The 95,524-nt window shown below is 72.5% G+C and carries 94 protein-coding genes, 1 rRNA gene, 1 pseudogene and 1 riboswitch; of the genes and pseudogenes, 35 read left to right on the top strand and 61 right to left on the bottom strand.

Annotated elements, in window-relative coordinates; all coding sequences use genetic code 11:
* Both ACWEPF_RS22385 and ACWEPF_RS22380 read right to left on the bottom strand, forming a co-directional pair.
* Nucleotides 1–1,015 (bottom strand): annotated as a pseudogene (locus tag ACWEPF_RS22385) (FtsX-like permease family protein); the annotation flags it as partial.
* Nucleotides 1,012–1,743 carry an ABC transporter ATP-binding protein gene (locus tag ACWEPF_RS22380; protein WP_452173881.1) on the bottom strand — a complete coding sequence of 244 codons (732 nt, stop codon included), beginning with the start codon at nt 1,741–1,743 and terminating at the stop codon, nt 1,012–1,014. The pseudogene ACWEPF_RS22385 and the gene ACWEPF_RS22380, both read right to left, overlap by 4 nt.
* 132 nt (nt 1,744–1,875) lie before the next feature.
* Here ACWEPF_RS22380 and ACWEPF_RS22375 point away from each other — a divergent pair, with 132 nt between their 5' ends.
* Complete coding sequence (locus ACWEPF_RS22375) at nt 1,876–2,514, top strand: HD domain-containing protein (RefSeq protein ID WP_449796927.1); 639 nt, start codon at nt 1,876–1,878, stop codon at nt 2,512–2,514.
* A gap of 27 nt (nt 2,515–2,541) precedes the next feature.
* On the opposite strand, the gene ACWEPF_RS22370 is transcribed toward ACWEPF_RS22375, so the two are convergent.
* The 6 genes from ACWEPF_RS22370 to thrC all read right to left on the bottom strand — a co-directional run bounded on the left by ACWEPF_RS22370 (nt 2,542) and on the right by thrC (nt 7,637).
* The gene (locus tag ACWEPF_RS22370) at nt 2,542–2,820 is read right to left on the bottom strand and encodes a DUF4031 domain-containing protein (protein WP_345283712.1); all 279 of its coding nucleotides are present in this window, start codon (nt 2,818–2,820) and stop codon (nt 2,542–2,544) included.
* Nucleotides 2,817–3,173 carry a hypothetical protein gene (locus ACWEPF_RS22365; protein ID WP_449796928.1) on the bottom strand — a complete coding sequence of 119 codons (357 nt, stop codon included), beginning with the start codon at nt 3,171–3,173 and terminating at the stop codon, nt 2,817–2,819. Before ACWEPF_RS22365 ends, ACWEPF_RS22370 begins: the two co-directional genes overlap by 4 nt.
* A gap of 186 nt (nt 3,174–3,359) precedes the next feature.
* Nucleotides 3,360–4,982, bottom strand: a complete 1,623-nt coding sequence (groL, locus tag ACWEPF_RS22360; protein ID WP_345283708.1) for a chaperonin GroEL — start codon at nt 4,980–4,982, stop codon at nt 3,360–3,362.
* Between the two features lie 325 nt (nt 4,983–5,307).
* On the bottom strand, nt 5,308–5,511 hold the full coding sequence (locus tag ACWEPF_RS22355; protein ID WP_030289665.1) for a cold-shock protein: 204 nt from the start codon (nt 5,509–5,511) through the stop codon (nt 5,308–5,310).
* A 535-nt stretch (nt 5,512–6,046) separates the two neighbouring features.
* Nucleotides 6,047–6,325: a ubiquitin-like small modifier protein 1 gene (locus ACWEPF_RS22350; RefSeq protein ID WP_345283706.1), complete on the bottom strand. Its 279-nt coding sequence runs from the start codon at nt 6,323–6,325 to the stop codon at nt 6,047–6,049.
* Between the two features lie 31 nt (nt 6,326–6,356).
* Nucleotides 6,357–7,637, bottom strand: a complete 1,281-nt coding sequence (gene thrC, locus ACWEPF_RS22345; RefSeq protein ID WP_345283703.1) for a threonine synthase — start codon at nt 7,635–7,637, stop codon at nt 6,357–6,359.
* A 17-nt stretch (nt 7,638–7,654) separates the two neighbouring features.
* A riboswitch (SAM riboswitch) is annotated at nt 7,655–7,792 on the bottom strand.
* A 177-nt stretch (nt 7,793–7,969) separates the two neighbouring features.
* Between thrC and ACWEPF_RS22340 the strand changes: the two genes are divergently transcribed.
* Entirely contained in the window at nt 7,970–8,950 is a 981-nt protein-coding gene (locus ACWEPF_RS22340) for a glucosyl-3-phosphoglycerate synthase (RefSeq protein WP_452173883.1), read from the top strand.
* Between the two features lie 65 nt (nt 8,951–9,015).
* Nucleotides 9,016–10,491 carry an alpha,alpha-trehalose-phosphate synthase (UDP-forming) gene (locus ACWEPF_RS22335; protein ID WP_345283701.1) on the top strand — a complete coding sequence of 492 codons (1,476 nt, stop codon included), beginning with the start codon at nt 9,016–9,018 and terminating at the stop codon, nt 10,489–10,491.
* Between the two features lie 52 nt (nt 10,492–10,543).
* Here ACWEPF_RS22335 and ACWEPF_RS22330 read toward each other — a convergent pair whose 3' ends face one another.
* Complete coding sequence (locus ACWEPF_RS22330; protein ID WP_452173880.1) at nt 10,544–12,496, bottom strand: hypothetical protein; 1,953 nt, start codon at nt 12,494–12,496, stop codon at nt 10,544–10,546.
* Between the two features lie 166 nt (nt 12,497–12,662).
* Here ACWEPF_RS22330 and ACWEPF_RS22325 point away from each other — a divergent pair, with 166 nt between their 5' ends.
* The 5 genes from ACWEPF_RS22325 to ACWEPF_RS22305 are packed head-to-tail and all read left to right on the top strand — an operon-like array spanning nt 12,663 to nt 18,466.
* Nucleotides 12,663–14,015, top strand: coding sequence for an ABC transporter substrate-binding protein (locus ACWEPF_RS22325; protein WP_345283697.1), 1,353 nt, complete (start codon nt 12,663–12,665; stop codon nt 14,013–14,015).
* Entirely contained in the window at nt 14,012–14,863 is an 852-nt protein-coding gene (locus tag ACWEPF_RS22320; protein WP_449796930.1) for a carbohydrate ABC transporter permease, read from the top strand. Before ACWEPF_RS22325 ends, ACWEPF_RS22320 begins: the two co-directional genes overlap by 4 nt.
* The gene (locus ACWEPF_RS22315; protein ID WP_452173879.1) at nt 14,860–15,696 is read left to right on the top strand and encodes a carbohydrate ABC transporter permease; all 837 of its coding nucleotides are present in this window, start codon (nt 14,860–14,862) and stop codon (nt 15,694–15,696) included. The genes ACWEPF_RS22320 and ACWEPF_RS22315 overlap by 4 nt, the downstream gene beginning before the upstream one ends.
* Nucleotides 15,693–17,474, top strand: a complete 1,782-nt coding sequence (locus ACWEPF_RS22310; protein WP_452173878.1) for a glycoside hydrolase family 36 protein — start codon at nt 15,693–15,695, stop codon at nt 17,472–17,474. The genes ACWEPF_RS22315 and ACWEPF_RS22310 overlap by 4 nt, the downstream gene beginning before the upstream one ends.
* On the top strand, nt 17,471–18,466 hold the full coding sequence (locus ACWEPF_RS22305) for a LacI family DNA-binding transcriptional regulator (RefSeq protein ID WP_345283689.1): 996 nt from the start codon (nt 17,471–17,473) through the stop codon (nt 18,464–18,466). Before ACWEPF_RS22310 ends, ACWEPF_RS22305 begins: the two co-directional genes overlap by 4 nt.
* Nucleotides 18,467–18,518: 52 nt before the next feature.
* Here ACWEPF_RS22305 and otsB read toward each other — a convergent pair whose 3' ends face one another.
* Both otsB and ACWEPF_RS22295 read right to left on the bottom strand, forming a co-directional pair.
* On the bottom strand, nt 18,519–19,331 hold the full coding sequence (gene otsB / locus ACWEPF_RS22300) for a trehalose-phosphatase (RefSeq protein ID WP_452173877.1): 813 nt from the start codon (nt 19,329–19,331) through the stop codon (nt 18,519–18,521).
* Between the two features lie 197 nt (nt 19,332–19,528).
* Nucleotides 19,529–19,756, bottom strand: a complete 228-nt coding sequence (locus ACWEPF_RS22295) for a DUF3263 domain-containing protein (protein WP_345283685.1) — start codon at nt 19,754–19,756, stop codon at nt 19,529–19,531.
* A gap of 96 nt (nt 19,757–19,852) precedes the next feature.
* On the opposite strand from ACWEPF_RS22295, the gene ACWEPF_RS22290 reads away from it, so the two are divergent.
* A complete protein-coding gene (locus ACWEPF_RS22290; protein WP_452173876.1) occupies nt 19,853–20,230 on the top strand; it encodes a cupin domain-containing protein in 378 nt (125 codons plus the stop codon).
* Between the two features lie 7 nt (nt 20,231–20,237).
* Here the strand turns inward: ACWEPF_RS22290 and ACWEPF_RS22285 are convergent, their stop codons facing one another.
* Both ACWEPF_RS22285 and ACWEPF_RS22280 read right to left on the bottom strand, forming a co-directional pair.
* Nucleotides 20,238–21,527, bottom strand: coding sequence for an extracellular solute-binding protein (locus ACWEPF_RS22285; protein ID WP_452173875.1), 1,290 nt, complete (start codon nt 21,525–21,527; stop codon nt 20,238–20,240).
* A gap of 143 nt (nt 21,528–21,670) precedes the next feature.
* Nucleotides 21,671–22,453 carry a DeoR/GlpR family DNA-binding transcription regulator gene (locus ACWEPF_RS22280; protein ID WP_345283678.1) on the bottom strand — a complete coding sequence of 261 codons (783 nt, stop codon included), beginning with the start codon at nt 22,451–22,453 and terminating at the stop codon, nt 21,671–21,673.
* 171 nt (nt 22,454–22,624) lie between these two features.
* On the opposite strand from ACWEPF_RS22280, the gene ACWEPF_RS22275 reads away from it, so the two are divergent.
* The 3 genes from ACWEPF_RS22275 (at nt 22,625) to nagA (ending at nt 25,800) form a co-directional block, all read left to right on the top strand.
* Nucleotides 22,625–23,530: an SIS domain-containing protein gene (locus ACWEPF_RS22275; RefSeq protein WP_452173874.1), complete on the top strand. Its 906-nt coding sequence runs from the start codon at nt 22,625–22,627 to the stop codon at nt 23,528–23,530.
* A gap of 168 nt (nt 23,531–23,698) precedes the next feature.
* Entirely contained in the window at nt 23,699–24,631 is a 933-nt protein-coding gene (locus ACWEPF_RS22270; protein ID WP_452173873.1) for an ROK family protein, read from the top strand.
* A complete protein-coding gene (nagA, locus tag ACWEPF_RS22265; RefSeq protein ID WP_345283671.1) occupies nt 24,628–25,800 on the top strand; it encodes an N-acetylglucosamine-6-phosphate deacetylase in 1,173 nt (390 codons plus the stop codon). Before ACWEPF_RS22270 ends, nagA begins: the two co-directional genes overlap by 4 nt.
* A gap of 91 nt (nt 25,801–25,891) precedes the next feature.
* Here nagA and ACWEPF_RS22260 read toward each other — a convergent pair whose 3' ends face one another.
* Nucleotides 25,892–26,812 (bottom strand): hypothetical protein, encoded by a 921-nt coding sequence (locus tag ACWEPF_RS22260; protein ID WP_452173872.1) that lies wholly within the window; start codon nt 26,810–26,812, stop codon nt 25,892–25,894.
* A 216-nt stretch (nt 26,813–27,028) separates the two neighbouring features.
* Nucleotides 27,029–28,849 (bottom strand): diguanylate cyclase domain-containing protein, encoded by a 1,821-nt coding sequence (locus ACWEPF_RS22255; RefSeq protein WP_452173871.1) that lies wholly within the window; start codon nt 28,847–28,849, stop codon nt 27,029–27,031.
* 380 nt (nt 28,850–29,229) lie between these two features.
* Between ACWEPF_RS22255 and ACWEPF_RS22250 the strand changes: the two genes are divergently transcribed.
* Nucleotides 29,230–29,757 carry a flavin reductase family protein gene (locus ACWEPF_RS22250; protein ID WP_345283665.1) on the top strand — a complete coding sequence of 176 codons (528 nt, stop codon included), beginning with the start codon at nt 29,230–29,232 and terminating at the stop codon, nt 29,755–29,757.
* A 7-nt stretch (nt 29,758–29,764) separates the two neighbouring features.
* Here ACWEPF_RS22250 and arfB read toward each other — a convergent pair whose 3' ends face one another.
* Complete coding sequence (arfB, locus tag ACWEPF_RS22245) at nt 29,765–30,193, bottom strand: alternative ribosome rescue aminoacyl-tRNA hydrolase ArfB (protein ID WP_345283663.1); 429 nt, start codon at nt 30,191–30,193, stop codon at nt 29,765–29,767.
* Nucleotides 30,194–30,420: 227 nt separating this feature from the next.
* Between arfB and ACWEPF_RS22240 the strand changes: the two genes are divergently transcribed.
* Nucleotides 30,421–30,909, top strand: a complete 489-nt coding sequence (locus ACWEPF_RS22240) for a hypothetical protein (RefSeq protein ID WP_345283661.1) — start codon at nt 30,421–30,423, stop codon at nt 30,907–30,909.
* Between the two features lie 103 nt (nt 30,910–31,012).
* Entirely contained in the window at nt 31,013–31,588 is a 576-nt protein-coding gene (locus ACWEPF_RS22235; protein WP_345283659.1) for a TerD family protein, read from the top strand.
* Nucleotides 31,589–31,665: 77 nt separating this feature from the next.
* Here the strand turns inward: ACWEPF_RS22235 and ACWEPF_RS22230 are convergent, their stop codons facing one another.
* From ACWEPF_RS22230 to ACWEPF_RS22200, 7 genes are all read right to left on the bottom strand, one after another.
* Nucleotides 31,666–32,772 (bottom strand): hypothetical protein, encoded by a 1,107-nt coding sequence (locus ACWEPF_RS22230; RefSeq protein WP_452173870.1) that lies wholly within the window; start codon nt 32,770–32,772, stop codon nt 31,666–31,668.
* Between the two features lie 125 nt (nt 32,773–32,897).
* Nucleotides 32,898–33,386, bottom strand: coding sequence for a DUF3180 domain-containing protein (locus ACWEPF_RS22225; RefSeq protein ID WP_452173869.1), 489 nt, complete (start codon nt 33,384–33,386; stop codon nt 32,898–32,900).
* A 119-nt stretch (nt 33,387–33,505) separates the two neighbouring features.
* Nucleotides 33,506–34,105, bottom strand: a complete 600-nt coding sequence (gene folK / locus ACWEPF_RS22220) for a 2-amino-4-hydroxy-6-hydroxymethyldihydropteridine diphosphokinase (RefSeq protein ID WP_452173868.1) — start codon at nt 34,103–34,105, stop codon at nt 33,506–33,508.
* A 52-nt stretch (nt 34,106–34,157) separates the two neighbouring features.
* Complete coding sequence (gene folB / locus ACWEPF_RS22215; RefSeq protein ID WP_345283962.1) at nt 34,158–34,517, bottom strand: dihydroneopterin aldolase; 360 nt, start codon at nt 34,515–34,517, stop codon at nt 34,158–34,160.
* Nucleotides 34,518–34,748: 231 nt separating this feature from the next.
* Entirely contained in the window at nt 34,749–35,246 is a 498-nt protein-coding gene (locus ACWEPF_RS22210; RefSeq protein WP_452173867.1) for a nuclear transport factor 2 family protein, read from the bottom strand.
* Between the two features lie 41 nt (nt 35,247–35,287).
* Nucleotides 35,288–36,139, bottom strand: coding sequence for a dihydropteroate synthase (folP, locus tag ACWEPF_RS22205; RefSeq protein WP_452173866.1), 852 nt, complete (start codon nt 36,137–36,139; stop codon nt 35,288–35,290).
* Between the two features lie 173 nt (nt 36,140–36,312).
* Entirely contained in the window at nt 36,313–38,064 is a 1,752-nt protein-coding gene (locus ACWEPF_RS22200; RefSeq protein ID WP_452173882.1) for a phosphatidylglycerol lysyltransferase domain-containing protein, read from the bottom strand.
* Between the two features lie 462 nt (nt 38,065–38,526).
* Between ACWEPF_RS22200 and ACWEPF_RS22195 the strand changes: the two genes are divergently transcribed.
* A complete protein-coding gene (locus ACWEPF_RS22195) occupies nt 38,527–39,279 on the top strand; it encodes a ferritin-like domain-containing protein (protein WP_452173865.1) in 753 nt (250 codons plus the stop codon).
* Between the two features lie 54 nt (nt 39,280–39,333).
* Here ACWEPF_RS22195 and folE read toward each other — a convergent pair whose 3' ends face one another.
* The 6 genes from folE to dacB form a co-directional block, all read right to left on the bottom strand.
* Nucleotides 39,334–39,939: a GTP cyclohydrolase I FolE gene (gene folE / locus ACWEPF_RS22190; RefSeq protein ID WP_452173864.1), complete on the bottom strand. Its 606-nt coding sequence runs from the start codon at nt 39,937–39,939 to the stop codon at nt 39,334–39,336.
* A gap of 121 nt (nt 39,940–40,060) precedes the next feature.
* The gene (gene ftsH, locus ACWEPF_RS22185; RefSeq protein WP_345283644.1) at nt 40,061–42,085 is read right to left on the bottom strand and encodes an ATP-dependent zinc metalloprotease FtsH; all 2,025 of its coding nucleotides are present in this window, start codon (nt 42,083–42,085) and stop codon (nt 40,061–40,063) included.
* A 240-nt stretch (nt 42,086–42,325) separates the two neighbouring features.
* Nucleotides 42,326–42,865, bottom strand: a complete 540-nt coding sequence (gene hpt, locus ACWEPF_RS22180; protein WP_380149463.1) for a hypoxanthine phosphoribosyltransferase — start codon at nt 42,863–42,865, stop codon at nt 42,326–42,328.
* 82 nt (nt 42,866–42,947) lie between these two features.
* Nucleotides 42,948–44,090 carry a tRNA lysidine(34) synthetase TilS gene (gene tilS, locus ACWEPF_RS22175; protein ID WP_345283640.1) on the bottom strand — a complete coding sequence of 381 codons (1,143 nt, stop codon included), beginning with the start codon at nt 44,088–44,090 and terminating at the stop codon, nt 42,948–42,950.
* Nucleotides 44,091–44,564: 474 nt separating this feature from the next.
* The gene (locus tag ACWEPF_RS22170; protein WP_345283638.1) at nt 44,565–45,725 is read right to left on the bottom strand and encodes a zinc-dependent metalloprotease; all 1,161 of its coding nucleotides are present in this window, start codon (nt 45,723–45,725) and stop codon (nt 44,565–44,567) included.
* A 197-nt stretch (nt 45,726–45,922) separates the two neighbouring features.
* Nucleotides 45,923–47,401, bottom strand: coding sequence for a D-alanyl-D-alanine carboxypeptidase/D-alanyl-D-alanine endopeptidase (gene dacB / locus ACWEPF_RS22165; RefSeq protein WP_452173863.1), 1,479 nt, complete (start codon nt 47,399–47,401; stop codon nt 45,923–45,925).
* A gap of 75 nt (nt 47,402–47,476) precedes the next feature.
* On the opposite strand from dacB, the gene ACWEPF_RS22160 reads away from it, so the two are divergent.
* The gene (locus ACWEPF_RS22160; protein WP_345283634.1) at nt 47,477–47,968 is read left to right on the top strand and encodes an inorganic diphosphatase; all 492 of its coding nucleotides are present in this window, start codon (nt 47,477–47,479) and stop codon (nt 47,966–47,968) included.
* Between the two features lie 158 nt (nt 47,969–48,126).
* Nucleotides 48,127–48,795, top strand: a complete 669-nt coding sequence (locus tag ACWEPF_RS22155; protein WP_452173862.1) for a biliverdin-producing heme oxygenase — start codon at nt 48,127–48,129, stop codon at nt 48,793–48,795.
* A 63-nt stretch (nt 48,796–48,858) separates the two neighbouring features.
* Here ACWEPF_RS22155 and ACWEPF_RS22150 read toward each other — a convergent pair whose 3' ends face one another.
* Both ACWEPF_RS22150 and ACWEPF_RS22145 read right to left on the bottom strand, forming a co-directional pair.
* Nucleotides 48,859–50,505: an HtaA domain-containing protein gene (locus ACWEPF_RS22150; RefSeq protein WP_452173861.1), complete on the bottom strand. Its 1,647-nt coding sequence runs from the start codon at nt 50,503–50,505 to the stop codon at nt 48,859–48,861.
* 41 nt (nt 50,506–50,546) lie between these two features.
* Complete coding sequence (locus ACWEPF_RS22145) at nt 50,547–52,010, bottom strand: HtaA domain-containing protein (RefSeq protein ID WP_452173860.1); 1,464 nt, start codon at nt 52,008–52,010, stop codon at nt 50,547–50,549.
* Nucleotides 52,011–52,179: 169 nt separating this feature from the next.
* On the opposite strand from ACWEPF_RS22145, the gene ACWEPF_RS22140 reads away from it, so the two are divergent.
* From ACWEPF_RS22140 to ACWEPF_RS22130, 3 genes are read left to right on the top strand one after another with little or no spacing between them, the layout of a single operon-like run.
* The gene (locus ACWEPF_RS22140) at nt 52,180–53,184 is read left to right on the top strand and encodes a heme/hemin ABC transporter substrate-binding protein (RefSeq protein WP_452173859.1); all 1,005 of its coding nucleotides are present in this window, start codon (nt 52,180–52,182) and stop codon (nt 53,182–53,184) included.
* A complete protein-coding gene (locus ACWEPF_RS22135; protein ID WP_452173858.1) occupies nt 53,181–54,266 on the top strand; it encodes a FecCD family ABC transporter permease in 1,086 nt (361 codons plus the stop codon). The genes ACWEPF_RS22140 and ACWEPF_RS22135 overlap by 4 nt, the downstream gene beginning before the upstream one ends.
* Nucleotides 54,263–55,087, top strand: coding sequence for a heme ABC transporter ATP-binding protein (locus tag ACWEPF_RS22130; protein WP_449796942.1), 825 nt, complete (start codon nt 54,263–54,265; stop codon nt 55,085–55,087). The genes ACWEPF_RS22135 and ACWEPF_RS22130 overlap by 4 nt, the downstream gene beginning before the upstream one ends.
* 14 nt (nt 55,088–55,101) lie before the next feature.
* Here the strand turns inward: ACWEPF_RS22130 and ACWEPF_RS22125 are convergent, their stop codons facing one another.
* On the bottom strand, nt 55,102–55,317 hold the full coding sequence (locus ACWEPF_RS22125; RefSeq protein ID WP_345283622.1) for a dodecin: 216 nt from the start codon (nt 55,315–55,317) through the stop codon (nt 55,102–55,104).
* Between the two features lie 128 nt (nt 55,318–55,445).
* A complete protein-coding gene (locus ACWEPF_RS22120) occupies nt 55,446–55,976 on the bottom strand; it encodes an RsiG family protein (protein ID WP_452173857.1) in 531 nt (176 codons plus the stop codon).
* Between the two features lie 362 nt (nt 55,977–56,338).
* On the opposite strand from ACWEPF_RS22120, the gene dtd reads away from it, so the two are divergent.
* Nucleotides 56,339–56,773 (top strand): D-aminoacyl-tRNA deacylase, encoded by a 435-nt coding sequence (gene dtd, locus ACWEPF_RS22115; protein ID WP_345283619.1) that lies wholly within the window; start codon nt 56,339–56,341, stop codon nt 56,771–56,773.
* Between the two features lie 7 nt (nt 56,774–56,780).
* On the opposite strand, the gene ygfZ is transcribed toward dtd, so the two are convergent.
* The 3 genes from ygfZ to ACWEPF_RS22100 form a co-directional block, all read right to left on the bottom strand.
* Nucleotides 56,781–57,737 (bottom strand): CAF17-like 4Fe-4S cluster assembly/insertion protein YgfZ, encoded by a 957-nt coding sequence (gene ygfZ, locus ACWEPF_RS22110; protein WP_449796944.1) that lies wholly within the window; start codon nt 57,735–57,737, stop codon nt 56,781–56,783.
* Nucleotides 57,738–57,747: 10 nt separating this feature from the next.
* Nucleotides 57,748–58,197: a Fur family transcriptional regulator gene (locus ACWEPF_RS22105; protein WP_452173856.1), complete on the bottom strand. Its 450-nt coding sequence runs from the start codon at nt 58,195–58,197 to the stop codon at nt 57,748–57,750.
* A gap of 95 nt (nt 58,198–58,292) precedes the next feature.
* Nucleotides 58,293–58,880, bottom strand: a complete 588-nt coding sequence (locus tag ACWEPF_RS22100) for an FABP family protein (RefSeq protein ID WP_345283613.1) — start codon at nt 58,878–58,880, stop codon at nt 58,293–58,295.
* 278 nt (nt 58,881–59,158) lie between these two features.
* Here ACWEPF_RS22100 and ACWEPF_RS22095 point away from each other — a divergent pair, with 278 nt between their 5' ends.
* Complete coding sequence (locus tag ACWEPF_RS22095) at nt 59,159–59,521, top strand: DsrE family protein (RefSeq protein WP_345283611.1); 363 nt, start codon at nt 59,159–59,161, stop codon at nt 59,519–59,521.
* Between the two features lie 9 nt (nt 59,522–59,530).
* Here the strand turns inward: ACWEPF_RS22095 and ACWEPF_RS22090 are convergent, their stop codons facing one another.
* The 7 genes from ACWEPF_RS22090 to ACWEPF_RS22060 all read right to left on the bottom strand — a co-directional run bounded on the left by ACWEPF_RS22090 (nt 59,531) and on the right by ACWEPF_RS22060 (nt 64,953).
* On the bottom strand, nt 59,531–59,803 hold the full coding sequence (locus ACWEPF_RS22090; RefSeq protein ID WP_345283609.1) for a DUF3099 domain-containing protein: 273 nt from the start codon (nt 59,801–59,803) through the stop codon (nt 59,531–59,533).
* 36 nt (nt 59,804–59,839) lie between these two features.
* Nucleotides 59,840–61,915 (bottom strand): serine/threonine-protein kinase, encoded by a 2,076-nt coding sequence (locus tag ACWEPF_RS22085; protein WP_452173855.1) that lies wholly within the window; start codon nt 61,913–61,915, stop codon nt 59,840–59,842.
* Between the two features lie 181 nt (nt 61,916–62,096).
* Complete coding sequence (locus tag ACWEPF_RS22080) at nt 62,097–62,387, bottom strand: DUF1416 domain-containing protein (protein ID WP_057227860.1); 291 nt, start codon at nt 62,385–62,387, stop codon at nt 62,097–62,099.
* Nucleotides 62,388–62,423: 36 nt separating this feature from the next.
* Nucleotides 62,424–63,260, bottom strand: a complete 837-nt coding sequence (locus ACWEPF_RS22075; RefSeq protein WP_345286861.1) for a sulfurtransferase — start codon at nt 63,258–63,260, stop codon at nt 62,424–62,426.
* A gap of 218 nt (nt 63,261–63,478) precedes the next feature.
* Nucleotides 63,479–63,559, bottom strand: coding sequence for a putative leader peptide (locus tag ACWEPF_RS22070; protein ID WP_350529122.1), 81 nt, complete (start codon nt 63,557–63,559; stop codon nt 63,479–63,481).
* Between the two features lie 184 nt (nt 63,560–63,743).
* Nucleotides 63,744–64,463 carry a hypothetical protein gene (locus ACWEPF_RS22065; protein ID WP_452173854.1) on the bottom strand — a complete coding sequence of 240 codons (720 nt, stop codon included), beginning with the start codon at nt 64,461–64,463 and terminating at the stop codon, nt 63,744–63,746.
* A 178-nt stretch (nt 64,464–64,641) separates the two neighbouring features.
* The gene (locus tag ACWEPF_RS22060; protein WP_452173853.1) at nt 64,642–64,953 is read right to left on the bottom strand and encodes a MoaD/ThiS family protein; all 312 of its coding nucleotides are present in this window, start codon (nt 64,951–64,953) and stop codon (nt 64,642–64,644) included.
* Between the two features lie 653 nt (nt 64,954–65,606).
* Here ACWEPF_RS22060 and ACWEPF_RS22055 point away from each other — a divergent pair.
* The 5 genes from ACWEPF_RS22055 to ACWEPF_RS22035 all read left to right on the top strand — a co-directional run bounded on the left by ACWEPF_RS22055 (nt 65,607) and on the right by ACWEPF_RS22035 (nt 70,852).
* Nucleotides 65,607–66,317 (top strand): response regulator transcription factor, encoded by a 711-nt coding sequence (locus ACWEPF_RS22055; RefSeq protein ID WP_345286856.1) that lies wholly within the window; start codon nt 65,607–65,609, stop codon nt 66,315–66,317.
* A 137-nt stretch (nt 66,318–66,454) separates the two neighbouring features.
* Nucleotides 66,455–67,498, top strand: a complete 1,044-nt coding sequence (locus ACWEPF_RS22050; RefSeq protein WP_452173852.1) for a LacI family DNA-binding transcriptional regulator — start codon at nt 66,455–66,457, stop codon at nt 67,496–67,498.
* A gap of 99 nt (nt 67,499–67,597) precedes the next feature.
* On the top strand, nt 67,598–68,608 hold the full coding sequence (locus tag ACWEPF_RS22045; RefSeq protein ID WP_452173851.1) for a S1C family serine protease: 1,011 nt from the start codon (nt 67,598–67,600) through the stop codon (nt 68,606–68,608).
* Nucleotides 68,609–68,654: 46 nt separating this feature from the next.
* The gene (locus ACWEPF_RS22040) at nt 68,655–69,431 is read left to right on the top strand and encodes a response regulator transcription factor (RefSeq protein WP_452173850.1); all 777 of its coding nucleotides are present in this window, start codon (nt 68,655–68,657) and stop codon (nt 69,429–69,431) included.
* The gene (locus ACWEPF_RS22035; protein WP_452173849.1) at nt 69,428–70,852 is read left to right on the top strand and encodes a sensor histidine kinase; all 1,425 of its coding nucleotides are present in this window, start codon (nt 69,428–69,430) and stop codon (nt 70,850–70,852) included. Before ACWEPF_RS22040 ends, ACWEPF_RS22035 begins: the two co-directional genes overlap by 4 nt.
* 61 nt (nt 70,853–70,913) lie before the next feature.
* Here the strand turns inward: ACWEPF_RS22035 and ACWEPF_RS22030 are convergent, their stop codons facing one another.
* From ACWEPF_RS22030 to ACWEPF_RS22005, 6 genes are all read right to left on the bottom strand, one after another.
* Nucleotides 70,914–72,731, bottom strand: coding sequence for a bifunctional metallophosphatase/5'-nucleotidase (locus tag ACWEPF_RS22030; RefSeq protein ID WP_452173848.1), 1,818 nt, complete (start codon nt 72,729–72,731; stop codon nt 70,914–70,916).
* A 353-nt stretch (nt 72,732–73,084) separates the two neighbouring features.
* On the bottom strand, nt 73,085–74,434 hold the full coding sequence (locus ACWEPF_RS22025) for an ATP-binding protein (RefSeq protein WP_380149451.1): 1,350 nt from the start codon (nt 74,432–74,434) through the stop codon (nt 73,085–73,087).
* Between the two features lie 20 nt (nt 74,435–74,454).
* The gene (locus tag ACWEPF_RS22020; protein WP_452173847.1) at nt 74,455–76,017 is read right to left on the bottom strand and encodes an SCO6880 family protein; all 1,563 of its coding nucleotides are present in this window, start codon (nt 76,015–76,017) and stop codon (nt 74,455–74,457) included.
* 7 nt (nt 76,018–76,024) lie between these two features.
* The gene (locus tag ACWEPF_RS22015) at nt 76,025–77,290 is read right to left on the bottom strand and encodes a hypothetical protein (protein WP_449796952.1); all 1,266 of its coding nucleotides are present in this window, start codon (nt 77,288–77,290) and stop codon (nt 76,025–76,027) included.
* On the bottom strand, nt 77,280–78,104 hold the full coding sequence (locus ACWEPF_RS22010) for a hypothetical protein (RefSeq protein ID WP_345286843.1): 825 nt from the start codon (nt 78,102–78,104) through the stop codon (nt 77,280–77,282). The genes ACWEPF_RS22015 and ACWEPF_RS22010 overlap by 11 nt, the downstream gene beginning before the upstream one ends.
* 139 nt (nt 78,105–78,243) lie before the next feature.
* A complete protein-coding gene (locus ACWEPF_RS22005; RefSeq protein ID WP_345286842.1) occupies nt 78,244–78,597 on the bottom strand; it encodes a hypothetical protein in 354 nt (117 codons plus the stop codon).
* Nucleotides 78,598–78,844: 247 nt separating this feature from the next.
* Here ACWEPF_RS22005 and ACWEPF_RS22000 point away from each other — a divergent pair, with 247 nt between their 5' ends.
* Entirely contained in the window at nt 78,845–79,921 is a 1,077-nt protein-coding gene (locus ACWEPF_RS22000) for a C40 family peptidase (RefSeq protein ID WP_345286865.1), read from the top strand.
* A 160-nt stretch (nt 79,922–80,081) separates the two neighbouring features.
* Nucleotides 80,082–80,744, top strand: a complete 663-nt coding sequence (locus tag ACWEPF_RS21995) for a phosphatase PAP2 family protein (protein WP_449796953.1) — start codon at nt 80,082–80,084, stop codon at nt 80,742–80,744.
* Between the two features lie 97 nt (nt 80,745–80,841).
* Here ACWEPF_RS21995 and ACWEPF_RS21990 read toward each other — a convergent pair whose 3' ends face one another.
* Nucleotides 80,842–81,057, bottom strand: coding sequence for a hypothetical protein (locus ACWEPF_RS21990; protein WP_380149452.1), 216 nt, complete (start codon nt 81,055–81,057; stop codon nt 80,842–80,844).
* Between the two features lie 123 nt (nt 81,058–81,180).
* Between ACWEPF_RS21990 and ACWEPF_RS21985 the strand changes: the two genes are divergently transcribed.
* A complete protein-coding gene (locus tag ACWEPF_RS21985) occupies nt 81,181–82,029 on the top strand; it encodes a hypothetical protein (RefSeq protein ID WP_452173846.1) in 849 nt (282 codons plus the stop codon).
* A gap of 122 nt (nt 82,030–82,151) precedes the next feature.
* On the top strand, nt 82,152–82,310 hold the full coding sequence (locus tag ACWEPF_RS21980; protein WP_345286834.1) for a hypothetical protein: 159 nt from the start codon (nt 82,152–82,154) through the stop codon (nt 82,308–82,310).
* Nucleotides 82,311–82,410: 100 nt separating this feature from the next.
* On the opposite strand, the gene ACWEPF_RS21975 is transcribed toward ACWEPF_RS21980, so the two are convergent.
* Complete coding sequence (locus ACWEPF_RS21975) at nt 82,411–82,791, bottom strand: metal-sensitive transcriptional regulator (RefSeq protein WP_345286832.1); 381 nt, start codon at nt 82,789–82,791, stop codon at nt 82,411–82,413.
* A 234-nt stretch (nt 82,792–83,025) separates the two neighbouring features.
* On the opposite strand from ACWEPF_RS21975, the gene ACWEPF_RS21970 reads away from it, so the two are divergent.
* Together ACWEPF_RS21970 and ACWEPF_RS21965 are read left to right on the top strand one after the other, a co-directional pair.
* Nucleotides 83,026–83,646, top strand: coding sequence for a DUF47 domain-containing protein (locus tag ACWEPF_RS21970; RefSeq protein WP_345286831.1), 621 nt, complete (start codon nt 83,026–83,028; stop codon nt 83,644–83,646).
* 5 nt (nt 83,647–83,651) lie between these two features.
* Nucleotides 83,652–84,647, top strand: a complete 996-nt coding sequence (locus ACWEPF_RS21965) for an inorganic phosphate transporter (RefSeq protein ID WP_345286830.1) — start codon at nt 83,652–83,654, stop codon at nt 84,645–84,647.
* 115 nt (nt 84,648–84,762) lie between these two features.
* Here the strand turns inward: ACWEPF_RS21965 and pstB are convergent, their stop codons facing one another.
* From pstB to mshD, 8 genes are all read right to left on the bottom strand, one after another.
* On the bottom strand, nt 84,763–85,539 hold the full coding sequence (gene pstB / locus ACWEPF_RS21960) for a phosphate ABC transporter ATP-binding protein PstB (RefSeq protein WP_452173845.1): 777 nt from the start codon (nt 85,537–85,539) through the stop codon (nt 84,763–84,765).
* A gap of 43 nt (nt 85,540–85,582) precedes the next feature.
* Entirely contained in the window at nt 85,583–86,656 is a 1,074-nt protein-coding gene (pstA, locus tag ACWEPF_RS21955) for a phosphate ABC transporter permease PstA (RefSeq protein WP_452173844.1), read from the bottom strand.
* A complete protein-coding gene (pstC, locus tag ACWEPF_RS21950; protein ID WP_452173843.1) occupies nt 86,656–87,630 on the bottom strand; it encodes a phosphate ABC transporter permease subunit PstC in 975 nt (324 codons plus the stop codon). Before pstC ends, pstA begins: the two co-directional genes overlap by 1 nt.
* A 143-nt stretch (nt 87,631–87,773) precedes the next feature.
* A complete protein-coding gene (gene pstS / locus ACWEPF_RS21945) occupies nt 87,774–88,907 on the bottom strand; it encodes a phosphate ABC transporter substrate-binding protein PstS (protein WP_452173842.1) in 1,134 nt (377 codons plus the stop codon).
* 171 nt (nt 88,908–89,078) lie between these two features.
* Nucleotides 89,079–89,555 (bottom strand): NUDIX hydrolase, encoded by a 477-nt coding sequence (locus ACWEPF_RS21940; protein ID WP_380149464.1) that lies wholly within the window; start codon nt 89,553–89,555, stop codon nt 89,079–89,081.
* Between the two features lie 2 nt (nt 89,556–89,557).
* Nucleotides 89,558–90,613 (bottom strand): CHAD domain-containing protein, encoded by a 1,056-nt coding sequence (locus tag ACWEPF_RS21935; protein ID WP_452173841.1) that lies wholly within the window; start codon nt 90,611–90,613, stop codon nt 89,558–89,560.
* A 98-nt stretch (nt 90,614–90,711) separates the two neighbouring features.
* A complete protein-coding gene (locus ACWEPF_RS21930; RefSeq protein WP_345286816.1) occupies nt 90,712–92,955 on the bottom strand; it encodes an RNA degradosome polyphosphate kinase in 2,244 nt (747 codons plus the stop codon).
* Nucleotides 92,956–93,042: 87 nt separating this feature from the next.
* Nucleotides 93,043–93,969, bottom strand: coding sequence for a mycothiol synthase (gene mshD, locus ACWEPF_RS21925; protein WP_452173840.1), 927 nt, complete (start codon nt 93,967–93,969; stop codon nt 93,043–93,045).
* A 101-nt stretch (nt 93,970–94,070) separates the two neighbouring features.
* Between mshD and ACWEPF_RS21920 the strand changes: the two genes are divergently transcribed.
* Nucleotides 94,071–94,553 carry an NUDIX hydrolase gene (locus ACWEPF_RS21920; RefSeq protein ID WP_452173839.1) on the top strand — a complete coding sequence of 161 codons (483 nt, stop codon included), beginning with the start codon at nt 94,071–94,073 and terminating at the stop codon, nt 94,551–94,553.
* A gap of 20 nt (nt 94,554–94,573) precedes the next feature.
* Here the strand turns inward: ACWEPF_RS21920 and ACWEPF_RS21915 are convergent, their stop codons facing one another.
* Nucleotides 94,574–95,335 carry an alpha/beta fold hydrolase gene (locus tag ACWEPF_RS21915; RefSeq protein ID WP_452173838.1) on the bottom strand — a complete coding sequence of 254 codons (762 nt, stop codon included), beginning with the start codon at nt 95,333–95,335 and terminating at the stop codon, nt 94,574–94,576.
* 103 nt (nt 95,336–95,438) lie between these two features.
* Nucleotides 95,439–95,524: ribosomal RNA gene (rrf, locus tag ACWEPF_RS21910) — 5S ribosomal RNA — on the bottom strand; the annotation flags it as partial.

Here is a 95,524-nt window from a genome sequence, read left to right as displayed (position 1 = left end):
GGCGGGCCCGGCGGGCGCCGACCGCGAAGGCCGGGCCGGCCAGCAGGGCGACCTCCAGCAGCGCCATCGCGGCGGTGACGGCGATGGTCATCACCCGGCGCTCGCGCTCGCCCTGGGCGTCGACCGCCTCCTCCTGGGCCATCGCGGCGGCGGGCGGGTCGGCCGCCACCTGACGGCTCGCCATGGTGTAGCCGTGCCGGTTGAGTTCGGTGACCCGGTCCCAGCCCAGGGTGGCCCCGGCGGGCAGCGTGACCAGCCAGGCGGCCTTCCGGGCGGCGGCCTGCTCGGCGCTCTCGGTCTTCGGGGCGACCCCGGCGGCGGCCAGGGCGGCGTCCAGCGGCTGGTACAACTCGCCCGGGCGAGCGACGAGTTCGGTCTTGTTCAGGTCGCCGGGGTGCTCCACCGTGCCGGTCAGCACGAACGGCGTGGACTCCAGTCCGCGCACCGTCACGGTGTCGCCGATCCGCTTGCCGGTGGCCGCCAGGAAGCCCTCGGTGGCGGCCGCCTCGTGGGCGGCGGCGGGCGCCCGGCCGGAGACCAGGTCCAGCCGGCCCTGCCAGAGCCGCCCGGTCAGATCGGCCTCGAAGGTCTCGACCGAGGCCATCCCGTCCTTGCTCCCGACCACCGCGACCGGGCCGGTCCTGGCCGGGGTCAGCACACTGCCCTTGGGGAGCAACTCGCCCAGCAGCTCGGTCGGTTCGGCGGACACGGCCCGCTTCTGCTCGGGGGTCGACGGCACGTCCGGCCGCTGCGGCAGCACCCGCACGCCGTCCGCCGGGAACACCGCCTGCTCGACCACGCGCCCGAGGTCGTACGCGCCGATCAGCGCGTCGGCCCGGCCCATCAGCCGGTCGGACCGCTCGGCGGCGGTCAGCTGGGTGGAGCGGTGGACCACGTCCACCCCGGTCGCGCCGAGCACCGGCAGCGCGATCATCGCCGCCACCAGCGCACTGCGGCCCTTGGCCCGCAGCGCGTCCCGGCGGGCCATCCTGAGCAGCGGACGCCAGGAGCTCATCGGGCCGCTCCCGCCGACTGCGGGGCGCGCACGGCCTCGTCGACGATCCGGCCGTCGCGCAGCGAGACCACCCGGTCCGCCCAGGCCGCGTGCGAGGGGTCGTGGGTCACCATCACGGCCGCCGCACCCGCGTCGCAGCGGGCCCGCAGCAGGGCGAGCACGGCGTCCCCGGTCGCGGTGTCCAACGCACCGGTCGGCTCGTCGGCCAGCACCAGCCGGCGCTCGCCGGCCAGCGCCCGGCCGATCGCCACCCGCTGCTGCTGACCACCCGACATCTCCTCCGGGAAGCGGTCCGCCAGCTCGGCGATGCCCAGCTCCTCCAGCGCGACCAGCGCCTCGGCGCGGGCCGTGCGGGCCGGGACGCCGTCCAACTCCCGTGGCAGCGCGATGTTCTCGGCCGCCGTCAGGGACGGGATCAGGTTGTACGACTGGAACACGTAGCCCACCGAACGGCGGCGGACGTCGGCCAGCCCGGCCCGGCTCAGACCCTCCAAGGGCGTGCCCTCGACCAGCACCCGGCCGGTGGACGGCCGGTCCAGGCCGCCGGCCAGCGCGAGCAGCGTCGACTTGCCGGAGCCGGACGGCCCCATCACGGCCAGGAACTCCCCGGCGCGCACCTCGAGGTCGATCGGGTGCAGCGCCTGCACCTCGGCGGCGCCCTTGCCGTGCACGCGGCCGACGCCCTCCAGCCGCAGCACGGCCCCTGCGTGTGATCCGGATCCGGACATGGCTCCCCCTCGGGACGACGGAACGTCTTGCATACCGAGTATGTATAGCCGCCGCGCGCCGATGACTCAAGTGTGCGACATAAGTCGGTGAACGGCATATAGTCTGGATCACACCGGCCGGAGAGGAGCAGAATGACCGTCATGACCGCCTCGCTGTCCGCCCGCTGGCACGACCTGCTCACCCGCTGCGGCGCCACCGCCGACCCCGGCCCGTACGCCGAGGACCTGCTCGGCCGCTGGGCCGAACCGCAGCGCCGCTACCACACCACCGCCCACCTGGCGGCGGTGCTGGACGTGGTCGACGAGCTGGCCGGGCACGCGGAGGACGCCGACGCCGTCCGGCTGGCCGCCTGGTTCCACGACGCGGTGTACCGGCCGGACCGCTCCGAGAACGAGGAGCGCTCCGCGGCACTGGCCGTCCGCGCCCTGCGGGAGGCGGGCCTGGGCGGGGAGTTGGTCGAGGAGGTGGCCCGCCTGGTCCGCCTGACGGTCGGCCACCACCCGGCCGAGGGCGACCGCAACGGCGAGGTCCTCTGCGACGCCGACCTCGCGGTGCTCGGCGGCACCCCCGAGCAGTACGCCGCCTACGCGGCCGCCGTCCGCGAGGAGTACGCCTTCGTCCCCGAGGACGCCTTCCGGGCCGGCCGGGCGGCGATCCTGCGCCAACTCCTCGACCTGCCCGCGCTCTACCGCACCCCCGAGGCCCGCGAACGCTACGACGCCGCCGCCCGCCGCAACCTCGGGGGCGAACTGCTGCTGCTCGGCGGCTGACCCCGGGCCGGCCGGTCCGACGGGCCGTCAGGCCGGGCGCGGGCCCCGGACGTCCGCCTTGCGGCGGCGCAGGCCCGCCGCGCTGAGGCGGGCGACCAGCTCCTTGCTGCCGACCGGCTCCGCGCCGAGCGCCACCGCCTTCTCGTACCAGTGCGCCGGGATGTCGTAGTGGTCCCGCTCGAAGCCCCTCGCAGGGGCACCCAGCCGCTCCGCGAAGGCGTGCAGCTCCGCGTACGAGACGTCGCTCACCAGGTGCGACCAGTACTTCCCGTGCCCCGGCCAGGTGGGCGGATCGACCAGGATCACGTCAGCGACCCCACCGGGGCCACCGCCACGCCCTCCTTGCCGCACACCCAGTGCGGCTCCGGCCCCAACTCCGGCTCCACGCCCAGCGCGTGCGGATCCCCCTCGGCCGCGCACGACCGGCACACCGGCCACCGCCCGTACCCCTCCAGCAGCGCGTCCTGCACGTCCTGCGCCACCAGCCCCGCCAGGTACTCCACCCCGTCCGGCCACTGCTCCACCCACCACCGCCGCTTGGTGAGCACCTCCTCGACCAGCGACACCACCTGCGGATCGGCCACGTCACGCGCCGTCAGATCGGCCAGGATCAACGCCCGCGCCGCGTGCAGCGCACTCTCGATGCCATCGGAACTCATCCCCCCATTGTCCCCTCCCCCACCCGCCGCAGGAACCGGACCGGGCGAGTGACCGGGCGGCTCTCCGTCAGGTCGGTCCGGCCGCCGCCGCGGTCCCCCCGGACGGTGAAACGCCGCAGGGCGGCCTCCCCGGTGAGGGGAGGCCGCCCTGACGGACGTTCCGGAGCTTGCCGATCCTCGGGAGGATCAGAAGTCCATGTCACCGCCCGGCATGCCGCCGCCGGCGGCCGCGGCGGCCTTCTCCGGCTTGTCGGCGATGACGGCCTCGGTGGTGAGGAAGAGCGCCGCGATGGAGGCGGCGTTCTGGAGGGCGGAGCGGGTGACCTTGGCCGGGTCGATGATGCCGGCGGCGATCAGGTCGACGTACTCGTTGGTCGCGGCGTTGAGGCCCCAACCGGACTCGAGGTTGCGGACCTTCTCCACGACGACGCCACCCTCGAGGCCGGCGTTGGTGGCGATCTGCTTGATCGGGGCCTCGAGCGCGACGCGCACGATGTTGGCACCGGTGGCCTCGTCGCCGGTCAGCTCCAGCTTGTCGAAGGCGACACCGGCCTGCAGCAGCGCGACGCCACCACCGGCGACGATGCCCTCCTCGACGGCGGCCTTCGCGTTGCGGACGGCGTCCTCGATGCGGTGCTTGCGCTCCTTGAGCTCGACCTCGGTCGCGGCGCCGGCCTTGATGACGGCGACGCCACCGGCGAGCTTGGCCAGGCGCTCCTGGAGCTTCTCGCGGTCGTAGTCCGAGTCGGAGTTCTCGATCTCGGCGCGGATCTGGTTCACGCGGCCGGCGACCTGGTCGCTGTCGCCGCCACCGTCGACGATGGTGGTCTCGTCCTTGGTGATGACCACCTTGCGGGCGGTGCCCAGCAGGTCGAGACCGGCGTTCTCCAGCTTGAGGCCGACCTCCTCGGAGATGACGGTGCCACCGGTGAGGATGGCGATGTCGCCGAGCATGGCCTTGCGGCGGTCACCGAAGCCCGGGGCCTTGACGGCGACGGACTTGAAGGTGCCACGGATCTTGTTCACGACCAGGGTCGACAGGGCCTCGCCCTCGACGTCCTCGGCGATGATGACGAGCGGCTTGCCGCTCTGCATGACCTTCTCCAGCAGCGGGAGCAGGTCCTTGACCGAGCCGATCTTGGAGTTGGCGATCAGGATGTACGGGTCCTCGAAGGAGGACTCCATCCGCTCCAGGTCGGTGGCGAAGTAGGCGGAGATGTAGCCCTTGTCGAAGCGCATGCCCTCGGTGAGCTCGAGCTCCAGACCGAAGGTGTTGCTCTCCTCGACGGTGATGACGCCTTCCTTGCCGACCTTGTCCATCGCCTCGGCGATGAGCTCGCCGATCTGGGTGTCGGCGGCGGAGATGGAGGCGGTGGAGGCGATCTGCTCCTTGGTCTCCACGTCCTTGGCCTGGGCCAGCAGCTGGTCGGAGACAGCCTGGACGGCCTTCTCGATGCCGCGCTTCAGGGCCATCGGGTTGGCGCCGGCGGCGACGTTGCGCAGACCCTCGCGGACGAGCGCCTGGGCGAGCACGGTGGCGGTGGTGGTGCCGTCACCCGCGACGTCGTCGGTCTTCTTGGCGACCTCCTTGACGAGCTCCGCGCCGATCTTCTCGTACGGGTCCTCGAGCTCGATCTCCTTGGCGATGGAGACACCGTCGTTGGTGATCGTGGGGGCGCCCCACTTCTTCTCAAGGACGACGTTGCGGCCCTTGGGGCCCAGCGTCACCTTGACGGCGTCGGCAAGCTGGTTCATGCCGCGCTCGAGTCCGCGGCGAGCTTCCTCGTCAAAAGCGATGATCTTGGCCATCGGAAGTGGTCCTCCAGGACACGTCGACTGCGCCGGACCGGAGGGCGCCCGCGACGGACGGCCCTGGTGTGCGGGGGTCTTGTCCCCTACCGCTCCCGGGGGCCTCACCGACCCGGTCCGTTGTCACTCTCATGCTGTGAGTGCTAACGCCAATGATTAGCACTCTCGGGTATCGAGTGCAAGCCCAATCGTGATACGGACACCCGCGCCGCGGGCCCGCGCGCACACGACGACAGGCCCGTACGACGTGGTGTCGTACGGGCCTGCCGGCGAAGCGTGGAGACTGCCAGCCCGAAGCCGAGCCGAGGTCCGCAGGTGCGGAAGGTCAGACCGCCGCGCGGACCATGTCCGCCTGCGGGCCCTTCTGCCCCTGGGAGATCTCGAACTCGACCCGCTGGCCCTCCTCGAGGGTGCGGTAGCCGTCCATCTGGATCGCGCTGTAGTGGACGAACACGTCCGCACCACCGTCGACCGCGATGAAGCCGTAGCCCTTCTCCGCGTTGAACCACTTGACGGTGCCCTGAGCCATTCCGAACTCCCCTTGTGCTGTGCTGGCCCTTCGCGGGTCCACAGGATGCGGACCCAGGTCTGTACCGGCACACGCCCGAGGGAACCCCCCCTGGGCGTAGCCGCGGTCATTGCTTGAACGCGCCGACCGCCGCTGAATGTATCCGGACAGACGCCCTCTGCAACAGGGTCAACTTCGCCGAATTCACCGTGTGACGAAAGGGATGTGACGGGAGGAAAGCCTCACGGAGCGGCAATTCGCTCCGGGCATAGCGGACCAATCGGGATGAGACGCTGTCAGATTCCTGACGCTGGCCTGACAGTTCCCGTCCCACCGCGGGCGCCCGACGTCTCAACCGACGGACGGGCCCTGCGTGCACGACTCAGCCGTACCGCCGGACGGGATTCGAAACCTCCGATCCGACTCCGCACTCTACCCCCTGGCACCTGACGGAAATTCACCGCGACATGCGGCGGGCCGCCACCGAATAACCGGAATCATTCGTTCCGGTCGCGGTGACGGCCCGTCGATTGCGCCGTACTGCGGAGCAGCCGGTTCAGCAGCCCCCGGCCACGGCCGGAATGATCGAGATGCTGGTGCCGTCCTTGATCTCGGTCTCCAGGCCCTCGGCGAAGCGCACGTCGTCGTCGTTCACGTAGACGTTCACGAAGCGGCGCAGCTTGCCGGCGTCGTCCAGCACCCGGGCGGCGATGCCGGGGTGGTTGGCGTCCAGGTCGGCGATCACGGCGGCCAGGGTGGCGCCCTCGGCGGCCACCTCGGCGGCGCCGCCGGTGTAGGTGCGCAGGATGGTCGGGATGCGGACGGTGGCGCTCATGGGGGAACTCCTAGAACGGAACTGAAGGGGATCAGGCGGAGGCGAGGCCGGCGGCCCGGAAGGACTCCAGGGTCGGGCGGATGGTGGCGGTCAGACCGGCGTCGGAGACGGCGTCCAGGGTCTTCAGGCCGTCGCCGGTGTTGATCGCCACGGTCTCCTTGGCCGGGTCGAGCTGCCCGGTCTCCACCAGCTTCTTCAGCACGCCGATGGTCACGCCGCCCGCGGTCTCGGCGAAGATGCCCTCGGTGCGGGCCAGCAGCTTGATGGCCTCGACCACCTCGGCGTCGGTGACGTCCTCCACCGCGCCGCCGGTGCGGCGGGCGATGTCCAGCACGTACGGGCCGTCGGCCGGGTTGCCGATCGCCAGCGACTTGGCGATGGTGTCGGGCTTGACCGGCTTGATCACGTCGCGGCCGGCCTTGAAGGCGGCGGAGACCGGGGAGCAGCCCTCGGCCTGGGCGCCGAAGATCTTGTAGGGCCGGTCCTCGACCAGGCCGAGCTTGATCAGCTCCTGCAGACCCTTGTCGATCTTGGTGAGCTGGGAGCCCGAGGCGATCGGGATGACGATCTGCTCCGGCAGGCGCCAGCCGAGCTGCTCGCAGATCTCGTACGCCAGGGTCTTGGAGCCCTCGCCGTAGTACGGGCGGAGGTTGACGTTGACGAAGCCCCAGCCCTCGCCGGCCGGGTCGCCGATCAGCTCGGAGCAGAAGCGGTTCACGTCGTCGTAGTTGCCCTCGATGCCGACCAGCTCGCCGCCGTAGACACCGGCCATCACGACCTTGCCCTGCTCCAGGTCGTGCGGGATGAACACGCAGGACTTGAAGCCGGCCCGGGCCGCCGCCGCGCCCACCGCACCGGCCAGGTTGCCGGTGGAGGAGCAGGACAGGGTGGTGAAGTTGAACGCGCGCGCCGCCTCGATGGCGCAGGCCACCACGCGGTCCTTGAAGGAGTGGGTCGGGTTGCCCGAGTCGTCCTTGACGTGCAGCTGGGCGGTGAAGCCGAGCTCGCGGCCGAGGTTGTCGGCCTTCACCAGCGGGGTCCAGCCCGGGTTGAGGTTGGGCTTGGAGGCCACGTCGGCCGGGACGGGCAGCAGCGGGGCGTAGCGCCAGATGGAGGCCGGGCCGGCCTCGATCCGCTTGCGCAGCGCCTCGGCGTCCGCGGAGCCGAAGTCGTAGGCGATCTCCAGCGGGCCGAAGCACTCGAGGCAGGCGAAGCTGGGGCCGAGCGGGAACTTGGTGCCGCACTCGCGACAGGACAGCTGGTCGGCGGGCCCGAGGTCGACGGTGGGTGCGGCGGAAACAGCGGTAGCCATGGTGGCGGAGGCCTCTCTCCTCATCTTCCCCGTGACGCGGTCGCGCCACAGGCCGGAATTGGCACCTGTCCCGCCGTGGCCGCAGATGGGCCTGATCGCGCGAGAAGGTTGCCGGGACGTCAACGGGCCGTTCCCTCAGTCCCTCTGGATGAGCTCTGTGAAGTTGTGGTCCTGCTCTCCGGCCGACCCCGACGTGCGAAGGTCTGACCGCAGTACGAAGACTGTATCCGAAGGCGCCGGAGCGGGAACCGGCCGTCCGAGGTACGAGATGCGAAGCGCGAGGAGACGAGACAGTGCCCGACCAGCCTCAGCCGTCCGACCCTGCCGAGGAGTTGCTGCCGGAGGTGTCCGACTGGCTGTGCCAGCGCTCCTGGAGCGCCGGCGACCGGCCGTTGGAGGCACTGCTGGCGGCCAAGCAGGCGGCGGGGCCGGCCGGGACGATCAGCGTGGTGCTGCCGGCCCTGGACGAGGAGTCGACCGTCGGCGGGATCGTCCGGGTGATCCGCCGCGAGCTGATGGAGCGTCTGCCGCTGGTGGACGAGCTGGTGGTGGTGGACTCCGGCTCGGCCGACGGCACGGCCCGGATCGCGGCGGAGGCCGGCGCCCGGGTGGTGCACCGGGACGAGGTGCTGCCCCGGCTGCCGGCGGTGGCGGGCAAGGGCGAGGTGCTCTGGCGCTCGCTGCTGGCCACCTCCGGGGAGATCGTCTGCTTCGTGGACGCGGACCTGCGCGAGTTCGACCCGGCCTTCGTCTCCGGGATCGTCGGGCCGCTGCTGACCGACCCGTCGATCCACCTGGTGAAGGCGATGTACGACCGGCCCCTGGAGACCGACGGGGCCGTCGTCCCGGCCGGCGGCGGGCGGGTCACCGAGCTGGTGGCGCGCCCCCTGCTGAACCTCCACTGGCCCCAACTGGCCGGATTCGTCCAGCCCTTGGGCGGCGAGTACGCGGCCCGCCGGTCCCTGCTGGAGCGGCTGCCCTTCCCCACCGGCTACGGGGTGGAGCTCGGCCTGCTGGTGGACGCGCTGGAGCTGGCCGGGCTGGACGCGCTGGCCCAGGTGGACGTCGGGGTGCGGCACCACCGGCACCAGGACGGCCAGGCACTCGGGCGGATGGCGGCGACGATCTACCGCACCGCGCTGGAGCGGCTGGACCGGACCGACCGGCTGAAGAGCACGCAGGACCTGGTCCGTCCGCTGCTCACCCAGTTCACCCGGGATCCGGCCAGCCGGGAGTTCACCGCCCACACCCATCCGGTCGGCGCACTGGAGCGGCCGCCGATGGTGACCGTGCCGGAGTACCACCGACGGTGAGCCCCCCGCATGCGCCCCGTGTGCCGACTGGTTTGCCCCCGGGGGTGCGAGGCAAGGTTGGTGACATGGCCGATCTCGCGACCGAACGTTCGAATCAGACCGGGGCCGCCCCCATCCTGGTGGCCTCCAACCGGGGGCCGGTGTCCTTCACCGCCGAGGACGACGGTTCGCTGACGCTGCGCAGAGGCGGCGGCGGGCTGGTCTCCGGGCTCTCCGCGATCGACGACCCGTCCGCCGTCTGGGTGTGCGCCGCCCTCTCCGAGGCGGACCGCACCGCCGCCCGGCAGGCCCCCGACGGCCGGCTCGACCTGGCCGGGCACCAGGTCGGCGGTCAGGCCGTCCGGATGCTCGACATCGACCCCGGCACCTTCGCCCGGGCGTACAACGGGGTGGCCAACTCCACCCTCTGGTTCGTCCACCACCTGCTGTACGAGACCCCGGTGGCACCGGTCTTCGACGACCGCTTCCGCCGCGAGTGGGACTCCTACCGGGCCTACAACACCGCCTTCGCCGAGGCCCTGGCCGCCGAGGCCGCACCGGACGCCGCGGTCCTGGTGCAGGACTACCACCTCTCGCTCGCCCCCGCCCTGCTCCGCGAGCTGCGGCCGGACCTGAGGATCGGTCACTTCTCGCACACCCCGTGGGCCCCGCCCGAGTACTACCGGCTGCTGCCGGACGACGTGGCGGCCGACGTGCTCACCGGCATCCTCGGCGCCGACCGGGCCGGCTTCCTCACCCGGCGCTGGGCGCTGGCCTTCGCGGACTGCTGCGAGGCGGTGCTGGGCGCCGTCGTGGACCGCGCGGCACTCACCGTCACCCACGCCGGGCGGACCACCGCACTGGGGGTGCACGGGCTGGGCGCGGACGCCGACTTCCTCCGCGAGCGGGCCCACCAGCCGGACGTGGACGCCAGGTTGGCCACCCTCAGGGAGGCCGTCGGCGACCGTCGGACCATCGTCCGGGTGGACCGCACCGAGCTCAGCAAGAACATCGTCCGCGGTCTGCTGGCCTACCGGCACCTGCTGCGCACCCGCCCCGAGTGGCAGGACCGGGTGGTGCACGTCGCCTTCGCCTACCCCTCCCGGCACGACCTGCCGGAGTACCGCGAGTACACCGCCGCCGTGCAGCGGACCGCCCAGGAGATCAACGACGAGTTCGGGACGGCGGGTTGGCAGCCGCTGATCCTGCACGTGAACGACGACTTCCCGCGCTCGCTGGCCGCCTACCGGCTGGCCGACGTGGCCCTGGTCAACCCGATCCGGGACGGGATGAACCTGGTCGCCAAGGAGGTTCCAGTGGTCTCCGACGCGGGCTGCGCCCTGGTGCTCTCCCGGGAGGCCGGCGCCCACGCCGAGCTGGGCGAGGACTCGGTGGTGGTGAACCCCTACGACGTGATCGCCACCGCCGAGGCGCTGCACCGCGCCCTCACCATGCCGGAGGCCGAACGGGCCGACCGCACCAAGCGGTTGGCCGCCGCGGCCACCGCGCTGCCGCCGCAGCAGTGGTTCCTGGACCAGCTGCACGCGCTGCGCGGCGAGTGAGCGGGCCGTCCGGGCCGGTGGGGGGCTGATCCCCACCGGCCCGGACGGGTCGTCAGACCGCGACCGAGACCGTCTGCCCCGCCGCCACCTTGACGGTGAGGTAGGTGTAGGTGACCCCGTGCTCGACCTTGGTCTGCGCCTTGCGCGCCACCCCGTCCACGCTCAGCGTCGGGTGGCTGCCGGCGAAGCGGGCCTCCCAGGTGTAGGTGCGGCTCGCCGAGTGGTTGGTCAGGGTGGAGCGGTTGACCCCGTCCTGACGCAGGCCGATCCGGTCCTTGCCGACCGGGATGTCGTCCACCTGCAGCCAGTCCATCCCGGCGGGCAGCCGGGACTGCGTGGTGAGCCTGCGGTTCGGGGCGTCCGGCTCCAGGCCGAGCAGGCCGGAGACGGTCTGGCCGACCAGGGTGAAGGAGACCTCGGGGTAGTCGCCGTTCGGGCCCTGCGAGGCGTTCACGTGCTGCACGTCGCGCTGGTCGTAGACGTACTTCATCCACTTCCAGGCGGCGTCGTTGCGGTTGTTGGCGAAGAAGGTGTCCGGCAGGTAGGTGAAGGCCTCGATGTTGGACGGGCCGTCGGGGCCGGCCGCCTGGGCGTCCACGTAGTCCAGGTAGGCCTCGTTGCGCGGGCCGGCCTCGATGATCCGCTTCATCGGCATGAACCAGCTGTTCTCCAGCCCCCAGCCCTTGAACGCGGTGCCGTCCAGTGAGTACGCCCGGACCATGTCCGCGCCCGAACCGGCGCCGCTCCACTCGGAGTTGAAGTACTGCTTGAGGGCGGCGGCCTGCTGCTCGGCCCTGGCGGCCAGCGCCGTGTCGCCCTTGCCCCGGGCCAGCGCGGCCAGGCCGAGGTAGGCCTGGTACTGGGCGGCTATGCCGTCACCGGCCTCGGCCAGCTTCTCGTTGCCCTGCTCGTTGTAGCTGGCGGTGCCGGAGAAGATGCCCTTGCCGGTGCCCTCCGCGACCGCCACCCCGCCGTTCGGCTTCGCCTGGTCGTGCAGGGCGACGAACTCTTCCGTGGTGTGCCGGTAGAAGTCCCAGAACACCTCGTCCTCGACGTAGGACTTGTCCCCGCTCCAGCGGTACGCCTGGGCCGCCTTCTCCACCAGCTCGAACGGGGCCGGCACCTCGCGGACGAACAGGTCGGGGCGGCGGTAGTCGATGCTCAGGTAGGTGCCGGTGTCGAAGTTGTGCGCCCAGACCGGGTAGTACTTGTGCGCCTCGGTGGCCGAGGCCGCGAACGAGCGCAGCATGGTGCGGTTCTCGGCGGTCAGGCCGAGCACCTGGGCGCCGACCACCTGGTGGGCCATGTCGCGGGAGTAGTAGCCGCTGCGGTTGGCGTAGCCGGCCCAGTACGAGGGGCCGTAGACGGCGGTGCCGGTGCCGAAGCGGTTGTTCTCGTCGACGTTCACCGGGCCGGTCGAACCGGCGAGCAGCACCCAGGAGTTGGCCTTGCGCTTGGCCCAGTCGAACATCTCCACCACCCGAGGGTCGGAGGAGGTGGCGACCGGGTCGGCCGGGGCCGCCGGGGAGATCATCACGTCGTCGATGTTGAGCCAGGCGTCGCCGGACTCGAAGGCGATCTCCAGCTTGTCGCCCTTGTGCACCCCGACCCGGCTGACGGTGTGCCGGGCGTACTCGAAGCGGGCCGGCACGGTGACCGATCCGGCCTCCGCGCCGTTGACCTTCACGGCGAAGCGGCCGCCCTGGCCGCCGGCCGCGATCCAGGCCGAGATGTCGTACCGGCCGTCCACCGGGGCGGTCAGCGTCTGGCTGATCCGGAACCCGGGGCCGCCGTCGAGGTAGGCGAGCTTGGCGCCGCCGTGCGGGTAGTTGGTGGCCACTCCGGAGCCGGAGGTGAAGTTCCAGCCCCGGGTGCCGAGTTCGAAACCGGGGTTGACCACGGTCGGCACCTTGGCGGTGGCGGCTTCGGCCACCGCGAAGGTCTGTGGGGCGAGCGGTGCGAGCAGTGCGAGAGCAGTGAGCAGCGTCGTTGAGGCGCGTCGCATCAGGGTCTCCTGGGTCGCCTGTAGAGGGTGCAGCGAAGCTAACAGCCCGCGCTAAGGCTTTCAATCCTCTTGCACGTCGGGGAAGAAAGTTTTCATCACGCCATTGCAAGTCTGCTGGCAGCGTTGCTAACGTCCAGCCGTCACCCACCCTCGAAAGGCAGACACCATGGACCTCGACAGACGCGGACTGCTCAGACTCGGCGGCGCCATCACCGTGGGCGCCGGGCTGACCGGCCTCACCACCGCGTGCTCCGGCACCGGTGCCGGCACCGACGCCAAGGGCGGCGGCGCGGGCGACGCCAAGAAGGGCGAGATCTCGGTCTGGAGCTGGCAGGGCCCCGCCGCCCAGCTCAAGGCGCTCCTGCCGGAGTTCAACAAGGCGTACCCGGACATCAAGGTCACCGTCCAGGACATCGGCAACCCCGCCATCTGGGACAAGATCACCACCGGCATGGCGGCCGGCGGCGCCGGCCTGGCCGACGTCCTGCACATCGGTGTGGACTACCTGCCGAGCTACGTCGAGAAGTTCCCGAACGGCCTGGCCGACCTCGGCCCGCTCGGCGCCACCAAGTACCAGAACGCCTTCGCCGCCGGCCTGTGGGAGACCGTGGCGCCCAAGGGCCGGGTCAACGCCCTGCCGTGGGAGGCCAACTCGGGCGGCTTCTGGTACCGCGCCGACCTGTTCGAGCAGGCCGGGGTGGACGTCGAGGGGCTGCAGACCTGGGACGAGGTCATCGAGGCGGGCAAGAAGCTCAAGGAGAAGACCGGCAAGTACCTGCTGGGCATCGACAAGCCCGCCTCGCAGGCCGACGCCGCCAACTTCTTCCAGCTGCTGCTCCAGCTCCAGGGCGCCTTCTACTTCAACATGGACGGCGCGATCACCCTGGACTCGCCGCAGGCGGTCACCGCGATGACCATCATCAAGAAGCTGAACGACGCGGGCCTGGTCGCCGACCTGTCCGGCGGCTGGAGCGCGCTGGAGAACTCCATCAAGGACACCACCTCCGCGGTGCTGCCCTGGCCGACCTGGTTCGGCGGGATCATCGAGGGCCTGGTGCCGCAGGAGGCCGGCAAGTGGAAGGTCCGGCTCCCCCCGGCCGTCCGCCAGGGCGGCACCAACGCGGCCACCGTGAACTCGACCCACCTGGCCGTCTCCGGTTCCAGCAAGCAGCAGGCCGCCGCCTGGAGCTTCATCGAGTTCGTGCTGACCCGCCCGGCCTCCCAGGTCGCCATCTACAAGGGCAAGGGCATCGCGCCGGCCCTGATGTCCGCCTACGAGGACTCGGCCTTCCACACCCCGTCGCCGTTCTTCAGCGGCCAGAAGCAGGGCGAGATCTTCCTCAAGGCCCTGCAGACGCCGTCGCCGGCCACCAACTACTCGGCCGACTACGCCCGTGCCCTCAAGGTGGTGACGGACGCTCAGACCAAGGTCCTGCTCAAGGGTGCCGACCCGGCCGAGGTCCTGAAGCAGGCCGCCGACCAGCTCGCCCAGCAGACCGGGCGCAAGGTCGTTCGATGACCCCGGCGAGGCGGCGTGCGCTGCCGTACCTGTTCGTCCTCCCGGCGCTGCTGTTGTTCGCGGCTTTCAAGGTCTACCCGATCGCCGCCTCGTTCCGGCTCAGCCTGTACCGCTCCACCGGAGGCACCGAGACCTTCGCCGGCCTGGACAACTACGCCAGGCTGCTCGACGACCCGCTGTTCTGGACCTCCCTCGGGAACAGCGCGGTCATCCTGGCGATCCAGGTGCCGCTCATGCTGACCCTCGCGACCGGCCTCGCAGTGGCGCTCAACTCCTCGCTGCTGCGGGCCCGGTCCGTGTTCCGGCTGGGCTTCTTCCTGCCGATGATCACCGGCCTGGTGGCCTACGGGATCATCTTCTCCGTCCTGCTCAACCAGCAGTACGGCCTGGTCAACTGGCTGCTCGGGGCGGACGTCCCCTGGCTGACCGACCCGCTCTGGGCGAAGATCTCGCTCGGGCTGGCACTGACCTGGCACTACACCGGTTACAACGCGGTCATCCTGCTCGCCCGCCTGCAGTCCGTCCCCGCCGAGCTGTACGACGCGGCCGCGGTGGACGGGGCGGGCGCCTGGAAGGCGTTCCGGCACGTGACCCTGCCCGGCATCAAGCCGGCCCTGCTGCTCACCACGGTGCTCTCCACCATCGGCACCCTGCAGATCTTCGACGAGCCCTACGTCCTCACCGGCGGCGGGCCCGACAACGCGACCCTGACCATCGGCATGTACCTGTACCAGAACGCCTTCAAGTACTTCGACTTCGGCTACGCCTCGGCGATCGCCTACGCGCTGGCGCTGATCATCGGTGCCCTCGGCCTCGTCCAGTTCAAGCTGCTGGGGGACAAGTCATGAGCGCCCGCACCGATCACCGCACCGCCAAGTCGATCGGCCTGACCTGGTCGCTGGCCATCACCCTGGCCGCCGTCCTGGTCCCGTTCTACTGGCTGATCATCGCCGCCACCCACAGCTCCAAGGAGATCTTCACCTCCCCGCCGCCGCTGCTGCCCGGCGGGCACCTGCTGGACAACCTCAACTCGCTGCAGGAGAAGGCCGACTTCGGCCGGGTGGTGGTCAACTCCCTGGGCATCGCGGTGGTCTACACGCTGACCGCCGGGGTGATCTGCACCCTGGCCGGCTACGGCTTCGCCAAGTTCGAGTTCAAGGGCAAGGAGGCGCTGTTCGGCCTCCTGATGCTGGGTCTGGTGATCCCGTCCCAGGTCACCCTGGTGCCGCTGTTCCGCCTGATGGCCGAGCTGACCTGGCTGGACACCTACCAGGCCGTCATCCTGCCCAACCTGGCGCTGCCGTTCGGCATCTTCCTGATGCGGCAGTCGATGTCCACCCTCCCGAACGAGCTGCTGGACTCCGGCCGGGTGGACGGCTGCGGCGAACTGCGGCTCTTCCTCCGGGTGGCGCTGCCCCCGATGCGGCCCGCGCTGGCCGCGCTGGCCATCTTCCTCTTCCTCTTCCAGTGGAACGAGTTCATCTGGCCGCTCACGGTGCTGCGCAGCGAGAGCGCGCTCACCATCCCGGTCGCGCTGGCCTCGCTGCAGGGCGTGGACGACACCGACTACGGCGCCATCCTGGCCGGCACGGCGATCGCCGCCCTGCCGATGGCGGCCCTCTTCCTGGCACTTCAGAAGCACTTCGTCTCCGGACTCCTCGCAGGGGCGGTGAAGGAATGACCATCAACCACATCGACCAGATCGGCCAAGAGGCGGTCACCACCGCCGAGTTGACCCCGGCCACCTTCGAGCCGCTGCTCGACCTGGTCTCGGTCGCGGTGCCCGGCGGGCACTGGTCCAGCACCGAACTCCCCTCCGGCATCCGGATGGTGGCGGTCGACTCGGCCGACGGCGGGCCCGTCGAGGTCCGGCTCTCGGTGCCGCTCGGCGACGCCGCCGGCTACTGGCACCCGCAGGGCGGCTGGCGCCGCACCCTGACCGCGGACTGGGAGGGGAAGGCCGCGGTCTCGCTGGTGGACGCACTCGCCACCGGCTGCCTCTACGACCACTCCGGCACCACCGTGCTCACCTTCGCGGCCGCCGACCCGGTGCCCGAGGCGCGCCTGCGGTTCGGGGTCTCCGAGGAGACCGACAGCTTCGTGGTGCAGCTGCTGCTGCCCCCCGCCCCCGGCGGGCACCGGCTGCTCTTCGTCCCGCGCTCGCCCTCGGTGGCCACCGCGATGCGCACCCTGCGCGCGTGGTACGCCGCCGGGATCACCCCGATGCCGGTGCCGGACGGCGCCCGCACCCCGGTGTACTCGACCTGGTACGCCTTCAACCAGCAGGTGGACGCGGACTCCGTGGCCGCCGAGGCCGCGCTGGCCACCACCCTGGGCTTCGGCGCGCTGATCCTGGACGACGGCTGGCAGCTCGGCGGCCACGGCCGCGGCTACGCCGGCTGCGGCGACTGGCGGCCCGACCCGGCCAAGTTCCCCGACCTGACCGCGCACGTCGCCGAGGTGCGCGGCCTGGGCCTGCACTACCTGCTCTGGGTCGCCCCGCTGCTGGTCGGCCCGGACTCCGAGGCGTACGACAGGTGGCGGCCCACCGTGCGGGCCGGCGTCCCCGGCGCCTACGTGCTGGACCCCCGGCTGCCCGAGGTCCGGGCGCACGTGGTCGCGCTCTGCGTCCGGCTGGTCCGCGACCACGGGCTGGACGGCCTCAAGCTGGACTTCCTGGACGAGGCGATGGTGCACGCCGGCGACGGCGGCCCCGACGTCGGCCGGGCCATGACCGAGCTGCTGGCCGAGGTCCGCCGCGAGCTGGAACTCGTCCGCCCCGGCCTGCTGCTGGAGCTGCGCCAGCCGTACACCGGCCCCGGCATGGCCCCGTACGGGAACCTGCTGCGCTCCTTCGACTGCCCGGCGGACTCCACCGCCAACCGGGTCCGCACCATCGACACCGCCTTCCTGGCGATCGGCGGCGCGGTCCACTCGGACATGCTGCTCTGGCACCGCGAGGCGCCCGCGCACAGCGTGGCCCGGCAGTTGATCGGCACCCTGCACTCCGTCCCGCAGGTCTCGGTGCGGCTCACCGAGGTCCCCGAGGAGCACCGGGCCGCGATCGCCTTCTGGCTCGGCCAGTGGACCAGGCTGCGCGGCGTGCTGCTGGACGGCGTGGTGGAGCCCGGCCGCCCGGACGAGCTCTACCCCGTGGTCCGCGCCGACCTGGACGGCACCGGTCTGGTCAGCGTGCACTCCGAGCAGGTCGTCCCGGTCGACCTGACCTGGCGTCAGGAACTGGTCCTGGTGAACGGTTCGGCCTCCGACCGGATCGTCCTGGAGGTCGCCGAGCCCGGGGGCGAGACCGAGCTGACCGCCTACGGACCGTCCGGCCGTATCATCGAGCGCAGGCCGCTGGGCCTCGCGCCCGGCCTGCACGCGCTGCCGGTGCCGAGGTCCGGACTCGCCGTGCTCAGTGGTCCGGTGGGGGCCACCGAGGTGGAAGGGGCGGAATGAAGGTCGGCATCACCGAACTCGCGGCTCGCGCCGGTGTCAGCGAGGCGACCGTCAGCCGGGTGATCAACCGGCGGCAGGGCGTCGCCAAGAAGACCCGCGACGCGGTCGAGCGGGCGATGTCCGAGCTCGGCTACGAGCGTTCCACGCCCGGCCAGTTGGTCGCCGTGGTGACGGAGCGGGTGTCCAACCCGTTCTTCGCCGACGTGGCCGAGCGGATCGAGTCCGCGCTCGCCCCGCACGGGCTGAAGATGGTGCTCTGCCCCGCCTTCCCCGGCGGGGTGCAGGAGCGCGAGTTCGTCTCCGCCCTGGTCGACCGCGGCATCGCCGCCGTGGTCTTCCTCTCCGCCAGCAACACGGTGGACGGCGCGGACGTCGAGACCTACGAGCTGCTGCGCGACCGCCGGGTGCCCTACCTGGGCATCAACGGCGAGTTCGCGGACGGGCATCCGGCGCCGGTGTTCTCCACCGACGACGCGCTCGCCGCCGAACTCGCCGTGGACCACCTCCACCGCCTCGGCCACCGCCGGATCGGCATGGCCTCCGGCCCGGCCGGCAACCACCCGGCCGACCGCCGGGTGGAGGGCTTCCTCGCCGCCATGGAGCGGCGCGGCCTGGCCGACGCCGAGAGCTGGGTCTTCCGCCAGTCCTACACCGTGGAGGGCGGCCAGGCGGCCGCCGCCGGCCTGCTCAAGCAGGGCGCCACCGCGATCGTCGCGGCCAGCGACTTCATGGCCCTCGGAGCGATCCGCGGCCTGCGCCGGCACGGCCTCTCCGTCCCGGACGACGTCTCGGTGGTCGGCTACGACGGCACCATCATCACGGAGTTCACCGACCCGCCGCTCACCACCGTCCGGCAGCCCGCCGACCGGCTGGCGCTCGAAGTGGGCCGCAGCGTCCTCGCCCTGGTGGCCGGACGGCCCGTCCCCACGGGCGAGTTGCTCTTCGACCCCGAGCTGGTGATCCGCTCCACCACGGCCCCGCCGCGGGCCTGAGACCACCGCCGCGCGCCCGTACCCCCACTTCCGGGCACGGGCGCGCGGCGCTTCAGCGCAGCGCGCCCGCCAGGGCCTGCAGCAGCTCGGCGACACCGGTCGGGCCGGGGACCAACAGGTCGGCCCGGTCGGCGAGTTCGGCGACCTGGCGCTCGCCCGTGACGGCCGAACTGCAGACCAGCACGGCCGGGCCGCCACCCTCGCGGCGCAGCTCCAGCGCCTCGTACGCGGGCAGGTCGCCGAGGTCGTCACCGGCGTACAGCACCGCCGCCCCCGGCCGGCCCGCCAGGTACTCCGTCAGCGCCCCGCCCTTGTCCACACCCGGTGGACGCAGCTCCAGCACGTACCGGCCCGGCTCCACCATCAGCCCGTGACGGTCCGCCAACCCGGCGAGCGGAGCCCGGAGTTCCTCCAACAGTGCCTGCGGGTCGGCCGTCCGGCGGGTGTGCACCGCCAGCGCCCGCCCCTTGTCCTCCACCCAGGCGCCCGACTCCCCCACCACCGACGGCAGTTCCGCCCGCGCCGCGGCCACCCCGGGCGGCGGCTCCGGCGCCGTCAGCACCCCCGCCTCCCAGCGCTCCGCCCCGTACTGCCCCAGCACGGTCAGCCCGAGGCCCTCGAACCCCCCGTACTCCACCGCCACCGCCGCCGGACGGCCCGTCACCACCACGACCCCGCCCACCAACGGCAGCAGCGCCCGCAGCGCCGCCACCGCCGCCGGCTCGGCCCGCGCGGCGGCCGGATCGGCCACGATCGGCGCCAACGTCCCGTCGAAGTCCAGGGCGACCACCGCACTCCGCGGCTCCGCGACCAGGGCACGCAGCCCCACCCGCCCGGCTTCCGTCCTCGGCTCAGGGATACCCATGTCTCCGACCCTAACCGGGCGACGGACGGCTCACACCGGAACGCGAGGTCCAGTTGCAGCGACCCAGGGGCGCGAGGAACTGCGCGAGTACGGAAGGCGGCCCAGCGCTGGATCGGGGCAGGCGAGCCAGTTGCACGTGGTGCCGTTCCCCTGCGCGCAGTTCCCCGCGCCCCTGCGGGGCGCAACCTCGTCCGCCATCAACGTTCGGCTCGTTTGCGCTCTCTGACCCGCCGTAGGCGGTTGACCAGGACCGGCTCGGCCGCGAGGGCCTCGGGGCGGTCGAGGAGGGCGTTGAGGAGCTGGTGGTAGCGGGTGGCGGAGAGGTCGAGCTCCTCCCGGACGGCGCGTTCCTTGGCGCCGGCCGTGCGCCAGCCGCGGGCCTCCAGGGCGAGCACCGCGCGTTCGCGGTCGGTCAGGTCGGGCATGTCGGCCACCTCCACTTACGGGGTGTCATTCTGCCCGGCCAGGGCGACACAGTCTGCTCCCCCGCCCGTCGCGCCACCCGGGTTAGCGTCGACCCCATGGACCACAGCTTCGCTCTCAGCATCCCCGACACCGACCTCGAGCCCGACCCGCTCGACCCCTCGCAGATCGTCTCCGGCGCCCCCGAGGTGTCCGGCAAGCTGCTCTGGGAGTCGCCCGACGGCCGCCGCCTGCGCGGCATCTGGCAGATCACCCCGGGCGTGGCGACCGACACCGAGGCGGACGAGATGTTCGTGGTGGTGAGCGGCCGGGCCACCGTCGCGGTGGAGGGCGGCGAGACCCTGGAGCTGGCCCCCGGCACCGTCGGGATCCTGCGCGAGGGCGACCGCACCACCTGGACGGTGCACGAGACCCTCCGCAAGGCCTACGCGATCGACCTCGGCCCCGAGGCCCCCGAGGCCCCCGAAGGGGCCTGAGCGGCCGTCAGCCCCCCGAGGTGCGCCGGCTCTGCTCGGCGGCCTCCGCGGCGGCGCCCTGGAGACCGGACAGGACCCCCTGTCCGTCGTTCTTCACGGCGCCGCCGAGCTGCTTCTTGAGCAGGCCGCTGACCCGGTCCCAGGAGGTCTCGCCGTAGGGGTAGAAGCGCGCGTTGGTGAGCGCGTCCAGGAAGGGCTTGATGTTGTGGCCGGAGGCCGCCATCTCCTCGCGCGCGTCCTGGGTCACCGGCAGGAGGTTGTACATCGACGCGAACTTGATGACGTTCTCCTTCTGGTAGACGTGGCTGAGGAACTTCTTGATCTCGGCCCGGTGCCCGTTGGCCTTGAAGGCCATCATCCAGTCGGCCACGCCCATCGAGGAGGCCTTGCCCTGGGCGTCCCTGCGGGGCAGCGGGGCAGTGCCGTACTGGACGCCCGACTTGTCGGAGTTGAGGGCCAGCTGCGGGTGGCCGTTGAGCATCGCCACCTTCCCGGCCGCGAAGTCCTCGAAGGCGGTGGCCCGGTTGACCGCGCCGGGGTCCTTGTAGGTCAGGCCCGGGTTGACCAGCGAGGTGCGCAGCCAGTCGAAGGTCTTCTGGTTGGCGTCGCTGTCGATGCTGTAGTTGCCCGCGTCGTCGGCGAAGCCGCCGCCCCCGGAGGTGGCCCACATCAGGCCCTCGGCCTGGGCCTCCTCGGGGCCGAGCGGCAGTGCGTACGGGGTGACCCCCGGCACCTTCTCCTTGATCTTCTTGGCCGCCTTGATCAGCTCGTCCCAGGTGGCGGGCGGGGCGGTGACGCCCGCCTTCTCGAAGATCGCCTTGTTGTAGAAGAACAGCCGGGAGGAGGTGGTGAAGGGGATGCCGTACTGGCTGCCGAGCACCTGCCCGGCCTGGGAGATCGAGGCCAGCATGTTGGCCTGGGTCTCGATGGTCAGCACGTCACCGGCGGGGTAGAGCCGCCCGGCCGCGACCTGGTCGGCGTAGCCGCCGGTCTGCACCAGGTCGGGGGACTTGCCGCTCTTGATCAGCTCGGCGACCCGGGTGTCGATGTCGGTCCAGGAGACCACCTCGACCTCGACCTTGATGCCGGGGTTGGCCGCCTCGAAGCTCTTCGCCAGCTCCTGCCAGTACGGCTCGGTGCTGGTGGCCCGGTTGGTGCCGTAGTCCGGCGCGACCAGCTTGAGCGTCACGTCGCCCTCCTTCCCCAGGCCGAGCGCGCCGCAACCGCTGAGCAGCAGCGCGGCGGTGACGGCGAGGGCCGTCGAGGAGAGGAAGGACCTGCGGGCGGCGCTGGACAACGGTGGACCAACCTTCGGGCGGAGACGGAGCGTCGGCCACCTTTCCAGCGCGGACCATCAGTGGTCCAGACCTGTACACACGGTAGTTACCGAATCTCGGCTGACGTTGCATCAGGCGCAACGCGCTAATGGGTGAAGGCCGTTCAGGCCGTGATCACCTGCACGCCGGCCTCCGTGAAGGCCGCCGTCAGCTCCGCGGAGATGCCGTCGTCGGTCACCAGTACCGAGATCCGCTCCGCCCCGCAGATCCGGGCGAAGGCCCGGTGGCCGAGCTTGGAGGAGTCGGCCGCCACCACCACCCGGCGGGCCCGCTCGGCGAGCAGCCGGTTGACGCTCGCCTCGCCCTCGTTGTGGGCGGTGGCGCCGTGCTCGGCGTCCAGCGCGTCCACGCCCAGGACCGTGACGTCCAGGGCGAGTTCGTTGAGCACCAGGGTGGCCAGCGGGCCGATCAGCTCGTAGGACTGCGGCCGGGCCACCCCGCCGGTGAGCACGATCTTCACCTGCGGACGGACCGTCAGCTCGTTGGCGATGTTCACCGCGTTGGTGACGATGGTCAGCGCCTGGCCCGACCCGCCGTCCGGCTCCGGGCGCACGGCCAGCGCGCGGGCCACCTCGGTGGTGGTGGTGCCGCCGTTGAGGCCGACCACCTCGCCCGGGGCGATCAACTCGGCCACCGCGGCGCCGATCCGCTGCTTGGCGTCGGCGTTGCGGGCGGTCTTGTAGCGCAGCGGCAGGTCGTAGCTGACGTTGTGCGCCACCGCGCCGCCCCTGGTCCGGGTGACCATCTGCTGGCGCGCCAGCTGGTCCAGGTCGCGGCGGATGGTGGCGGCGGAGACGTCGAGCGCCTCGGCGGCCTCCTCGACCTCCAACTTGCCGTGCTCGTTGAGCAGTTCCAGCAGTGCGTTCCACCGCTCGTACCTGGACACGCTTGGTGCCGCCCCTCTCCCGCAGCGCCCGCACCGGAGGTCTCCGGCGCGGCTGGATCAGCTTCCCACAGTTCATCTCGCGCGAGTGCTCTTGCGCAATCCTGCGCGAAACATCTATAAATCAATCAGCTTCAAGCATCCACGCCTGGATTCCCCGGAGGGGCCGTACCCATGTCTTCCCTGACTGCCCAGGAACTGGCCACCCAGCCCGCCAACTGGCGACAGGCCGCCGCCCTGGCCGCCACCGTCTCCCCCGCCCTGCCGCGGCGCGGCGAGCGGGTCGCGGTCGTCGGCTGCGGCACCTCCTGGTTCATGGCGCAGGCCTACGCGGTGCTGCGCGAGAGCGGCGGGCACGGCGAGACCGACGCCCTGGCCGCCTCCGAGTTCCCGCTCGGGCGCCGCTACGACCGGATCGTGGCGATCACCCGCTCCGGCACCACCACCGAGGTGATCGAGCTGCTCGACCGGCTCAAGACCCCCTCCACCGTGCTCACCGGCACCCCCGGCAGTCCGGTGCTGGAGGTGGCCGACCAGCACGTGATGCTGGAGTTCGCCGACGAGCACTCGGTGGTGCAGACCCGCTTCGCCACCACCGCCCTCGCCCTGCTCCGGGCCCACCTGGAGCTGGAGGACGCACTGCCGGCCGGCGTGGCCACGGTGGCACAGGCCGCCGCCGACGCCGAGCGAGCGCTGGCCTGGCAGCTGCCGGCCGCCCTGGTCACCGCCGAGCAGGTGAGCTTCCTCGGCCGCGGCTGGACGTACGGACTGGCCCAGGAGGCCGGCCTGAAGATGCGCGAGGCGGCCGGCGCCTGGACCGAGTCCTACCCGGCGATGGAGTACCGGCACGGGCCGATCGCCATCGCCGCGCCGGGCCGCGCGGTCTGGGCCTTCGGCGGCCTGCCGGAGGGCCTGCCCGAGCAGATCGGGGCCACCGGCGCCGAGCTGCTGGACGAGCCCGGCCTGGACCCGATGGCGGACCTGGTGCGGGCCCAGCGGCTCGCGGTGGCGACCGCCGAGGCGCGCGGTCTGAACCCGGACGAGCCGCGCGCGCTGACCCGCTCCATCATCCTGGTCTGATCCCTTTTCCTTCCCAACTCCCTTGCCGACAATAGGAAAGAAGGTTGACAAAGCCCGAACAAAGGGCCTTAAGACACCCTTAAAGGCGACAAACCTCACCACCATGGACCAGACCAATCACGCAACTGGACTAGACCTCTCCGACAAGTCCAAGGGAAACTGTCCCCCGTGAAGCACGTCATCGCACTCGATGTAGGCGGCACCGGCATGAAGGCCGCGCTGCTCGCCCAGGACGGCTCCGTGCTGTTCGAAGCACGCCGACCGACCGGGCGGGAGCACGGCACGGACGCCGTCGTCGCCACCATCCTCGACTTCGCCGCCGAGCTGGCGCAGGAGGGCCGCAGCCGCTTCGGCACCGGCCCCCTCGCCGCCGGCGTGGCGGTGCCGGGGACGATCGACGAGAAGAACGGGATCGCGGTCTTCTCCGCCAACCTCGGTTGGCGGGACCTGCCGATGCGCAAGCTGCTCGGCGAGCGCCTCGGCGGCCTTCCGGTCGCCCTCGGCCACGACGTCCGCTCCGGCGGGCTGGCCGAGGGCCGGATCGGCGCCGGGCAGGGCGTGGACCGCTTCCTCTTCATCGCGCTGGGCACCGGCATCGCCGGGGCGATCGGCATCCACGGGGCGATCGAGGCGGGCGCGCACGGCTACGGCGGCGAGATCGGCCACGTGGTGGTCCGCCCCGGCGGCCCGCAGTGCGGCTGCGGCGCCAAGGGCTGCCTGGAGACGCTGGCCTCGGCCGGCGCCGTCTCCCGGGCCTGGGCCGAGGCCACCGGCGACCCGGAGGCGGACGCGGCGGCCTGCGCCGCGGCGGTCGACGCCGGGGACCCGCGCGCCCTGGAGGTGTGGCGGACCGCGGTCGACGCGCTGGCCGACGGGATCGTGCTGGCCCAGAGCCTGCTCGACCCCTCGACGGTGATCGTCGGCGGCGGGCTGGCCGAAGCCGGTGACACGCTCTTCACACCCTTGCGCGCAGCGGTGTCCGAGCGGCTGACCTTCCAGATGCCCCCGAAGGTCGTTCCCGCCATGCTCAAAGACACCGCCGCATCCCTGGGCGCGGGCCTGCTCGCCTGGGATCTGCTCTCCATGGAGGTGACCGCGTGAGCGCGGACCGAACTGCACTTGCCGGAGCCCGACTGGTCCTGCCGGGCGGTGTGATCGAGCACGGGCGGCTGTCCGTCGAGGGTTCGCGGATCGCGGGCCTCGGCGGGGAGACCGAGCCGGGCGACGTGGACCTCACGGGCTACACCGTCGTCCCCGGCTTCGTGGACCTGCACGTGCACGGCGGCGGCGGCGGCTCCTACGCCTCGGGGATCGCCGAGGAGGCGCTCACCGTGGCCCGCACCCATCTGGCCCACGGCACCACCACCACCATGGCCTCCACCGTCACCGGGGAGATCGACGAGCTCTGCCACCAGGCCGCCGTGCTCTCCGAGCTGGTCGAGGACGGCGTGCTGGCGGGCGTGCACTTCGAGGGCCCGTTCATCTCGCACAACCGCTGCGGCGCGCACCGCCCCGACCTGCTGCGCGACCCCGACCCGGCCGTGGTGCGCAAGCTGGTGGACGCCGCCCGCGGCACCGCGAGGATGTTCACCCTGGCGCCGGAGCTGACGGGTGGTCTGGAGTCCGTCCGGATGCTCGCCGACCTCGGCGTGATCGCGGCCGTCGGCCACACCGACTCGGACTACGACAAGACCCTGGAGGCCGTCGAGGCCGGGGCCACCGTCGCCACCCACCTGTTCAACGCGATGCCGGGCATCCAGCACCGCGCCCCGGGCCCGATCGTGGCCCTGCTCGAGGACGAGCGGGTCACCGTCGAGCTGATCAACGACGGCGTGCACCTGCACCCTTCGGTGCTCGACCTCGCCTACGGCACCGCCGGTGCCGAGCGGGTCGCCCTGATCACCGACGCGATGGGCGCGGCCGGCATGGGCGACGGCCTCTACCCGCTGGGCCCGCTCCAGGTCCGGGTGGAGAACGGGGTCGCCCGCCTGGTCGAGGGCGGCTCGATTGCCGGCTCCACCCTCACCCTGGACGTCGCCTTCAAGCGCTCGGTCACCGTCAACGGTCTGACGCTCAACCAGGCCGTCACCTCGCTGTCGACCGTCCCGGCCCGCCTGCTCGGCCTGGACGACTCGATCGGCACCCTGGAGGCCGGCAAGAACGCCGACCTGGTCGTGCTCGACTCCGAGACCTACGACCTCGTCGCGGTGATGCGCCGCGGCGAGTGGATCGTCGGCGCGGACCGCTTCAGTCGGGCCCACGCGGCCTGACCGGGGCCTCCTGACCCTCCGGGAGAGGTGAGCAGCGGATCTGCGTCCCGCTGCTCGCCTTCGGCCCGGACGGTCACGGACTCCCTCGCGGTCACAGACCGGGGTCGACCCCGTTCGGGGTGACCGCGATCTGGTCGAAGAGCACCGCGCCGGCCGGGCTCCCGGGGGCGGACTCGATCGTTATCGTGTGCTCGCCCGCGCTGGGGACCTCGGCGCTTATCCAGGAGCCGAACCAGGCCTGCTCAGGCTGGAGGCCGGCCTTGTAGTTCTTCAGGTTGATCGGGGTGTAGGTGGGCTTGCCGTCCACCTTCACCACCGCCTGGGCGTCCGCGCCGATGTTGTTGAAGCGGATCGACACCCGGTAGGTGGCCGCCTGCGGGACGGTGACCTTCCAGCTCACCACCGCACCGCCCGCCAGGCCGGTGACGTAGCCGCCCTTGCCCTTGGCCCCGCCCACCGAGTTGGCCACCGCCGCACCGCCGGAGAGCTGCAGACCGCTGAAGTCGGCCACGCCCGCGCCGTTGACCAGCGGCGAGGCGCTCGGGTTCGGCGAGGCGGACGGCGACGGGCCGGTGCTCGGCGTGCTCGCCGCGGCGCTGCCGGTGGAGCCGGAGGCGTTCTTGTCGCCCTGGCCGGCGTCACCCCTGGAGAGCGCCACGCCGGCCCCGATGGCGATCGCGGCCACCACCGCGATGGCGCCGATGACCACGCCCTTGCTCCGCCCGGCCGGAGCCTGCTCGCCCGGCTGCGGGCGGGAGTGCTCGGCGTACCGGGCGTGCTGCTGCGCCCCCTGCTGGTGCGGTAGCTGCTGCGCCGTCGGCTGGTAGGCGGCCTGCGGCTGCGGCGGCGGGTACTGGGCGCGGCCCACCTCCACCGGGCGCGAGTACCCCGCGGACCTCGGCTGCTCGGCGGCGGACTCGCCGTCGGCGGGCCGGTAGAGGTACGCGAAAGGGTCCTCCTCCGTCCGGTCCTCGGACGCTCCGTCACTTCCGGCCGTCGTCACGGTGGTCAACTCCCCATCGCAGCACACGTGCGGCGGCCCGTCGCCGCACGGGCGAATGAACGCTCGTACCGGGGAACCCTACCTGCCCGGCCCGATGCCGGGGAAAGCCGTCCACCGCCGCGCACACGGTCGGGGGAACGGGTGGAGAAACGGTGCGCCTGACACTCCGTCAGGGCGTACCCCGGGCGGCCGCCCGCCGTTCGGACCCCGTCCGACCTGCCGCTTTCACCCCGCGCGCCGGTGCGAACGCTCGCCCCGCGCGCCCCGCGGACTGCCGCCGCGCGCCCGCTTCTCGTCGTACATCCGCTCGTCGGCGACGTGCAGCACCTCTTCGATCGACATGCCGCAGCCGGCCCAGCCGATGCCGAGGCTGACGCCGACCCGGGTGGTCCGGTTGTCGATCCGCATCGGCGGGATGATCGCGTTGCGCAGCCGTCCGGCCAGGTCCTTGGCCTCCTCGCGGCCGATCCCGTCGGCCAGCACCACGAACTCGTCGCCGCCGAGCCGGGCCACCGTGTCACCCTCCCGGACCACCTGCTGGAGCCGCCGGGCCACCTCGATCAGCACCCCGTCGCCCGCCTTGTGGCCGAACCGGTCGTTGATCGACTTGAAGCCGTCCAGGTCGCAGAAGAGCACGGCCAGGCCCTTCTCCGCGGCCGGGCCGCGCGGCCCGGAGCCCCAGAGGTCACCGCCGGCCGGCAGCTCGGAGGGGATCACCGTGTGCACGTGGTCGGCCGGCACCTCGACGTGCTCGCGGACCCGCCCGAAGGCCTCCCGGTCCAGGCCGAACGCCTCCCGCTCCAACCCCCTGGCGGGCCCGTCAGCGGCCCCGTGGCCGTGCGGCAGGGCGACCGGGCCGCCCCCCACCTCGAAGCCGCCGTACGAGGCCACCTGCCCGGCGTACGCGGGCTCGCCGTCCAGGCGCTCGGGGCCGGCCTCGTGCGCCGCCACGCCCGCCGGGTCCAGCGGACAGATCCGGCGGCCCAGCCTGGCCCGCAGCTCGGCGCTGTTCGGCAGCCCGGTCAGCGCGTCGTGGCTGGCCCGGTGCGCCAGCTGGAACTCGTGGCGCTTGCGCTCCTCGATGTCCTCGACGTGGGTCAGCAGGAAGCTCGGCCCCTCGGCCGCGTCCGCCACCACCGAGTTGCGCAGGCAGACCCACTGGTAGCCGCCGTCCCGCCGGGACAGCCGCAGCTCGGCCCGCCCGCCCTCGGCGCTGGTGCGCTGGAGCAGCTCCAGGTCGTCCGGGTGCACCAGGTCCGCGAAGCGCTGCTGGCGCAGCGTCGCCCGGGGCCGCCCGAGCAGCCGGCAGAGCGCGTCGTTCACCCTGGTCAGCTGGCCCATCGCGGCGCCGTGCAGCTCGGTGATGGCCATCCCGCTGGGCGCGTACTCGAAGGCCTGCCGGAAGCTCTCCTCGCTGGCCCGCAGGGCCTGCTGCTCCTTCTCCAGTCGGGCCAGCGCGCGCTGCATCTCGGCCCGCAGCCGGGCGTTGCCGATCGCGATCGAGGCCTGCAGGGAGAACATCTCCAGCGCCTCCCTGGTCCACGCCCCGGGCCGCTTCCCGCTGCGCGGGCGGTCCACCGAGAGCACGCCGAGCAGGTCTCCCCCGGCGCTGTACATCGGGGCCAGCAGCACGTCCTGCGGATGCCAGTCGTTCACGTACACCGGCAGCGGGCCGTCCCCGGTCCAGCTCGGGATGTCGGTGCCGATCGCCCAGCCCCGGTCGTACGGCAGGAAGCGCAGGGTGCCCCAGTGGTCGCTGACGCTCAGCATCCGCTCCCAGGACTCCCGCGAGCCGACCTGGCCGAGCAGCACCGCGGGCCCGCCGAAGGCGCTCTCCTCCAGCTCCCAGACCGCCGCCACCACCAGATCGCCGTCGGGCCGCACCAGGCTGACCGCCGCCGCGTCGAAGCCGAGCCCGTGCACCGCGCCCTCGACCACCGCCTGGAGCGTCCCCGCCAGGCTGCGGGCAGCGTTGAGGTCCGCCACGACCCGGTGCAAGGTGCGGAGGGTCGCGAGGCGGACGTAGGGCTCCGACTCGGCTTCCATGCGGGGGCTCCCCGGCTGCTTCGGATAGGTCTTGATGGTTATCGTCCGATTGCCAGAAGAACTGAATCACAGGGAGCACAACGTTCGGCACGCTCGGTCAACAATAGGTCACCACTTGTGACCCAAATCACACCATGCGCATGACCGTAAGCGCAGCTCACAGGCCCTGTGCGGAACATCACTGGACAATCCGGACCATTGGGTGGTCGGCTCTTCGCCACCACCGCTGAAGCCCGCTGCCCGCCGTAGGGCCCCGCGTCCTCACCCCCAGGGGTGAGGACCTGCGCCGCCCGGGGAGCACCGCTTCAGTCCTCCGGCCCATCGGTCCTAAGACCACTGCCCGATGCCGCCCACCCGGTCGGCCGACTACCGTGCGGTACGTGCAGACGTCCCCGCAGTCCACCGTCACCCAGGCCGCCACCCCCGACGAGTTCCGGGCCGCGCTCGGCCACCTCGCCTCCGGCGTCACCCTGGTCACCGCCCACGACCCCGAGGACGGCGAGGACGCCGGCATGACCGCGACCTCGTTCCTCTCGGTCTCGCTGGAGCCCCCGCTGGTCCTCGTCTCGGTCCGCACCGACTCCCGGATGGACGAACTGCTCGCCCGCACCGACCACTGGGCGGTCTCCCTGCTCGGCGAGGCGCACCGCACCGTCGCCTCCCGGTTCGCCATGAAGGGCCGGCTCGGCGACCGCCTGCTGTTCGCCGACACCCCGCACCACCGCGGCCCGCACTCCGGCGCCCCGCTGATCGACGGCGCCCTGGCCACCGTCGAGTGCCGCACCGTCCAGCGCGTCGCCGCCGGCGACCACACCCTGCTGATCGGCCACGTCCTCGCCGCGGCCGTGCCCGCCCCCGGCGCCGCACCGCTGCTCTACCACCGCGGCGGCTACCGGCACCTGGCCTGAGGCCCCGTCAGTAGTCGGGACGGCTCCGGCCCTGCTTGAGCTGCGAGCGGTGGCGCTTGTTCTCCAGCCGGCGCTCGATCATCCCCCGGGTGGGCTTGGTCCGGCGGCGGGTCTTCGGCGGCGGCGCGGTGGCCTCGCCGAGCAGCGCGGCCAGCCGGGCCACCGCCATCTCGCGGTTGCGCAGCTGCGACCGGTGCTCGGACGCCTTCACCACCACGAACCGGCCGTCCACCAGCCGGCCCGCGAGACGCTCCAGGGCGCGCTCCTTCCACACCGGCGGGAGCGCGGCCGACCCCGCGAGGTCGTAGCGGAGCTCCACCTGGGTGTCCGAGGTGTTGACGTGCTGGCCACCGGGGCCGGAAGAACGGGAGAAGCGCCACAGCAGCTCGGCGTCGGGCACGACCACCGATCCCCGGACGCGCAGAGGCTCAGGCATGCCGCCATCATCCCGCCCGGGTCACCCGGTCGAAAGTGGTTATCCCGGGGGCGCGAGGAACTGCGCGAGTGCGGAAGGCGGACCAGCGCGAGATCGGGGCAGGCGAGCCAGTTGCACGTGCTGCCGTTCCCCCGCGCGCCCACGCGGCGGAGCCGCACATCAGCAGAGCCTCGCGCCCCCGGCATCACCACGTACGTCCCTCGCGTGCCCTGGGGGAGAATGTCGGCGTGATCGAGCTCGGGTACTCCCTTTCCAACCGCTTTCCCGACCCGCCCCAGACGGACTACCGGACCGCCCCCGTGCGGGCGCTGCGCCACGACCTGTTCTGCGGCGACGTCTACCTGGACGCGGACGGGGCCGAGTTCTCCACCAACTGGAGCTGGGTGCCGGTGCTGGACTTCGCCTGGGCACTCTGCGACACGGTCGAGGAGCTCGACCGCGACCCGCGCGGCAGCCGGTCCGCACTCGTCCAGACCTACGACCTGGACTTCACCCAGAACACCGAGCTGCTCCGCTTCGCCCGCCGCTTCGGCCTGGTCGAGGTCAGCGCCACCTGGCTGCCCGAGGAGCCGCCGGCCGTCGTCCGCCACGAGGACCTGCGCCGGGAGGCCCGGGACTTCCTGCAGGACGTGCTGGCCGACCTGTTCGACCTGCACGAGGGCCTGGCCGACAACCCGAACATCTGGACCGTGCAGGGCCGCTTCCCCCGGATCTGACCCCTCGTCGGCCCCCGCCGTGAGAGATTTGCCGCGCGGCCGGAACCACCACCCCCGCCGCCCGCGTTCTCACGGGCAGAAGCGACGAAGGGACACCGAAACCATGCCAGTCAGCCTCTCCAAGGGCGGCAACGTCTCGCTGACCAAGGAGGCCCCGGGCCTGACCGCGGTCAACGTCGGCCTCGGGTGGGACGTCCGGACCACCACGGGCGCCGAGTTCGACCTGGACGCCAGCGCCATCGTGCTGAACGCGGAGGGCCGGGTGCTCTCCAACGGGCACTTCGTCTTCTTCAACAACACCAGCTCCCCGGACGGCACCGTGGTGCACACCGGTGACAACCGCAGCGGCGAGGGCGCCGGCGACGACGAGGCGATCAGCGTCAACCTCGCCAACCTCCCCGCCGAGGCGGCCCGGATCACCTTCCCGGTCTCGATCTACGACGCCGACAACCGCAAGCAGAGCTTCGGCCAGGTCCGCAACGCGTACATCCGGGTGCTCAACTCGGCCGGCGGCGCCGAGATCGCCCGCTACGACCTCTCCGAGGACGCGGCCACCGAGACCGCGATGGTCTTCGGCGAGCTCTACCGCAACGGCGCCGAGTGGAAGTTCCGCGCCGTCGGCCAGGGCTACGCCTCCGGCCTGGCCGGCATCGCCCAGGACTTCGGCGTCCAGATCTGAGACGCGGTCCAGCACGAAGGGGCGCCCCCGAGGGGGCGCCCCTTCCGCGTGTGCGCGCGGTCCAGCGGTCCAGCGGTCTAGCGGAACTCGGCCCGGAGCTCCGCGACCGAGATCACCTCGGTGTCGTCGTGCGGCGTCAGGTCGACCACCTCGGGCCGTCCGTGGGCGGCCGCGACCTCCTCCGCCGGGGCGGCCGTCACCGGCTGCTCCACGGAGGGCTGCGGGGCCGCGTAGCGGGCGCTCTCGGCCACCGCCTCGTCGCCCACCACGTCCGCCAGGTCGGCCAGGTCCTCCACCCCGGACGGGGCGGCCGGGGCCTTGGCGGCCAGCTCGGTCACGCTGCCGACCGAGGGCGCCGGAGCGGCGGCCCGGACGGCGGCGCCGGCCGCACCGGCGCGGCCGAAGAAGCTGAAGTTCTGCCCCCGTGCGGCCGGCCGCGGCCGCTGCCGCACCACCGGAGCCGCGGCCACCGCAGTGCCCTCCGCCGCCCCCGGGGCGGTCAGCACCGGACGCTCCGGCACCGCGCCCAGCTGACGGACCGTCGCCTGCACCGGCGCGGCCGCGGGTGCCGGGGCGGCACCGGCCGGCAGCGCGGGCGGACGCGCCGCCCCGGCGGCCCGCTCGGCGGCGGCCCGGCGCTCCTCGGCCCGGACGGCCTCCCGCTCCAGCTGCCGCAGCACCGAGGCCGCGCGGACGTACGCGGCCGGCGAGGCGGGGTACTTGGGGCGCGCGGCGGCCAGCGCGCGCTGGTGCGCCTCGGCCTCCTTGAGGGCCTGCTCGGCCACCAGCACGGCGCGCTCGCGGAGCAGCCGGGCGATCTCGGTCTCGGCCTTGGCCAGCCGGGACTTCTCGGCGGTCAGCCGGCGGCCGAAGCGGGTGGCCCGCTCCTCGGCCACCTCGGCGGCGTACTCGGCCTCGGCGAGCTGCTCCTCGAAGCGCTCCTCGGCCCGCAGCCGCCGGGTGGCGGCCAGTTCGGCGGCCAGCCGGGCGGCGCGGTCGCGCTGGCGCAGCAGCAGGGCGATCCCGACCGCGGCGAGCACGGCGGCGACGCCCAACGAGCGCACCACGAGGGTGTCCGGGCTGGCCACCAGGGAGGCCAGGGCGGCGACGACGAGCACGCCGGCCGCGACCGGCGGCCCGGTGCGGCCGAGGAGGGACGAGTGACGGTGGCGTCCGCGAGACATGCCAAAGAAACTAGCGTGCGAATCGGGGCGCTGTCAGCCTGGCCCCCCATTCCGCCCTTGACACGCCGTCACCGACACTCCCGGTGACGGCGGCCTGACGTGCCGTCAGTACCGGAACGGTGCCGTCAGCGCGCCGACGGTGCGGGCCCGGCCGGCCCGTCGTGGTCCTCCGGCAGCCGGCAGATGTGCTGGAGCCAGAGCGCGGCCGCCACCACGGCGGCCGCCGCGAGCACGGCCAGCCCGGCGGTGATCGCCTGGGAGGCCCGGGCCGGATCGTCCAGCTGGCTGAGCAGGTGGATGCCGGTGCCCGCGTAGACCCCGGCCATCACCGCCGAGACCAGGGCGCTGGCCTGGCCGAGCACCACCGCCCGGGCCGCCCCGATCGGGTCGACCCCGCGGGCCCCGCGCTGCCGCTCACGGGCCGCCTTCAACCGGGACCGCAGCGAGAGCGCGGTGGCCAGCAGCACCACCGCGACCGCCGCCAGCACGATCGGCGCGGCGGCGGGCACCCCGGGCAGGTGCCCGAGCGAGTCCCACAGCCGGGCACCCGCCCAGGCCAGCGCGGTGGCCACGGCGGCGATCAGCAGCAGCAGACGGAGGCGGAGCGGCTTCACACGGGTCCTTCCAGCGGAGATGACGCCCAGTCAAGCAGAGACCGGCCGGGCGCGGACCGGACAGCAGGGCCAACGTGCGCCCCCGCCGCCCGGTTCCGGGGACGCGGCCCCGACCCCGGCTACTCCGGCAACCGGAGCTGGATGTCGTCGCGCCGCAGGACCTCCTGGCCGGGCTCCTCGGCGACCGTCTTCAGCAGGTCGGCCACCCGGCCGAGGCCGGGCAGCTCGGCGTCCGGGTCGGCGTCCTGCCAGGGGGCGAGCACGAAGGCCCGCTCGTGGGCCCGCGGGTGCGGCAGCAGCAGCACCGGGTCGTCACTGGTGACGCCCTCGTAGGCCAGCACGTCCACGTCCAGGGTGCGCGGGCCCCAGCGGACGGTGCGGACCCGGCCGAAGGCGTCCTCGACCGCGTTGGCCCGCTCCAGCAGGGAGCTCGGCGGCAGGGTGGTCTTCAGCAGCACCACGGCGTTGAAGTACGAGGGCTGCTCGTCCGGACCGCCGACCGCGGCGGTCTCGTACACCGCCGAGACGACGCAGACCTTGAGCCCGGGGGTGTCGGCCAGCGCGTCGACGGCGCCCTGGAGGGTCTCCAGCCGGTTCCCGAGGTTGCTGCCGAGGGCCAGGGCCGCGCGGCGCGGGTCGTGCAGGGTGGATTCGGCGGTGTCGACCCGGCGCTCCAGGTCGAACGTGGTCGGCGAGGCGGTCGGGTCGCTGGTGCTCATCGGTATCCCTCTGCAGGTTCGGTCTGGACGGCGGCGGGCCGCACCGCGAAGGTCATCCGCGGCGCCGGTGGATGGTGATCGTGACGTCGTCGAACGGCACCGTGATCGGGGCGTCCGGCTTGTGCACGGTGACCTCGACCTCCTCCACCGCCTCGTGCTTCAGGCACTGGTCGGCGATCCGCTGGGCCAGCGTCTCGATCAGGTCGACCGGCTCGCCGGCGATGATCGCGGTGACCTCCTCGGCCACCACCCCGTAGTGCGCGGTGCGGGTCAGGTCGTCGCCGGAGGCCGCCGGGCGGGTGTCCAGGTACATCACCAGGTCGACCACGAAGGTCTGGCCCTCGACCCGCTCGCGCTCGAAGACACCGTGGTGGCCACGGGCACGCAGGCCCCGCAGAGTGACGCGGTCCAGCAACTCACTTCTCCCATGTGGACAGGCTCCGCACACGGCGGAGCACCGGGCCGCCCGGCCCGCAGCTCTCGAATCTACCCGCGGACGACGACGAACCCCGACCGTCCTACCCGGCACCGCGCGCCGCCACGCACGCCGGAACGGCCATTGACGTGAACAGTCGGTGCACGTTCCGCAACAACACCGCGGCCCGGCGGATTCCCGCCGGGCTGACGGAGCCTCAGCCCCGTCTCACTCCTCGTCCTCGTCGTCCCCGCTGGTCAGCACGGGCGAACCGTGGTGCGACCAGAGCTTCCAGCCGTCCGGGGTACGCCGGAACAGGTTGGTGGAGACCACCTTGCCGCCGACCAGCGGGCCCAGCTCGCCCTCCTCCTCGGCCTCGCCGCCGGAGAGGATGTTCTCGGTGCAGGTGAGCAGGGCCGTGTCGCCCTGCACCTCGCACTCCACGTCGGTCAGGAAGAACTGGATGTACTCCGTGTTCGCCATGATCAACATGTAGGAGCGGGTCACCTGCGCCCGGCCGCGCAGCACCGGCCAGCCGGGGTGCACGCAGACCGCGCCGTGCTTGTCGTCCGCGTCGTCCGGGCCGAGCCAGGCGTTCTCCACGGCCTCCAGGTCGCCGTTCTCCAGGGCCTCGTACAGCGCCTGGTTGGCCGCCAGCACCGCCAGCCTGTCCAGCTCCGCCTCCGCCGAGGCCCGGTCCCCGACCGACCTGCCGTCACCCGCCATGGTCACTCCCGCCCTTCGCCAAACCGCTACCCCCGGATAGGTCACCGCGCGGCCGCCCGCTGCCAGGCCGCCACCACCCTCACCGCGTCGGCCGTCCCGGCCACGTCGTGCACCCGGACCGCCCACGCCCCGGCCCGGGCCGACAGCACCGAGACGGCCGCCGTGGCGTCGTCCCGCTCCCTGGCCGGGCGCAGCTCGCCCGTTTCCGGGTTGGCCAGCAGCGTACCCAGGAACCGCTTGCGCGAAGCCGCCACCAGCACCGGGCGGCCGAGACCGGTCAGCGCGTCCAGCCGGCCGAGCAGCGCCCAGTTGTGCTCCGGGGTCTTGGCGAAGCCCAGACCCGGGTCGAGCACCAGCTGCTCCTCCTTGACCCCGGCCGCGGTCAGCGCCGCCACCCGGGCCGTCAGCTCGGCCACCACGTCCTCGACCACGTCCCCGTAGACCGCCAGGGCGTCCATGTCCGCGGACTGCCCGCGCCAGTGCATCACCACGAACGGGGCACCCGTCTCGGCCACCACGGCCGCCATCTCCGGGTCCGCCAGCCCGCCCGAGACGTCGTTCACCAGCCGGGCCCCGGCCTCCACCGCCCGGGCCGCCACCGCCGCCCGCATGGTGTCCACCGACACCACCACCCCGGCCGCCGCCAGCTCCTCCACCACCGGGATCACCCGGCGCAGCTCCTCCGCCTCCGTCACCCGCTGCGCCCCCGGCCGCGTCGACTCCCCGCCGACGTCCACCAGGTCCGCCCCCCGGGCGGTCAGCGCCAGCCCGTGCGCGACGGCCTTCGCCGGGTCCAGCCACAGCCCCCCGTCCGAGAACGAGTCCGGCGTGACGTTGACCACCCCCATCACGGCGCAGCGGTCGAGATCAGGAAGGCCGGGCAGCTTGTTCATGGCCCCATTATCGGACCAAGGCCATGCCTTCAGGGGCGCGAGGAACTGCGCGAGGCGGAAGGCGGCCCACCTGCAACTGACCCACCATCAGCCAGTTGCACGTGCTGCCGTTCCCCCGCGCGCAGTTCCCCGCGCCCCTGGGTCGCTGCCCTGCCGATGCGCCGCTTTCGGCCTCAGGCGGCCTTGGTGAGCCGCGGAGCGTCCGGCATCAGGCCCTGCCGCTGCTTGCGGCGCCACGGCGTCGGCAGCCCCAGGGTGATGAAGGCCTCCGCCTGCATCGCGGCGAAGCCGATCCGCGGGAGGTCCCGGGTCTGCGGGTAGACCAGGAACCGCGGCTCCCACTCCGGCTGGAACTTGGCGTTGAACTTGTACAGCGACTCGATCTGGAACCACCGCGAGAGGAAGACCAGCAGCCCGCGCCAGGCCCGCAGCACCGGCCCCGCCCCGATCCGCTCCCCGCGCGCCAGCGCCGAGCGGAACATCGCGAAGTTCAGCGACACCCGCCGCACGCCGAGCGCCGGCACGGCCTGCAGCGCGGCCACGATCAGCAGCTCGTTCAGCCCCGGGTCGGCCGCCCGGTCACGCCGCATCAGCTCCAGCGAGATCCCGTCCGGCCCCCACGGCACGAAGTGCAGCACCGCCTTGAGGTCGTCCGCGTCGGCCGGCTCGCCCTCCTCGGGGGCCTTGTGCGCGGTGACCACCACGCAGGCGTCGTCGCCCTGGTCGCCGAAGCGGCCGAGTGCCATGGAGAAGCCGCGCTCGGTGTCGGTGCCGCGCCAGCGGGCGGCGGCGTCGGCGATCCGGCGCTTCTCCTCCAGGGTCAGGTCACCGACCCGGCGGACCTGGCAGGAGTACCCGTTGCGCTCGATCCGCTTCACCATCTGCCGGACGTTGCGCATGGCGCGCCCGGAGAGCGAGAAGGCCCCGGTGTCGACGATGGCCTCGTCGCCGAGCTCGATCGCGTCGAGGCCGGCCTCCCGGGTCCAGATCTCGCCGCCCTGCTCGGAGCAGCCCATCACGGCGGGGACCCAGGCGTGGGCGCGGGCCTCGGCCATGAAGACCTTGATGGCGCCGGGCCAGGCCTCGGGGTCGCCGACCGGGTCGCCGGAGGCGAGCATCACGCCGGAGACCACCCGGTAGGAGATGGCGGCCTTGCCGGTGGGCGAGAAGAGCACGCTCTTGTCGCGGCGCAGGGCGAAGTAGCCGAGCGAGTCCCGCTCGCCGTGGCGCTCGAGCAGCTGACGGACCTTCACCTCGTCCTCGGCGGTGAGCTCGGGCTCGGGCTTCTCGGGGCGCAGCGCCAGGTAGGCGGTGGTGCCGGCGGTGATCAGGCCGAGCGCGCCGAGGGAGTAGCCGACGTACCAGGCGACCCGCTCGGAGCGGTAGTCGACCGGGCCCTCGAAGCCGACCAGGCCGTAGAGGACGTGCTGGAGCCGCTCGGCCAGGCCGGGGGTGTTGACCTCGGCGCCGTGGCGGACGCCGACGATCAGCAGGCCGAGGCCGACCGAGACGGCGGCCAGCAGGACGAAGGCGGCACCGGCGCGCCAGCGGGTGCGCGGGTCGGCCTTGGCGTAGAACTCGCGGTGGTGGACCAGCATGACCACGAACAGCACCAGCGAGATCACCGCCGGGCCGATCTGGTGCCAGCGCAGCAGGTGCAGCCCGGCGCCGATCGGCAGCAGCACGCAGACGGCCCGCCAGGCGCGGCGCTTGCGGCGGCGCAGCGCGTGCGCCAGCATCACCAGCAGCAGGCCGACCATCAGGGTGCCGGCGGCGGCCAGGGTGGTGGTGCCGCCGGGGAGCTGGCCGGCCAGCCACTGCATCTTGGTGCCGCGCAGCTTCGGGAAGACGGCGCAGGCGATGTCCACCAGGCCGATCAGCAGACAGGTGTACCCCACGGCGCCGGGCAGCCAGGCCCGGGGCACGGCCGCCGCCTGGGTGCGCAGCGTCTGGAGCCGCCGGCGGGGCTGCTCCTGGATCGGTTCAACGGACACGGGCGTACTCACGGGGTGTCAGCGTAGGGGCTGCCGCGGGCAGTTCCGCCCCTCCGGTGGGGGCGTCGTGCGGAACCTTCATGACAAATCCTTGTTCTGGCAATCGGACCGTCAGATGAGCTCCCGGACAGGCTCGTTCCGGGTGCGCGGCGGACGGTGGTGCCCTGGGGACGGGTGGGCGTTGCGACCTGACGGATGCTCGGCCGACGCGTGCGCGGATCGGCACCCGCAGGCGTGCCGCACACCGTGGACGCAGCATTCTAGGCCCCCGGTTGCACCCCTCCTCCCCACCGGTCGGCCACACCCCCGGGCACCCGCCCGGCGCAGCACCGGTGGCCCGCCCGGAGCGCCCCGGCACAGGATGGATCCCCCGACCGGAGGAGAGGCTCCGCCATGCTCAGCACCCGATCGCTGTTCCAGCAGATCTACGCCGACGACCGCGCCTACCAGCTGTTCTGCTCCGTGGCGGCCGGCGGTGAGGACCAGGGCGGCTGGGAGAACGAGCGGATCACCGAGCTCACCGCCGATCCGGTGCTGGCCCCCAAGGTGGCCCGGCACGGCGCGGACGAGCGCAAGCACGGCCGGATCTTCACGCAGCTGCTGCGCAAGCGCGGCCTGGAGAAGGTGGAGGTCCCGCCGGAGACCGACTACTGCATGCTGCTGGAGCGTCAGGGCATCGGCCTCTCGCACGACCGGCTGACCTCGGGCGCCCCGCTCTCCGACCGCGAGATCATCACCTACCTGGCGCACAGCCGGGTCACCGAGCAGCGCGCGTCCGAACAGATGCGCCAGCTGGCCAAGGCCTACGCCGGCAACCCCGACCTGGACCGGGCGATGCGGATGATCTCCGCCGACGAGGACAACCACCTCGCCTACTGCCACGAGGAGCTGCTCCGGCTGGCCGCCCGGGGCCACGGCCCGTACATCCGGCACACCCTGGAGTCGATCGCCCGGGGCGAGATCCGCACCCACCGGGACGTCGGGCTGGCCGTGATGACCGCGCTGGGCCGGATCCTGGGCTGGCCCCGGCATCAGCGGCTGCTGCTGACCGCCGGCGTGTACGGCCTCTACCTGTACGACCGGCTCTGGGGCTGGCGCCGGATGGTCACCCTGCGGATGCCGGCCAAGCGCAACGCCCTGGGCTGACGTCTCGTCAACCCAGGGCGTTGCGGGGGGATCGGCGGCCGGTTCGGCGGCCGGTCAGCGACCGATGATGAGGCTCATCGCCTCGGCCCGGGTGGCCGGGTCGCGGAGCTGACCGCGGACGGCCGAGGTGATGGTCTTGGCGCCGGCCTTGCGGATGCCGCGCATCGACATGCACATGTGCTCGCACTCGATCACCACGATGGCGCCGCGCGGCTCCAGGATGCGCATCAGCGAGTCGGCCACCTGGCTGGTGAGGCGCTCCTGGACCTGGGGGCGGCGGGCGTAGACGTCCACCAGCCGGGCCAGCTTGGAGAGGCCGGTGATCTTGCCGCTGGTGGACGGGATGTAGCCGACGTGGGCGACGCCCCGGAACGGCACCAGGTGGTGCTCGCAGGTGGAGTACACCTCGATGTCCTTGACCAGCACCATCTCGTCGTGGCCCAGGTCGAAGGTGGTGGAGAGGACGTCCTCCGGCTTCTGCCACAGGCCCGCGAATATCTCCTTGTAGGCCCGGGCCACCCGGGCCGGGGTCTCCAGCAGGCCCTCGCGGTCCGGGTCCTCGCCGATCGCCAGCAGCAGCTCACGCACGGCGGCCTCCGCGCGCTTCTGGTCGAACTCCCCGATCGCGGGGTCCTGGTCCAGAGTCACCGGGTCGATCATGCGGGCCTCGCAAGCTGGTCAGTGGAGTCAGTGGGAATGGGTCCGAGCAGCACGGATGCCGCGCCTCCAGGGTACAAACCCGGGTGGCGCGGCATCCATTCCGATCGGCCGTCAGGCGGTGTCAGGCCTCCGGGGAGGTCTCCGGCAGCTTGACGATGTCGACCTGCGGGGCGGCCTCCGCCTGAGCGGCGTTGTTCATCGCCAGCTCCTTCGGGGACTGCACCGGCGGGCGGGTGGACGGCGTCCGGCGGGCGGAGCCCGTCCAGGCCGGCCGGGCCGGGCGCTTGACGATGGAGCTGAAGATCTCGGCGATCTGCTCCTTGTTCAGGGTCTCCTTCTCGAGGAGCTCCAGAACGAGGTTGTCGAGCACGTCGCGGTTCTCGACCAGGATCTCCCAGGCCTCGTTGTGCGCGGTCTCGATGAGCTTCTTGACCTCCTCGTCCACCAGCCCGGCGACCTCCTCGGAGTAGTCGCGCTGGTGGCCCATCTCGCGGCCCAGGAACGGCTCCGAGTCGCTGGAGCCGAACTTGATCGCACCCAGGCGCTCGGTCATGCCGTACTGGGTGACCATGGCCCGCGCGGTGGCGGTGGCCTTCTCGATGTCGTTCGAGGCGCCGGTGGTCGGGTCGTGGAAGACCAGCTCCTCCGCCGCGCGCCCGCCCAGCATGTAGGCCAGCTGGTCGAGCATCTCGTTCCGGGTGGTCGAGTACTTGTCCTCGTCCGGGAGGACCATCGTGTAGCCCAGGGCGCGGCCGCGGGACAGGATGGTGATCTTGTGGACCGGGTCCGCGTTCGGGGAGGCCGCCGCGACCAGGGCGTGGCCGCCCTCGTGGTACGCGGTGATCTTCTTCTCCTTGTCGGACATGATCCGGGTCCGCTTCTGCGGGCCGGCCACGACGCGGTCGATCGCCTCGTCCAGGATGGAGTTGTCGATCAGCTTCTTGTCCGAACGGGCCGTCAGCAGGGCGGCCTCGTTGAGCACGTTGGACAGGTCGGCACCGGTGAAGCCGGGGGTGCGCTTGGCGACGGCCGAGAGGTCGACGTCCGGGGCGACCGGCTTGCCCTTCTGGTGGACCTTCAGGATCTCCAGACGGCCCATCAGGTCGGGTCGGTCCACCGCGATCTGGCGGTCGAAGCGGCCCGGGCGCAGCAGCGCCGGGTCCAGGATGTCCGGCCGGTTGGTGGCGGCGATCAGGATCACGCCGCCCTTCACGTCGAAGCCGTCCATCTCGACCAGCAGCTGGTTGAGGGTCTGCTCGCGCTCGTCGTGACCGCCGCCGAGGCCGGCGCCGCGGTGGCGGCCGACCGCGTCGATCTCGTCGACGAAGACGATCGCCGGGGCGTTCGCCTTGGCCTGCTCGAACAGGTCGCGGACCCGGGAGGCACCGACACCGACGAACATCTCGACGAAGTCCGAGCCGGAGATCGAGTAGAACGGGACGCCCGCCTCGCCGGCCACGGCACGGGCCAGCAGGGTCTTGCCCGTCCCGGGCGGGCCGTACAGCAGCACGCCCTTGGGGATCTTGGCGCCGACCGCCTGGAACTTGGCCGGCTCCTGCAGGAACTCCTTGATCTCGTGGAGCTCCTCCACCGCCTCGTCCGCGCCCGCGACGTCGGCGAAGGTGGTCTTCGGGGTGTCCTTGGTGAGCAGCTTGGCCTTGGACTTGCCGAACTGCATGACCCGGGAGCCGCCGCCCTGCATCTGGTTCATCAGGAACAGGAAGACCAGCACGATGATGACGATCGGCAGCATCGACAGCAGCAGGCTGACGAAGGTCGACTGCTTCTCGGGCACGACGGTGTAGCCGTTCGGCACGCTGGTCGGGTTGGCGGTGAGCCACTCGGCCAGGGTCGCGCCCTGGTCGCCGACGTACGAGGCCTGGAACTTGGAGCCCGAGGGCACCTTGCCGTTGCTGCCCGCGGGCAGCTTCTGACCGTCCCTCAGCTCGACCTTGATCAGATTCGAGTCGCCGGTGGTGATCTGCACCGACTGCGCCTGGTTGTTCCTGATCGCGGAGACGACCTGGCTGGTGTCCGCCGTCTTGGAGCCGCTGGAGTCGGAGACGACCTGCATCAGCACAATGACGGCGAGGACGGCCAGCACGATCCACATGATCGGCGCACGGAAGTATCGCTTGACGTCCATCCATGCGGGGCGTTGCCGCCCCGTCCCTCCTGCCACTCAACAGCGCTGATCGGCTGTGGCCGTCGGCGCATCCGGTATGTGCTCATGAGAAGAGCGGTTTATGGGACCGTACCGCAGCCTTCACCGCCGACGGCGGGAGCACGACGACTACGACGTATTTTCCTACCCCGGCACAACGGGCGGGAACATCGCACTGTTCCCGCCCGTCGCCCGATCGGGGCACTCTCTTCCGACGGCCCGTCAGCCGCCGTACACGTGCGGGGCCAGGGTGCCGATGAACGGCAGGTTCCGCAGCTTCTCCGCGTAGTCCAGGCCGTAGCCGACCACGAACTCGTTCGGGATGTCGAAGCCGACGTACTTGACGTCGATCTCGACCTTGGCGGCGTCCGGCTTGCGCAGCAGGGTGCAGACCTCCAGGGAGGCCGGGCCGCGCGAGCGCAGGTTGTTGAGCAGCCAGGACAGGGTCAGGCCGGAGTCGATGATGTCCTCGACGATCAGGACGTCCCGGCCCGAGATGTCGGTGTCCAGGTCCTTGAGGATCCGGACCACGCCCGAGGACTTGGTGCCCATGCCGTAGGAGGAGACCGCCATCCAGTCCATGGTGACCTTGGAGTGCAGCACCCGGGACAGGTCGGCCATCACCATGACGGCGCCCTTGAGGACGCCGACGATGAGCAGGTCGCGGCCGGCGTAGTCCTGGTCGATCCGCTCGCCGAGCTCCAGGAGCTTGGCGTCGATCTCGTCCTTGCTGATGAGCACCTTCGCCAGGTCGGCGCCCATGTCGTTGTGATCCACCGGGGATACGTCCTCAAACGTTCGGGGTCCTGTGTCTGCGGCGGCCCTGCGACCTGGTGTTCACCCGTCAGTCGCCCTGGCGCCGGAACACCAGCGTGCCACACGTGCGGGTGACCTCCACCCCTCCGGGTAGGTGCAACGGCCCCTGACCACGCCATCCGGTGACCAGCAGGTCCACCGTTTCGAGGTGACGGGCGAACAGGTCACCGGCCGGACAGCCCGCCCGCAGCGCGGCCCGGCGCAGCAGCCGGCGGCGGACGGCGGACGGCAGTTCGGCCAACCTCGTGACGTCCAGGGCCCCTTCGGCCGTCCGGAGGTCGCGCTCGGCCAGGGCGGCCCACTGGTCCAGCGCGTCGGCGTCGTCCCGGAACAGCCGGGCGGTCCGCGCCAGCGCCTCGACCACCCCGGTGCCCAGGTGCTTCTCCAGCACCGGCAGCACCTCGTGCCGCACCCGGGCCCGGGTGTACGCCGGGTCGGAGTTGTGCGGGTCGTCCCAGACCGGGATCGACTGCTCCTTGCAGGCCTGCCGGGTCGCCGCCCGGTCCAGCTCCAGCAACGGCCGCCGGTAGCGGCCCTTCTGGGCCGGCATCCCGGCCAGCGACCGGGCGCCCGACCCGCGGGCCAGGCCCATCAGCACCGTCTCGGCCTGGTCGTCCCGGGTGTGCCCGAGCAGCACCGCCACCGCGCCGAAGCGCTCGGCGGCCTCGTCCAGCGCGGCGTACCTGGCCTCCCGGGCGGCGTTCTCCGGGCCGCCCTGACGGCCCACCAGCACCTGGACCGCCTCCACCGGGTCCAGCCCCAGCTCGGCGAGCCGGTCCGCCACCTGGCGAGCCCGCTCCTCGGAGCCGTCCTGCAGTCCGTGGTCCACCGTCACCGCGCCCACCCGCAGGCCGAGCTTGGGCGCCTCGAAGGCGGTGGCGATGGCCAGCGCCATCGAGTCGGCGCCGCCGCTCACCGCGACCAGCACCAGCGGCGAACCGGGGGCGGCGGGGGTACGGGGCAGCCCGGAGGGGTGGCGGCGGGCGTTGCCGATCAGCGCGGTGGCGGTGCCGGCCGGCTCGGGGGCCGGGGCCCCGCTCAGCGCGAGGGCGGCGGGGCGGCCGCGCGGCGAGCGGGCGGCGGGGGTGATGTCGCCCAGGTCTGCGGCGAGTTCGGCGAGGGTGCGGCGGACGGCGAGGCGTATCGCCGCGACGGCGGGGTGTGGTCCCACGGGGAGGCACTCCTTGGCACGGGGGCGGAGCGGGAACGGTGACGCGGCGTCAGCCCACGGTCACCGGATGCTCACAGATGGTCGCAGAATCCGGGCACCGGCCACGCCACCCTCGCCACCGGTACGACCACGGTCCCACGTACGAGTGAATGAAGAAACGTTCCCTCACCGCCATCGGGTCAACCTGACGGCACCGGTGTACGACCCCCGCGCGGCTGCGCCCCGCAGGGGAACGGCAGCCCGGCGAAAGCGGCTACCCCGGGGGCGCGAGGAACTGCGCGAGTCGGGAGGCGGGGCACCGGCAACTGAACCTCCGTCAGCCAGTTGCAGGTGCTGCCGTTCCCGAGCGCGCAGTTCCCCGCGCCCCTGCGGGGCGCCTACGGCGTGACGCGGGCGACGCCCCTCCCCCATCCGGCAAGCCCGCCGCAGGCGAACTCCGTACCCTTCGCACGAGCCCGCCGCAGGCGACCCCCGCTACGGCGCGACCCGGGTCACCCAGGCGGCGGGGTTGTGGATCTCCTCCTTGGTGGGGAGGGTGTTCGGGGAGGTCCAGACGCGGTTGAAGCCGTCCATGCCGACGCGGTCCACCACGCCCCGGACGAAGACCGCGCCGTCCTGGTACTGGCGGAGCTTGGCGTCCATCCCGAGCAGCCGACGGATCACCAGGTCCAGCCGCCCCGCCCCGAGCTGACGGCGCTGCTGGAACTTCTCCCGGATCTCCCCCACGCTCGGCACCACGACCGGCCCGACCCCGTCCATCACCACGTCCGCGTGCCCCTCCAGGAGGGACATCACGGCCGTCAACCGGTTCAGGGTCTCGCGCTGGCCCGGCGACTGCACGACCTCCATCAACGAGCCCCGCTCGCGCTCCCCCTCGCCGCGCCCGCCGAGCAGCCCGCGCGCCCGCTCCAGCAGCGCCACCGGGTCGACCTCGGTCTGCGCCAGGAAGGACTGCACCTCGGACTGGATGTGGTCGCGCAGCCACGGCACCGCCGTGAACTGGGTCCGGTGGGTCTCCTCGTGCAGGCAGACCCAGAGCCGGAAGTCGTGCGGGTCGACGTCGAGTTCGCGCTCCACCTGGACGATGTTCGGCGCGACCAGCAGCAGCCGTCCGGGGGACGGCGGACGGAGCCCGACGCGGGGCGAGTCCATGATCCCCTCGGGGCTGTCCGGGGCGCTCGGCAGGGGGCCCGGGTACTCGGCCGGGGCGAAGGTCTCGTACTGGCCGAGCACCTTCCCGGAGAGGAAGGCCAGCACCGCGCCGATCTCGACGCCGGTGGCCTTCTCGCCGATCGAGCCGAACACGGCGGCGCCCGGGGTGTCGGTGCGGCGGGCCTGGAGCTTCTCGACCAGCGGGCGCACGACGGTGCGGAAGCCCGCCACGTTGGCCCGCACCCAACCGGGCCGGTCGACCACCAGCACGGGGGTGGAGTCGGCGGCGAGCAGGCTGGAGGACGCCATCCGGGTGTAGGCGCGGACGTGCTCCTCCGCTTCCAGCGCGTGGCGCCGGAGTTCGGAGACCACCTCGCGGGCCTCGGCGCGGGTCACCTCCGGGCCGGGCCGCACCAGCCGGGTCGCCGTAGCGACCGCGAGATCCCAGTCGACCATCCCAGCCCCACCGCTCGCGCTCGTCATGCCCTCACCGTACGGGAACCCCCGCCCGGGGCACACGCTTGCGGCCCTCGGGACCCGGAGGGCCACCCAGGGGCGCGAGGAACTGCGCGAATCGGAAGGCGGCTCACCTGCACCTGAGGGCACGTCAGCCAGTTGCACGTGCTGCCGTTCCCCCGCGCGCAGTTCCCCGCGCCCCTGCGGGGCGCAACCCGTGTGCCTCAGCGGCAGCCGCAGGCGGCGAGGCGGGCGATGACGCGGTCGATGGCGGCGCGGGCGGCGTCGCCGGAGGCGGTGGTGTGGGTCATCAGGGCGAAGGTGAGCGGACGGCCGTCGGCGTTCATGACGGTGCCGGCCAGGGTGTAGATGCCGCTGCCGGCCAGGGTGCCGGTCTTGGCCCGGACGATGCCGATGCCCTCGGGGGACTTCGCGAAGCGGCCGGCCATGGTGCCGGTGAAGCCGGCGATCGGAAGGCCGGTCAACACCGGGCGCAGCCGGGGGTGTTCGGGCGAGGAGGCGAGGGCGAGGACCTTGGCGAGGACCAGCGGGGAGAGCTGGTCGCCGGTGTGCAGGCCGCTGCCGTCGTTGAGGACGACGCCGGCCATCGGGACGCCGAGCGACTCGAGGGTCTGCCGGGTGGCGAGCGAGGCGCCCTCGAAGCTCGCGGGTTGCTTGGCGGCGAGGGCGACCTGACGGGCGATCGTCTCGGTGAGGAGGTTGTCGGAGGTGGTGAGGAAGCGCTCGACCAGCCGGTCGATCGTCGGCGACTTCACGGCGGCGAGTTCGGCCGCGCCGGCCGTGGCGGTCCTGGCGACGGGCTTGCCCTGGACGGTGATCCCGAGCCCGCCGAGGAGGGCGGCGAAGGCCTCGGTGGCCTTGGTCGCGGGTTCGGCGACCCGGACGGGGGCCTCCTCCTGGGAGCGCGGGTCGTTCTTGGCCTCGTCCACCATCAGCGGGGTGACGTCGGCGATGTTGGTGGCGTCGTGCTGGGCGTGCCGGATCGGACCGGTGAAGAGCGAGGCGTCGAAGCCGAGCTTGACGGAGGTGACCCCGGCGGACTTGAGGGCGGCGGCGGTCCGCTGGGCGAGGTCGGCGAGCGAGGCGGGGGCGGTGTCCTCGTCCACCGGCATGCCGCCGACCCGGACGTCGGCCACCGGCAGGGTGGAGAGCGTCGGGTCACCGCCACCGACCAGCACGATCTCGTCGGGGGCGGCGCCCTGCACGACCCGGGTGGAGAGCCGGGTGTCGCCGGGGACGAGGTGCAGCGCGGCGACCGCGGTGAGCAGCTTGGTGGTGGAGGCGGGGGTGGCCGCGGTGTTCTCGTTGCCGCCGTAGAGCAGGGCACCGGTGACGCCGTCGGTGACGGCGAAGCTGAGGGTGCCGAGCGCCTTGTCCTGCACCAGGGCGCCCAGGTCGCGCTGGAGTCCGGCGGTGGTGGGCAGCCCGGTGTCGCCGGTGACGCTCGCGGCGAGCACGGCGCCGCCGGTGGCGGCCAGCTTCGGCCCGGCGGGGGCCGGCGGCTTGGGCGCACCGGTGGCCGACGCCCCGGAGGCCGGGGCGGACGGACGTCCGCTGCTCTGGCCCGCCTTGGGGCTCGGCGCGGCGGAGGCCGCCGTCAGACCGCCCGCGGTGAGCGCGACCCCGAGCACTCCGGCCACCGCCGCCGTGCGGCCACGCCGCACCCCCGTCCCTCGCTGCACCACCGGGCCCCTTTCCTGAGCACACCCTGCCGTAGGAGACACTAGATCCTGTCAGTCCCTACCTTGGAGGAACCGTTGGAGTTCGACGTCCTGATCGAGATCCCGAAGGGCTCCCGCAACAAGTACGAGGTCGACCACGAGTCGGGTCGCCTCCGTCTTGACCGGATGCTCTTCACCTCGACCCGCTACCCGGCCGACTACGGCTACGTCGAGGGCACCCTCGCGGACGACGGCGACCCGCTGGACGCGCTGGTCATCCTGGAGGAGCCGACCTTCCCCGGTTGCCTGATCAAGTGCCGCGCCATCGGCATGTTCAAGATGACCGACGAGGCCGGCGGCGACGACAAGCTGCTCTGCGTCCCGGCGACCGACCCCCGCTGGTCGCACCTGCAGGACATCCAGCACGTGTCGGAGTTCGACCGCCTGGAGATCCAGCACTTCTTCGAGGTCTACAAGGACCTGGAGCCCGGCAAGTCGGTCCAGGGTGCCGACTGGGTCGGTCGCACCGAGGCCGAGGCCGAGATCAACGCCTCGATCAAGCGCTTCGAGGAGAACGGCGGCCACTGAGGCCCCGTCACTCCCGGGACCGGGGCGAGCAGCTGACTGCTCGCCCCGGTCCCTTTTTTCATCCACACTCTTACCGACAAGCTGTCGGCATCACGTTGACTTAGGTAAGGCTAACCATAGAGAATCGGGATCGTCTTCCCCCCACCACGGAGGTCCTCATGACCAACCCCGAGCCCACGCCGTTCTCCACCGTGCTGCGCACCGCCAGCGCCGCCGAGCACGAGGCCGCAGAAGGCTCGGCCTTCATGGGGCACCTGCTGAACGGACGGCTCGGGGTGGACGCCTACGCCGAGCTGTCGGGCCAACTCTGGTTCGTCTACCGGGCCCTGGAGGGCCGGGCGGCCGAGCTGGCCGAGCACCCGGTGGTCGGCCCGTTCATCGACCCGGCGCTGTTCCGCACCGCTGCCCTGGAGGCCGACCTGCTCCACCTGCGCGGCGCCGGCTGGCGGGACGGGCTGGTCGCGCTGCCCGCCACCGCCGCGTACGCGGCCCGGCTGGAGGAGCTCGTGGAGCAGTGGCCGGCCGGGTACCTGGCCCACCACTACACCCGCTACCTGGGCGACCTGTCGGGCGGTCAGATCATCCGCGGCATCGCCGAGAAGACCTGGGGCTTCGAGAAGAAGGGCGCGGGGGTGCACTTCTACGTCTTCGACGAGGTCGGCAACCCGGCCGCGTTCAAGCGCGACTACCGGGCCAAGCTGGACGCCGCCGGCCTGGAGCTGGACGAGGTCGAGCGCCGCCGGGTGGTCGAGGAGACCAAGCGGGCCTTCGGCCTGAACAGCGCGCTCTTCGCCGACCTCGACCTGCGCTACCCGCTCAGCGCCTGAGCGGGACCGCACGACGGTGCCCCCGCCGGGAGTTCGACTCCCGGCGGGGGCACCGTCATGTCGTCAGCGGGTGCGGCGCCGGAGCAGCACCGTGGTGCCGGTGCCGAGCAGCAGCAGCCCGGCCGCGGTGGCGACCAGCGGGACCACCGGGGTGTCCATGCCGGTCGAGGCCAGCTGGCCGTTCGAGCCGAGCGAGCCGCCGCCGTCACTGGTCAGCACCGCACCGCCGCCGGCCGTCCCCCCGCCGGCCGTCCCGCCGCCCGTGGTCCCGCCGCCCGTGGTGCCGCCGTTGGTGGCGCCGGTGCCCGCCGAAGGGGCCGGGGTGGAGGGCTTCGCGGAGGAGGCCGGCAGGGTGGCGTTCTTGTCGAAGGACAGCACGGCGTTCACCGGGTCCAGCGCGTCGCCCTCCGCGTAGAAGCCGGCGAAGGCGGTGGCGCCCTCCTTGGTCAGGGTGGCGGGCAGCTGATCGAGCGTCACCAGGCCGTTGACCGGGGCGAAGCTCGCCTTGGAGACGTCCAGTGCGGCGATCTTCATGCCCTTCCACTGCGCGGTCGTCCCGTCCACCGCCTTGGAGGTCAGGTCGGCGGTCAGGAAGGCGCCGGCCCGCTCGATCGACACACCCGGGTTGGCGATGGTCAGGTCCAGCTCGTACGCGTCGCCCTTGGGGTGGGCCAGGAAGCGGACCGAGCCCTGGAAGCCGGCGGTGACGCCGTGGCTCTTGGTGTTGTACGAGCCGCTGCCCTTGCCGAACCGGTAGTCGGCCGCGCCGCCGCCGAACTCCACCTTGCCGCCGCTGGCCGGCATGGCCAGGTACTTGCGGAAGGACTCCTTCACGCCCCACTCCAACCGGCCGTCCACGATCGGGAGTTCCGTCGGAGCGGTGCTCGGCGAAGCGGAGGCCGACGCCGAGGCCGAGGGGCTGGGCGAGGAGGACGGGGATGCGGACGCGGAGGACGAGGCCGACGCCGACGGGGACGCCGAGGCGGAGGGCGACGCCGAGGCGGACGGGGACGGCGAGGAGGACGGCGAGGAGGACGGGCTGGTGGAGGGCGAGGGCGAGGCGGTGGGCGTGGACTTGGCGAGCACGATCTTCACCGGATCCATCGCGGCGCCCGCCTGGTAGAAGCCGCCGAAGACCGCCGAACCGTCCGCCGTCAGGGTGGCCGCCGCCGGCACGCCGGCCGTGGTGTCCCGGCCGACCGCGAAGGTGACCAGCGGGGCGTCCTCGCGCTTGACCACCTTGGGCGACTTCGCCTTGGTGGCCGGGTCCTCGACCAGCTCCACCGTGGAGGCGTCGGCGGTGATCGAGCCGGTGGTGCCGCTGGTGGTGAGCTTGAAGTCGGTCAGGGTGATGTCCATCTGGCCGCCGTGGGCGGTGAACCGGACCCCGCCGGTGAACGTGCCGGAGAGCGCGTGGGTGGTGGGGTCGTACTCGCCCGCCCCGTCGAAGTGCAGCGTGCTGTCCGCGTTCCGGGCGGCGCCGCCGGTCAGCTCGACCTTGCCGCCCTGGGAGGCCGGGCCCTCCAGGTACTTGAGGAAGCTGCTCTTCACTCCCCAGTCGAACGAGCCCTGGTCGTACACCACCTTGGCCGGAGCCCCGAAGGCCAGGCTGGGCACGCCGACGGCCGTCAGGCCGAGGCCTATCGCGGCGGCGGCCAGGGCCGGGAGCGGGGTGCGGTTGCGACGGGTGGCGGTGGGAGTGACGGGCATGACGGTGATGCTCCTTCAAGCGGGGGGAGAGGAAGGGGAGTTCAGGCGGCCCGGCGGCGGCGGACCAGCAGGGTGGTGCCCACGGCGGCTCCGGCCACCAGCACGCCGCCGATCACGGCGGCCGGCACCCAGCCGGAGGAGGAGTCCGAAGCGGCGGCCACGGGGGTGGCCGGGGCGCCCGTGGAGGGGCTCGCCGGGGCGGTGGGCGGGACGGAGCCGAGGTCCGGCAGCGGCGGCAGGACGGCGGCCGGGTCGAGGGCCACGGCGAAGCCCAGCGGGTCCATGGCGGTGCCGGCCGGGTAGAGCCCGCCGAAGGCCTTGCTGCCCTCCTCGGTGAGGGCGAGCGGGAGTTCGGCGGCCTTGAGCAGACCGCCCTCGGGCTTGAGGCCGGCGGCGTCGAAGGTGGCCAGCACCACGCCGGACAGCTGCTGGGCCTCGCCGTTGGCGGTCCTGCCGGAGACGTCGGCGGCCAGCGTGCCCTTCCCGCCCGCGACCTTCACGGTCGGGGCGGTCAGGGCCAGGTCGAGGCCGTACGCGCCGCCGCTCTCCATGCCCCGGAAGCGGACCGTGCCGGTGAAGGCGGCGGCCAGTTCTCCGGTGGCCGGGTCGTACGAGCCCTTCGCCGGGGTCCAGCGGAAGAAGGCGCCGCCGTCGGCCGCACCGCCGTCCAGCTGCCAGCCGCCCTTGGCGATGGTGCCGGTGACGTAGTCCCGGAAGGTGCGCCGCACGCCCCAGTCCAGCGCGCCGTTGGCGAACTCGGTGCGGGTCGCGGCAGGTGCCGCGGTGGCGCTCTCGGACGGGGCGGTGGTGGCCGCGGGGGTGTCGGTGGGCTTGGCCGTGGCGCTCGGCGTCGGGGTCGCGCTCGGGGTGGGCGCGGCGGCCGCCTTGACGTTGACCGAGAGGGTCAGCGGGTCGAGCTCCGTCCCGGCCGGGTAGAAGTTGCCGAAGGCGGTGGCCCCGGAGCCGGTGAGCGTGGCGGGCACGTTGGACAGGGTGATCGTGCCGCCCTGGCCGCGCAGGTCGATCCCGCCGAGCCCGAGCTCGGCCAGCTTCACCTGGCTCGCGCTGCTCACCGTGCCGGTGTCCTTGGCCTTGCTGACCACGTCCGCGTAGAGCCCGCCGCTGCCGGAGCCGGCCTTCACGGTGAACCGGCTCAGCTTCATGTCGAGGGCGAAGGTGCCGTCGGTCTCGTGGCCCTTGAAGGTGACCCCGCCGGAGAGCGCGGCGGTGAGTGCACCGCTCTCCGGGTCGTACGTCCCGGTGGCCGAGTGGAACCGGAAGGTGTCCCCGCCGACCGTGGCGGCGCCGCCGGTCAGGCTCCAACTGCCCTTGGCGATCGGGCCGGTGACGTAGCTGAGGAAGGAGTGCTTGATGCCCCAGTCGAGCCGTCCGCCGGAGACCGTGCCGGGGGCGGCGGAGGCCGTCGGCACCGCCAGGGTCAGCAGGGCGGCGAGCGCCGTGACCAGGGTCGCGGCGAGGCGGCGCAGGCGGGACGAGAAGGGCATGGCGGAGCGCTCCAGGTCGGCGGGGTGCGGCAAGGCACGGCGGGTTCCGAGGGAACCCCCCCTTGCGTTTCTGAGGTAAGGCTAACCTAATATATGCGTCAAGAGTCACCCCGGGTCCACCCCGCGTTCAAGCGCCCGGAGGTGTCAGCACCCCGACGAGGAGCACCAGTTGACGGCGAACCACCGAATCCGCGCCCGCGCGCTGGGCCTCGCCCTGCTGCTCGCTACCGCCGTCGGCTGCGGCGCCGCCGGCGCCGGGACGCCCACCCCCACGACCGCCGCGGCCGCCGTCCCCGACCGGGTCGAGCCGCTCGCCGTGACCCCCGCCCCGGTGCTGCCGGTCACGGTCGACTCGGTCGACGGCCGCCAGGTCACCGTCGCCAGCGCCGAGCGGATCGTGCCGCTCAACGGCAGCCTGGCCGAACTGGTCTTCTCCCTCGGCCTGGGCTCGAAGGTGGTGGCCCGGGACGTCTCCACCACCTTCGAGCAGGCCGCCGCCCTACCCGTGATCACCCAGGCCCACGACGTCTCGGCCGAGGGCGTGCTCTCGCTGCGCCCCACCCTGGTGCTGGCCGACCGCTCCACCGGCCCCGCCGAGGCGGTGGCCCAGATCCGGGCCGCCGGGGTGCCGCTGGTGGTGCTGGACGACGCCAAGCGGCTCTCCGACGTGGACCTGCGGATCGCCAAGGTGGCCGCCGCCCTCGGGGTCCCGGACGCCGGACGGCAGTTGACGGAGCGCACGGCCGCCCGTACCGCCGAGGTCCGGGCCGGGATCAAGGCCGACGGCAGGCACCCCAAGGTGGCCTTCCTCTACCTGCGCGGCAGCGCCTCGGTCTTCCTGCTCGGCGGCCCGGACTCCGGCGCCGTCTCGCTGATCGAGGCCGTCGGCGGCAGCGACGCGGGCACCGCCGCCGGGCTGACCGGCGACTTCACGCCGCTCACCAGCGAGGCCCTGGTCAAGGCCGCCCCGGACGCCGTCCTGGTGATGGGCAAGGGCCTGGAGTCGGTCGGCGGCGTGGACGGGCTGCTCAAGCTCCCCGGCGTGGCCCAGACCCCGGCCGGGCTGGACCGCCGGGTGGTCTCGATCCCGGACGGCGAACTGCTCAGCTACGGCCCCCGCACCCCGCAGGTGCTGACCTCGATCGCCTCCCAGCTCTACGGGGCCGGGAAGTGACCGCCCTTCAGGACCGCCCGCTCGCGGCCGCCACCGCCCCCTCGAAGGCCCGGCGCCCGGACCGCTCCACCCTGCTCACGGCCGGCCTGGCCCTCGCCCTGCTGCTCGCCGCCCTGCTGGCCGCCGGGACCGGCGCCTACCAGGTGCCGCTGGGCGACGTGCTGGCCTCCGTCGCGCACCGCCTGGGCCTCGGCGGCCACGCCCTGGAGCGGGTCCCCGAGTCGGTGCTGTGGAACGTGCGCTTCCCCCGGGTGGTGCTGGCCCTGCTGGTCGGTGCCTCCCTGGGCTGCGCCGGCGCGCTGATGCAGGGCGTCTTCGGCAATCCGCTGGCCGAGCCCGGCGTGATCGGGGTCTCCTCCGGCGGCGCGGTCGGCGCGGTGGCCTGCATCGTGCTCGGCCTGGACGCGCTGGGCGGCTGGACCGTCACCGTCTTCGCCTTCGGATCCGGCCTGGCCACCGTCTTCGCGGTCTACGCCCTCTCCCGCTCCGGCGGCCGGACCGAGGTGGTCACCCTGGTGCTCACCGGCGTCGCGGTGAACGCCTTCTGCGGTGCGCTGATCGGCCTCTTCCTGTTCACCGCCGACTCCGCCGCGATCAGCCAGGTGACCTTCTGGCAGCTCGGCTCACTGGCCCAGGCGACCTGGGGCAAGGTGCTCGCCGTGCTCCCCTTCGCCCTGCTCGGGCTGGCCGTCGCGCCACTGTACGCACGGAAGTTGGACCTGCTGGCGCTCGGCGAGCGCCCGGCCCGGCACCTCGGCGTGGACGTGGAGCGGATGCGCCTGGTGCTGATCACCGTGGTCGCGCTGCTCACCGCCGCCGCCGTCTCGGTCAGCGGCGTGATCGGCTTCGTCGGCCTGGTCGTCCCGCACCTGCTGCGGATGCTGGCCGGCCCCGGCCACCGCTTCCTGCTGCCCGGCAGCGCCCTGGCCGGCGCCCTGGTGCTGCTGCTCGGCGACCTGGCCGCGCGCACCCTGGCCCAGCCCGCCGAGCTGCCGCTCGGGGTGCTCACCGCGCTGATCGGGAGCCCGTTCTTCTTCTGGCTGCTCCGCAGGACCCGTACCAAGCAGGGAGGTTGGGCATGAGGCGGCCGCGGCGGCAGGTGCCGGAGCGCCCCGCGCCGGGCACCGAGGTGCTCGTCACCGAGGGGCTGCGGCTGAGCCTCGGCGGGCGCGAACTCCTGGGCGGGGTGGACCTGGTGGTGCGCGCCGGGGAGGTGCTGGCGCTGCTCGGCCCGAACGGGGCGGGCAAGTCCACCCTGCTCTCGGTGCTGGCCGGGGACAACGCCCCGACGGCCGGCGAGGTGCGGCTGCTGGGCCGCCCGCTCGGCTCCTACCGGCCGGCCGAACTCGCCCTGCACCGTGCGCTGCTGCCGCAGTCCTCGGCCCTCACCTTCCCGTTCACGGCCGGGGAGGTGGTCCGGATGGGCCGCGCCCCGTGGGCCGGGACGGCGGCCGAGGCGCAGGACGAGGCGGCGGTGGCCGAGGCGCTGGCCGCCACCGAGTCCACCGCCTTCGCCGAGCGGCCGTTCACCGCGCTCTCCGGCGGCGAGCGGGCCCGGGTGGCGCTGGCCCGGGTGCTGGCCCAGCGGGCCGCCGTGCTGCTGCTGGACGAGCCGACGGCGGCGCTCGACCTGCGCCACCAGGAGCTGGTGCTCCGGGTGGCCAGGGAGCGGGCCGCCGCCGGGGACGCGGTGGTGGTCGTGCTGCACGACCTCTCGCTGGCCGCCGCCTACGCGGACCGGATCACCCTGCTCGCCCGGGGCCTTCCGGCGGCCGACGGGCCGGTGGCCGAGGTGCTCTCCGCGGGGCTGCTCAGCGAGGTCTACGGCCACCCCGTGGAGGTCCTCCCCCACCCCGGGACCGGCGCGCCGCTGGTGCTGCCGGCCCGGGAGCCGAGGAGCTGACCTCCCGTCAGCCCTCAGTCCTCGTCGTCGAGGCGGAAGCCGACCTTCAGGCCGACCTGGAAGTGCGCCACCTCACCGTCGGCGAGGTGGCCCCGGATCTGCGTCACCTCGAACCAGTCGAGGTTGCGCAGGGTGCGGGCGGCGCGGCCGACGCCGTTGCGGATGGCGGCGTCCACGCTCTCGGTGGAGGATCCGACGATCTCGGTGACCCGGTAGACGTGGTCGGTCATGGCTGGCTCCCTGCTCTGCGGACGGCGAGTCCGTGGACGGTCCCCCGACCAACCCACCGTGCCCCAGCCGGGTGCCCGCCGCACGTGCACGCGGCCGCCCGGGTCGGGTCGCCCCGGTCGGCCTCCGGTCAGCCCCCGGCCAGCAGGTCGTCCACCCGGGCCTCGCCCTCCCGGTACCGGCGGGTGATCTCCGCGCTGCAGTCGTCGGCCCGCCGCTGGAGCGCCTGGCGTCGGCCGGAGACCTCCCGCTCGTGCACGGTCAGCCGCTCCACCGCGGCCAGCAGCTCCTCGGTGCCGTGCGCCCCGAGGTCGGCCAGCTGGACGTCGCCCATCAGGGCGTCCGCCTCCCGCTGGTAGCGCTCGCCGCGCGGCGGGCCCATCCGCAGGTGCCGGGCGGGCCGGCGCACCCCTGACGGGGCGTCGGCCAGGATCGACGGCAGCCGGCCGAGCAGGTCGTCCGCCTCCGGGCGGTCGGCGGCCAGCCGGCGGCGCTCCAGCTCGGCCCGCAGGATGTCCAGGCGCCCGTGCAGCAGCCGGCGCAGGTAGGAGAGGTCGGCCTCCTGGTCCTGGGCGTCCCGGCGGATCAGCCGCAGCCGCTCCAGCCCCAGGCCGGTGAGCCCGTACGCCTGCTCGTCGTGGGCCGTGCTGCTCGCGTCCATCAACCAACCACCTGCCGCTGTTCCGGTCACCGTACCTCCCCCTGACGCCCCGTCACCCCGTGCACGACCGCCCGGTGCCGAGGGTTCCCGGCGGAGGAGGAGACCACCCGTGCGAGGGATGCGTGCGTTCGAAACCTCCGAACAGGGGCCGCCCGCGCGCCGTCCACAGCGTGCCATCCGCAGCCGTCCCTCGCACCGCCCGTACCCCCGAACGGCCCCCTGGCGAAGGGGGGTGGCTGATACGACGAGGACAATCCGCAGGCCGCGCGGGGGCTCGTCCGCCGGGCTCCGCGCGCCCCCGGCGTGCGGGGTCCGTCCACGCGCCGGGGGCGCGCTGTGACGCCTGGGGCAGAATGTGCCGCATGCGAGCAGTGGTGCAGCGGGCCGCCGAGGCGGCCGTGACGGTGGACGGCGAGACGGTCGGCGCGATCGAGGGCCCGGGGCTCTGCGTCCTGGTCGGCGTGACGCACGAGGACACCCCGGAGAAGGCGGCCCAACTGGCCCGCAAGCTCTGGACGCTGCGGCTGTTCTCCCACGGGGACACCGAGGAGAGCTGCTCGGACATCGACGCGCCGCTGCTGGTCATCAGCCAGTTCACGCTCTACGGCGACGCCCGCAAGGGCCGCCGCCCCACCTGGAACGCCGCCGCGCCCGGCCCGAAGGCCGAGCCGCTGGTGGACGCCGTGGTGGCCGAGCTCCGGGCGCTGGGGGCCACCGTGGCCACCGGGCGGTTCGGCGCGGACATGAAGGTCAGCCTGGTGAACGACGGGCCGTTCACCGTGCTGCTGGAGATCTGAGGGACGGTCAGGCGGGGACGATCACGTCCTGGCTGCCCGGGACGCCGTCCGCGAGCAGCACCTCCTCCACCGGCACGTTCCGCTTCACCAGGGCCAGCGCGATCGGCCCCAGCTCGTGGTGGCGGGCCGAGGAGGTGACGAAGCCGACCGGGCGGTCCTGGCCGGGCCGCAGCACCTCGGCGCCGTGCGCGGGGAGCTTCTCCTCGGTGCCGTCCAGGTGCAGGAAGACCAGCCGGCGCGGCGGGCGGCCGAGGTTGTGCACCCGGGCGACCGTCTCCTGGCCCCGGTAGCAGCCCTTCTGCAGGTGCACGGCGCTGGTCAGCCAGTCCACCTCGTGCGGGATGGTCCGGTGGTCGGTCTCGAAGCCCAGCCGGGGCCGGTGCCCCTCGATCCGCAGCGCCTCGTACGCCCAGACCCCGGCCGCCGGGCCGTAGCCCGCCGCCAGCGACTCCAGCTCGGCGCGCGGCACGAACAGGTCCCGCCCGTAGGGGAGTTCGCGCACCGCGAGGGCACCCTCGGCGGAGGCGGCCGAACCGGCCGGCAGGTGCACCACGGCGAGCTCGCCGGTGCGGTCGGCGACCTCGACCCGGTAGAAGAACTTCATGCTCTCCAGGTAGGCGATCAGCGCCTCCTGGGTGCCCGGCTCCACGTGCGCCCAGGTGGTCTCGCCGTCGTCCACCAGGTAGAGCGCGTGCTCGACGTGCCCGTTCGGGGAGAGGATCAGCGCCTCGGTGGCCTGCTGGGCCGGGAGCGCCGAGACGTGCTGGGTGAGCAGCAGGTGCAGCCAGGAGAGCCGGTCGGCACCGGTGACGGTGACCACGCCCCGGTGCGAGAGGTCCACGAAGCCGCGCCCGGCGGCCAGTTCGCGCTGCTCGCGGAAGAGGTCGCCGTAGTGCGCGGCCACCCCCTCGTCGGCTCCTTCGGCGGGGACGGCACCGGGCAGGGCAAGCAGCGGACTCTTCATGCCCGCAAGCTTACGACTGTGCCCGTTCGAGTTCGGCGGTGCAGTCGGCGCAGCGGCCGAAGATGGCGAAGTGCTTGAGGTCGGTGTCGAAGCCGTGCGCCGCCCTCAGGCTCTCCACCAGCGGCGCGGCGATCGCGGTGTCGGTCTCGATGACCGAGTCGCAGTCCCGGCAGACCAGGTGGAGGTGGTGGTGACGGCCCGCCAGGTGGTAGCTCGGGGCGCCGTGGCCGAGGTGCGCGTGCGAGACCAGGCGCAGCTCCTCCAGCAGCTCCAGGGTCCGGTAGACGGTGGAGATGTTGATGCCGCTGGCGGTCTTGCGGACCTCGTGCAGGATGTCGTCCGGGGTCGCGTGGTCCAGCCGGTCGACCGCCTCCAGCACCAGCTGGCGCTGCGGAGTGAGCCGGTACCCGCGCTCGCGCAGGTCGGCCTTCCAGTCGGAGGGGGTCTCGGTGTCCGCCACGGTGCCTGCCCTGGGTCTCGTCGAGGTCGTGGCGACAAGTGTAGGGACCGGCCGACGGGCCGGTCCCTACCTCGTCGGGCTTGCATCCGGACGGCTCAGCGGAAGAACGCGATGCCGTCGTCCGGCAGGTCCGCGATGTCCTGGATCAGCTTCGCCGGGTTGAGCACCTTCTTGAGCTGCGCCGACATGTACGGGCGCAGCGGCACCTCGGGCGCGGACTTCTCGCCGACCCAGGCCAGGTCCTCGCCGTTGACCAGCCCGTACAGGCGCTTGCCGCCGGAGTAGCGGACCTCGTCGCTGATCCGGGCGACCGCGTCGGTGGCCAGGTCGATCTGCGGCTTGCCGTCGTGCAGCTTGCCGTACCAGATCTCCACGGTGCCGTCGTCGCGGACCGAGGACACCTCGATCTCGCGCTCGCCGCTGGTGCCGTGCTGGTTGGTGGTGACCCGCCAGAAGGCGTGCTCGGTCTCGAGCGGGCGGATCTTCTCGCCTTCGGCGTCCAGCTCCCAGCTGCGGGAGCGGAACTCGAGGAAGGCCCGGCCGTCGTGCCGGAACACGATCTCCTGGCCGAAGTTGCACTTCTCCGTGCCGGGGAAGTCGTAGACGCCCGCGCCCTCCCAGGTGCCGAGGAGGAAGGCCAGCGAAACGACGTCCGGGTGGAGGTCAGAAGGGATCTCGATCATGTTCCTGGTCGCTGTCGTCGGTGTGGTGCCTCAACCGTACGGCAGTGGTCAGCGCTGGCCCTGGTAGAGCTTCATGACGGAGAAGATGGCGAACCAGGTGATCAGGACGGCCATCAGGACGAGCAGGCCGTCGAAGAAGTATTCCAGACCGGACACGAGGCGCTCCCAGTTGCGGCGTTGCGGAGACTGAACAGGACGGCCACGAGTCTATCGGCCCGTTGTGCGGGGATCTCGGTGAGCCCCGCCACCTGGCCCGAACCGACTTATAGGGTGTCAGCATGCCGAAGAAGCTGGTCATCAAGGTCACCGCCGGTCCCGAGGCTCCGGAGCGCTGCTCGCAGGCCTTCACGGTGGCGGCGGTCGCCGTCGCCAGCGGCGTCGAGGTCTCGCTCTGGCTGACCGGCGAGGCCTCCTGGTTCGTGCTGCCCGGGCGGGCCGCCGAGTTCGAGCTCCCGCACGCCGCACCGCTGCCGGACTTGCTGGAGTCGGTGCTGGCGGGCGGTCAGGTCACCCTCTGCACCCAGTGCGCGGCGCGCCGGGGCATCGAGGAGAAGGACCTGATCGAGGGCGCCCGGATCGCCGGGGCGCAGGTCTTCGTGCAGGAGGTCATGGCCGAGGACGTCCAGGCGCTGGTCTACTGACCGTCCTCTCTACTGACCGTCCTCGTGGTCGGGGTGGTCCCGGTCGTGGCCGGGATCGTCCCACTTCGGGTCGTCCCAGCGCGGGTCGTTCCACCAATCGTCCTCGGGGTCGCGCTTGTTGGCGAAGACAGCGGCCACCGGCGGGATCACCGCGGCGAACACGCACATGCCGATCGCGGCCGGCACGGACCACAGGCGCACCACGCCCCAGGCCAGGACGAACGTCCCCAGGCAGACGCCCATCATGACGAAGTACCAGAAGTGCCTCCGGCGTTGCCTCACCCCTCCACCGTACGGCCGTCGGCAAGGCCGCCGGGGTCAGACCCGGGTGGTGCACAGGACGGTGCCGCCGTTCACCTCCAACTGGCGGTAGACGGCCTGGTCGTCCGTGCCGCGGCGGCAGCCGCCGTCCGGCACCGGGCCCGGGTGCACGGCGGTGATCCGCAGCGCGCCGTCGTAGCCCTCGGCCCCGGCGGGCGCCCCGTCGCACGGCCAACTGCCGAGCAGGTCCTCCGCCCGCAGCTGCGGATCCCCGTCCGTGCCCTTCACCGGGAAGCACTCGCCCTCCCGGTACCTGCGCTCCAGGCAGAGCGTGGTCTCGGCCATCGGCGCCGCGTGCACCCAGGAGCCCCGGCCCGCGCCGTCCGGACAGCCCTTGGCGCTGGTGCCCGGGAGGGCCGCGAGGACCTTGAGGCGCGCCTCGGCCGAGCCGCACGGCACCTCCTCCGGGAACGGGGTGGACCAGGTGCCGCCCGGCAGCCGGTGGGTGCTCAGGCACTCGCCGGCCGCGACGCCCTGGAAGGCCAGGTTGGCGATCAGCCCCGGGTCGTCGGTGGGCGGGGTGGCCGGCGCGGAGACGGGCGGCGTGGTGCCGTGGGCCCCGGGGGTGTCGCCCGGCCCGCCGCCCTCGCCCCACTGCCACGGACGCAGCAGGACGGCACCGGCGGCGATCACGAACACCAGCACCCCGGCCAGCAGGACGGGCCACCAGCGGGCGCGCGGCCGCTCGGGCCGCTCGGGCCGCTCGGGCCGCTCGGGCCGCTGCGGCGGGCGGCTGTCCGGCCCGGGTGCCGCCGGCACGGGTGCGGGTGCCGGCCAGGACGGCGGCGGGAACTGGGACGGGACGGGAGACTGCGGCGGGACGGACGGCCGTCGGAGCGGGAGGGTGGTGACGGGCGGCGGCGCCGAGGGCCCCGGGGCCGCTGCGGGCGGTCGGGCAGCGGACTGCGGCCGAACATCCGGTGCCGGCGCGGCGGGTGACGGTCCGACAGGTGACGGCCCGACGGGTGCCGCAGGGGCGGGTGGCGGTGTGGCGGGCAGAGCCGGCGCCGGCTCAGGCGTCGACGCTGCGGGCATCGGCGCTGCGGGCATCGGCGCTGCGGGTGTCGGCGCTGCGGGCGTCGGCGGAGCCGGGACGTAACCGGGACGCCGGACCCGTCCGAGCCTGGTGGGTGCCGACTCGCCGCCGGACGGGTGGGCGAGCTCCAGCTCGCGGCCGCGCCGCTCGTACGCGTCGATCAGGGCGGTCCAGCGCGGTGGGAGCCAGCGGCTGCCGCTGGAGGAGACCGGGAGGCCGTCCAGCGAGGCGAGGAAGGCGGCGTGCAGCTCTGCGGGGGTGGGCCGGTCGCCGGGTGCGGCGGCCAGGCAGGGGCGGACCAGCGGAGTCAGTTCCTTGGGGAGGCCGGTCAGGTCGAGCCGGTTGTGCTGCACCAGGGCGAGCAGCTGGAGGGTGTCGTGGTGGTCCGGGTACGGAGGGCGGCCGACCGCGAGGTGGAACAGGGTGGCGCCGAGCGAGTAGACGTCGGAGGCGGCCTCCGAGCGTTCGCCCCGGGCCTGTTCGGGCGAGGTGAAGGTGAGGGTGCCGAGGGTGAGGCCGGTGCGGGTGAGGTCGGCGGCGTGCGAGATGCCGAAGTCGATCAGCCGGGGGCCGTCCAGCGGCAGCAGGATGTTGGAGGGCTTCACGTCGCGGTGCACGATGCGGTGCGCGTGCAGCACCATCAGCGCCTCGGCCGTCCCGGCGGCCAGCCAGCGGACGGCGGAGCCGGGCAGCCGCCCGGCGGTGCGGACCAGTTCGCCGAGCGAGGGCGCCGGTACGTAGTCGAGGGCCAGCCACGGCGGGTCGCCGTCCGGATCGGCGCCGCGCACCCGGACGGTGTGCTCGCTCTCCACCCGCTGGGCCAGCCTGGCCTCGCGGGCGAACCGGTGCCGGTCCACCTCGTCGCGGCTGCCCTCCGGCAGCAGCGTCTTGACGGCCGCCAGCCTGCCGTCCGGCCCGTCCTCGCGGGCCAGGTAGACCCGGCCCATGCCGCCGGCGCCCAGCCGCCCGAGCAGCCGGTACGGCCCCAGCCGGACCGGGTCGTCCCCGGCCAACGGCGCCACCCTTGCCCCCGTCATCGCACTCCCCCGTGTCCCCCGGTTCTCTCCCCTCCAATGAGAACCGGCGGGTAGGTCGCGGGGCAACCACCCTACGGGGTGCGGAAACCGACGCCCGGCACGCGGACGGCCCCGCCTCCCCCTGTTCGGGGGTGACGGGGCCGCCGTCTGCCACGGGTGGCGCCGTGGTCGTGACGGGTCCTCAGACCGCGATCGCGACCTCGGTCTGGGCGCCCTGGGAGGCGACCACGACGCGGTCCACGGTCGCGCCCGGGACCAGCGCGCGCAGCGTCCACTTGCCCGGACGGGCGAAGAAGCGGAACTGCCCGGTCGCCGAGGTGGGCACCTCGGCCGTGAACTCGCCACCCTCGTCGAGGAGGCGGACGTAACCGTTGACGGGCTCGCCGTCGCGGGTCACGGAACCCTGGATGATCGTCTCCTTGGCCACGTCAACTCCTGCCAGGTCGGGGCCGCCGGCCTTCGCACCGCACATGTCTGTCTTCCTTCCTTACGGTTCGAGCGCCGAGGCTCAGTTGTCGCCGAGCTCGATCGGAACGCCGACCAGGCTGCCGTACTCGGTCCACGAGCCGTCGTAGTTCTTGACGTTGGTCTGGCCGAGCAGCTCGTGCAGCACGAACCAGGTGAGCGCGGAGCGCTCGCCGATGCGGCAGTAGGCGATGGTGTCCTTCGCCAGGTCGACGCCCTCGGCGGTGTAGAGCGCCGCGAGCTCGTCGTCCGACTTGAAGGTGCCGTCGTCGTTGGCGTTCTTGGCCCACGGGATGTTGCGGGCGGACGGGACGTGGCCCGGGCGCTGCGACTGCTCCTGCGGCAGGTGGGCCGGGGCGAGCAGGCGGCCGGCGAACTCGTCGGGCGAGCGGACGTCGACCAGGTTGAGGGTGCCGATCGCGTTCACCACGTCGTCGCGGAAGGCGCGGATGGACTTGTCCTGCTCCTGGGCCTTGTACTCGGTCGCGGCGCGCTCGGGCACCTCGGCGACCAGCTCGCGGGCGTCCAGCTCCCACTTCTTGCGGCCGCCGTCCAGCAGGCGGACGTCGCCGTGGCCGTAGAGCTTGAAGTACCAGTAGGCGTACGAGGCGAACCAGTTGTTGTTGCCGCCGTAGAGCACCACGATGTCGTCGTTGCCGATGCCCTTCTTGGAGAGCAGCGCCTCGAAACCGGCCTGGTCGACGAAGTCGCGGCGGACCGGGTCCTGCAGGTCCTGCTTCCAGTCGATCCGGACGGCGTTGCGGATGTGGTTCAGGTCGTACGCGGCGGTGTCCTCGTCGACCTCGACGACGACGACCTTCGGGTTGTCGAGGTTGGCCTCGACCCAGTCGGCGTCGACCAGGACGTCACTGCGGCTCATGGTGGTGTCTCCATCCGGGGGCGGTACTGCGGAAGGTGTGTGCGGGCAGCGCCCGGCGGCAGCCCGTACCGAACGTCGTCTCGTATGACGAGACACGGGTGGGTGCAGCCGGGATGGGGCAAGAGATCGGGAGGCCGAGTCGGCCACGGCAGGAAATACCAGGCCAGAGGTGCTCGGCGGGGTGGACGGGGCCGGACGTACCGGTCAGAACCGCCCGGTCAGCGCATTCGACACAGGCAGGCGGACACGCGGCACAGGTCTACCGCCCGCCGCTTCGTGAGGTCCGCCTGTCGCTTCATGCCGACGATGCTAGGGAACCGAAACGGCCGCTGTCATCAGCATGTCGAATGCTGAGACGAATCCGCTCACATTCCGGGATTCCGCCGGACTGCGCCGCTCAGCGGCACGGCCCGGGCCGCCCGGCGGGGCGCCCGGAGGCCGCGGCGGCGATCGTCATGGACACCGCGTCTCGACAGGCGGACGTCAGAGCGGGAGCGCGAACCCGATCCAGGCCAGCGGGGCGGCCACCGCCACCGGCAGCACCACCCCGGCGGTGAAGTGCACGAACCTCGACGGGAAATCGTACGAGGCCACCCGCCGCCCGACCAGGGCGCCGACCGTCACCAGCACCGCCTGCACCGGCGGACCGCCCGCCAGCACCCCGGCGGTGGCGCCGAGCAGCAGCGCCGCGGCGGCGGCCACCGCCGCCGGGGCCGGGGTGGCCGCCAGCAGCACCGCGACCGCCACCGCCAGCAGCGCGGCCGGGGTGTGGCCGCCCAGCAGCAGCGAGGCCTCCAGCCCGGCCAGCACCACGCCGGAGGCCAGCACCGTCAGGGCGTAGAACCGCTCGGCCGGATCGGACGGCCGGAAGGTCTGCCAGACCAGCACCGCGACCAGGTACGTCCCGAGCGCACCCAGCAGCCCCACCGCCCCGGCACCCAGCACCGCGAGGTCCGCCACCACGCCCGCCAGCGCCACCGCCGCGATCCCCTGCCGGGCCGGCCACATCCCGTGCAGCCTGAACCACCCCACCGCGGTCAGCCCCTGAGCCACCGTCAGCCCCGCGGCCAGCCCGTACCTCCCGCCGGCCAGCGACGCCGCCGCCACCAAGGCGCACAGCCCCGCGGTCAGCCCGGCCACCGGCAACCCGGGCTCGACGATCGGCGTCCCGCTCCGACGGATCGGATCAGCTGTGAGGGTCATGTGGTGCTCCTCGAAAATTGGTAATCCCGGGGGCGCGGGGAACTGCGCGAGTCCGGAAGGCGGACCGGCGTGAGATCGGGGCCCGTCAGCCGGTTGCACTTGGTGCCGTTCCCCTGCGCGCAGTTCCTCGCGCCCCTGGGGCCTTCGGCCCCGAGGCCGCTCCAGGGCCGGAGGCCCGTCAGCCGCCGGCGAAGGGCGGGAGGGCCTCGACGGTGGCGCCGGGCGGGAGGTCGACGGTGGCGTGGTCGCGGTTGCCGACCTGCTCGCCGTCGACCAGGTAGGAGCAGTGCGCCAGCACCTGGTGCAGGCGGGTGTTGTCGGGGTGGCGCCCACGGATGGCCGAGAGGGCCTCGGCGAGGGTGGTCGCGGGCACCTCCTCCTCCGCCAGACCGGCGGCGGCCTTGGCCGCCGCCCAGTACCGCACGGTCACCCGGGCGGCCCCCGGGTCCGTCACCCGCGGGGTGGAAGTGTGGTCCGCGGTCGCCGTCATGGCTGTCCTCCTCCTACGTCCCCGCCCGGTGCGGCACCCCGGCCCTGCTGCCGGGGCACCCACGCCAAAGGTGTACACGTACGGTGCGGCCGGTGCGGCTCCCATGATGGACCGGCCCGCCCCGGATGCCGCAATGCCGCTGCTCGCGCACGGCGCGCGCGGCACCGGGAGAACGGCGCGGAGCGCCCCCGGGTCACGCCCGAACGGCCCCGGTGTGGCCCAGGCATCGTCGCGCGCCCCTCCCCCGGCGAGGGGTGGTCGGCTATTCTCGTGCGCAGAGAGGGACCTGGGCAGAGTCGCCCCCGGGTCCTTTTGTGCTTTCAGGACGTCACGTACGGATGGCCTCCGGAGGCCGGCGCCCCACCCGCGCCGGCCGTCCCGGGGGGCCGCCCGGCCCAAACCGCACAAGGACGTGCGGGGCGCGGACGGGCGGTGTGCGGCGGGAGCAGACCGGAAGGTTCGCGGATGAGCAGGGCAGTGACGGAGCACCAGGGGTTGCGGGACCCCGCGCGTGCGCCCCGGCCCGCACTGTTCACCCCCGAACCGGTCGTGTCTCGCCCCTCGGACGTCCCCACCCCCACCTGCTCCGTGGCCGACGCTCCGTCAGGACCGCCGGCCACGTCCGCGACGACCCGGAAAGGGGACCACCGGGTATGAGTTCACTCCTGCTCCTCACCAACGCCCTGCAGCCCTCCGCCGAGGTGCTGCCCGCCCTCGGACTCCTGCTGCACAACGTCCGCGTCGCCCCCGCCGAGGGCTCCGCCCTGGTGGACACCCCCTCGGCCGACGTGATCCTGGTCGACGGCCGGCGCGACCTGCCGCAGATCCGCAGCCTCTGCCAGCTGCTGCGCTCCACCGGCATCGGCTGCCCGCTGATCCTGGTGGTCACCGAGGGCGGCCTGGCCGCCGTCACCGCCGAGTGGGGCATCGACGACGTGCTGCTGGACACGGCCGGCCCGGCCGAGGTCGAGGCCCGGCTCCGGCTCGCCATGGGCCGCCTCCAGGTGGCCGTCGACGACAGCCCGATGGAGATCCGCAACGGCGACCTCTCGGTGGACGAGGCCACCTACTCGGCCAAGCTCAAGGGCCGGGTGCTGGACCTCACCTTCAAGGAGTTCGAGCTCCTCAAGTACCTGGCGCAGCACCCGGGCCGGGTCTTCACCCGGGCCCAGCTGCTCCAGGAGGTCTGGGGCTACGACTACTTCGGCGGCACCCGGACGGTGGACGTGCACGTGCGGCGGCTGCGGGCCAAGCTCGGCGTCGAGCACGAGCAGCTGATCGGCACCGTGCGCAACGTCGGCTACCGCTTCGTCGTCCCGGACAAGGGCGAGCGGGCGGCCGAGCGGACCACCCAGGACGCCTGACGGCCCGTCGGATTCCCGCCGGACCGAGCGACCGCGCGTCCGATCTGTCCGACTGTGCCCCGGCTCGTCCGGGGCCGGTCGGCCGGACGGCGGGTATCCCCCCTTCCGACCGCGAGCCACCCGCGTAGACTCCCCCCGTGGCCAAGGTGACGCGCGACGATGTAGCCCGACTGGCTGGGACTTCGACCGCGGTCGTCTCCTACGTCATCAACAACGGGCCGCGCCCGGTCGCGCCCGCGACCAAGGAGAAGGTGCTCGCGGCGATCGAGCAGCTCGGCTACCGGCCGAACAGCGTCGCCCAGGCGATGGCCTCCCGGCGCACCAACCTGATCGGCATGGTCGTCCCCGACGCCCGCCAGCCCTTCTTCGCCGAGATGGCGCACGCGGTGGAACGCGCCGCCTCCGAGCGCGGCAAGCTGGTGCTGATCGGCAACTCCGACTACGTGGACGACCGCGAGGTGCACTACGTCCGCGCCTTCCTCGGCATGCGGGTCTCCGGCCTGATCCTGGTCAGCCAGGGCCCCTCGCAGCGGGCCGCCGAGGAGTTCGCCGCGATGGAGGGCGCCAAGGTGGTGCTGCTGCACCGCCGCCCCGAGGCGATCGACGACGTGGCCGTCACCACCGACGACGTCGGCGGCGCCGAGACCGCCGTCCGCCACCTGCTGGAGGAGCACGGGCACGCCTCCGTGGTCTGCTTCGGCGGCCCGGTCGAGTCCCCCGCCCCCGGCGACCCGGTCATCGACCACGTCGAGGGCTGGGAGCGGGCCATGACCGCCCACGGCCTCCCGGTCGAGCCCAACCTGGTGGACGCCCCGTTCCACCGCTACGGCGCGTACGAGGTCGCCGTCGAGCTGCTGCGCTCGCCGGACCGCCCGACCGCGATCTTCTGCTCCACCGACGACCAGGCGCTCGGCGTGCTGCGGGCCGCCCGCGAGGTCGGCCTGCGGGTGCCCGAGGACCTGGCGGTGGCCGGCTTCGACGACATCCCCGAGGCCGCGCTGGCCGACCCGCCGCTGACCACCGTCGCCTCCGACCGGGACGCGATGGCCCGGGCCGCGGTCGACCTGGTGCTGGACGAGTCGCTGATGGTGCCGGGCTCGGAGACCGAGCGGGTGCGGACCTTCCCGTCCCGCCTGGTCATCCGCCGTTCCTGCGGCTGCGGGGGCCCCACCGACGCCTGACCCGGGCTGAGCAGGCTTTATGAGAAGTCAACGGGCTTCTCGGCCGCCTCTGACCCCGCTCTCATCCGGCTCTCATCGGACGGGCGGAGCTTGGAGGGCATGAGCGACCAGCAGCGAAGCACCGAAGACCAGGGTCCTTACGTCTACGCCGACTGGACCACCCCCGCCGTCGAGCCCGAGCCCGCCGCCGCCGTACCGGTGAGCCACGCGAGGAAGGGCTTCCTCAAGGGCCGACTCGCCCTGGTGACCGCCGTCGCGGCGGCCGCCGCCCTGATCGGCGGCGTCACCGGCGGCGTGGTCGCCGGCGACCGCTCCACCGCCACCGCCTCGGGCTCCGGCTCCACCGTGGTCAGCCCGGTCTCCTCCAACTCCGACGGCACCGCGAACGTCGCCGCGATCAACGCCGCCGTCTCCCCCGCCGTCGTCCAGATCACCGTGAAGACCGCCACCGGCACCGCCACCGGCACCGGCGTGGTGCTCACCGCCGACGGCCAGATCCTGACCAACTACCACGTGATCTCCGGCGCCGTCAGCGGCGGCGGCCAGGCCACCGTCACCTTCAAGGACGGCTCCACCGCCAAGGCCACCGTCACCGGCACCGACGAGTCGATGGACGTCGCCGTGATCACCGCCTCCGGCGTCAGCGGCCTCAAGACCGCCACCCTCGGCGACTCGGACGCCATGCAGGTCGGCGACTCGGTGGTCGCCATCGGCAACCCCGAAGGCCTCACCGGCACCGTCACCTCCGGCATCATCAGCGCCAAGGACCGCCCCGTCACCGTCCAGGTCGACGACTCCACCACCAGCGGCAACGGGGGCTTCGGCTTCCCGCAGCTGCCCGGCCAGCGGTCCAGCGCCTCGAACAGCGGTGCCACCGCCAGCTACAAGGCCCTGCAGACCGACGCCGCGCTCAACCCCGGCAACTCCGGCGGCCCGCTGATCAACTCCTCCGGCCAGGTCATCGGCATCAACTCCGCGATGTACTCCGCCAGCGGCTCCAGCGCCACCGCCGGCTCCGGCAGCGCCGGCAACGTCGGCCTCGGCTTCGCCATCCCGATCAACGACATCAAGCAGGTACTGCCGAAGCTCCAGGCAGGGCAGCAGCTCTGACGGAGAATGACAGCAGCCAGACCGCCCGAGGAAAGGCCCCGCGCCGATGACCCCGCCCGCCGACGACCGCACCCCTGCCGAGGCACTCCAGGGCCCCACCGCCCGGATCCTCGTGGTCGACGACGAACCCGCCCTCCGGGACGCCCTGGAGAGCAGCCTCGCCTTCGAGGGCTACGAGGTGACCACCGCCACCGACGGCTTCGAGGCCCTGGACGCGGTCGAGCGCGACCGCCCCGACCTCGTACTGCTCGACATCATGATGCCCCGGATGGACGGCCTCACCGCCGTCCGCCGCATGCGGGCCCGGGGCGACAGCGCCCCGGTCCTGATGCTCACCGCCCGCGACGCCGTCGGCGACCGCGTCACCGGCCTGGACGTCGGCGCCGACGACTACCTGGCCAAGCCCTTCGAGCTCGACGAACTCCTCGCCCGGGTCCGGGCGTTGCTCCGCCGCTCGGCCCTGGCCAGCGAGGCCGCCGCCCGGGCCTCGGCCGAGGCCGAGTCCAGCGAGGTGCTGGCCTTCACCGACCTGCGGATGAACACCGCGACCAGGGAGGTCACCCGGGACGGCAAGCCGATCGAGCTGACCCGCACGGAGTTCATGCTGCTGGAGATGTTCCTCGCCCACCCGCGGCAGGTCCTGACCCGGGAGCAGATCCTCAAGGCGGTCTGGGGCTTCGACTTCGAGCCCTCCTCCAACTCCCTGGACGTCTACGTGATGTACCTGCGCCGCAAGACCGAGCAGGGCGGCCTGCCGCGCATCATCCAGACCGTCCGCGGCGTCGGCTACGCCCTCCGCACCCCCACCGGCGCCGCGACGTGAACCGCCTCGCGGGCTGGTACCGGGGGCGCTCGCTGCGCAGCCGGCTCGCGATGCTCACGGCCGCCGCCGTGGCGGTGGCCATCGCCCTGTCGGCGCTGGCCTGCTGGTTCATCGTCAGGGACCGGTTGTACGGCCAGGTCGAGCAGACCCTCTCCGACGCACAGCTGCCCAGGGGGCCGGGCCTGAACCTGTCCTGCGCCCCGACGGCCGCGGAGGCGCTGACCGGCGCCGACAAGGCCGGCTCGCATCCGTTCCCCAACCGCTTCGACGTCGAGTTCGTCAACGCCGACGGGGTGTGCTTCCCGCTCGGCGCGGAACGGGCCATCAGGGTGCAGCCCTCTGACCTCGTCGTCACCGGGATCACGATCCGCGACGGGAGCTACGCCGACGGCACACCCGCGATGGTCAAGAGGTCCACCTCCTCCGTCCGGGACGCCCAGGGAAACCTGAAGAGCTACACCCTGCTGACGGCGGTACCGGTCGACAGCGTCCAGGACTCGCTCCAGCAATTGGCCCTGCTGCTCGCCGGCGTGGCCGCGCTCGGCGTGGTCGGCGCCGGGATCACCGGGCGGCTGGTGGCGCGCTCGGCGCTCAAGCCCGTCGACCAGCTCACCAACGCGGTGGAGCACATCGCCCGCACCGAGGAGGTCGGCACCACCATCCCCGTCCGCGGCGACGACGAACTCGCCCGGCTGTCCTCCTCGTTCAACTCGATGTCGACCGCCCTCGCCAACTCCCGGGAGCGGCAGATCCGGCTGATCGCCGACGCCGGGCACGAGCTCCGCACCCCACTCACCTCACTGCGCACCAACGTCGACCTGCTGATCCGCTCCAACGACACCGGGCGGCCGCTCCCCGAGGCGACCAGGACCAAGCTGCTGGGCAGCATGAAGGCCCAGATGCAGGAGCTCACCGTCCTGATCGGCGACCTGCTCCAGCTCTCCCGCCCGGAGACCTCCCGGCCCGAGCGCGAGCACACCGTGGTGGCCCTGCACGAGCTCGTCCACCGCGCCGTCGAGCGGGCCCGGCTCCGGGGCCCGGGCCTGCAGTTCGCGCTGGTCGTCGACCCCTGGTACGTGCACGGGGACGGCCCCGGACTGGAGCGGGCGGTGATCAACCTGCTGGACAACGCGGTGAAGTACTCCCCGCCCGGCGGCACCGTCCAACTCGCCCTCCAGGACGGCCGGCTGACCGTCCGCGACCACGGGCCGGGCATCCCGCCGGACGAGCTCCAGTACGTCTTCGACCGCTTCTGGCGCTCCCCGTCCTCCCGCCAGCTCCCCGGCTCCGGGCTCGGGCTGTCGATCGTGGCGCAGGCCGTCCAGGACGCCGGCGGCGAGGTCGCGCTCGGCCCGGCGACCGACGGCGGCCCCGGCACGGTGGCCACCGTGCGCCTGCCGGGGCAGGCCACCGCGCCGTAGAAAGAGGAGCGGGGCTCCCCTCCCGAAGGAGAGGAGCCCCGCTACAGACCTCGACGGAGCGTCAGTTGACGTCCTCGCCGATGCCGATGACCTTGATGCGGTCCTGGGCCGGGACCTTCAGCGGGGCCGAGGCGGTGGAGTTCGCGCCCAGGTAGGCCGCGAAGACGTCCAGGTCGGAGGCGCCGACCAGCTTGTCGGTGCCGGCGGTGAAGGTCGGGAAGCCGTCGCCGCCGCCCTGCAGGAACTCGTTGGCCGCGACGCGGAACTTGGCGTTGACGTCGATCGGGGCGCCGTTGAACTTGACGTCCGCGATCCGGTCGGCGCCGGTCTTGTTCAGGTTGAGGGTGTAGGTCAGGCCCTTGGAGATCTGGAGGATCTTCGGGGCGGCCTGGTTCGGGCCGCTGACCTGCTCCTGCAGGACCTTGACGATCTGAGCACCCGTCAGGGTCTTGACCTGCATCATGTTGGTGAACGGCTGGACGGTGAACGCCTCGCCGTAGGTCACCACGCCGTCGCCCTCGGCGCCGCTGGCCTTGTAGACCAGGTCGGAGCGGATGCCGCCGGGGTTCATGAAGGCGATCTGGGCGCCGCCCTTGTCGGCCGGGGAGAGACCGGCGAGCTGGGCGTCGGCGATCACGTCACCGAGCGGCTTCTCGTAGGCGGTGGAGCCGCGGCCGTTGATGTCGGCGCCGATGAAGCCGAGCGGGCGGTTGGCGATCGGGGCGGCCAGCTTGCTGTAACGGCCGATCAGCTCGGTGACGTCCGCGGCCTTGTCGACGGTGCGGCGCACCACGTGGTTGGCGGCGGTCACCGAGGGGCGGACGATGGCGCCGGTGCGCTTGTCCAGCTTGAGGTTGATCTCGGTGTACAGCCGGCCGAAGGAGGCGGCGCTGGTCACCGAGCGCGGGACGCCGTTCGGGTCCGGGATCGCGCAGGCGTAGGCGTTGTGGGTGTGACCGGTGACGATGGCGCCGATCGCCGGGTCCAGGCCCTTGGCGATGTCGACGATCGGGCCGGAGATGCCCTCGCCGGCCGCGCCGCAGTCGTAGTTGTAGGTGGTGGAGGCCGGGTAGCCGCCCTCGTGGATCAGCGCCACGATCGAGTCCACGCCCTGGCGCTTGAGCTCCTTGGCGTACTTGTTGATGGTCTCGATCTCGTCGCCGAACTTCAGGCCCTTGATGCCCTCGGCGGTGACGATGTTCGGGGTGCCCTCGAGGGTCGCGCCGATGAAGCCGACCTTGGTGCCGCGGACGTTCTTCACCCAGTACGGCTTGAGGATCGGGCGGCCGGTCTTCTCGTTGGTGACGTTGGCGGCCAGGTACTCGAAGTCGGCGCCGCGGAACTTGCGGCCCTTCTCGTAGCAGCCGTCGGTCGGGTGGCAGCCGCCGTTCTGCAGGCGCAGCAGCTCCTTGTAGCCCTCGTCGAACTCGTGGTTGCCCACCGAGGTGACGTCCAGGCCGACCTTGTTGAGCGCCTCGACGGTGGGCTCGTCGTGGAACAGCGCCGACACCAGCGGGCTCGCGCCGACCAGGTCACCGGCCGCCACCGTCACCGTGTTGCGGTGGCCCTCGCGGGCCTGGCGCAGCGAGGTGGCCAGGTACTCCATGCCGCCGGCGGGGGTGTCGACCACCTTGCCGGTGGCCGGGTCCACCTCCTTGATGTTGCCGGAGGAGCCGGCCGGGGGCTCGAGGTTCCCGTGCAGGTCGTTGATGGCGAGGATCTGGAGGTCCTCGGTCTTCGGCTTGTGCCAGTTCCAGTCCCAGTCCCAGCCGTGTGCCGAGGCAGTGCCCGGCACCAGCAGGGTCCCGAAGAGACCGATGGCGGCGGCCGCGGCGTACGCCGGGCGACGGAAACGGCCGGTGCGGCCGGAGTTGGACATGAGGGTTCCCCTGCACCGTTGGGGCTCCGCCGTGGGACCGGAGCCGAAGAGGTGGTGTGACCACCGCAGCCTAGGGTCAACGCGCGTAGCTGTCAGGACCCCGCGAGTAACGAGAGGGTTTCCATCCCCCGAAGAACCGTCAGCCGCCGGGCACCACCACACGCCTGGACGGTGCCTACGCCGACCTGCTGCGCGAGCTGACCCGCGATCCGTACCTGCTCGACTTCACCGCCTCGGGGCCGACCGGGCCGAGCGCGACCTCGAGGACGCGCGGGTCGCGCACGAGGTGCTGGACGGCAAGCGCTAGCCCAGGCGCCAATGGTGCAGCAGGTTGCTGCCCGATTGGCGGGACGTCAGACCCCCGGCTCCGCCGCGAGTTGGCGCTCCGCGCGGTGGCGTTCGGCGACTGCGTCCTCGGTCATGGCGCGGTCGGTGTAGACCAGGGGTCGTTCGGTCTCGGTGATGATGTGTTTGACGACTTGGACGTTGCCGTTGACGTCCCAGACGGCGATGCCCGGGGAGAGGGTGGGGATGATCTCGACGGCCCAGCGCGGGAGGCCGAGGACGCGGCCGGTGGCTCTGGCCTCGTCGGCCTTCTGCATGTAGATGGTGCGGGTGGAGGCCATCTTGAGGATGGCGGAGGCCTCCTTGGCGGCGGCGCCGTCGACCACGTCGGAGAGGTGGTGGACGACCGCGACGAAGGAGAGGCCGAGGCGGCGGCCGAACTTCAGCAGGCGCTGGAAGAGCTGGGCCACGAAGGGGCTGTTGATGATGTGCCAGGCCTCCTCGACCAGGAAGATGCGCTTCTTCCGGTCGGGGCGGATCCAGGTGTGCTCCAGCCAGACGCCGACGATGGCCATCAGGATCGGCATCGCGATGGAGTTGCGGTCGATGTGCGAGAGGTCGAAGACGATCAGCGGGGCGTCGAGGTCGATGCCGTCGGTGGTGGAGCCGTCGAACATGCCGCGCAGGTCGCCGTCGACCAGACGGTCCAGCACCAGCGCCACGTCCAGGCCCCAGGCCTGGACCTCGTCGACGCCGACGCCGAGCGACTCCACCGAGGAGAGTTCGGGGCTGCGCAGGGTGTCGATGATGTCGTTAAGGACCGGCTGACGGCCCGTCACGGTCGCGATGACGTGGGCGTGGGCGGCCTTCAGGGCGAAGCCGGAGCGCTCGTCGAGGCCGCGTCCCATCGCCACCTCGATGATGGTGCGCAGCAGCGAGAGCTGGCCGGTGGTGGTGATCGCCGGGTCCAGCGGGTTGAGCTTGACCCCGCCGTCCCGGGCCGCCATCGGGTCGAGGCGGATGGACTTTATCCCCAGCGCGTCGGCGATCAGGTTCCACTCGCCGACGCCGTCCTCGCCCTGGGCGTCGAGGACGACCACCTGGCGGTCGCGGAAGCGCAGCTGCCGCAGCACGTACGTCTTCTCCAGCGCCGACTTGCCGTTGCCGGATTCGCCGAGCACCAGCCAGTGCGGGGCCGGGAGCTGCTGCCCGTAGAGCTGGAACGGGTCGTAGACGTACCCCTTGCCGGAGTACACCTCACGGCCGATGATCACCCCGGAGTCGCCCAACCCCGGTGCGGCGGTGGGGAGGTAGACCGCCTGGGCCTGGCCGGTGGAGGTGCGGACCGGGAGGCGGGTGGTCTCCACCTTGCCGAACATCAGGCTGGTGAAGGCGTCGGTGATGCTGCCGATGGCCATGGGGAGGACTCCAGATCAGGTCAGCGGCGGATGCCCGTGGCGAACGGGAGGGTGTTGACGAAGGCCCGGTGGTGCTCGCGGTCGCACCACTCCAGCTTGAGGAAGCTCTTGCCGGCCGAGGCCCGGATGGTCCGCTTGTCGCGGGCCAGTGCCTCGGGCGAGCGGGAGGAGACGGTGATGTAGCCGACCAGGTTGACCCCGGCGGCGCCGGAGGCCAGGTCGTCGCCGCGCTGGTCGACCCGGCCGGTGTGGGCCAGGTCGCGCGGGTCGATGGTGCGGTTCATCTTGGCGGCCCGGCTGGCCTCGGCCTCGTCGTTGGTCTTCTCGGTGAGCATCCGCTCGATCGCGACGTCGGTCGGCTCCAGGTCCATGGTGACGGCCACCGTGCGGATCACGTCCGGGGTGTGCACCAGCAGCGGGGCCAGGAAGTTGACGCCGACCGGGGTGAGCGGCCACTCCTTGACCCAGGCGGTGGCGTGGCACCACGGCTCCCGGGTGGTGGACTCGCGGGTCTTGGCCTGGAGGAACTGCGGGTGGGTGGCGTCGAGTTCGGCCGGCCAGGCGTTCCGCCGGGACATCGCCTGGATGTGGTCGATCGGGTGGTCCGGGTCGTACATCGAGTGCAGCAGCGAGGAGAGCCGGGCCTGGCCGAGCGGCTGGCGGACCCGGATGTCCGCCTCGGCGAGCCGGGCGCAGATGTCGGTCAGCTCACGGGCCATCACGGCGGCCAGGCCGTCGTCGTCCCGGGACTTGGCGCCGCCCGCCGTCCGGCCCATCGCGTGCGCCTCGGAGGCCAGGTCGCGGGTGTAGTGCATGCAGGCGACCAGGTAGGCCCGGTGCTGCTCGGAGGAGGTGGAGACCATCGACTGGAGCTGGTCGTAGGAGTCCTGGAGCCAGCCGGGCGAGGAGTGGTCGCCCCGGCGCTCCACGTCCTTGGCGTGCGCGTCAGGGTCGGCCGGCAGGGTGCGGGCCAGGATCTGCAGGCGCGTCACGAAGCCGTCGCCGTTGGCCACGTGCTTGAGCAGGGTGCCGAAGCGGTCGACCAGGGCCTCCTGGTCCTCCGAGTCGCGCAGGCCCACGCCGGGGCCCTCGATCTCGATCGCGGCGGTGACGGTGCGGCGCTCCAGGTGCATCAGCACCCCGACCTCGTCCGGGCCGAACGGCGCCGTCAGCCAGTACAGCCGGCCCACCCCGGGCGGCGGGCCGATCTCCACCTCGCGGCCGTCCAGCCGGGTGCCGGCGTCCACCACCTCGGACTTCCAGACCGCGCGGCCGCTGCGCAGGGTGCGGCGGTAGGTGCGGTTGATCTCCACCCACTTGTAGAAGGTGCGGCGCCGGTACGGCACGTAGACCGCGGCGATCGCGAGCAGCGGCAGACCGATCAGGCCGGCGATCCGCAGCGGCAGGATCGGCATCGCCAGGCCCCAGACCATGCCGAGGAAGGCCCCGAAGATGATCAGCACGATCTCCCCGGACTCCCGGTTGCGCCCGATCGGCGCGTTCGGCCGGGCCTTGCCGATCAGGTAGGTGCGGCGCTGGTGGGCGTACGGGGCGCCGTACTGGCCGAGCGGTTCGCTGCTCACGCGCGCATCACGCTCCCTTCACTGGGTTGGCGGCCGGGGCCTGGGCGGGGGTCTGCGGCGGGGGTGCCGGAGTGCGGGAGCCGTGGGCGGCGATGCCGGCCGCGGCGGCGCCGGTGCCGGTGGAGGCGTTGGCGGTGGCGGGGCCGCCGCCTCCGCCGCGGGCGCCGTGGGTGGAGATGCCCTGCTTGACCAGGTTGGCCGGGCCGTTGATCATCGCGGAGCCGGCCGAGACGGCGCTGGCGCGGGCGTGCCGCATCTGCATCAGCTCGTCGCCGAAGCCCGGCACGAAGCGGTAGACGGCGGCACTGGCGAAGATCGACAGGAACAGGATGGCCAGCCCGGAGAGCACCTTGGCGAAGTCGTCGGTGGCCCCGGCGCCGGTGGCCACCGCCCCGGCCAGGCCCAGGATGATCACGATGATCGGCTTGGCCAGGTCCACCGCGAGCATCACCCCGGCCCACCGCCGGACGTGCTTCCAGAGCTGCTTGTCGACCAGCCCGGCGTAGACCGCGGTGCCCAGCAGCGCGCCGACGTAGAGCATCGCGGCCCGGATCAGCAGCTCGATCCAGAGCACCGCGGCGGCCAGCACCGCGACCAGCGAGACGATGATCAGGATCAGCGGGCCGCCGCCCAGCGAGCCCTTCTCCAGGGTGTCCGCGAAGCCGCCCAGGTAGGTGCCGGTGTCGGACTTGGTGCCGGCCGCGATGGCGGCGGTCAGCCCGTCGGTGGCGGAGACCAGGGTGAAGAGCACCAGCGGGGTGAAGGCGGAGGCGATGACGGTCAGCCAGAGGAAGCCGATGGCCTCCGAGATGGCGGTGGTCAGCGAGGCGCCGCGGACCGCGCGCTTGGTCACCGCGAGCAGCCAGAGCACCAGGGTGATCACCGTGGAGCCGGCGAACACCACCGCGTACTGCTGCAGGAAGGAGGCGTTGGTGAAGTCGACCTGGGTGGTGGAGTCGATCGCGGTGGCCAGCTTCCGGGTGACCCAGGCGGCCGCCTCGGCGCAGCCCTTGGCCAGCGAGCCGAGCGGGTCGGTGACGCCGCCGAGGGTGCCGCCGCCGGGGCCGGTGACCACCACGCCGGGGGCGTCGGGGGCGCAGGCCCGGTCGGCGCCGGGCACCGGCAGGTTGCACTTGGCGGTCTGCGAGGGCGAGGGCGTCGGGTCGGCCAGCGCCCGGGCCGCCGTCAGCAGCACCAGCGCGGGGAGCGATCCGAGCACCGCCCCGGCCCGGAGCAGGCCGCGGCGGGCGGCTGTGGCAGCGTCAACGGGCATAGCGGAAGCCTCCGAAGTCCTGGACGGCGCCGGTGATCTCGTCGGCGGTGGCGGCCTGCTGGTCGCCGGGGAGGGGGGCCGGGCCCGTGCGGCGGGTGAAGTCGGTGAGCTTCCAGTCGCTGCCGGTCCAGCGCATGGTGAGGGTGAGGGTGAACCAGTTCTCGGAGACCGGCTGGGTCGAGCCGGGGCCGGCCAGGCCGAGCAGGCCGGTGCACCAGACCTCGACCACGGTCGCGGTGTCCGCCTGGTTGGTGAGCTTGGTGCCGACCGGCACGGTGCGGCTGACGAAGGTCAGCCCCTTGGCCGGCTTGCCCTTGTCGTCCAGGCCGAAGCCCGCCAGCTGCTGCGGCCCGAAGGCGGAGTCCAGCCGGGCCTTCAGCCCGGGCAGCGCGGTCGGGTCGGCCAGCGTGGTCAGCAGGGTGGCCCGGGTGTCGGCCCGGAACATCTCCTCGGAGCCCATCGCCACCGCGTAGTTGGCGGCGGCCGACTGGGCGCCCTGCGAGGTGTGCGGGTGCCCGACGCCGATCCCGTTGGAGGCGGTGGCCACCGGGAGCTGCCCGCTCGGCGCGGTGGTGGCGGGCTTGGGGGAGGCCGAGGCCGCCCCGTCGGAGGAGCCGGCCGGAGCACTGCCCCCCGGGTCCGGCTTGTCCCGGTTCGCGATCGAGACGGCGACCACCAGCAGGGCCACCACCAGCAGGACCGTCAAGAGCGTCCGCACCGGCCGGGCCTGACGCCCCGTCTGCTGCTGGTAGACGGACTGCTCGCCGACCGGCAGCCGCGTCCGGGTGTGCGGCTGGTCGTCGGACACCGGCACGGCGGCCCTCCTGGTACGGGGAGCCACCTGGGCCCCCTGGCTGGTACGAGCTGGTACGAGCGGTCCGCGCGGGAAGCGCGACACCCCGGCGGGGACGGCCGCTGCGAGGCCGCTCCGCCGGGGCAATTCTGTCTGATCGTCAGATGGCCATGCCGTACACAATGGTGAACAGAGTGGTGAGCGAACCGATGATGAACACGCCGGTCAGGCCCGCCACGATCAGCCCCTTGCCCTGCTCGGCGCTGAAGCTGTCGCGCATCGCGGTGGCGCCGATCCGCTGCTTGGCCGCCCCCCAGACGGCGATGCCCAGGCAGGCCAGGATGGCGACCGCCATGACCACCTGGATCATCGTGCGGGCCTCGGCGCCCAGGCTGGAGAACGGACCCCAGTCCGGCGCGATGCCACCGATGATCGTGTCGATGTTGGCCTTCTTCGGTGGGTCCTCCGCCAGGAGCCGGACCCGGTCACTCTGCACCACGCTGCTCAGGTTCATTCGTCTCACCGCCCGATCAGGCAAATTCAAGGCCCAGGACCGGGGTGGCGCGAAGGGCCGTACCCCATTCTTGGCCAGATCCGACTTCGACTTGGCTGTTTCTCGCGGATTGGTCGTGGAGCACGGGGCCCGTCCGCCAGGATGTCCACCGTACGAAGGATACCGCTCACCCTTTGTATCTGCGATGATTGCGATGAGCAATGCCTTCTGGGACACGGGAAACTGACGGTTCGTCGGGACGGTGCTGATGGTACTCCGGAAGGCGGGCGCGGCAGCGGCCGCGACCGGTCTGGTGGGTGTCGGTTTCGTCGGCGTGGTGGTGCTCGGCACCTTCGCCGCCAGCGGTACCCCGCAGGCCGTCCAGCCCAAGCTCGCGGGCCGCACCGTGCCGGCCGCCTACCAGCCGATGTTCCAGCAGTGGGGCTCCCTCTGCCCGGAGATCTCGCCCCCCATGCTGGCCGCGCAGCTCTACCAGGAGAGCGGCTTCAACCCCCGCGCGCAGAGCCCGGTCGGCGCCCAGGGCATGGCCCAGTTCATGCCGGGCACCTGGCCCGGCTACGCCACCGACGGCGACGGCGACGGCAAGAAGGACGTGTGGAACGCGGCCGACGCGATCGCCTCCGCCGCGGTGTACGACTGCTCCCTCGCCAAGGACATAGCGAAAATCCCCGGTGACCGGCAGTCGAATCTGCTCGCCGCCTACAACGCCGGGCCGTACGCGGTCATCAAGTACAACGGGGTCCCGCCGTACCGGGAGACCCAGGGGTACGTGAAGAACATCAAAACCCTCGCGGCCAACTTCACCGCGCCCGCCGAGGCCTCCCCCGGTGCGCCGGTGGTGACCCAGGCGATCTCCGCGCAGGCCTCCGGGGCGATCTACTTCGCCCAGACCACCCTCGGCACCCCCTACTTGTGGGGAGGGAACGGCTGGGAGTCCCAGGGCGGCCGCTTCGACTGCTCCGGCCTCACCGTGGCCGCCTTCGAGAGCGTCGGCATCAAGCTGCCCCGGGTGGCCAACGACCAGTGGAACGCCGGGCCGCACATCGACCGCAGCCAACTCCGGCCGGGCGACCTGGTGTTCTTCGCCACCGACCAAGGCGACCCGCGCTCCATCGACCACGTCGGCATCTACGTCGGCGGCGGCTACATGATCAACGCTCCGCACACCGGCGCGGTGATCCGCTACGACAAGATCGACCGTCCCAAGTACTACGGCGCCACCCGGGTCACCCCCGACGGCGCCCTCTCACTGCCGCGCTACCAGGCCGACGGCCAGATCGCCAGCGGCGGTCAGGGCACCGGCCGTGACCCGAAGGACAGTTGACGCACCGTCCGGAGCCAGGTTGACCGTGGACGTCCAGTGGACGGTCAGTCAAGTTTTCATAACGGTGCGTGAAACCTGAAACCGGTGCCGGGGTTCTCGCGTTGTGCCCCTTGTCAGTCAAATGATCAAGGGGCCGCGAGGGCCACGACGGAGGTGCGGCGTGTCGACGCTGCTGGGCGACACCGCCGGGCCCGACCTGGACCTGCTCAAGGCCGTGAACGGCCTCGCCGGATCAGCCCCCTCCTGGGTCGACTCCACCGTCGCCTGGCTCGGCGAATACGGCCTGCTGCTCGGCCTCGCCCTGCTCCTCGCCGTCGGCTGGCTCCAGGCCCGCCGCCGCCCCGACGCCCCGGTGGCCGTCGCCGGCCTGCTCTGGGCCCCGCTCGCGGTGGCCCTGTGCGAGCTGGCCAACCTGCCGATCTCCGCGATCGTCGACCGGCCGCGGCCGTTCGTCGACCACCCCGAGCTCGACGTGCTGGTGCACGGCAAGGAAGGCACCCTCTCCTTCGTCAGCGACCACTCGGCGATGGCGATGGGGATCGCCGTCGCGCTCTACCTGGTGAACAAGCGGCTGGGGCTGGCCGCCGGGGTGCTCGCCGTGCTCCAGGGCTTCGCCCGGATGTACGTCGGGGTGCACTACCCCACCGACGTCCTCGGCGGGTTCGCCCTGGCGGCCGCGGTCGTCCTGCTGCTCGCCCCGCTCGCGATGGCCGTCCTGGTGCCGCTCACCCACGCCCTCGGACGCACCGCCCTGCGGCCGCTGTTCGTCGCCGAGCCCCGCCGCACCGGCCGCCGCCGCATCGAACGCGACCTCGCGGCCTAGGCGCTTTCCTCGGGCAGGTGGGCCACCAGGCAGCGCCCCAGGGGCGCGAGGAACTGCGCGCGGGGGAACGGCAGCACGTGCAACTGGCTGACGGTGCCTAACTTGCCGGTGAGCCGCCTTCCGACCCGCGCAGTTCCTCGCGCCCCTGGGCCCCTGCCGGGTGGCCGTCGGCCGGATGCTCGGCGAGGTGTTCGGCGGCGTCGCGGCGGGACTTGTCGCGGCTGCGTCGGGCCGGGGCATGCCAGCCGCAGGTGCAGCGGGCGGTGGAGAAGGAGCCTCGTTCTTCGACCGTCACCCGGTGCTCGACGTTCACGCTCCTCACCGTAACGGCTCAACCGGACGGCGTGAAACGGAAACCGTGCGCCGGTCGGCCCGTAACCTCACCGACCCTCAACTCGTTGGCTCTGGAAGAGCTCTGAGGGGGTTGTACCCGATCGTGAAGCACACCGTCCGCACCACCGCGTCCGCCGCCACCGCCGCCCTGCTGGTCGCCGCCCTGGCCGCCTGTGGCGGCGCCGACGCCCACAAGCCCGGCAGCTCGGCCGACCAGCTCTCGGCCGACCCGCTGACCGCCGTCCGCAGCGCGGCGGACATCACCGGCCGCACCGGCTCCGCCAAGGCCGCCACCGAGCTGACCACCGAGTCCGCCGACAAGAAGGCGGTCTTCAAGGGCGCCGGCGGCTACGACTACGTGAAGCGGATCGGCCGGCTGGACATCGACGTGCCGCCCGGCGCCGCCACCACCGGCAAGATCGTGGAGGTCGTGCTGCCCGGCACGGTCTACCTGCAGAACAGCGGGGCCAAGATCCCCGAGGGCAAGTGGGTGAAGCTCGACATCCGCCAGCTCCCGGACGGGAACCTGGTGAGCAGCGGCGCCACCGATCCGGCCAGCGCCGCCGGGGCGCTGCGCGGGGCGGTCACCGCCGAGCTGGTCGGCACCGAGACGGCGGGCGGGGCGGAGCTCAAGCACTACAAGGGCACCCTCGACCTCACCAAGGCGGCGGAGGCGACCGGCGGCCGGGGCGGGGACGGGCTGCGGATGGCGGCCCAGACCTTCACGGTCAAGGAGGTGCCGTACGAGGCCTGGCTGGACGGGCAGGGGCGGCTGCACAAGGTGACGCAGACCTTCTCGTTCGCCGGGGTGGCCGGGTCCAAGCAGCCCAAGGACCAGGTCCGGGTGGTCTCCACGGTGGCGCTCTCCGAGTTCGGGCAGCCGGTGCAGGCCGCGGAGCCGGCCGCCACCGAGATCTACTCGATGAAGCCGTCCTCGTCCCCGGCCCAGTAGTGCGCCCGGGTGGTGCGCAGAGATGGCCCGTTGGTGCCATGGGGTCTGACGCCCCGTCTGCCTACGCTTGAGTAGGGGGCGGCAGCTCTGCCGGGTCGGACGGGTCCATGGGGGTGGAACGGATGGTGTCCTCGACGCCCCGTGACGGTGGCGGACAAGAGCAGGCCGCGCTGGACGAGATCGAGCTGGCCGGCGAGCTGATGATCGCCGCCGCCGCCGGGGAGGGCGAGCGGCTGGCGCCCGAGCTGATCGACGAAGTCCTGCTCGCGGGCGAGAACTGAGCCGGCGACAGCTGAGCGGCCGTCAGACGACCCCCGGTGAGCGGCCGCTGCCCGGGCCGGCCACCGGGAGCCGCCGGTGCCGGGTGCGGCGCCCCGGGCCTCAGGTGCGCAGCAGGCGGGAGATCGCGGCCGTGGCCTCGGCCACCTTGGCCTCCAGCTCGGCGCCGCCCTGCTCCGCGGCGGCGGCCACGCAGTGCCGCAGGTGCTCCTCCAGGAGCGAGAGGGCGAAGGCCTGGAGCGCCTTCGTCCCGGCCGAGACCTGGGTGAGTACGTCGATGCAGTAGACGTCCTCGTCCACCATCCGCTGGAGGCCCCGGACCTGGCCCTCGATCCGGCGCAGCCGCTTGAGGTGCTCGGCCTTGCGGGCGCTGTAGCCGTGGGGCCCGTGGCTGTCGCAGCACTGGCCCGCGTCGCCCGCGGCCTCGGTGGCCTCGGCGGCCGCCGGCGCGGTGGTCTGCTCGTGCGTCTCGGTGCTGGTCATTCGGCCCGCCTAGGTCTCGGTCTCCACCCGTCCACTGGGCTCAAGTGTCCAACACCCCGGGCCCGCCGGGTGTTCCTCCGTCCGAGCGGCGCGACCGGATCTCCGTGCGCAGGACGGACGCAATCCGGCCGACTTCCGTCAGACTGAGGGATCGTGACCATCACCCCGTTTGCGCAGTTCTGACGGCTTGCGCCTAGCATCGTTCAGTCCCTCCCCCGCACATCGGAGAATTCCGTGCGTTTTAGCCTGACCCCGAAGGAGACGAGCTTCTACGACATGTTCGCCGCGGCCGCGGAGAACCTCGTCGTCGGATCGAAGCTCCTGCTGGAACTGCTGGGTGCAGACGTGTCGGCCCGCGCGGAGATCGTCGAGCGCATGCGCGCCGCCGAGCACGCGGGTGACGACACCACCCACGCGGTGTTCCACCAGCTGAACTCCTCCTTCATCACGCCCTTCGACCGCGAGGACATCTACTCCCTCGCCTCGTCGCTGGACGACATCATGGACTTCATGGAGGAGGCGGTCGACCTCGTCGTCCTCTACGACATCCAGACCCTGCCCAAGGGCATCGAGCAGCAGATCGAGGTGCTGGCCCGGGCCGCCGAGCTGACCGCCGAGGCGATGCCCAAGCTGCGCACGATGGACAAGCTCACCGAGTACTGGATCGAGGTCAACCGGCTGGAGAACCAGGCGGACCAGATCCACCGCAAGCTGCTGGCCCACCTGTTCAGCGGCCAGTACGACGCCATCGAGGTGCTCAAGCTCAAGCAGGTCGTGGACGTCCTCGAAGAGGCCGCCGACGCGTTCGAGCACGTGGCCAACACGGTGGAGACCATCGCGGTCAAGGAGTCCTGACCCTCGTGGATACGGCTGCACTCATCGCCGTCATCGGCGTGGCCTTCTTCTTCACCTACACCAACGGCTTCCACGACTCGGCGAACGCGATCGCCACCTCCGTCTCCACCCGGGCGCTCACCCCCCGGGCGGCGCTGGCGATGGCGGCCGTGATGAACCTGGCCGGCGCCTTCCTCGGCACCGGCGTCGCCAAGACCGTCTCCGAGGGCCTGATCGAGACCCCGAGCGGTCAGCAGGGGATGGCCATCCTGTTCGCCGCACTGGTCGGGGCGATCACCTGGAACCTGGTCACCTGGTACTTCGGCCTGCCGTCCTCCTCCTCGCACGCGCTGTTCGGCGGCATGGTGGGCGCGGCCCTGGCCGGCGGCACCGAGGTGATCTGGCACGGCGTCATCGAGAAGATCGTCATCCCGATGATCGTCTCCCCGGTGGTCGGCCTGGTGGCCGGCTTCCTGGTGATGCTGGCCATCCTGTGGATCTTCAAGAAGGCCAACCCGCACCGCGCCAAGCGCAACTTCCGGGTCGCCCAGACCGCTTCGGCCGCCGCCATGGCCCTGGCGCACGGCGTCCAGGACGCCCAGAAGACCATGGGCATCGTGGTGATGGCGCTCACCATCTCGGGCCACCAGGGCGACTCCTCGATCCCGCTCTGGGTGAAGATCTCCTGCGCCACCATGCTCTCGCTGGGCACCTACGCGGGTGGCTGGCGGATCATGCGGACGCTCGGCCGCAAGATCATCGAGCTGGACCCGCCGCAGGGCTTCGCGGCCGAGGCCACCGCCGCGACGATCATGTACATCACGTCGTTCGTCTTCAAGGCGCCGATCTCCACCACCCACGTGATCACCTCGGCGATCATGGGCGTGGGCGCCACCAAGCGGATCCGCGCGGTCCGTTGGGGCGTGGCGAAGAACATCGTGCTGGGCTGGTTCATCACCATGCCGGCCGCCGCGCTGGTGGCGGCCGCCATGTACGGGATCGTCCACCTGCTGTTCGGCTGACGCACCGTCGGCCCGAAGGCGAAGGCCCGCCCCCACATCACGGGGGCGGGCCTTCTCTGACTCCGCGGCGGCACCGCCATGCAGCACCGCGAAGCAGTCAGGGGGTCCGTGCGGTCTAGCCGAAGCGACCGGAGATGTAGTCCTCGGTGGCCTGCACGGACGGGTTGGAGAAGATCCGCTGGGTGTCGTCCAGCTCGATCAGCTTGCCCGGCTGGCCGACGCCGGCCAGGTTGAAGAAGGCGGTGCGGTCGGAGACCCGGGCCGCCTGCTGCATGTTGTGGGTCACGATCACGATGGTGAACTGCGACTTCAGCTCGCCGATCAGGTCCTCGATGGCGAGGGTGGAGATCGGGTCGAGGGCCGAGCAGGGCTCGTCCATCAGCAGCACCTCGGGCTCGACCGCGATGGCGCGGGCGATGCACAGACGCTGCTGCTGGCCGCCCGACAGACCGGCGCCCGGCTTGTTGAGGCGGTCCTTGACCTCGTTCCAGAGGTTGGCGCCCTGGAGCGACTTCTCCACCACGCCGTCCAGCACGGACTTCTTCTTGACCCCGGCGAGCTTGAGCCCGGCCACCACGTTGTCGTAGATCGACATGGTGGGGAAGGGGTTCGGGCGCTGGAAGACCATGCCGACGCTGCGGCGGACGGCCACCGGGTCGACCGCGGCACCGTAGAGGTTCTCGTCGTCCAGCATCACCTTGCCCTCGACCCGGGCGCCGGGGATCACCTCGTGCATCCGGTTGAGGGTGCGCAGGAAGGTCGACTTGCCGCAGCCGGAGGGGCCGATGAAGGCGGTCACGGAGCGGGGCTCGACGGTCATCGAGATGTCCTCGATGGCCTTGGTGCTCCCGTAGTAGGCGGACAGTCCGCTGACGTCGATGCGCTTGGCCATGATCGTTCGTCTTCTCTCGTCTGTTCGTACGTCAGTCGGGGTGTCAGTGACCGGACTTGGGCGAGCGCCAGCGGGCGACGGCGCGGGCGATGAGGTTGAGCGCCATCACGAAGGCGATCAGCACCAGCGCGGCGCCCCAGGCCCGGGCGTACCCGAAGTCGTTGTTGGTCTGGTACTGCTGCCAGATGTAGAGCGGCAGCGACTGCTGCGGACCCTCGAACGGGTTCTCGTTGATGATGTCCGCGCCGAACACCAGCATCATGACCGGGGCGGTCTCACCGGTGATGCGGGCGACCGCCAGCATCACACCGGTGGTGATGCCGCCGATCGCGGTCGGCAGGACGATCCGCAGGATGGTCTTCCACTTGGGCACGCCCAGGGCGTACGAGGCCTCGCGCAGCTCGTTCGGGACGAGCTTGAGCATCTCCTCGGTGGAGCGGACCACGACCGGCATCATCAGGATGGCCAGGGCGAGGGAGCCCGCGAAGCCCGAGTACTGGAAGCCGAACAGGAGGATCCAGAGCGACAGGATGAACAGACCGGCGACGATGGACGGGATGCCCGTCATCACGTCGACGAAGAAGGTGACCGCCTTGGCGAGCCGGCCGCGGCCGTACTCCACCAGGTAGACGGCGGTCAGCAGACCGATCGGGGCGGCCATCAGGGTGGCCAGGCCGACCTGCTCCAGGGTGCCGATCAGGGCGTGGTAGAGACCACCGCCCGCCTCGGTCTGGAGCACGCCCTTCATGGAGTGGCTGAGGAAGTAGCCGTTCACCACGCCGATGCCCTGCTGCACCGTGTAGAAGACCAGCGCGGCCAGCGGCACCACGGCGAGCACGAAGGCCAGCCAGACCACCGAGGTGGCGAGGCGGTCCTTGGCCTGCCGGGAGCCCTCGACCTTGGTGGCGGCGGCGTAGGTGATGACCACGAAGAGCAGTCCGGCGATCAGGCCCCACTGGATCTTGCTCTGCAGCCCGGCACCGAGGCCGATGCCGACGCCGAGGGCGATCGAGAGGGCGGCGATGCCGGCCGGCGCCCAGGAGGGCAGCCGGTTGGCGGTCAGCCGGCGGCTCAGCCGCGGGGCGTCCGCCACGGGGGTCACGGTGGTGGTGCTCATCAGTTGGCCCCCGAGAATTCCTTGCGGCGGGCGATGATCATCCGGGCCGCGCCGTTCACCAGCAGGGTGATCACGAACAGGACCAGACCGGAGGCCATCAGCGCGTTCCGGCCGTTCTCACCGGCCTCGCCGAACTTCAGCGCGATGTTCTGCGCGAAGGTGCCGCCACCCGGGTCGAGCAGGTGCAGCGAGAGCACCGGGCTGGCGGAGAGCACGGTGGCCACCGCGATGGTCTCGCCGAGCGCGCGGCCCAGGCCCAGCATCGCGGCGGAGATCACGCCCGGGCGGCCGAACGGCAGCACCGCGGTGCGGATCATCTCCCAGCGGGTCGCGCCGAGCGCGAGCGCCGCCTCCTCGTGCATCCGCGGCGCCTGCTTGAACACCTCGCGGGAGACCGCGGTGATGATCGGCAGGATCATGATCGCCAGCACGATGCCGACGGTGAACAGCGAGCGCGGGGCGGCACCGGTCTTGGTGACGTCGAAGACGTACGTCCAGCCCAGGTACTCGTCCAGCCAGCTGGTCAGGCCCTCCATGTGCGGCACCAGGAAGAGCGCGCCCCACAGGCCGTAGACGATGGACGGCACGGCGGCCAGCAGGTCCACCAGGTAGGCGAAGGGCTGGGCGATCTTCCGCGGGGCGTAGTGCGAGATGAACAGCGCCACGCCGATCGCCACCGGCACCGCGATCAGCATCGCGATGATCGCGCTGACGATGGTGCCGAAGGTCAGGACGGCGATGCCGAAGACCGGCTTCGGCGCGTCCGGGAGCCACTCGAAGGTGGTGAGGAAGTTGCCCTCGTTGTGCCCGAAGGAGAGCGAGGAGCGGTAGGTCAGGAAGCCCGCGATGGCGGCCATGATGACCAGCAGCAGGACGCCCGAACCGCGGGAGAGGTTGAAGAAGATCTTGTCCCCGCGCCTGCTGTCACGCTGGCGGGGCCTACCCCGGTCCGTGACGGGGGGTGATGTGGTCATGGTGTTTCTCCGGTCTGGTGGTGCTGCCCAAGGAGGGCGGCACCATGGCGGCGGTGCCCCGGACTTGACGTGCTGTCAGCTGGTTCCGGCCGGGCAGCCCCGCCCCCCTCTTCGAGGGCTGCCCGGCCGGTGGATCAGGTGGATCAGGCGAGCGCGGAGACCGCGGTCTTCACCTTGGCGCTCAGCTCGGCCGGCAGGGCGACGTAGCCCTTGGCCTCGATGGCCTTCTGGCCGGCGTCGCTGATGGTGTAGCCGAGGAAGGCCTTCAGGGTGTCCAGCGTCTCCGGCTTGTTGCCCTTGTCGCAGACGACCTCGTAGGTGACCAGGACGAGCGGGTAGGAGCCCTCGGCCTTGGTCGCGTAGTCGAGCTTCAGCGCCAGGTCGCTGCCGGTGCCCGCGATCTCCGCCTTGGCGAAGGTGGTGGCGGCGTTGGCGGCGGTGGCCTCGACCGGCTTGGAGGCGCCGGTGGCGATCGCGGCCGACTTGAGGTTGTTGGTCTGCGCGTAGGAGAGCTCGGCGTAGCTGATCGAGTTCTTGACCTGCTTGACCTGCGCCGAGACGCCGGCGCTCTGCGCGGCGGACTGGCCGCCCTTGCCCGCCCAGGTCTTCGCCGGCTTGTAGGTCCAGGCGCCGCCCGAGGCCTTCTCGAAGTACTTGGTGAGGTTCTCGGTGGTGCCCGAGTCGTCCGAGCGGTGGATCGCCTGGATCTCGGCGTCCGGCAGCTTGGCGCCCGGGTTCAGGGCGGCGATGGCCGGGTCGTTCCACTTGGTGATCTGCGAGTCGAAGATCTTCGCCAGGCTCGGGCCGTCCAGGACGAGGTTGTCCACGCCGTCCACGTTGAAGATGATCGAGATCAGGCCGCCGACCATCGGCAGGTTGATGCCCTGGCCGGTCTTGCAGACCTCCTTGGAGGCGTCGACCTCGGCCGGCTTCAGGGCCGAGTCGGTGCCCGCGAAGGCGACCTTGCCCTGGTTGAACTGCTGGACGCCGGCGCCCGAGCCGCCGCCGCTGTAGGTGATGGTCGAACCGGAGCAGGCGGCGCCGAAGGCGACCTTCCACACGTCGATCGCGTTGCCCTGCGCGGTGGAGCCGGCGCCGAGCAGCTGGCCCGCCTTGCCGCAGTCGATCGCGGCCTTGGAGGCACCGGCCGCCGAGGAACCGCCGGTGGCGGGGGTGTTGTTCTCGTCGGAGCCGCACGCCGCGAGCGACAGCGAGCCAACGAGCGCCATGGCACCGATCGCGAGGGCCTTGGAGCGGCCGTTCCGCTGGAGCTTCACAGGGGTGTCCCTTTCTGTGGAAGGGCCCGTTCGGCCCTCCGGTGACACCGAAGTTAGGCCGGGTAGGTGACGCGTCAGCCGGTCACAAATGAACGGAGAGTGAACCGACGACGGACGGCGGGAAACACCGATCGGTAGTAACGGTTGCGTCACAGGCAGGGCGCGGCCAGGTCACCCGTGACGGTGCGTCACACCGAGCACGGAGAGCAGCGCGTCCACCAGCTCCCGGTCCCGGCCGTGCGACAGCCGTGCCCGCGCCTTCCGCGGCGACAGCCACTCCAGCCGGTCCACCTCGCGGTTGGGCAGGAACGAGCCGCCCGTCAGCTCCCCCGCCCAGTAGCGGACCTCCTTGGCCCGCCCGTGCGCCAGGTAGTGCTGGGCCGGCAGCTCCGCCCCCAGCACGCAGCTCAGCCCGGTCTCCTCCCGGACCTCCCGCAGCGCCGCCGCCCGCCAGCCCTCCCCCGGCTCCAGCTTCCCCTTCGGCAGCGACCAGTCGTCGTACTTCGGCCGGTGGATCAGCGCGATCCGCGGCTTCTTCCGCCGCTCCCCGTCCTTCTTCAACGGGCCCGGCCGCCACAGCACCACCCCGGCCGCCAGCACCGTCTGCCCGTGCCGCACCGCACGGCCCCGCACCGGGGGTACCGCCATCGTCAGGAACTCGCCCACTCGTGCCACCCGTGCTGCTGGAGGTTCGGCCACCGGCGGCCGAAGGCGTACCTCGCCGCCTCCACCTCCAGTCGTTGATCAGCATGCACCACGCCGAGCACGTAGGCCGTCGCCGGGGTGATCCGCGGCGTGCGCGCCGCCGTCGCCACCGTCACCGCGGCGTCCGCCGCGTCCTGGTGACGGTCCAGCACCTCGTCCACCTCGTCCAGCCCCGCCAGCCGCTCCCCGCACACCTCCAGGGCGTACCGGGCCCGCTTCACCAGGATCCGCACCCGCCCCCACGGCGCGTCGTCCGCCGCCAGCGCCGCGTCCGCGTCCACCTCCGCCGTCGGACCCGGCGCCTGCGACTGCCCCTGCGGCGGCACCACGCTCAGCCGGTGCAGCCCCTCGCCCCCGTACGGCGCCCGGGCCGGCGGCAGCGCCGCCACCCCCGCCGACAGCAGCTCCAGCGCCGCCACCGCCTGCCCCGCCAGCTCCGGCTGCGACTCCACCAACGGCACCTCGCCCGCCAGCAGCGTCATCCGGTCCGCCAGCGCGTGCAGCCGCGCCGACCGCAGCTCCTGCAGCAGCGTCGAGTGTGCCCTGGTCCGCGCCAGCGTCAGCTGACGCTCCAGCAGCGCCCGCGCCTTCGGCGCCCCCTGATGCCCCGCCAGCATCCCCGGCCGCCGCGGGTCCGTCTCGCTCAACGAGTCCAGCGCCGCCAGCAGCCGCGCCGAACGCCGCAGACAGCCCGGCTCCTGCGCCAGCAGCTCCAGCAGCCAGCGCAGCTCAGCCCTGGTCCGCTCCGCCCACTCCGGCTCGAAGCCCGCCGCGTAGGTGTGCAGCGCCCCGCCGATCCGCCGCACCGCGCGCAGCAGCTCGGCCGTCCCGGCCGCCGCCTGCCCGCCCGGACCACCCGGCAGCGTGCCCGCCCGGGCCCCGGCCTCCCCCACCACCAGCGGCAGCGCGCGCAGGAAGACACCCGCCTGGGCGGTCAGGTAACCCGTCAGGGCCTCCCCCGCCGGCTGGTCGGTCCGGGCGGTCGTCGGCAGATCCGTCATGCTGGTTCCTCGTCCCCCCGAGGCAAGTCCCCGCCGTACCGGGGATGGTGGTGCCGGTCCGGCCACCGCGTCACGGCGGCCGGACCGGACGGAGCAGGTCAGGCCAGGCTGCGGCGGCGCTGCCGGGAGTCGATCAACAGGTTCTGCACGTGCCGCAGCCGACGCCCCTCCGCGTCCTGCGAGTGCCTGGTCCAGCGGCCGTCCGACCCCAGGTGCCAGGACTCCGTCTCGTCCGACATCCCGAGGTCCACCAGCCCGGACAGCTCCGCCCGCTGCGCCGGGTCGGTCACCCGCACCAGCGCCTCGATCCGGCGGTCCAGGTTGCGGTGCATCATGTCCGCGCTGCCGAACCAGACCTCGGGGTCGCCCCCGTTGCCGAACACGAAGATCCGCGAGTGCTCCAGGAAGCGCCCCAGCACGCTGCGCACCCGGATGTTCTCGCTCAGCCCGGCCACCCCGGGCCGCACCGCGCAGATCCCGCGCACCCAGACGTCCACCGGCACCCCGGCCTGCGAGGCCCGGTACAGCGCGTCGATCAGCTCCTCGTCGACGATGGAGTTGACCTTGAGCTTCACGTGCGCCGGCCGGCCCGCCCGGTGGTGCGCGATCTCCTGGTGGATCCGGCCCACCAGCCCGTCCCGCAGCCCGCGCGGCGCCGTCATCAACCGCCGGTACGACTCCCGCCGGGAGTACCCGGAGAGCCGGTTGAAGAGGTCCGAGAGGTCCGCGCCGACCTGCGGGTCCGCGGTCAGCAGCCCCAGGTCCTCGTACAGCCTGGCCGTCTTCGGGTGGTAGTTGCCGGTGCCCACGTGCGCGTACCGGCGGAGCGTGTCGCCCTCCTGACGGACCACCAGCGAGAGCTTGCAGTGCGTCTTGAGGCCGACCAGGCCGTAGACGACGTGGCAGCCCGCCTCCTCCAGCTTGCGGGCCCACTTGATGTTCGCCTGCTCGTCGAAGCGCGCCTTGATCTCGACCAGCACCAGCACCTGCTTGCCGGCCTCGGCCGCGTCGGTCAACGCGTCCACGATCGGCGAGTCACCGGAGGTGCGGTACAGCGTCTGCTTGATCGCCAGCACGTCCGGGTCGTTGGCCGCCTGCTCCAGGAAGGCCAGCACCGAGGTCGAGAAGGAGTCGTACGGGTGGTGCAGCAGCACGTCCCGCTCCCGCATCGCCGCGAAGATGTCCGGCTGCGAGGCCGACTCCACGTCGATCAGCCCGCGGGCCGTCCCGGCCACGAACTTCGGGTACTTCAGCTCCGGCCGGTCCAGGTCGGCGATGCCGAACAGCCCGGTCAGGTCCAGCGGCCCCGGCAGCGGGAAGACCTCCGCGTCGGTGATGTTCAGCTCGCGCACCAGCAGGTCGAGGATGTAGGGGTCGATCGACTCCTCCACCTCCAGCCGGACCGGCGGACCGAACCGACGGCGCATCAGCTCCTTCTCCAGCGCCTTGAGGATGTTCTCGGTGTCGTCCTCCTCCACCTCCAGGTCCTCGTTGCGAGTGACCCGGAAGGCGTGGTGCGCCAGCACCTCCATCCCCGGGAAGAGCTCCTCCAGGTGAGCCCCCATCACGTCCTCCAGCGGCACGTACCGCTGCGGCGCCGCCTCCAGGAAGCGGGACAGCGACTGCGGCACCTTGACGCGGGCGAAGTGCTTGTGGCCCGACACCGGGTTGCGCACCACCACGGCCAGGTTGAGGCTCAGCCCGGATATGTACGGGAACGGGTGCGCCGGGTCCACCGCCAGCGGCGTCAGCACCGGGAAGATCTTCTGCCGGAAGAGCGAGTGCAGCCGGGACTGCTCCTTCTCCGCCAGCTCCGACCAGCGCACCAGCTCGATGCCCTCGGCCGCCAGGTCCGGCAGCACCTCCTGCTGGAAGGTGGCCGCGTGACGCGCCATCAGCTCCCGCGAGCGGGTCCAGATCTGGTCCAGCACCTCGCGCGGCTGCAGGCCCGAGGCCGAGCGCTGCGCGACGCCGGTGGCGATCCGGCGCTTCAGGCCGGCCACCCGGACCATGAAGAACTCGTCCAGGTTCGAGGCGAAGATCGCCAGGAACTTGGCCCGCTCCAGCAGCGGGATCTGCGGGTCCTCGGCCAGCTCCAGGACGCGCTCGTTGAACGCCAGCCAGCTCCGCTCCCGGTCCAGGAAGCGACCCTGCGGAAGCTCGTCCAACTCCTCGTCCTTCGACGGCTCTCCCTCGGCCAGCACCAGGGAGGGCGGCAGGGCGGTGGACTCCTTGGTATCGGTGGTGGAGACGGGACGGGGGATGCTCATGGGCTCCAGCTCCTCCAGCAGGACGGTCTCCGAGCGACCGGTCGCCCGGGGGCGGGGCACTGCTGACTTCATCCTGTGATCTTCGCGGCGAGAATTTAATCCACGGTAAACACCGCATGGCCAGGAGGAAAGCTGAGTCCGTCGCCCCCGTGGCCGGACTCAGCCCCGCGGCGCCTGCTCCGTGTGCAGGCGGTACATCAGGTCCACCTCGTGGACGGTGAACCCCTGCCCCTCGTACACCCGCACGGCGGCGTGGTTGTCGGCGTCCACGTACAGCAGCACCGTCGGCACCTTGCGGTCCTCGGCCAGATGGCGCAGGCCCGTCGCGGTCAGCGCCTTGCCCAGTCCGTTCCCCTGCTCGGCCGGGTCGACACCGACCACGTACACCTCGCCGAGCCCGTCCGGGTGCACCTTGGTCCAGTGGAAGCCCACCACCCGCTCGGCCCCGTCCCCGTCCTCGCGGACCGCCAGGAAGAACCCGCTCGGGTCGAACCACGCCTCCGCCTGACGGTCCGCCAGGTCCCGCTCCGTCCAGCTGCCCTGCTCGGGGTGGTGCGCGAAGGCCAGCGCGTTCAGCGCCAGCCAGGCCGCCTCGTCCCGCCCCGGCCGGAAGGTCCGCACCGTCACGCCCGCCGGGAGCACCGGCGCGGCCGGCACCGGCTCGGCCGGCTTGCGCATCTGCCGCAGCTCGCGCACCAGCTCCGCTCCCCGCTCCTCGGCCAGCCGGGCCGCACCCGGGTGGCCGCCGTGCGCCCAGAAGTCCACCGCCCGCCCCGGCCCCGCCGCCGCCAGCACCGCGTCCAGCAGCGCCCGCCCGTGGCCGCGCCGACGCAGCTCCGGATGCACCGCGAACTCGACCGTCGCCGTGCCCTCGCCCACCTCGAGCTGCGCGTACCCGGCCGGCTCGCCGGCCTCGCCGCGCTGCACCAGGTGCGTCACCCCGGCCCGGGGCTCCGCCACCCGCAGCCTCAGCCGGCCCGCCTCCGAGACCGCCTCGCGGCCGTCCGCCTCCGCGGCGGCGGTCAGGACGACCCGGGCGGCGGCGAGCTCGTCCTCGGTCAGGGCAGCGTTGGTCAGGATCTCCATGCAGCCGACCTTACGCGGCGGGCGGGCCGCAATGCGGTGGTCCCGGCAGGCCGGTCCTGATTGAGTGTCAGGTCCAGTGCGGAACAACGGAGGAGTCGGCGATGGAGAAGGCCGTACAGCGCTCACGGGTGGCGGCGTACGTGGTGTGCGTGGACGAGGAGGACCGGATGCTGCTCGCCCGCGGCCGGCTCGGCGACGGCAGCCACGAGTGGACGGTGCCCGGCGGCGGCCTCGACCACGGCGAACCGCCGCAGCTCGCCGCCGTCCGGGAGGCCGAGGAGGAGACCGGCTACCTGGTCGAACTCGACGCCCTGCTCGGCGTCGACTCCCGGCACCGCCTCAACCCGCCGTTCCTGTCCGGACCGCCCACCGACTTCCACAACCTGCGGATCGTCTACTCCGCCCGGGTGGTCGGCGGCGAGCTGCGCCCGGAAACGGACGGCACGACCGACCTGGCCGCCTGGATCCCCCTCGGCGAGATCGCCGGCCTGCCCCGGGCCGACCTGGTCGACGTCGCCCTGGCCCTCCACCGCGACCGGCCCGCCCTCGGCCTGGTCGACCTCGGCCCGGCCGAGCACGCCTGAGCCCGCGCCCCCGCTACTTGCTACTTGCTCCAGCCGGTCTCGGCCAGGAACCCGACCAGCAGGGCGGCAGTCTCCTCGGGCCGCTCCATGGCCGGCAGGTGACCGGCCCACTCCAGGTCCAGCCGGCGGGAACCCGCGATCAGACCGGCCAGCTTGTCCGAGACGCCACCGAACTCCGGGAAGTCGTGGGCCCCGGTCACCAGCAGGGTCGGCGCGGTGATGTCGGCCGGGGACGACTCGTACTCGATCCCCTCCACGTCACCCGCGGCCAGCTGCACCTCGAAGGCGTGCCGCTGCATCTGACGAACCGTCGCCCGGGCGTCGTCACCGGCGTCCGGCCCCAGCCAGGTGGTGACATTCAGGTCGGTGGCACCCGCCACGTCCCCCGCCGCCAGCAGCTCGTTCTCCTTCGCCCAGAACACCCGCAGCCCGTCACCCGGCTCGAGCCCCGCCGCCGCGGTGCAGAGCAGCCCGAGCGCCCCGACCCGCTCCGGGAACCGCGCCGCGAACTCCAGCGCCACCGCCCCACCACCCGACGCCCCCACCAGAGCGACCCGGTCGACCCCCAGCTCGGCCAGCACCTCCACCAGGTCGTCCGCATCGTTGTAGGCCTGGTCCGCCGCCGGGCTCTCCCCGAACCCCCGCAGATCGACCCGGACCACCCGGTGCCCGGCCTCGGCCAAGGCGGCCAGCTGGCCGTCCCACATGCGGCGGTCGCAGACGGTGGAGTGGAGCAGGAGAACGGCCGGGCCGGCGCCGGTGGTGTCGTAAGAGATCGTCATGTGCGCAACACTAAAGATCATGCGGAAAGCACGCATCCGGTTATTTAGCCCGGAAATGCGAAAAGGCCCCCCGGCATGGCCGGGAGGCCTTTTCTGAATGATTGTTCGGCGGCGTCCTACTCTCCCACAGGGTCCCCCCTGCAGTACCATCGGCGCTGTGAGGCTTAGCTTCCGGGTTCGGAATGTAAC

Source organism: Kitasatospora sp. NPDC004289, from assembly GCF_053602875.1.
Note: the sequence above shows the minus strand (reverse complement) of the source record. Positions and strands in the feature narration are given on the sequence as shown.

What these genes read in the sequence shown, in the direction of transcription:
- ACWEPF_RS22380 (WP_452173881.1), bottom strand. Translation starts at nt 1,743, where the DNA reads ATGTCCGGATCCGGATCACACGCAGGGGCCGTGCTGCGGCTGGAGGGC.
- ACWEPF_RS22375 (WP_449796927.1), top strand. Translation starts at nt 1,876, where the DNA reads ATGACCGTCATGACCGCCTCGCTGTCCGCCCGCTGGCACGACCTGCTC.
- ACWEPF_RS22365 (WP_449796928.1), bottom strand. Translation starts at nt 3,173, where the DNA reads ATGAGTTCCGATGGCATCGAGAGTGCGCTGCACGCGGCGCGGGCGTTG.
- groL (WP_345283708.1), bottom strand. Translation starts at nt 4,982, where the DNA reads ATGGCCAAGATCATCGCTTTTGACGAGGAAGCTCGCCGCGGACTCGAG.
- ACWEPF_RS22355 (WP_030289665.1), bottom strand. Translation starts at nt 5,511, where the DNA reads ATGGCTCAGGGCACCGTCAAGTGGTTCAACGCGGAGAAGGGCTACGGC.
- ACWEPF_RS22350 (WP_345283706.1), bottom strand. Translation starts at nt 6,325, where the DNA reads ATGAGCGCCACCGTCCGCATCCCGACCATCCTGCGCACCTACACCGGC.
- thrC (WP_345283703.1), bottom strand. Translation starts at nt 7,637, where the DNA reads ATGGCTACCGCTGTTTCCGCCGCACCCACCGTCGACCTCGGGCCCGCC.
- ACWEPF_RS22335 (WP_345283701.1), top strand. Translation starts at nt 9,016, where the DNA reads ATGGCCGATCTCGCGACCGAACGTTCGAATCAGACCGGGGCCGCCCCC.
- ACWEPF_RS22330 (WP_452173880.1), bottom strand. Translation starts at nt 12,496, where the DNA reads ATGCGACGCGCCTCAACGACGCTGCTCACTGCTCTCGCACTGCTCGCA.
- ACWEPF_RS22325 (WP_345283697.1), top strand. Translation starts at nt 12,663, where the DNA reads ATGGACCTCGACAGACGCGGACTGCTCAGACTCGGCGGCGCCATCACC.
- ACWEPF_RS22320 (WP_449796930.1), top strand. Translation starts at nt 14,012, where the DNA reads ATGACCCCGGCGAGGCGGCGTGCGCTGCCGTACCTGTTCGTCCTCCCG.
- ACWEPF_RS22315 (WP_452173879.1), top strand. Translation starts at nt 14,860, where the DNA reads ATGAGCGCCCGCACCGATCACCGCACCGCCAAGTCGATCGGCCTGACC.
- ACWEPF_RS22310 (WP_452173878.1), top strand. Translation starts at nt 15,693, where the DNA reads ATGACCATCAACCACATCGACCAGATCGGCCAAGAGGCGGTCACCACC.
- ACWEPF_RS22305 (WP_345283689.1), top strand. Translation starts at nt 17,471, where the DNA reads ATGAAGGTCGGCATCACCGAACTCGCGGCTCGCGCCGGTGTCAGCGAG.
- otsB (WP_452173877.1), bottom strand. Translation starts at nt 19,331, where the DNA reads ATGGGTATCCCTGAGCCGAGGACGGAAGCCGGGCGGGTGGGGCTGCGT.
- ACWEPF_RS22295 (WP_345283685.1), bottom strand. Translation starts at nt 19,756, where the DNA reads ATGCCCGACCTGACCGACCGCGAACGCGCGGTGCTCGCCCTGGAGGCC.
- ACWEPF_RS22290 (WP_452173876.1), top strand. Translation starts at nt 19,853, where the DNA reads ATGGACCACAGCTTCGCTCTCAGCATCCCCGACACCGACCTCGAGCCC.
- ACWEPF_RS22275 (WP_452173874.1), top strand. Translation starts at nt 22,625, where the DNA reads ATGTCTTCCCTGACTGCCCAGGAACTGGCCACCCAGCCCGCCAACTGG.
- ACWEPF_RS22255 (WP_452173871.1), bottom strand. Translation starts at nt 28,849, where the DNA reads ATGGAAGCCGAGTCGGAGCCCTACGTCCGCCTCGCGACCCTCCGCACC.
- arfB (WP_345283663.1), bottom strand. Translation starts at nt 30,193, where the DNA reads ATGCCTGAGCCTCTGCGCGTCCGGGGATCGGTGGTCGTGCCCGACGCC.
- ACWEPF_RS22235 (WP_345283659.1), top strand. Translation starts at nt 31,013, where the DNA reads ATGCCAGTCAGCCTCTCCAAGGGCGGCAACGTCTCGCTGACCAAGGAG.
- ACWEPF_RS22230 (WP_452173870.1), bottom strand. Translation starts at nt 32,772, where the DNA reads ATGTCTCGCGGACGCCACCGTCACTCGTCCCTCCTCGGCCGCACCGGG.
- folK (WP_452173868.1), bottom strand. Translation starts at nt 34,105, where the DNA reads ATGAGCACCAGCGACCCGACCGCCTCGCCGACCACGTTCGACCTGGAG.
- ACWEPF_RS22210 (WP_452173867.1), bottom strand. Translation starts at nt 35,246, where the DNA reads ATGGCGGGTGACGGCAGGTCGGTCGGGGACCGGGCCTCGGCGGAGGCG.
- folP (WP_452173866.1), bottom strand. Translation starts at nt 36,139, where the DNA reads ATGAACAAGCTGCCCGGCCTTCCTGATCTCGACCGCTGCGCCGTGATG.
- ACWEPF_RS22195 (WP_452173865.1), top strand. Translation starts at nt 38,527, where the DNA reads ATGCTCAGCACCCGATCGCTGTTCCAGCAGATCTACGCCGACGACCGC.
- folE (WP_452173864.1), bottom strand. Translation starts at nt 39,939, where the DNA reads ATGATCGACCCGGTGACTCTGGACCAGGACCCCGCGATCGGGGAGTTC.
- ftsH (WP_345283644.1), bottom strand. Translation starts at nt 42,085, where the DNA reads ATGGACGTCAAGCGATACTTCCGTGCGCCGATCATGTGGATCGTGCTG.
- hpt (WP_380149463.1), bottom strand. Translation starts at nt 42,865, where the DNA reads ATGGGCGCCGACCTGGCGAAGGTGCTCATCAGCAAGGACGAGATCGAC.
- ACWEPF_RS22170 (WP_345283638.1), bottom strand. Translation starts at nt 45,725, where the DNA reads ATGACGAGCGCGAGCGGTGGGGCTGGGATGGTCGACTGGGATCTCGCG.
- ACWEPF_RS22155 (WP_452173862.1), top strand. Translation starts at nt 48,127, where the DNA reads ATGACCAACCCCGAGCCCACGCCGTTCTCCACCGTGCTGCGCACCGCC.
- ACWEPF_RS22150 (WP_452173861.1), bottom strand. Translation starts at nt 50,505, where the DNA reads ATGCCCGTCACTCCCACCGCCACCCGTCGCAACCGCACCCCGCTCCCG.
- ACWEPF_RS22145 (WP_452173860.1), bottom strand. Translation starts at nt 52,010, where the DNA reads ATGCCCTTCTCGTCCCGCCTGCGCCGCCTCGCCGCGACCCTGGTCACG.
- ACWEPF_RS22130 (WP_449796942.1), top strand. Translation starts at nt 54,263, where the DNA reads ATGAGGCGGCCGCGGCGGCAGGTGCCGGAGCGCCCCGCGCCGGGCACC.
- ACWEPF_RS22125 (WP_345283622.1), bottom strand. Translation starts at nt 55,317, where the DNA reads ATGACCGACCACGTCTACCGGGTCACCGAGATCGTCGGATCCTCCACC.
- ACWEPF_RS22120 (WP_452173857.1), bottom strand. Translation starts at nt 55,976, where the DNA reads ATGGACGCGAGCAGCACGGCCCACGACGAGCAGGCGTACGGGCTCACC.
- dtd (WP_345283619.1), top strand. Translation starts at nt 56,339, where the DNA reads ATGCGAGCAGTGGTGCAGCGGGCCGCCGAGGCGGCCGTGACGGTGGAC.
- ygfZ (WP_449796944.1), bottom strand. Translation starts at nt 57,737, where the DNA reads ATGAAGAGTCCGCTGCTTGCCCTGCCCGGTGCCGTCCCCGCCGAAGGA.
- ACWEPF_RS22100 (WP_345283613.1), bottom strand. Translation starts at nt 58,880, where the DNA reads ATGATCGAGATCCCTTCTGACCTCCACCCGGACGTCGTTTCGCTGGCC.
- ACWEPF_RS22095 (WP_345283611.1), top strand. Translation starts at nt 59,159, where the DNA reads ATGCCGAAGAAGCTGGTCATCAAGGTCACCGCCGGTCCCGAGGCTCCG.
- ACWEPF_RS22085 (WP_452173855.1), bottom strand. Translation starts at nt 61,915, where the DNA reads ATGACGGGGGCAAGGGTGGCGCCGTTGGCCGGGGACGACCCGGTCCGG.
- ACWEPF_RS22080 (WP_057227860.1), bottom strand. Translation starts at nt 62,387, where the DNA reads ATGTGCGGTGCGAAGGCCGGCGGCCCCGACCTGGCAGGAGTTGACGTG.
- ACWEPF_RS22075 (WP_345286861.1), bottom strand. Translation starts at nt 63,260, where the DNA reads ATGAGCCGCAGTGACGTCCTGGTCGACGCCGACTGGGTCGAGGCCAAC.
- ACWEPF_RS22070 (WP_350529122.1), bottom strand. Translation starts at nt 63,559, where the DNA reads ATGAAGCGACAGGCGGACCTCACGAAGCGGCGGGCGGTAGACCTGTGC.
- ACWEPF_RS22065 (WP_452173854.1), bottom strand. Translation starts at nt 64,463, where the DNA reads ATGACCCTCACAGCTGATCCGATCCGTCGGAGCGGGACGCCGATCGTC.
- ACWEPF_RS22060 (WP_452173853.1), bottom strand. Translation starts at nt 64,953, where the DNA reads ATGACGGCGACCGCGGACCACACTTCCACCCCGCGGGTGACGGACCCG.
- ACWEPF_RS22055 (WP_345286856.1), top strand. Translation starts at nt 65,607, where the DNA reads ATGAGTTCACTCCTGCTCCTCACCAACGCCCTGCAGCCCTCCGCCGAG.
- ACWEPF_RS22045 (WP_452173851.1), top strand. Translation starts at nt 67,598, where the DNA reads ATGAGCGACCAGCAGCGAAGCACCGAAGACCAGGGTCCTTACGTCTAC.
- ACWEPF_RS22040 (WP_452173850.1), top strand. Translation starts at nt 68,655, where the DNA reads ATGACCCCGCCCGCCGACGACCGCACCCCTGCCGAGGCACTCCAGGGC.
- ACWEPF_RS22030 (WP_452173848.1), bottom strand. Translation starts at nt 72,731, where the DNA reads ATGTCCAACTCCGGCCGCACCGGCCGTTTCCGTCGCCCGGCGTACGCC.
- ACWEPF_RS22025 (WP_380149451.1), bottom strand. Translation starts at nt 74,434, where the DNA reads ATGGCCATCGGCAGCATCACCGACGCCTTCACCAGCCTGATGTTCGGC.
- ACWEPF_RS22015 (WP_449796952.1), bottom strand. Translation starts at nt 77,290, where the DNA reads ATGCCCGTTGACGCTGCCACAGCCGCCCGCCGCGGCCTGCTCCGGGCC.
- ACWEPF_RS22005 (WP_345286842.1), bottom strand. Translation starts at nt 78,597, where the DNA reads ATGAACCTGAGCAGCGTGGTGCAGAGTGACCGGGTCCGGCTCCTGGCG.
- ACWEPF_RS22000 (WP_345286865.1), top strand. Translation starts at nt 78,845, where the DNA reads ATGGTACTCCGGAAGGCGGGCGCGGCAGCGGCCGCGACCGGTCTGGTG.
- ACWEPF_RS21980 (WP_345286834.1), top strand. Translation starts at nt 82,152, where the DNA reads ATGGTGTCCTCGACGCCCCGTGACGGTGGCGGACAAGAGCAGGCCGCG.
- ACWEPF_RS21975 (WP_345286832.1), bottom strand. Translation starts at nt 82,791, where the DNA reads ATGACCAGCACCGAGACGCACGAGCAGACCACCGCGCCGGCGGCCGCC.
- pstB (WP_452173845.1), bottom strand. Translation starts at nt 85,539, where the DNA reads ATGGCCAAGCGCATCGACGTCAGCGGACTGTCCGCCTACTACGGGAGC.
- pstA (WP_452173844.1), bottom strand. Translation starts at nt 86,656, where the DNA reads ATGAGCACCACCACCGTGACCCCCGTGGCGGACGCCCCGCGGCTGAGC.
- pstC (WP_452173843.1), bottom strand. Translation starts at nt 87,630, where the DNA reads ATGACCACATCACCCCCCGTCACGGACCGGGGTAGGCCCCGCCAGCGT.
- ACWEPF_RS21940 (WP_380149464.1), bottom strand. Translation starts at nt 89,555, where the DNA reads ATGGCGGTACCCCCGGTGCGGGGCCGTGCGGTGCGGCACGGGCAGACG.
- ACWEPF_RS21935 (WP_452173841.1), bottom strand. Translation starts at nt 90,613, where the DNA reads ATGACGGATCTGCCGACGACCGCCCGGACCGACCAGCCGGCGGGGGAG.
- ACWEPF_RS21930 (WP_345286816.1), bottom strand. Translation starts at nt 92,955, where the DNA reads ATGAAGTCAGCAGTGCCCCGCCCCCGGGCGACCGGTCGCTCGGAGACC.
- mshD (WP_452173840.1), bottom strand. Translation starts at nt 93,969, where the DNA reads ATGGAGATCCTGACCAACGCTGCCCTGACCGAGGACGAGCTCGCCGCC.
- ACWEPF_RS21920 (WP_452173839.1), top strand. Translation starts at nt 94,071, where the DNA reads ATGGAGAAGGCCGTACAGCGCTCACGGGTGGCGGCGTACGTGGTGTGC.
- ACWEPF_RS21915 (WP_452173838.1), bottom strand. Translation starts at nt 95,335, where the DNA reads ATGACGATCTCTTACGACACCACCGGCGCCGGCCCGGCCGTTCTCCTG.